The organism is Glycomyces sp. MUSA5-2, assembly GCF_037034145.1.
Lineage (GTDB): Bacteria > Actinomycetota > Actinomycetes > Mycobacteriales > Micromonosporaceae > Glycomyces > Glycomyces artemisiae.
Genome location: NZ_JBAGKG010000005.1, coordinates 393908 through 509250 on the forward strand (window position 1 = coordinate 393908; position 115343 = coordinate 509250).

Annotated in this window: 95 protein-coding genes and 1 tRNA gene (2 of these 96 running past the window's edge); 50 read left to right on the forward strand and 46 right to left on the reverse strand. The window is 72.5% G+C overall.

All coding sequences use genetic code 11. The features are described from left to right. From pdhA to pstB, 8 genes are all read left to right on the forward strand, one after another. Positions 1–786, forward strand: the 3' portion of a protein-coding gene (gene pdhA / locus WA640_RS18305; RefSeq protein ID WP_335989456.1) for a pyruvate dehydrogenase (acetyl-transferring) E1 component subunit alpha. 384 nt of this gene lie to the left of the window's left edge; 786 of the gene's 1170 nt are visible here — the last part of the coding sequence; its start codon lies off the left edge, out of view; it ends in the stop codon at positions 784–786. Then, positions 783–1757: an alpha-ketoacid dehydrogenase subunit beta gene (locus WA640_RS18310; protein WP_106362685.1), complete on the forward strand. Its 975-nt coding sequence runs from the start codon at positions 783–785 to the stop codon at positions 1755–1757. Before pdhA ends, WA640_RS18310 begins: the two co-directional genes overlap by 4 nt. A 10-nt stretch (positions 1758–1767) precedes the next feature. After that, positions 1768–3141 carry a dihydrolipoamide acetyltransferase family protein gene (locus tag WA640_RS18315; protein ID WP_335989457.1) on the forward strand — a complete coding sequence of 458 codons (1374 nt, stop codon included), beginning with the start codon at positions 1768–1770 and terminating at the stop codon, positions 3139–3141. 448 nt (positions 3142–3589) lie between these two features. Beyond that, positions 3590–4990 carry a hypothetical protein gene (locus WA640_RS18320; RefSeq protein WP_335989458.1) on the forward strand — a complete coding sequence of 467 codons (1401 nt, stop codon included), beginning with the start codon at positions 3590–3592 and terminating at the stop codon, positions 4988–4990. A gap of 308 nt (positions 4991–5298) precedes the next feature. Next, positions 5299–7095 (forward strand): NHL domain-containing thioredoxin family protein, encoded by a 1797-nt coding sequence (locus tag WA640_RS18325; protein WP_442904787.1) that lies wholly within the window; start codon positions 5299–5301, stop codon positions 7093–7095. A gap of 127 nt (positions 7096–7222) precedes the next feature. Beyond that, positions 7223–7414: a hypothetical protein gene (locus WA640_RS18330; RefSeq protein ID WP_335989462.1), complete on the forward strand. Its 192-nt coding sequence runs from the start codon at positions 7223–7225 to the stop codon at positions 7412–7414. 330 nt (positions 7415–7744) lie between these two features. Beyond that, positions 7745–8596 carry a DUF6042 family protein gene (locus WA640_RS18335; RefSeq protein ID WP_106362680.1) on the forward strand — a complete coding sequence of 284 codons (852 nt, stop codon included), beginning with the start codon at positions 7745–7747 and terminating at the stop codon, positions 8594–8596. Positions 8597–8747: 151 nt separating this feature from the next. Continuing rightward, entirely contained in the window at positions 8748–9608 is an 861-nt protein-coding gene (gene pstB, locus WA640_RS18340; protein WP_106362679.1) for a phosphate ABC transporter ATP-binding protein PstB, read from the forward strand. Between the two features lie 147 nt (positions 9609–9755). Here the strand turns inward: pstB and WA640_RS18345 are convergent, their stop codons facing one another. Together WA640_RS18345 and WA640_RS18350 are read right to left on the reverse strand one after the other, a co-directional pair. Continuing rightward, positions 9756–10745, reverse strand: coding sequence for a resistance to Congo red protein (locus WA640_RS18345; protein WP_106362678.1), 990 nt, complete (start codon positions 10743–10745; stop codon positions 9756–9758). Positions 10746–10904: 159 nt separating this feature from the next. Then, positions 10905–12350: an aldehyde dehydrogenase family protein gene (locus tag WA640_RS18350; RefSeq protein WP_335989463.1), complete on the reverse strand. Its 1446-nt coding sequence runs from the start codon at positions 12348–12350 to the stop codon at positions 10905–10907. Between the two features lie 133 nt (positions 12351–12483). Between WA640_RS18350 and WA640_RS18355 the strand changes: the two genes are divergently transcribed. Next, a complete protein-coding gene (locus WA640_RS18355) occupies positions 12484–13155 on the forward strand; it encodes a hypothetical protein (protein WP_106362676.1) in 672 nt (223 codons plus the stop codon). Between the two features lie 244 nt (positions 13156–13399). Here WA640_RS18355 and WA640_RS18360 read toward each other — a convergent pair whose 3' ends face one another. Continuing rightward, complete coding sequence (locus WA640_RS18360) at positions 13400–13699, reverse strand: DUF3073 domain-containing protein (RefSeq protein ID WP_106362675.1); 300 nt, start codon at positions 13697–13699, stop codon at positions 13400–13402. Between the two features lie 298 nt (positions 13700–13997). Beyond that, complete coding sequence (locus WA640_RS18365; protein WP_335989465.1) at positions 13998–15068, reverse strand: Glu/Leu/Phe/Val dehydrogenase dimerization domain-containing protein; 1071 nt, start codon at positions 15066–15068, stop codon at positions 13998–14000. 209 nt (positions 15069–15277) lie between these two features. Between WA640_RS18365 and WA640_RS18370 the strand changes: the two genes are divergently transcribed. The 5 genes from WA640_RS18370 to WA640_RS18390 all read left to right on the forward strand — a co-directional run bounded on the left by WA640_RS18370 (position 15278) and on the right by WA640_RS18390 (position 19592). Continuing rightward, positions 15278–16483, forward strand: a complete 1206-nt coding sequence (locus tag WA640_RS18370) for an RNA-guided endonuclease InsQ/TnpB family protein (protein ID WP_335989467.1) — start codon at positions 15278–15280, stop codon at positions 16481–16483. Between the two features lie 106 nt (positions 16484–16589). Next, complete coding sequence (locus WA640_RS18375) at positions 16590–17423, forward strand: hypothetical protein (RefSeq protein WP_335989468.1); 834 nt, start codon at positions 16590–16592, stop codon at positions 17421–17423. A 208-nt stretch (positions 17424–17631) separates the two neighbouring features. Then, the gene (locus WA640_RS18380; protein WP_106362672.1) at positions 17632–17853 is read left to right on the forward strand and encodes a BldC family transcriptional regulator; all 222 of its coding nucleotides are present in this window, start codon (positions 17632–17634) and stop codon (positions 17851–17853) included. A gap of 342 nt (positions 17854–18195) precedes the next feature. Next, complete coding sequence (locus WA640_RS18385; protein ID WP_181245636.1) at positions 18196–18723, forward strand: hypothetical protein; 528 nt, start codon at positions 18196–18198, stop codon at positions 18721–18723. Then, positions 18723–19592 (forward strand): PrsW family glutamic-type intramembrane protease, encoded by an 870-nt coding sequence (locus WA640_RS18390; protein ID WP_335989472.1) that lies wholly within the window; start codon positions 18723–18725, stop codon positions 19590–19592. Before WA640_RS18385 ends, WA640_RS18390 begins: the two co-directional genes overlap by 1 nt. 357 nt (positions 19593–19949) lie before the next feature. Here the strand turns inward: WA640_RS18390 and WA640_RS18395 are convergent, their stop codons facing one another. Then, positions 19950–20861 (reverse strand): A/G-specific adenine glycosylase, encoded by a 912-nt coding sequence (locus tag WA640_RS18395; protein WP_335989474.1) that lies wholly within the window; start codon positions 20859–20861, stop codon positions 19950–19952. A gap of 301 nt (positions 20862–21162) precedes the next feature. Here WA640_RS18395 and WA640_RS18400 point away from each other — a divergent pair, with 301 nt between their 5' ends. Next, entirely contained in the window at positions 21163–21831 is a 669-nt protein-coding gene (locus tag WA640_RS18400; protein ID WP_335989475.1) for a hypothetical protein, read from the forward strand. A 12-nt stretch (positions 21832–21843) separates the two neighbouring features. Here the strand turns inward: WA640_RS18400 and disA are convergent, their stop codons facing one another. The 9 genes from disA to WA640_RS18445 all read right to left on the reverse strand — a co-directional run bounded on the left by disA (position 21844) and on the right by WA640_RS18445 (position 34631). Then, positions 21844–22911 (reverse strand): DNA integrity scanning diadenylate cyclase DisA, encoded by a 1068-nt coding sequence (disA, locus tag WA640_RS18405; RefSeq protein ID WP_335989477.1) that lies wholly within the window; start codon positions 22909–22911, stop codon positions 21844–21846. Between the two features lie 259 nt (positions 22912–23170). Further along, positions 23171–23764, reverse strand: a complete 594-nt coding sequence (locus WA640_RS18410) for a hypothetical protein (protein WP_335989479.1) — start codon at positions 23762–23764, stop codon at positions 23171–23173. Positions 23765–24073: 309 nt separating this feature from the next. Then, complete coding sequence (locus tag WA640_RS18415; protein ID WP_335989481.1) at positions 24074–25726, reverse strand: glycoside hydrolase family 13 protein; 1653 nt, start codon at positions 25724–25726, stop codon at positions 24074–24076. Next, positions 25723–27063, reverse strand: coding sequence for a Gfo/Idh/MocA family protein (locus tag WA640_RS18420; RefSeq protein ID WP_335989483.1), 1341 nt, complete (start codon positions 27061–27063; stop codon positions 25723–25725). Before WA640_RS18420 ends, WA640_RS18415 begins: the two co-directional genes overlap by 4 nt. A 5-nt stretch (positions 27064–27068) precedes the next feature. Continuing rightward, entirely contained in the window at positions 27069–27911 is an 843-nt protein-coding gene (locus WA640_RS18425) for a carbohydrate ABC transporter permease (RefSeq protein WP_335989484.1), read from the reverse strand. After that, positions 27908–28816, reverse strand: coding sequence for a carbohydrate ABC transporter permease (locus WA640_RS18430; protein WP_335989486.1), 909 nt, complete (start codon positions 28814–28816; stop codon positions 27908–27910). The genes WA640_RS18425 and WA640_RS18430 overlap by 4 nt, the downstream gene beginning before the upstream one ends. A 272-nt stretch (positions 28817–29088) precedes the next feature. Next, positions 29089–30462: an ABC transporter substrate-binding protein gene (locus WA640_RS18435; RefSeq protein WP_335989488.1), complete on the reverse strand. Its 1374-nt coding sequence runs from the start codon at positions 30460–30462 to the stop codon at positions 29089–29091. Between the two features lie 266 nt (positions 30463–30728). Next, the gene (locus tag WA640_RS18440; protein ID WP_335989489.1) at positions 30729–33491 is read right to left on the reverse strand and encodes an NB-ARC domain-containing protein; all 2763 of its coding nucleotides are present in this window, start codon (positions 33489–33491) and stop codon (positions 30729–30731) included. 120 nt (positions 33492–33611) lie between these two features. After that, on the reverse strand, positions 33612–34631 hold the full coding sequence (locus WA640_RS18445) for a glycoside hydrolase family 43 protein (protein ID WP_335989490.1): 1020 nt from the start codon (positions 34629–34631) through the stop codon (positions 33612–33614). Between the two features lie 145 nt (positions 34632–34776). On the opposite strand from WA640_RS18445, the gene WA640_RS18450 reads away from it, so the two are divergent. Together WA640_RS18450 and WA640_RS18455 are read left to right on the forward strand one after the other, a co-directional pair. Next, positions 34777–35511: an SDR family oxidoreductase gene (locus tag WA640_RS18450; protein ID WP_335989491.1), complete on the forward strand. Its 735-nt coding sequence runs from the start codon at positions 34777–34779 to the stop codon at positions 35509–35511. Positions 35512–35582: 71 nt separating this feature from the next. Beyond that, positions 35583–35894 (forward strand): hypothetical protein, encoded by a 312-nt coding sequence (locus WA640_RS18455; RefSeq protein WP_335989493.1) that lies wholly within the window; start codon positions 35583–35585, stop codon positions 35892–35894. Here WA640_RS18455 and WA640_RS18460 read toward each other — a convergent pair. Together WA640_RS18460 and WA640_RS18465 are read right to left on the reverse strand one after the other, a co-directional pair. Next, positions 35801–36760, reverse strand: a complete 960-nt coding sequence (locus WA640_RS18460; RefSeq protein WP_442904776.1) for an RNA polymerase sigma-70 factor — start codon at positions 36758–36760, stop codon at positions 35801–35803. The two genes, WA640_RS18455 and WA640_RS18460, sit on opposite strands and share 94 nt — an antisense overlap. A 34-nt stretch (positions 36761–36794) precedes the next feature. Next, complete coding sequence (locus WA640_RS18465; protein ID WP_335989498.1) at positions 36795–37721, reverse strand: NADP-dependent oxidoreductase; 927 nt, start codon at positions 37719–37721, stop codon at positions 36795–36797. Positions 37722–37859: 138 nt separating this feature from the next. On the opposite strand from WA640_RS18465, the gene WA640_RS18470 reads away from it, so the two are divergent. Then, positions 37860–38378, forward strand: a complete 519-nt coding sequence (locus WA640_RS18470; protein WP_335989499.1) for a MarR family winged helix-turn-helix transcriptional regulator — start codon at positions 37860–37862, stop codon at positions 38376–38378. 96 nt (positions 38379–38474) lie between these two features. Here the strand turns inward: WA640_RS18470 and WA640_RS18475 are convergent, their stop codons facing one another. Continuing rightward, a complete protein-coding gene (locus tag WA640_RS18475) occupies positions 38475–39761 on the reverse strand; it encodes an adenylosuccinate synthase (protein WP_106362655.1) in 1287 nt (428 codons plus the stop codon). 128 nt (positions 39762–39889) lie between these two features. Between WA640_RS18475 and WA640_RS18480 the strand changes: the two genes are divergently transcribed. From WA640_RS18480 to WA640_RS18490, 3 genes are all read left to right on the forward strand, one after another. Next, positions 39890–40717 (forward strand): diacylglycerol kinase family protein, encoded by an 828-nt coding sequence (locus WA640_RS18480; RefSeq protein ID WP_335989502.1) that lies wholly within the window; start codon positions 39890–39892, stop codon positions 40715–40717. A 227-nt stretch (positions 40718–40944) separates the two neighbouring features. After that, positions 40945–41682, forward strand: coding sequence for an SGNH/GDSL hydrolase family protein (locus tag WA640_RS18485; protein ID WP_106362653.1), 738 nt, complete (start codon positions 40945–40947; stop codon positions 41680–41682). A 234-nt stretch (positions 41683–41916) separates the two neighbouring features. Next, positions 41917–43005 (forward strand): DUF4253 domain-containing protein, encoded by a 1089-nt coding sequence (locus WA640_RS18490; RefSeq protein ID WP_335989504.1) that lies wholly within the window; start codon positions 41917–41919, stop codon positions 43003–43005. Here the strand turns inward: WA640_RS18490 and WA640_RS18495 are convergent. Beyond that, positions 43002–43775: a TetR/AcrR family transcriptional regulator C-terminal domain-containing protein gene (locus WA640_RS18495; RefSeq protein WP_335989505.1), complete on the reverse strand. Its 774-nt coding sequence runs from the start codon at positions 43773–43775 to the stop codon at positions 43002–43004. The genes WA640_RS18490 and WA640_RS18495 overlap by 4 nt on opposite strands. 86 nt (positions 43776–43861) lie before the next feature. Between WA640_RS18495 and WA640_RS18500 the strand changes: the two genes are divergently transcribed. From WA640_RS18500 to WA640_RS18510, 3 genes are all read left to right on the forward strand, one after another. After that, positions 43862–44803, forward strand: coding sequence for an ATP-binding cassette domain-containing protein (locus WA640_RS18500; protein ID WP_335989507.1), 942 nt, complete (start codon positions 43862–43864; stop codon positions 44801–44803). Then, positions 44800–45639: an ABC transporter permease gene (locus WA640_RS18505; protein WP_106362649.1), complete on the forward strand. Its 840-nt coding sequence runs from the start codon at positions 44800–44802 to the stop codon at positions 45637–45639. The genes WA640_RS18500 and WA640_RS18505 overlap by 4 nt, the downstream gene beginning before the upstream one ends. 302 nt (positions 45640–45941) lie before the next feature. Next, positions 45942–47825, forward strand: a complete 1884-nt coding sequence (locus WA640_RS18510) for an ABC transporter substrate-binding protein (RefSeq protein ID WP_335989509.1) — start codon at positions 45942–45944, stop codon at positions 47823–47825. On the opposite strand, the gene WA640_RS18515 is transcribed toward WA640_RS18510, so the two are convergent. The 8 genes from WA640_RS18515 to WA640_RS18550 form a co-directional block, all read right to left on the reverse strand. Beyond that, the gene (locus WA640_RS18515) at positions 47731–49659 is read right to left on the reverse strand and encodes a beta-propeller domain-containing protein (RefSeq protein WP_335989510.1); all 1929 of its coding nucleotides are present in this window, start codon (positions 49657–49659) and stop codon (positions 47731–47733) included. The genes WA640_RS18510 and WA640_RS18515 overlap by 95 nt on opposite strands. 97 nt (positions 49660–49756) lie before the next feature. Continuing rightward, complete coding sequence (locus WA640_RS18520; protein WP_335989512.1) at positions 49757–50599, reverse strand: carbohydrate ABC transporter permease; 843 nt, start codon at positions 50597–50599, stop codon at positions 49757–49759. Continuing rightward, on the reverse strand, positions 50596–51576 hold the full coding sequence (locus WA640_RS18525) for a carbohydrate ABC transporter permease (RefSeq protein WP_335989514.1): 981 nt from the start codon (positions 51574–51576) through the stop codon (positions 50596–50598). Before WA640_RS18525 ends, WA640_RS18520 begins: the two co-directional genes overlap by 4 nt. Then, on the reverse strand, positions 51573–52853 hold the full coding sequence (locus WA640_RS18530; protein WP_181245634.1) for an extracellular solute-binding protein: 1281 nt from the start codon (positions 52851–52853) through the stop codon (positions 51573–51575). Before WA640_RS18530 ends, WA640_RS18525 begins: the two co-directional genes overlap by 4 nt. 320 nt (positions 52854–53173) lie before the next feature. Next, positions 53174–53244: transfer RNA gene (locus tag WA640_RS18535), tRNA-Gly, on the reverse strand. A 79-nt stretch (positions 53245–53323) separates the two neighbouring features. After that, the gene (locus WA640_RS18540; protein ID WP_335989517.1) at positions 53324–54136 is read right to left on the reverse strand and encodes a S1 family serine peptidase; all 813 of its coding nucleotides are present in this window, start codon (positions 54134–54136) and stop codon (positions 53324–53326) included. A 238-nt stretch (positions 54137–54374) separates the two neighbouring features. Next, entirely contained in the window at positions 54375–55211 is an 837-nt protein-coding gene (locus tag WA640_RS18545) for a S1 family serine peptidase (protein WP_335989519.1), read from the reverse strand. Positions 55212–55332: 121 nt separating this feature from the next. Beyond that, positions 55333–55806, reverse strand: a complete 474-nt coding sequence (locus tag WA640_RS18550; RefSeq protein ID WP_335989520.1) for a GNAT family N-acetyltransferase — start codon at positions 55804–55806, stop codon at positions 55333–55335. Between the two features lie 482 nt (positions 55807–56288). Between WA640_RS18550 and WA640_RS18555 the strand changes: the two genes are divergently transcribed. Beyond that, complete coding sequence (locus WA640_RS18555; protein ID WP_335989522.1) at positions 56289–57392, forward strand: PP2C family protein-serine/threonine phosphatase; 1104 nt, start codon at positions 56289–56291, stop codon at positions 57390–57392. A gap of 79 nt (positions 57393–57471) precedes the next feature. Here the strand turns inward: WA640_RS18555 and WA640_RS18560 are convergent, their stop codons facing one another. Further along, a complete protein-coding gene (locus WA640_RS18560; protein ID WP_335989524.1) occupies positions 57472–57618 on the reverse strand; it encodes a hypothetical protein in 147 nt (48 codons plus the stop codon). 298 nt (positions 57619–57916) lie between these two features. Between WA640_RS18560 and WA640_RS18565 the strand changes: the two genes are divergently transcribed. Beyond that, positions 57917–59755 (forward strand): acyl-CoA dehydrogenase, encoded by a 1839-nt coding sequence (locus WA640_RS18565; protein ID WP_335989527.1) that lies wholly within the window; start codon positions 57917–57919, stop codon positions 59753–59755. A gap of 109 nt (positions 59756–59864) precedes the next feature. Here the strand turns inward: WA640_RS18565 and WA640_RS18570 are convergent, their stop codons facing one another. Further along, positions 59865–60161, reverse strand: coding sequence for a hypothetical protein (locus tag WA640_RS18570; protein WP_335989529.1), 297 nt, complete (start codon positions 60159–60161; stop codon positions 59865–59867). A gap of 26 nt (positions 60162–60187) precedes the next feature. After that, positions 60188–61693, reverse strand: coding sequence for a hypothetical protein (locus WA640_RS18575; protein WP_335989531.1), 1506 nt, complete (start codon positions 61691–61693; stop codon positions 60188–60190). 201 nt (positions 61694–61894) lie between these two features. Between WA640_RS18575 and WA640_RS18580 the strand changes: the two genes are divergently transcribed. Next, positions 61895–62218: a hypothetical protein gene (locus WA640_RS18580; protein WP_335989533.1), complete on the forward strand. Its 324-nt coding sequence runs from the start codon at positions 61895–61897 to the stop codon at positions 62216–62218. 9 nt (positions 62219–62227) lie between these two features. Further along, the gene (locus WA640_RS18585) at positions 62228–63364 is read left to right on the forward strand and encodes a hypothetical protein (protein WP_335989535.1); all 1137 of its coding nucleotides are present in this window, start codon (positions 62228–62230) and stop codon (positions 63362–63364) included. 94 nt (positions 63365–63458) lie between these two features. Here WA640_RS18585 and WA640_RS18590 read toward each other — a convergent pair whose 3' ends face one another. The 3 genes from WA640_RS18590 to WA640_RS18600 all read right to left on the reverse strand — a co-directional run bounded on the left by WA640_RS18590 (position 63459) and on the right by WA640_RS18600 (position 66556). Beyond that, positions 63459–64124, reverse strand: a complete 666-nt coding sequence (locus WA640_RS18590) for a hypothetical protein (RefSeq protein ID WP_335989537.1) — start codon at positions 64122–64124, stop codon at positions 63459–63461. A gap of 279 nt (positions 64125–64403) precedes the next feature. After that, entirely contained in the window at positions 64404–64880 is a 477-nt protein-coding gene (locus WA640_RS18595; protein ID WP_335989538.1) for a hypothetical protein, read from the reverse strand. Positions 64881–64888: 8 nt separating this feature from the next. Then, complete coding sequence (locus WA640_RS18600) at positions 64889–66556, reverse strand: hypothetical protein (protein WP_335989540.1); 1668 nt, start codon at positions 66554–66556, stop codon at positions 64889–64891. Between the two features lie 172 nt (positions 66557–66728). Between WA640_RS18600 and WA640_RS18605 the strand changes: the two genes are divergently transcribed. Beyond that, positions 66729–67052 (forward strand): hypothetical protein, encoded by a 324-nt coding sequence (locus WA640_RS18605; RefSeq protein ID WP_335989541.1) that lies wholly within the window; start codon positions 66729–66731, stop codon positions 67050–67052. 10 nt (positions 67053–67062) lie between these two features. Continuing rightward, complete coding sequence (locus WA640_RS18610) at positions 67063–68475, forward strand: WXG100 family type VII secretion target (RefSeq protein ID WP_335989543.1); 1413 nt, start codon at positions 67063–67065, stop codon at positions 68473–68475. A gap of 105 nt (positions 68476–68580) precedes the next feature. Here WA640_RS18610 and WA640_RS18615 read toward each other — a convergent pair whose 3' ends face one another. Continuing rightward, on the reverse strand, positions 68581–69255 hold the full coding sequence (locus WA640_RS18615) for a hypothetical protein (protein ID WP_335989545.1): 675 nt from the start codon (positions 69253–69255) through the stop codon (positions 68581–68583). Positions 69256–69381: 126 nt separating this feature from the next. On the opposite strand from WA640_RS18615, the gene WA640_RS18620 reads away from it, so the two are divergent. The 4 genes from WA640_RS18620 to WA640_RS18635 all read left to right on the forward strand — a co-directional run bounded on the left by WA640_RS18620 (position 69382) and on the right by WA640_RS18635 (position 75670). Further along, complete coding sequence (locus WA640_RS18620) at positions 69382–71757, forward strand: AfsR/SARP family transcriptional regulator (RefSeq protein ID WP_335989547.1); 2376 nt, start codon at positions 69382–69384, stop codon at positions 71755–71757. A gap of 49 nt (positions 71758–71806) precedes the next feature. After that, a complete protein-coding gene (locus WA640_RS18625; protein WP_106364384.1) occupies positions 71807–72118 on the forward strand; it encodes a hypothetical protein in 312 nt (103 codons plus the stop codon). A gap of 140 nt (positions 72119–72258) precedes the next feature. Further along, the gene (locus WA640_RS18630; RefSeq protein WP_335989550.1) at positions 72259–72861 is read left to right on the forward strand and encodes a hypothetical protein; all 603 of its coding nucleotides are present in this window, start codon (positions 72259–72261) and stop codon (positions 72859–72861) included. A 58-nt stretch (positions 72862–72919) separates the two neighbouring features. Next, positions 72920–75670, forward strand: a complete 2751-nt coding sequence (locus WA640_RS18635; protein ID WP_335989552.1) for an AfsR/SARP family transcriptional regulator — start codon at positions 72920–72922, stop codon at positions 75668–75670. Positions 75671–75782: 112 nt separating this feature from the next. On the opposite strand, the gene WA640_RS18640 is transcribed toward WA640_RS18635, so the two are convergent. The 8 genes from WA640_RS18640 to mqnB form a co-directional block, all read right to left on the reverse strand. Continuing rightward, the gene (locus WA640_RS18640; RefSeq protein ID WP_335989554.1) at positions 75783–76847 is read right to left on the reverse strand and encodes a hypothetical protein; all 1065 of its coding nucleotides are present in this window, start codon (positions 76845–76847) and stop codon (positions 75783–75785) included. A gap of 143 nt (positions 76848–76990) precedes the next feature. After that, complete coding sequence (pulA, locus tag WA640_RS18645; RefSeq protein WP_335989556.1) at positions 76991–82639, reverse strand: pullulanase-type alpha-1,6-glucosidase; 5649 nt, start codon at positions 82637–82639, stop codon at positions 76991–76993. A 183-nt stretch (positions 82640–82822) separates the two neighbouring features. Next, positions 82823–83059 carry a hypothetical protein gene (locus WA640_RS18650; protein WP_106364338.1) on the reverse strand — a complete coding sequence of 79 codons (237 nt, stop codon included), beginning with the start codon at positions 83057–83059 and terminating at the stop codon, positions 82823–82825. 22 nt (positions 83060–83081) lie between these two features. Further along, complete coding sequence (gene yidD / locus WA640_RS18655; protein WP_335989557.1) at positions 83082–83318, reverse strand: membrane protein insertion efficiency factor YidD; 237 nt, start codon at positions 83316–83318, stop codon at positions 83082–83084. A 625-nt stretch (positions 83319–83943) separates the two neighbouring features. Then, entirely contained in the window at positions 83944–84870 is a 927-nt protein-coding gene (gene larE / locus WA640_RS18660; protein WP_335989559.1) for an ATP-dependent sacrificial sulfur transferase LarE, read from the reverse strand. Between the two features lie 268 nt (positions 84871–85138). Next, entirely contained in the window at positions 85139–85540 is a 402-nt protein-coding gene (locus WA640_RS28885; RefSeq protein WP_106364335.1) for a cold-shock protein, read from the reverse strand. A 166-nt stretch (positions 85541–85706) separates the two neighbouring features. Then, positions 85707–86570, reverse strand: coding sequence for a 1,4-dihydroxy-6-naphthoate synthase (locus tag WA640_RS18670; RefSeq protein ID WP_335989562.1), 864 nt, complete (start codon positions 86568–86570; stop codon positions 85707–85709). A 2-nt stretch (positions 86571–86572) separates the two neighbouring features. Further along, a complete protein-coding gene (gene mqnB / locus WA640_RS18675) occupies positions 86573–87187 on the reverse strand; it encodes a futalosine hydrolase (protein ID WP_106364333.1) in 615 nt (204 codons plus the stop codon). Positions 87188–87544: 357 nt separating this feature from the next. Between mqnB and WA640_RS18680 the strand changes: the two genes are divergently transcribed. Beyond that, complete coding sequence (locus WA640_RS18680) at positions 87545–88333, forward strand: DUF3027 domain-containing protein (RefSeq protein WP_219926738.1); 789 nt, start codon at positions 87545–87547, stop codon at positions 88331–88333. 29 nt (positions 88334–88362) lie between these two features. Here WA640_RS18680 and WA640_RS18685 read toward each other — a convergent pair whose 3' ends face one another. Then, complete coding sequence (locus WA640_RS18685; protein WP_106364331.1) at positions 88363–88692, reverse strand: DUF2530 domain-containing protein; 330 nt, start codon at positions 88690–88692, stop codon at positions 88363–88365. A 208-nt stretch (positions 88693–88900) separates the two neighbouring features. On the opposite strand from WA640_RS18685, the gene sepH reads away from it, so the two are divergent. From sepH to WA640_RS18725, 8 genes are all read left to right on the forward strand, one after another. Further along, positions 88901–89920, forward strand: a complete 1020-nt coding sequence (gene sepH / locus WA640_RS18690; protein ID WP_335989567.1) for a septation protein SepH — start codon at positions 88901–88903, stop codon at positions 89918–89920. Positions 89921–90049: 129 nt separating this feature from the next. Further along, entirely contained in the window at positions 90050–91312 is a 1263-nt protein-coding gene (locus tag WA640_RS18695; RefSeq protein ID WP_335989569.1) for an MFS transporter, read from the forward strand. 322 nt (positions 91313–91634) lie between these two features. Next, the gene (gene thpR, locus WA640_RS18700) at positions 91635–92300 is read left to right on the forward strand and encodes an RNA 2',3'-cyclic phosphodiesterase (protein WP_181245778.1); all 666 of its coding nucleotides are present in this window, start codon (positions 91635–91637) and stop codon (positions 92298–92300) included. A gap of 161 nt (positions 92301–92461) precedes the next feature. Next, a complete protein-coding gene (locus tag WA640_RS18705; protein ID WP_335989572.1) occupies positions 92462–94372 on the forward strand; it encodes an outer membrane protein assembly factor BamB family protein in 1911 nt (636 codons plus the stop codon). 189 nt (positions 94373–94561) lie between these two features. Beyond that, positions 94562–96415 carry a glutamine--fructose-6-phosphate transaminase (isomerizing) gene (gene glmS, locus WA640_RS18710; protein ID WP_335989574.1) on the forward strand — a complete coding sequence of 618 codons (1854 nt, stop codon included), beginning with the start codon at positions 94562–94564 and terminating at the stop codon, positions 96413–96415. A gap of 165 nt (positions 96416–96580) precedes the next feature. Further along, a complete protein-coding gene (dacB, locus tag WA640_RS18715) occupies positions 96581–98149 on the forward strand; it encodes a D-alanyl-D-alanine carboxypeptidase/D-alanyl-D-alanine endopeptidase (protein WP_335989575.1) in 1569 nt (522 codons plus the stop codon). A 194-nt stretch (positions 98150–98343) separates the two neighbouring features. Further along, on the forward strand, positions 98344–98715 hold the full coding sequence (locus WA640_RS18720) for a holo-ACP synthase (RefSeq protein ID WP_106364325.1): 372 nt from the start codon (positions 98344–98346) through the stop codon (positions 98713–98715). Positions 98716–98745: 30 nt separating this feature from the next. Beyond that, entirely contained in the window at positions 98746–100206 is a 1461-nt protein-coding gene (locus WA640_RS18725; protein WP_335989578.1) for an NAD(P)H-hydrate dehydratase, read from the forward strand. A 250-nt stretch (positions 100207–100456) separates the two neighbouring features. On the opposite strand, the gene WA640_RS18730 is transcribed toward WA640_RS18725, so the two are convergent. Beyond that, entirely contained in the window at positions 100457–100954 is a 498-nt protein-coding gene (locus tag WA640_RS18730; protein ID WP_335989580.1) for a cysteine dioxygenase, read from the reverse strand. Between the two features lie 333 nt (positions 100955–101287). Between WA640_RS18730 and WA640_RS18735 the strand changes: the two genes are divergently transcribed. After that, the gene (locus tag WA640_RS18735) at positions 101288–102247 is read left to right on the forward strand and encodes a C40 family peptidase (protein ID WP_335989582.1); all 960 of its coding nucleotides are present in this window, start codon (positions 101288–101290) and stop codon (positions 102245–102247) included. 67 nt (positions 102248–102314) lie between these two features. Here the strand turns inward: WA640_RS18735 and WA640_RS18740 are convergent, their stop codons facing one another. Further along, on the reverse strand, positions 102315–104339 hold the full coding sequence (locus tag WA640_RS18740; RefSeq protein ID WP_335989585.1) for a SpoIIE family protein phosphatase: 2025 nt from the start codon (positions 104337–104339) through the stop codon (positions 102315–102317). 191 nt (positions 104340–104530) lie between these two features. After that, positions 104531–105445 (reverse strand): LPXTG cell wall anchor domain-containing protein, encoded by a 915-nt coding sequence (locus tag WA640_RS18745; protein ID WP_335989588.1) that lies wholly within the window; start codon positions 105443–105445, stop codon positions 104531–104533. Positions 105446–105692: 247 nt separating this feature from the next. Between WA640_RS18745 and WA640_RS18750 the strand changes: the two genes are divergently transcribed. The 6 genes from WA640_RS18750 to WA640_RS18775 all read left to right on the forward strand — a co-directional run bounded on the left by WA640_RS18750 (position 105693) and on the right by WA640_RS18775 (position 114277). Next, positions 105693–110126 carry a HAMP domain-containing protein gene (locus WA640_RS18750; RefSeq protein WP_106364321.1) on the forward strand — a complete coding sequence of 1478 codons (4434 nt, stop codon included), beginning with the start codon at positions 105693–105695 and terminating at the stop codon, positions 110124–110126. Beyond that, on the forward strand, positions 110123–110677 hold the full coding sequence (locus tag WA640_RS18755; protein ID WP_106364320.1) for a response regulator: 555 nt from the start codon (positions 110123–110125) through the stop codon (positions 110675–110677). Before WA640_RS18750 ends, WA640_RS18755 begins: the two co-directional genes overlap by 4 nt. A 319-nt stretch (positions 110678–110996) precedes the next feature. Then, positions 110997–111371, forward strand: coding sequence for an STAS domain-containing protein (locus WA640_RS18760; RefSeq protein WP_335989592.1), 375 nt, complete (start codon positions 110997–110999; stop codon positions 111369–111371). Next, complete coding sequence (locus WA640_RS18765; RefSeq protein WP_335989595.1) at positions 111368–112741, forward strand: PrsW family intramembrane metalloprotease; 1374 nt, start codon at positions 111368–111370, stop codon at positions 112739–112741. Before WA640_RS18760 ends, WA640_RS18765 begins: the two co-directional genes overlap by 4 nt. A gap of 468 nt (positions 112742–113209) precedes the next feature. After that, positions 113210–113716, forward strand: coding sequence for a tRNA adenosine deaminase-associated protein (locus WA640_RS18770; RefSeq protein WP_106364316.1), 507 nt, complete (start codon positions 113210–113212; stop codon positions 113714–113716). Positions 113717–113728: 12 nt separating this feature from the next. Beyond that, on the forward strand, positions 113729–114277 hold the full coding sequence (locus WA640_RS18775; protein ID WP_335989598.1) for a nucleoside deaminase: 549 nt from the start codon (positions 113729–113731) through the stop codon (positions 114275–114277). A gap of 150 nt (positions 114278–114427) precedes the next feature. Here WA640_RS18775 and WA640_RS18780 read toward each other — a convergent pair whose 3' ends face one another. Next, positions 114428–115343, reverse strand: the 3' portion of a protein-coding gene (locus tag WA640_RS18780) for a (Fe-S)-binding protein (RefSeq protein ID WP_335989601.1). 1238 nt of this gene lie beyond the right edge of the window; only the last 916 of its 2154 coding nucleotides appear in the window; its start codon lies off the right edge, out of view; the stop codon is at positions 114428–114430.

Consider the following 115343-nt stretch of genomic DNA (forward strand, 5'->3'; position numbering starts at 1 on the left):
GGCGTCGACCTCGGCGGCCGCGACACGGTCGCCGACCGGTTCAACATGTACGCGATCGTCATCGCCTCGCAGACCCTCCACGCCGCCGGGTACGCCATGGGCGTCGCCATGGACGGCGCGGTCGGCACCGAGGACGGCGAGGCCGTCATCGTCTACCACGGCGACGGCGCGACCAGCGAGGGCGATTTCAACGAGGCACTCGTGTGGGCCGGGGTGTTCAACTCCCCGCTGGTGTTCTTCTGCCAGAACAACCAGTACGCGATCTCCGAGACGAACGCCCGCCAGTTCCGGCTCCCGCCGTACCGCCGCGCCGAGGGCTTCGGCGTCCCCGGCATCTTCGTGGACGGCAACGACGTCCTCGCGACCTACGCGGTCACCCGCGGCGCGCTCGACCGCGCCCGCGGCGGCGAGGGCCCCAGCCTCGTCGAGGCCTACACGTACCGCATGCAGCCCCACACCACGTCCGACGACGCCACCCGCTACCGCGACGAGGCCGAGCTGGACTTCTGGCGCGCGAAGGACCCGGTGGTCCGCTACCGCAAGTGGCTGGCGGCCGAAGGGCTCGCCGACGAGGCGTACTTCGCCGCCATCGACACCGAGGCCGGCGAGCAGGTCCGGGCGCTGCGCGCCCGGGTCATGGCCCTGACCGACCCGGAGGTGTCCGAGATGTTCGACAACGTGTACGCCCAGATGCCCGCGGGCATCGCGGCCCAGCGCGCCGAGGCCGTCGAGTTCCAGGCCTCGCTCGCTGAGCCTTCTTCAGGAGCGGGGAGCGACGTCCGATGACGACCATGTCCATGATCAAGGGCCTCAACGAGGGCCTCCGCCGCGTGCTCGAAGACCAGCCGAAGTCGCTGGTGATGGGCGAGGACGTGGGCCGCCTCGGCGGCGTGTTCCGCGTGACCGACGGCCTCCAGAAGGACTTCGGCTCCGACCGCATCATCGACACCCCGCTCGCCGAGTCGGGGATCATCGGCACCGCGATCGGCCTCGCCATGCGCGGCTACCGGCCGATCTGCGAGATCCAGTTCGACGGCTTCGTCTACCCCGCGTTCGACCAGCTCGTCTCGCAGCTCGCGAAGATCCCCAACCGCTCCGGCGGCCGCATCCGCCTCCCCGTCGTCGTCCGCATCCCCTACGGCGGCGGCATCGGCGCGATCGAGCACCACTCCGAGTCCCCCGAGGCGTACTTCGCGCACACCGCGGGCCTGAAGGTCGTCACCTGCTCCAACCCCGCCGACGCGTACTGGATGATCCAGCAGGCCGCCGCCGGGGACGACCCGGTGATCTTCTTCGAGCCGAAGCGCCGCTACCACGGCAAGGGCGAGGTCGACACCGAGAAGCCCGGCCTCGATCTGCACCGGGCGCGCACCGTCCGCGAGGGCCGCACCGCGACGCTCATCGCCTACGGCCCCACCGTGGACGTCGCCGAGAACGCCGCGAAGGCCGCCGCCGAGGAGGGCCTCGACCTGGAGGTCGTCGACCTGCGCTCGCTGTCCCCGATCGACTGGGAGCCGCTGTTCGCGTCGGTCCGCAAGACCGGCCGGGCCGTGGTCGTCCACGAGGCCCCCGGGAACGTCGGCATCGGCGCGGAGGTCGCCGCCCGCCTCACCGAGGAGTGCTTCTACTCCCTGGAGGCGCCCGTACTGCGGGTGACCGGCTACGACGTGCCTTATCCCGCGAGCCGCCTCGAAGACGACTACCTTCCGAACCTGGACCGCGTCCTCGACGCCGTCGACCGGTCCCTGGAGCACTGAGGAGGCGAACATGGGACAGAAGATCACGTTCAACCTGCCCGACCTCGGTGAGGGCCTCACCGAGGGCGAGGTCGCCGCGTGGCTCGTGGAGCCCGGCGGCGAGGTCAAGCTCAACCAGCCGTTCGTCGAGGTCGAGACCGCGAAGGCGCTCGTCGAGGTGCCCAGCCCCTACGACGGGGTGCTCGCGCAGCACCACGCCGAGGCCGGTGAGACCGTCGACGTCGGCAAGCCCCTCGCCACCTTCGAGGTCGAGGGGGCCGACGCGCCGCCCGAGGCCGCGAAGCAGGAGGAGCGCACGCCGAACCTCGTGGGCTACGGCGCCCGCGAGGCGGGGTCCAAGCGCCGCAAGCGCAAGGGCGCCGCACCCGCCGCGGAGACGCCGGCGCCGCCCGCGCCGCAGTCGCTCGCCCCGGTGACGCCGCCGTCGGTGATCACGCCGTCGTTCACGCCGCCCCCGGTAGAGGCCGCCCCGCCGGTCCCCGCCGTCCCGGCGCCGAACGGCGCGGCGACCGGCGGCCCGGTGCTCGCCAAGCCGCCGGTCCGCAAGCTCGCCAAGGACCTCGGCGTCGACCTCGCGTCGGTCGTGCCGACCGGCCCGAACGGGACGGTCTCGCGCGCCGACGTCGAAGCGGCCGTCGCGGCCCCGGCCCCCGCCGCGCCGCAGCGGGCCGCCGTCGCCGCGGAGGACCAGCGCATCCCCATCAAGGGCGTGCGGAAGCTGACCGCGCAGAACATGGTCGCGTCGGCGTTTACCGCCCCGCACGTCACGGTGTTCCTCACCTGCGACGTCACCGGCATGATGGACACGGTCAAGGAGTTCAAGGCGCGCAAGGAGTTCGCGGACGTCAAGGTCACGCCGCTCCTGTTCGTCGCCAAGGCGGTCCTGCTGGCCGCGCGCCGCCACCCGATGATCAACGCCCGCTGGGACGAGGCCGCCCAGGAGATCGTCGTCAAGCACGACGTGAACCTCGGCATCGCCGCCGCCACCCCGCGCGGCCTGGTCGTCCCGAACATCAAGGCCGCCCAGGACCTGAGCCTGGTCGGCCTCGCGGACGCGATCGGCTCGCTCGCCCGTACCGCGCGGGAGGGGCGGACCACCCCGGCCGACATGATGGGCGGGACGATCTCGATCTCCAACGTCGGCGTCTTCGGCGTCGACACGGGCACCCCGATCCTGCCGCCCGGCGAGTCGGCGATCCTCGTGTTCGGCGCGGTCCGGCCGCAGCCGTGGGTCCACGAGGGCGAGATCGCCGTGCGCCAGGTGACGACGCTCGGGCTGTCGTTCGACCACCGCCTCATCGACGGGGAGCTCGGCTCGCAGTTCCTCGCCGACGTGGGCGCGTTCCTATCGCACCCTGGGGAAACGCTGCTCGCCTGGACGTGACCAAGCGCACCAGCGATTCGTTGGCGGATCTTACCGTTCGGTGTTGTAATTGAGGCACGGAAACAACGAGGAAACATAACTTCGAAGTTTCCGCGTCTCAGTTCCGACGGAGCTCGCAAGCCGGGCGCCGGAGGGGCACAGGGACCGCGAACTTTATCTCCTCCCATTGGTGTGGATGACAGCGCCGAGTCGCCACACCGCGGAGACCCTCTCCAGGGGGTTCTCACACCGGCCGGGCGCCGCTATTGCCATGAGGGGTGGGCAACAGCTGGCGCCCGGCCTTTTCTCTGCCCTCCGGGCGCTTTCCCTTTCCTCCCGTTCTGCCGCACGGCCGCGTTTCCCGTGCCCGCTTAACCCTGTCGAGTGATCGTTGGCGCCGCTGCGGTACCGTGTTGCCGTCTGGCGTGCCCCCAAGACGCCAGGCCGGAAGCAGCATTGAGGAGCAGCCGTGACCTCCGAGCAAGGCAACCCGCCAGCAAAGGGCCCCGACGACGAGGGCGCTGTCGATAAGGACGCTGTCGAAACGGGCGCCGCAGAGCAGAGCGCTGCCGAGGGCGGCGCCGCAGCGAGCAGCGCGGCCGAGAGCAGTCCCGCCGAGGGCGACGCTCCTGAGAGCGCCGCCGCCGAGCAGCCCGCCGCCGACGCGGGCCCGGCCGACCCGGCGCCCGCCGAACCGGAGAGTCCCGCGGCCGAGGCCGCTCCGGCTCCCGCTCCCGAGCCCGCGTCCGAGGCCCCCGCCGAGGCGCCGGCGGCCGAGGCCGCACCGGAACCCGAAGCGCCGCAGGCGGCCCCCGAGGCCCCTTCGGTCGACGAGGGCGCGACCCAGACGATCCCGGCGTCCCCTGAAGCGGACGTCCCGCCCGCACCGGCGGCCGACGCCCCCGCGCAGGTCCCGCCGCCCGCGTACGAGGCCCCCGCGCCCCAGTCGCCGCCTCCGGGCCCGCAGTTCGACGAGGACGGCACGCAGATCCTGCGCCTGGGCCCGTCGCAGCCGCAGCAGCCGGTCGCCGACCCGGTCGAGGAGAGCACCCAGGTGCTGCCGCCGCAGGGCATCTCGGGCTTCAACGCCCCGGCCCCGTACGGCGAGCAGGCAGCGCCGAGCCCCTCGCCCGCGGCCCAGCCTCCTGCGAATCCGGCGGCGTGGCCCTCGCCCCCGCCGAACCCGCTCGCGAACCAGGCCCAGCAGCCGGGCCCGGCGGCCGTCCCGCCGCCGCCCCCGGTGCAGCAGCCCTACCAGCAGCCGCAGCAGCCGTACCAGCAGCAGCCCCCGTCGGCGTACCAGCCGCCGGCCGGCCCGCCGCCGACCCAGTCGGACGACACCCAGAAGCTCATCATCGGCGCGCACAACCCGTACAGCGAGCCGCCGGCCCCGCCGTCGGCGTACGGCTCGCCCGCGCAGCCCTCGCAGCCGCAGGCGGCCCCGCAGTACTCGCAGCCGGGCACCGGCGCCGTGCCGCCGGCCGGCCAGTACCCGCCCGCGCCCGCCGCCGCCAGCGGCGGCGGAGGCCGCAAGAAGGGCCTGGTGCCGATCCTCGCCGCCGTGGGCGCGCTGGTCGTGATCGCGGCTGCCGTGGGCGTCTACTTCCTGCTGTTCGCGGCCCCGAAGTTCGAGGAGGGCGGCTGCGTCCGCCACACCTCCGGCGACCAGGCCGAGGCCGTCGACTGCGCCGACGCCGTGGACGGCGAGGACTACGAGATCGTCGACAAGGTCGGCGACGGCCAGGAATGCGCCGACGCGGGCCGCGAGACCCTCACCGTCGGCGACGACGTCTACTGCCTGAGCCTCCTCGGCGGCACCGACGAAGGCGACGGCGGCGGCGAGGCCACCGAGTCCCCTGCGGACGAATAACTACCCGGCAAACCGGCTGATATCCCGCTTTATGGCGATAAATCCGGTCTAAGGGACCCCTGGTGCAAAAATACCGCGGGGGTACGACATCACGGCGAGGGCCGGTGGGAAGCCACCGGCCCTCGCCGCTGTATGTGAGTCTCGTTCGCGAACGGGCCGAGCAGGGGAGCTGGGACGTGCGCGCGAGCTAGGCTCGGGCCGTGACCGAGTCCTCCAGCGCTCAGCCCTCCGCCGCCGCGACCCCGGACGGCGCGTCCCCGCAGGCCGCCGCCACGAAGCCCGCTCCGAAGGCGGCGGCTTCGAAGGCAGTGGTTCCGAAGGCGCAGTCGCGCGTGCGCGCGGCCCGGCTCGAAGGCCGCGGCTGGCTCAACACCGGCGGCGCGCGGCTCGACCTCGACAGCCTCAAGGGCAAGATCGTCGTCCTCGACTTCTGGACGTTCTGCTGCATCAACTGCCTCCACGTCCTCGACGAGCTGCGCCCCCTCGAAGCGAAGTACGGCGACGCGGTGGTCGTCGTCGGCGTCCACTCCCCGAAGTTCGAGCACGAGCGCGACCCGCAGGCCCTCGCCGCCGCCGTCGAGCGGTACGGCGTCGAGCACCCCGTCCTCGACGACCCCGACTTGAAGACCTGGGACGCCTACGCCGCCCGCGCCTGGCCGACCCTCGTCGTCGTCGACCCCGAGGGCTACGTCGTCTCCACCATGGCCGGTGAGGGCCACGCCGAAGCCCTCGACCGCATCATCGGCGGCCTCGTCGAGACCCACGCCGCCAAGGGCAACCTCGACCCCGAGGGCAGCCCCTACGTGGCCGCCCCGCCCGCCGAGACCGCACTCCGCTTCCCCGGCAAGGCGATCGCCCTCCCCGGCGGCGACGTGCTCGTCAGCGACACTGCCCGCCACCGCCTCGTGCGCCTCGCCCCCGATCTTTCCACCGTCAAGACGGTGATCGGGACCGGCGAGCGGGGCCGCGCCGACGGCGCCGCCCCCGAGTTCAACGAGCCGCAGGGCCTCGTGCTCCTCCCCGCCGACGTCGCCGCCGCGGCCGGATACGACCTCGTCGTCGCCGACACCGTCAACCACCTCCTGCGCGGCGTCGACCTCGCCACCGGCTTCACCACCACCGTCGCGGGCACGGGGAGCCAGTGGCGCATGGACAACGGCACCGACGCCGCACTCGACGTCGACCTGTCCTCCCCGTGGGACCTCGCCTGGTACGACGGCCGCGTCGTGGTCGCCATGGCCGGGATCCACCAGCTGTGGGCCTTCGACCCGGTCGCCCGCACCGTCGCCCCCTACGCCGGGACCACCGTCGAGTCCCTCAAGGACGGCCCGCTCGACCAGGTGTGGATGGCCCAGCCCTCCGGGCTCGCCGCCGACGGCGCCCGCCTGTGGATCGCCGACTCCGAGACCTCGGCGCTCCGGTACGTCGAGGACGGCGCCATGCACACCGTCGTCGGCCAGGGCCTGTTCGACTTCGGGCACGTCGACGGCCCCGCCGCCGACGCCCTCATGCAGCACCCCCTCGGCGTCGCCGTCCTCCCCGACGGCCGCGTCGCCGTCGCCGACACCTACAACGGCGCCCTGCGCGCCTACGACCCGCGCACCGGGGAGGTCGCGACCCTCGCGTCCGGCCTCGCCGAGCCCAGCGGCGTGCTCGCCTTGGGGGGCAAGGTGGTCGTGGTCGAGTCCGCGGCGCACCGCCTCGCCGTGCCCGACCTCTCCGAAGCCGCCGTCTCCGGGCAGCACCACCGCGTCACCCGCAAGCGCACCAGGGTCGCGCCCGGCAGGGTCCGCCTCGACGTGCTCTTCGAGCCCGCCCAAGGGCAGAAGCTCGACTACACGTACGGCTCGCCCGTCCAGGTGACCGTGTCCGCCGACCCGCCGCAGCTCCTCGCCGAGGGCGCGGGCCGCACCGAGGACCTGACGCGCGAGCTCGTCCTCGCCGACGGCATCGAGAAGGGCGTCCTCCAGGTCGTCGCGCAGGCCGCGACCTGCGACGCCGAGGCCGAGCACCCCGCGTGCCACCTCACCCGCCAGGACTGGGGCGTGCCCGTGGAGATCACGGGGGACGGGGTGTCGACGCTGAAACTCGTGCTGCGATCCTGAACAGGGCGGTCCGGGGACGCCGCTATTTCCGCCGCCGCGGGTGTGTCATGAATCCGCGGACGGCTCGCGGCGCAATAGGTTGTTCCGGATCGCACCATCCACAGGGCACATCAGGGAGGACTGTTCAGTGATCGCCGACGTCGAGGAGCGCTACGCCGAATACGAGCACTGGCTGGTGCTGAACGCCGCCGACCAGATCGTCACCGTGGGCCGCATGCTGGAGCAGCAGGTCCGCACCCTCGAATACCTCACCCCCGACCACGTTGCGTCGCTCGCCTCGTTCGAACCGGACCTCTCCGGTATTCGATCGAACGGATAGCCGGACCCGGCCGATCGGTCGATATCCACCGGTATCGATCGGAGTAACGTCGGCCCGGACGCGGCAGGCGGCGTCCCTCCGGCAGCGGGCGAGTCCCGCACCGGAGCCGGCAAGCCCGACGCGCGAGGGCCGTCCCGGCGCCGGCGCGCCCCCGGGTCCGCCCGCGAGGGCGAACCGAGCGGGGGCGGGCCGTCGAACGGGCACTCAACGGGCACTGAGCAACACCTGGCATCACCGCGCCGGGGCGGCCCCTGAACCCGCCGCTACGCTGAAAGCGAAGTCGCGTCCCGGAGGTTCAGCGCCGTCGCCCTGCGCTGATACGGTCGATGCGTGGAATCTTTCGAGCGGCCCTTCGGCGACGAGTCCGGCCCGGTCCAAGCCCCGATGCACCCCGCGTGGATCCGCATCATGCCGTGCAGCATCGAGCTGTTCCGCACCGTCCCCTCCCTCAACCCGTTCCCCGCCGGATGGTGGGCCGACGCCTTCCCCGAGGACGACATCTGGAACGAGCCCGTCTGGTGCGACCCGGGCGACGTCGACGACTGGATCGCCGAGGCCTCCGAGCACCACCTGGGCGCCTCCCCCGAGGTCGTCGAGAAGGAGGCCCGCGAGGAGTACGACCGGGCCACCGCCGAGCGCAGCGAGCGCATCGACACGTTCACCACCCACTGCCGCCGCGCCGGACTGCCCGTCCCCCACACCGTGCGCGACCTCCTCGAATTCCTCCTCGCCCTGGGCCTGTACCGGTCCGAGCAGCGCGACGGCGGCCTGTACGTCGCCCCGCAGCTGTACATCAACCCGTTCGACGTGCTCTCCTTCGACAAGCTCGAAGCGATCGAGGAGGCCGCCGACCAGCGCGGCGACCTCGAAGAGCTCACGGCGATCGCGATCAGGCGCGTCGGCGGCGTCGACTACGAGTTCGACGACGAGGGCCGGTTCGTGCTGCCCGGGAACGCGAAGTCCGCCACGGTGGACGTGTCGCTCGCGGCGCTCGCCGAGGACGCGGGCGTCCCGGCGCCGGTGATCCGCGGGATGCTCATGGAGCTCGCCGAGGACGGCGACGTCGCGGGCTCGGTCGACCTGGGCGCGGTCCCGGTCGGCGACACGTTCACGCTCACCGCCTCCGACGACCTGCTCGGCGGGTACCCGAACGACGAGCTGCTGCCGCCCGAGCACGCCTGAGCCGCGCCTGCGCCGCCCGTCCGCGGAGTGACCGCCGACGCAGTCCCGTTCACTGCCAGTTCACCTGTTGGCCCCCCGTCGTGCACCTCGATGGCGAACCATGAGGGCAGGACACGTTAACGGCGGTTGACGATCGGTGATAGGAGCACGCGTGACCGTGAACGAGACTGGCACCAGGGCCAAGGCCCCCATCGCGGGCCTCGCCGCCCAGGGCCGGGCGGCCTCCCCGGTCGCCACCGAGACCGTCATCGAGCTCAAGGGCGTGGGCGTGCACTACGGGAAGGCGCACGCGGTCCGCGACGTCTCCCTGCCGGTCGCCCGCAACCAGATCACCGCGATGATCGGCCCGTCGGGCTGCGGCAAGTCCACGGTCCTGCGGTCGATCAACCGCATGAACGACCTCATCCCCGGCGCGAAGGTCTCCGGCGAGATCACCTTCCACGGCACGAACGTGTACGGCTCGGGGGTCGACCCGATCGCGGTGCGCCGCCACATCGGCATGGTGTTCCAGAAGGCCAACCCGTTCCCGAAGTCGATCTTCGACAACGTCGCGTACGGCCTGCGCATCAACGGCATGAAGGACGGCCTGGCCGACCGGGTCGAGCAGGCGCTGCGGGGCGCGGCCCTGTGGGACGAGGTCAAGGACAACCTGAAGAAGTCCGCGCTGGCGCTCTCGGGCGGTCAGCAGCAGCGCCTGTGCATCGCGCGCGCGATCGCCGTGCAGCCGGAGGTCCTGCTCATGGACGAGCCGTGCTCGGCGCTCGACCCGATCGCGACGGCCCGCATCGAGGAGCTCATGAACGAGCTCGTCAAGGACTACACGATCGTCATCGTCACGCACAACATGCAGCAGGCGGCGCGCGTCTCCGACGCGACGGCGTTCTACTCCGCGGACGTCGACGAGGCGGGCGAGCGGTTCGGCTTCCTCGTCGAGTTCGACGAGACGCAGCGGCTGTTCTCCAACCCGGCGGATCCGCGCACCGAGGACTACATCACCGGCCGCTTCGGCTAGTCCCCATTGACGCCGACGGCGGCGCGACCGTTTCCGGTCGCGCCGCCGTCGTTCCATGTCTGGGATGCGGAGCCGGGAAGCGGAGCGGGGGCGGCCCGCAGGCCGCCCCCGTCCGTCTTGCCAGTGCCTAGATCATCTTGACGGTGTCTAGACGTCGTCGCCGCAGAGGATCGCGGACGTGCGGCCCTCCGGGTCGGTGACCTGCCAGTACCAGGAGCCGCCGCAGGTCGCCTGGTCGGCGGCCTCGTCGGTGGTCATCGCGACGGGCTCGTCGATGTTGACGACGCCGACGACCACGTACTGCGCCAGCGACGAGGAGCAGTCCACGGTCCACCACGAGTCGGCGTCGTAGAAGCAGTCGCCCTCGGCGGGCACGTACGGCGTGTTCTCGGGCTCGCTCGGGTCGGCCGCGCCGGTCGCCTTGATGCAGTACAGCGAGTCGAGCGTCCCCGACGAGTACACGTAGTGCCAGTTCGTCCACAGCTCGCCGGGGTGGAGCACGGCCCAGTCGTCGCCGCACAGCGCCTTCGCGGCCGTGAAGTCCGTCAGGTTCCCCTCGTCGTCGACCGGCACGTCGGTGACGTCGTACGACTGGGCGGTGATCTCCCAGAACGCCGTCGCGTCGGAGCAGTCGACCAGCTCCAGGCCGTCGCCGTACCCGCCGTCGGCGATCACCGGCTCGTACGGCAGGCACATCCCGACCTCGGAGTCGGTCTGCTCCTCCTCGGTCGTGGCCTCCTCGCTGGGGCTCGCGTCGTCCGACGGCGACTCCTCCTGCGTGGTCTCGTCGCCGCCCGCCACCGGGTCGTCGTCCTTGTTCAGGTTCATCACGACCAGCAGCGCCCCGCCGAGGATCAGCACGAGCGCCCCGACGATGACGCCGCCGATGAGCGCGTAGTTGCGCTTCGGCGGCTCGGGCGGCGGCAGCGGCGGCCCGAACGACGTCGGCGGCTCGTACGGCGGCTGCCCGCCCCCGCCCGCCTGCCCGGCGCTGAACTGCGGCGCGGAGCCGTACTGCGGAGGCTGCTGCGGCTGGCCCCCGTACGGGCTCTGGCCGCCGTTGTACGGCGACTGGTAGCCGTAACCGGGCGTCTGCGGCTGGTCAGGCGGTGGGCCGTAATTGGGAGGGACCGTCATGCAAGCCACGCTATAGCGCTTTGTCAACAGCCGTCGCGCGGAGGGCCAAACCTGTGAAGGAAACTCGCAGCGCAGGCGGCGGAACCGCACCGGACGGCCCGGCCCGTCACCGGTGCGAGGTGACGCACCTCGCGGGCGCTTGCGGCCCCCGCACCCGGATCAGAGCACGTCCGGCAGCACCAGCACCCGCTCGACCGTGTAGTCGAGCATCGCCGACCGCACGCCCTCCCGGCCCGTCCCCGACGCCTTCGCGCCCCCGTACGGCATCTGGTCGGCCCGGAACGACGGCACGTCCCCGATCACCACGCCCCCCACGTCCAGGGTCCGGTGCGCCAGCATCGCCTGCGGCAGCCGGTCGGTGAACACGCCCGCCTGGAGCCCGAACCGCGAGTCGTTCACCGCCGCCAGCCCCGCCTCGAAGCTGTCGACGCTCGCCAGCACCAGCACCGGCCCGAACACCTCCTCGCGCAGCACCTTCGCGTCCGCGCGCACATCGGCGAGCACCGTGGGCTCCACCAGCGCGCCCCGCCGCGGCCCGCCCCCGCACAGGACCTTCGCGCCCTCGTCGACGGCCTCCTCGATCCACGACTGGACCCGCTCGGCCGCCTCCGCGGAGATCAGCGGCCCCACCTTGCAGGAGGGGTCGTTCGGGTCCCCCGACGGCAGCGCCTTCACCTGCTCGACGATCCGCGCCGCCATGTCCGTGTACGCGGGCGCCTCGATGAACACCCGCTGCACCGCGATGCACGACTGCCCGGCCTGGTAGTTCCCGAACACCGCGATCCGCTCGGCCGCCCAGTCCCGCTTCGGGTAGTCGGCGGCGACCAGGGCCGCCCCGTTCCCGCCGAGTTCGAGCGTCACGTGCTTGCCGGGGACCTTCTTGCGGATCTGGTGCCCCACCGGCCCCGAGCCGGTGAACGACACGACCGGTAGCCTGGGGTCCTCCACGAGCTGGTCGGCCCGGTGGTTCGGCACCGGCAGCACCGACAGCATCGCCGGGGGCAGGTCCGTCTCCGAGAACAAGGCCCCGAGGTGCAGTGAGGACAGCGGCGTCGCGGGCGCGGGCTTGAGGACGATCGGGCAGCCCGCCGCCACGGCCGGGGCCACCTTGTGCGCCACCAGGTTCAGCGGGAAGTTGAACGGCGTGATCCCCAGGACCGGGCCCCGCGGGAACCGCCGCACCAGGGCCATGCGGCCCTCCGCGGACGCGTCCGTGTCGAGGCGCTGCACCTCGCCGCCGAACCGACGCGCTTCTTCTGCGGCCCAACGGAACACCGACACGGCCCGGCGCACCTCGATGCGCGCCCACGCGATCGGCTTCCCCGACTCCGCGGTGATGAGCTCCGCGCACGTCTCGGCCTCCTCGTCGAGGCGCCGCCGCACGTGGTCCAGGGCCTCGGCCCGCACGTGCGCGGGCAGCGCCGCGCACTCAGCCGCGGCTCCCGAGGCGGCGGCCACGGCCGCCTCCACCTGCCCGGCGGTCGCCCATGAGGTGGCGCCCACCGGGGACTCGTCGAAGGGGTGGGTGACGAAGAACTCCTCCTCGCCGTGCTGGGGACGTCCCGCCACCCAGATGGGCGAAACGGGACGGAGACGCTGCGACATGGCTCCAGCCTACGGGTTCCGCCGCGGCGGCCGCTGCCGTTGGGGCCCGCGAATCCGCGCCGGACCCGCCCCGGACCTTCCGGGCTCCGCAACCCGGGTGCGCCCATTTGCCCGCTCAGGGCATGATGAGGGCATGAGTGAACAGCAATCAGGTGCGGGGTACCCGCAGCAGCCCGTCTCCGGCCAGCCCGGCCAGCCGCAGCAGCCCTACCCCCAGGCCCCCTACGCCTCGCCCCAGGCGCAGTACCAGGCCCAGCAGCAGTACGCGGCCTACGCCCCGCCGGCCCCGTCGCTGTTCGACAAGCTCGGCGTCCCTTCGGTCCCCGCGATCCTCGGCCTCTCCGGCCTGGGCGCCCTGGCCCTGTCCGGCCTTATCACCGGCACCAGCGACGGCACCGACCTCCAGGTCGACGTCGCCGCGAGCCTGTTCGGGCTCCCGTCGGTCCTGACCGCGGTGATCGTCATGTTCGCGCTGGCCCTGTTCGGCGGCGAGAAGCTGCGCTCCCTCTGGAAGTCGTTGACGGTGGCCGGGACGGGCGTGTTCCTCGCCGGGTTCCTGTACGACCTGCTGTCGCTGCCCGACGGCTCGTCCGGTTCGGACGCGTCCGCGTGGATCGGCGCGCTCCTGCTGGTCGGCGCGTACGCCTTGTTCACCGCCGGTGCGCTGCTGGTCCCCGGGAAGGCCGTCCCCGCCGCGGCGCCCGCCGCGCCCCCGGCGTACCCGACCGGGCAGCAGCCCGCGGTCCCGCCGGCCGCCGCGCCGCAGACCCAGCAGAACCAGTGGCCCCAGGCGCCGCAGCAGTAGCCGCCCCCGGGCAGCCGAAGAGGCGGCGCGACCGGATCTCCTACAAGATCGCGGTCGCGCCGCCTCTCTTCGTGCATATTGGATATCGCGTCGTCCGCGCCGACATCCGAGTCTTTGCTCCAGGGCCGCCCCCTGCCCTGGCCTCGCGGCGGGTGCGGGAGCCGGGCGGGCGCAGTGGAGGCGCCTGCCCGTTCTGGATATGGAGATTGCGGAGATCGGTCGGGCGGGCCCGCCTTGCCCTGGTTCAGCGCCTCGTCGTGCTCGCACGATCCGGCGGCGTCCCCGTGGGCCGCAGCGCTAACTGCTTCTTCGGCGGGAGCCAGTCATCCTCGCGGAGATCGTCTTCGTCTCCGTCGTACCGATCGTCGGCATAAGCGGCATAAGGGTCCGGCTCCTCCTCTTCAGAAGGAGGCTCAATGTCGACCTCGTCCTCACGACCGCTCCCTAGCTCGCGCTCCAGCGCGCGCAGGTCGGTGTTCGGAGCATGGTACTTGAGCTTCCGGGCCACTTTGGTCTGCTTTGCCTTAGCTCGGCCGCGCCCCATATGGCTCGACCCCCTCGCACAGAAATCATCGGGGCAGCCATTGCGGCGCCCCGGAATGCTTGCAATCTCTTCGTGGCTCCTACGGTACAGGCTCGCAGCGCCCGACTGCATCCCGGGCCGTGAGTTGGATGCCACAGATTACCGGCGATGACCACCAGACGGGGACGAACATCCGCCCGAATCGCGAGATTCGTTCTCACTGTCCGGATGGACGTGATGACGCTGTGCGCGCACCGCATAGGCGGATCCTATAGGATATTTCCTATATCCTATAGGATCCGTGCGGCGGGGGCGCGGGTCAGCGGAACAGGCGCAGCCGCTGGAGCCGCCCGACGGCGGCCATGCGCTCCTCGGCCAGGGCGTTCGCCGCGGCCACGGGCGTGGTGCCCTCGCCCTTGGCGCGGTCGAGGATGCGGCCGGTGGTCTCGAAGATCCCGGCGGTGCGCCGCTCGGCCCGCTTGAAGTCGAACGCGCCGTCGTACTCGTCGGCGACCTGGATGACGCCGCCGGAGTTGACGACGTAGTCGGGGCAGTAGAGGATCCCGGCGCGCTCCAGCTCGTCGGCGATGTGCGGCGCGGCCAGCTGGTTGTTCGCGGCGCCGCAGACGATCTCGGCGTCGAGGGTCTTCAGCGCGTCCTCGTCGAGGACCCCGCCGAGCGCGCACGGGGCGTACACGTGGATGCCCGACGCGATGAGCTCGTCGGCGTCGGCGACGATCCGCACCTGCGGGAAGTGCTCCTGGGTCCAGCGGATCGCCGCGTCGTTCACGTCGCACGCGACGACCTGCGCCCCGGCCTCCACGAGGTGGGGGACGAGGTGGCGCCCGACCTTGCCGAGCCCGGCCACGCCCACGGTGCGGCCGGTCAGGTCCACGGCGCCCCACCGGTGCTGCGCCGCCGAGCGCATCGCCTGGAACACGCCGAACGCGGTGAGGATCGAGGAGTCGCCGGCGCCGCCGGCCTCGGGGCTGCGGCCCGACACGTGCCGCGTCTCGCGCGCGATGTGGTCCATGTCCTCGACGTACGTGCCGACGTCGCACGCGGTCACGTACCGCCCGCCGAGCGACTCGACGAACCGGCCGTACGCCCGCAGCAGCGCCTCGCTCTTCAGGGTCTCCGGGTCGCCCCAGATGACGGCCTTGCCGCCGCCGTGGTCGAGCCCGGCGATCGCGTTCTTGTACGCCATGCCCTCCGACAGGTGCAGCACGTCGGTGAGGGCCTCCTCCTCGGAGGCGTAGGGGTAGAAGCGGGTGCCGCCCAGGGCCGGGCCGAGCGCGGTGGAGTACACCGCGATGATCGCCCGGAGCCCGGTGTCCGGGTCGTGGCAGAACACGACCTGTTCGTGGCCGGTCGCGTCGAAGATGCTCATGGCTTGCTCTCCAGTTCTTCTCTAGGGGTTCGGGCCCCGGAGCGCGGTGCGCGCCGGGCGGCGCCCCAGGGGCGCGGCCGGGTCGCGGCCGCTTCCTCGTCGTAGCGCGGGTATGCCTACGCCACCAGCATATGACCGGCGGCCCGCGGGCCAGGCCCGGCTCCGCGAGCGGCGGCCGGATGTCGCACCCCTCCCGTAGCCTTCGCCCGGTGCAGCTCCGCTACCGGTTCCGGCTGTGTCCGACCGCCCCGCAGCGCTCCGCGCTCGCGCGGCTGTTCGGATGCGTCCGTGTGGTGTACAACGACGCGGTCGCAGCGAGGAAGCGCGCGCACGAGACCGGCGAACCGTACCCCACCGGCTCCCTGCTCCAGCGGCAGTTCATCACCGAGGCGAAGCGCACCGAACTGCGCGCCTGGCTGACCGAGGTCTCCAACATCCCGCTCCAGCAGGCGGTCCGAGACTGCGACCGGGCCTACCGGAACTTCTTCGACTCGCTCAAGGGAACGCGCGCGGGTGCGCGGACGGGGCCGCCGAGGTTCAAGCGCCGGTCGAACCGGCAGACGGCCCGCTTCACCCGCAACGGGTTCGTGCTGCGCGACACCGGGCGGCTCCACCTCGCCAAAATCGGCGAGATCCGGGTCGCCTGGTCCCGGGAGCTTCCCGCCGAGCCCAGCTCGGTGACGATCGTCAAGACGGCCGCCGGCAGGTACTTTGCGAGCTTCGTCGTGGCGGTCGACGACGGCGCCGAACTCCTCGATCCGGTCGACCAGGAGACCGGCATCGATCTCGGGTTGAAGGACTTCGCGGTCCTCCGCGGCGGCAGGGCCATCGGGAATCCGCGGTTCTTCAGAGCGATGGAGCGCAGGCTCAAGAAGGCGCAGCGCACGCTCGCCCGCAAGCAGAAGGGAAGCCGCAACGCTGAGAAGGCCCGTATCGCCGTGGCACGGGTGCATGAGGCGATCGGGAACCGACGGGACGACTGGCTGCACAAGCAGGTCATCGGCATCCTCCGCGAGAACCAAGCGGTGTACGTCGAAGACCTGCCGGTGCGCGGCCTCGCCCGCGGCCGGGCGGCGAAGTCGGTCTACGACGCCGCGCTCGGCAGGTTCCTCGTCCTGCTCGAATCGAAGGCCCTGCGCACGGGAAGGACGTTCGTGCGGGTCGACCGCTGGTTCCCCTCGACGCAGCTGTGCTCCGCCTGCGGGGCGCTCACCGGCCCGCGAGGGCAGGCGGGCCTGCCGGTGCGGCGGTGGGCGTGCGGGTGCGGTGGGGTCCATGACCGCGACGGGAACGCCGAGGCCAACATCAGGAACGAAGGAAGACGACTGGTCGCCGCAAGGCATGCGGAGACCCGAAACGCCTCCGGAGGGCCGGTGAGACCGGGCGTGCCCGGCGCGGCCCGGAACCCGCGATAGCGGAGGAACGAGGAACCCGTCCGTGAGTGGTCGGCGCCGTCCGACCGCGAGCCGGGAGCCCTGCCCTTCAAGGCAGGCAGGATGCCGATATGGAAGTATCTGGCTCGTGTACGCACCGAGCGCGTCCTATCTGCGCGTCTACGAGCCCGCCGCGGCGTTCGCCGACGCCGGGTACTGGCGCGCGTACGCTGCGTCGGGGCGCGCGGTCGACCCGCTCGACGGCCCGAGGGTCCGACGGGAAGCACTGTACGAGCGCATCGGATGGCCCTGGCGGGGCGTCCCCTCCTTCGGGCGCGACGCGTACGTCATCGACAGGGGCGGCGCCGACCCGCTCGTGTGCCCGTGGAACCTGCGCTACCGGATCGCTTCGGCCGCACTGGAGGTGCGGCGCCTGACTCCCGAGGCCGTCGCCGAGGCCCTGTTCCCCGCGGAGTTCCTCGCCTCCGCGGCCGAGGTCGTCGCGCTCGACGAGGGCGCCGACCGCCGCGAGGCCCCCGCCGACGCCCACGAGCACGTCGCGACCTGGTCGGTCCCGCTGCGCTGGTTCGCGTGCGTGCGCCCCGAGGACCGCGAGCTGGTCATCCAGCCGGGCCTCGTGCAGCTGCGCTACCGCACCCCGATCGCGAAGTCCCGCAGCGGCCTCGCCGTCGCCCGCAACCTGGTGCGCGCCGAGTTCGGCGAGGGCGCCGAGCTCGCCGAGGCCCTCGCCGAGACCGGGCACTGGCTCGACGGGTTCCACCGCGACTCCGTCGTCGAGCTCGACTACGGCGGGATCGCCTCCAGGATGGACGCGGACGAGCTCCGCGACGAGGACTCCGTCGACCTGACCTGGCAGGCCCTCGACCACCTGGGCGCCTCCGAGCCCGAGGACGCGCAGGAATGCTATGCGCGCCTTGTCGACCGATGGCGTGATCGTCGTCTCGCGGAACGCCTGAACTGACCTCGCGTTCCGCGCGGCCGCGGGCCCCGCGACCAGGTCGTTCGCTTGTGGAGTGATCACTCGGATGAGCGGACCGAGCGGAAAGTCCAAGCAAAATCGGCCGTTCGGCCTATGTCGGACATCTACGACAGGCCGGACGATTGCAGAAGGAACGAATCAAGGCTCGGCAGCCGGTGATTCGCAGCCCGTGTGTGGAGGAGAACGAACGATGACGACAGAGCTGAACCTTCCGGTGGAATCCGAGGCCCTGCTCACCCCTTCTGAGGTCGCCGCGATGTTCCGCGTCGACCCCAAGACCGTGACGCGCTGGGCCAAGGCCGGCAAGATCTCCGCGATCCGCACCCTCGGCGGCCACCGCCGCTACCGCGAGTCCGAGATCCGCGCGCTCATCAACGGGGACATCCCCGTGCAGCGCGAAGCCGCGGAGTAGCCGCAGCACCGAGTACGACCGCCTCCCGCCACCGACCGGGCGACGAGGCATGAGGAACCAGTCCGAGGCCGGACCACCCTTCCGGCCGCCGCCCCATCGAAGCCGCAGTCGCCGGCTCGCCGGCCCTCAGCCGGTCGGGAAGCGGGCCCTCCCTCAGGGCCCGCGCCCGCGCGACCGCACCGCGGAGACGCCGGCCGCAGGACCCCTGAACCAGGTCCCGGCCGGCAGGTCCCCGCCCGTCCCGCGCCCGCCCCGGCGTTCGCTGCTTTCGCTCCGGCCCCGCCCGTGTCTTCCCCGGGCATTACGGATGCACTCGCCTGGATCACATGGGACGCTTGCGGTGTGTCCCGTTTGAGGAGCCTCGCCGTCGCCGCTGCCGTCGCCGCCGCGGTCCTGGTGTTCGCACTCGGGGTCCCCCTGCTCAACAAGGCCGTCTCCCCCACCGTCGACGTCGGCGGGGAGCAGTTCGCGCTCGCGGGCGTCACCCTCACCGCCCCCGAGGACACCCGGATGCGCCCCGGCTACTACCGGCCCGAGTCCGGCCGCGCCGAGTTCATCGTCGGCGACGCGGAGGTCGACATCGCCGTCGCCGGACCCTACGGCTTCGACGCCGAGTACCTGGCCGCCGAGATGGCCCGCCTCCTCGAAGTCCAGCCGGGCGTGCGCCTCACCGAGCCGCGCGACTGCGCCGCCGACGGCGTCGAGGGCGCCGGGCGCTCCTTCACCACCGAGACCGGCGCCGGGTTCGCGTGCGCGTTCGTCCACGGGGACACCAGGGCCGAGGTCACCGCCCGCGGCGCGTCCCTCGACGCGCACACCGTCGAGCGCATCGACGCGCTCATCGCCCAGCTCTCCTTCGGGGCCGCCTGATGCCGCGCCCCGACCCCGCCTCCCCCGTGCAGTGGACGGCCGCGCTCCTCATCGGCGCGGCCGCGATCCTGCTGCTGTACAACACGCTCCCCGTCGCCCTCGCCTATCCGCGCGCCGGGACGACCGCGCTCGTCCTGTTCTCGCTGTTCGCCGTCCCGTTCCTGGTGATGCGCCGCCGCCTCGCCGGGCACCTCGCCCTGCCGGGCGCGGGCCTGGCGATCGGCCTCGCCTGGGGCGCCACCGTCGCGGTCATGACGTCCCTGTTCGGGTCCCGCGCCCTCCACGGCCTGTTCGCGACCGCGTGGGGCCCGGCGTGGGCCGAGCGGTGGGCGCCGGTCCTGGCCGCGCCGGTCGTCGAGGAGGTCGTCAAGACCGCGGGCGTGGTCCTGGTCGTCGCGATCTTCTGGGGCCGCCTGCACGGGGTCCTCGACGGGATCGTCCTGGGCGCGTTCTGCGGCGTGGGCTTCCAGATCGTCGAGGGCTACGCGTTCGCGATGTCGAACACGGTCATCAACCGGGCCGGGGACGTCGTCGAACCGGTCGTCGCCGTCTTCATCGTCCGCGGCGTCCTCGCGGGGCTGTGGAGCCACGCGATCTTCACCGCCATCGCCGGGGCGGGCATCGCCTACGCTGCGACCCGCCGCACCGCGCGGTCGGCGTGGATCGCCGCGGGCGCGGTCGGCGCCGTCATCGTCCTGCACGCGGTGTGGAACTCGCCGCTGCTGCGCGACGGGCTGGGGCTCGGCTCGCTCGGGGTGCTCGGCGGGATCATGCTCAAGGGCCTGCCCGCGGTGCTCGTCGTGTGGTGGCTGGTGCGCTGGGCGAAGCGGGCCGAGGCGCCCGTGGCGGCCGCGGTCCCCGATGCGTAGCAATGCCGCCCGGGTCTGAGCGCGCGGTACCCCGACGGCATTGCATCCGCTCGGCCGCGTCCGCCGCTGGAGGCGTCCGCTCCTGCGCGGCCCGCTTGACGTGCGGCCGGTCCGCGGTCGACGCGACGGTAGATGGCGCGAGCCGCGTCGTCGTGTTCCTGGCCGGCCGCTCGGGGGCGGCCGCGCGGTAGGCGATCGGTCCCGGCACCGGTGGTGAGCCGGACCCGGAGGTCCGTCCGGTGCCCCGCCGCGGTGACCGGCGGGGTTGGACCCGGGGCCGCCGATCCTGCGGATCGGTGCCGACCGAGCATCGTGAAGTTCTCTCAACTCCCACGCTAGCAGCGGCCCGCCCGTTTGTCACCGACTCGGGAGTTCGAATCGCCCCGCCTCGTCGGTGCCGATCAGGCCGTCCTCGATCAGCTGCGCCACGGCCTCGTTGACCATGCGCACATCGTGCCAGACCGCGTCGATCCGGGCCCGCTCGACGGGCCCGTCGGCGTCCCGCAGCAGCGCCATGACCTCGCCGCGCACGTGCCGGTTCGTGCCCTTGTAGCGCTGGCGCTTGCGGCTGGGCCCGGCCGGGACCTCCTGGCCGGAGAACCCGCACGCGTCGCTGAGCGGGCAGGCGGCGCACTCGGTCTTGCGAGCGGTGCACACGAGCGCCCCGAGTTCCATGAGCGCCAAGGAGACCCGGGCCGCGGTGGGGGCGTCCTCGGGCAGGAGCGACGCGGTCGCGGCGAGGTCGGCGCGGGTGGTGGCCGTCCCGGCGTCGGCGCGGCCGCCGAGGCGGGCGACGACGCGGCGCACGTTCGTGTCGACGACGGCGTGGCGGCCCCCGTAGTGGAACACGGCGACCGCGGCAGCGGTGTAGTTGCCGATGCCGGGGAGCTTTTCGAGCTCGGCGGGGTCGGCGGGGACGGTCCCGCCGTGGTCCTCGGCGATGGCGCGCGCGCACTCCTGGAGGCGCAGGGCCCGCCGCGGGTAGCCCATGCGGCCCCACTCGCGCAGCACGTCGGCGGTCGGGGCGGCGGCGAGGTCGGCGGGCGTCGGCCACCGCTCCATCCACGCCTCCCACACGGGCGCGACGCGCGCGACCTGCGTCTGCTGGCTCATCACCTCGGAGACGAGCACGCCCCACGCGGTGGTGCCGGGGCGGCGCCACGGCAGCTCGGTGCGGTTGTTGGCGTCGAACCACGGCAGCAGCCGCTCGGCGAGCAGCTCGGGGGAGGGCAGGGCCGGTTCGGTCGGGGTCTCGCTCGCGGCACGCATCCCCCCATTGTCGGCGCGGGGTCCGACAACGGGCGAGGCGGGTCGGGGCGCGGCGCCGCCCGGCGGGCACCCGCAGAGCCGGGCACCGGCGGATCGCGGGCCCCCGGTTCAAAACCCTGACACGAGGGTCCGACATCCGGGTGCGGCCGGGAGTTTCCGGGCAGGGGCGGAGCCTGAGGAGGCGGTCTTGCGGGCCCCCGGTTCAAAACCCTGACATGGGGTCCGACAATCGCCGGACCGCGGGGGCCGGGGGCGCGTGTAATTCCGCTCTCGTGGGGTCGGGCTGCGTTAGCGTCCCGGCGTGCAGGGATTCAAAGGCAGGTTCGTGAAGGGCTCGGAGCCGGAGTCGGTCTACTGGAAGCGGCGGGGGATCGTGGCCGGGGTCGTGCTCGTCCTCGTCGTCCTCGCCATCGTGGGCCTGAGCGCGCTCGGCGGCGGCGGTGAGCCCGACGCGAGCGGCGAAGCCGATGCGGCCCAGCAGGAGTGGACCGCCCCGCAGCCCTCCGGGAGCGCCCAGCGGCCCTACATTCCCGAGCCGTCGTCCGAGGCCCCCTCGCCGAGCGCGTCGCCGTCCCCGTCCGTGCCGCCCGTCGAGGCGTGCACCGCCGAGGACCTCATGCTCCAGGTCGTCGCCGCGTTCGACGAGGTCCGGTCCGGCGCCGAAGTGCCCGTGAGCGTCCTCGTCGCCTCCGGCGCCGACACGCCCTGCACCGTCGACCTCCGCGAGGTCGCCGTGGAGCTCGCCGCCGGGTCCGACGTCGTCTACTCGACCGCGCACTGCGAGACACCCAAAGGCGAAGAGGTCGAGCTGAGCGACGGCGCGGGCCAGACCGTCGAGTTCACCGTCGACGGCCTCGCCTCCGAAGAGGGCTGCCGCGGCGCCCGCCGCGAACTCCCCGCAGGCGACTACGAGCTGCGCGCCGTCCTCGGCGACGCCGCCTCGTCCCCCGCGAAGCTCCGCCTCACCTAGGGCCCGTCCCTGCTACAGGTACCGGTCGAGGATCGACACCTCCGCGAGCCGCGTCAGCGACTCGCGGATGGACTGCGCCCGACCGGGACCGACCCCGTCGACGTCCTGGAGCTCCTCCACCGTGACCCCGAGCAGCTCGGGGAGCGCCCCGAACCGGTCCACGACCCGCTCGATGACCGCCTCCGGCAGCCGCGGGACCTTCGCGAGCATCCGGTACCCGCGCGGCGACACCCGCCGGTCGAGCACGTCGGGCGAGTTCGGATAGCCCAGCGACCGGGCGACCGCGATGAGGTCGAGCAGCTCCGGGGAGCTCATCTGGTCGACCGCGTGCAGGGCCTTGCGGTAGTCGACGTCGGCGGGCAGGTAGTCGCGCACGACCAGCTCCCTGTCGGCGTCCACTCCGGCCATGAGCTCGTCGAGCTGGAGGGCGAGCAGCCGCCCGTCCGTGCCCAGCTCGATCACGTGCCCCTCGACCTCGTCGGCGATGTGGCGCGCCATCTCCAGGCGCTGGAGGACGGTGACGGCGTCGCGCACCGTCACGAGGTCCTCGATCTCCAGGCTGGAGAGGCTCGCGGCGACCTCGTCGAGGCGCTGCTTGTACCGCTCCAGGGTGGCGAGCGCCTGGTTGGCGCGGGAGAGGATCTGCGTCGACGGCTCCACCAGGTGGTGGATGTCGCCCATGTACAGGCCGATCGTGTGCATCGACTGGCTGACGGAGATCACCGGGAACCCGGTCTGGATGGCGACGCGCTCGGCGGTGCGGTGCCGCGTCCCCGACTCGTTGGAGTGGATCGACGGGTCGGGCATGAGGTGGACGCCCGCGCGCACGATCCGGGACCCGTCGGTGGTGAGGACCACCGCGCCGTCCATCTTGCACAGCTCGCGCAGGCGGGTCGCGGAGAACTCGATGTCGATCTCGAAGCCGCCGGTGCAGATCCGCTCGACGATGGCGTCGCAGCCGACGACGATGAGCGCGCCGGTGCGGCCGCGGAGGATGCGTTCGAGGCCGTCGCGCAGCGCGGTGCCGGGCGCCATGGTGGCCAGGGTCGCGCGCAGGCCCTCGTCCGGGATCGACGCCACGGGTACCTCCGATGCTGACGGACCGGCACGCCGGTCGGGTGAGGCGACCGCGCGGCCGAGCCGGTTCACGGCCTGCTCGGGTGGCCGGAGCGGTCGGGTCGCCTCCAGTGTACGGATCGGCCGCGCGAGGCAGGGACCGGCATTTGGGGCAAGCCTCGCATCACGGCTGGTGGGACGGGCCACTCCCGGCCGGTTCCGGTGGCGCCGACGGGGTTTCGCCGGCGGCGAACACCCCGCGCGGGCCCGGGGGCGGCGTGTCTCAGAGGCGGTCGACGACCTGCACGTGCCCGGGCGCGAACGACGCGAGCCGCGCGAGGAGCTGCTGCGGCTCGGGCGCGAAGTCCTTGCACCGCACGGCCAGGTCGAACCCGGCGACGAGCCCTTCAGTGGCCCGGTTCGCCTCCCGCAGCACCGACCGGCCGAGGAACCCGGGCCGGTCCGAGCCGCCGCGGCCCAGGTACACGTCGGCGGCGAACAGGAGGTACGAGGTGCCGCGCCGCTTCGACCCGACGTGGATCGCGGCCAGCTCCTCGACGTTGCTCCACGGGATGAGCAGCGCCTTCCCGAAGCTCGGCCGCACCCGCAGCCCGAAGTGGTTGACCATGAGCTTCGGGGGCCGCACGAGCGGCACGAGGAAGCACGCGGCGCCGAGGAGCGCCATCACGGTGAAGAAGCCGGGGAGCGCCGCGACGGGGTTCGGCTCCCCGGAGTCGAGGATCGACGGCTCGGTGCGCACCAGCCCGACGAGCGCGCCGATGCCCGCCGCGCACGCGGCGGCGTACAGCGCCAGCGACGAGATCCGGCGGGTGGGCGAACTGCGCTCGACGACGACCCATTCCGAGCTCCTGCCCACGCCTCACCTCCGACCCGCCTGCGCCACTCCGGTCCGCCGCAACTCTAACCAGCGCCGTCGAATCCCACCAGCGCAGCCGAGCTGAGCCGAGCCGCGCCGCGGCCGAACGGGCGGGGCGGTTCGCGGGCACACAGACGCCGACGGACCCGCTGGGCCCCCGGTGCCTATGGTGCCCGGCGGGTACGACATCGGTCGGGCGCGCGCCGCGGAGCGGGGAACGGGGGCGGTTCGCGGGCATCGCAAATGGCGTCGCGGCCGGTGGGCCCCCGGTACCAAGGGTGCCCGAGGGGTATGACAGGGCGCGGCGGGTCAGGTGCGGAGCCAGGCCGCCGCGTCCGGCGGGAGGGCGGGGGCGCCGCCGCTGTCCGGGGCGGGTTCGAGCGGGGCGCTGGCGATGAGGGGTTTGCCTGCGGGGAGCGGGATCGGGCGGTCGGTGAGGTTGACGGTGCAGGTGAAGCGGGGGCCGCGGGTGAAGGCGAGGACGCCGTCGGGGGCGTCGAGCCATTGCATGGGGCCGTCGCCGAGGGCGGGGTCGTCGCGGCGCAGGCGCAGGGCGAGGCGGTACAGAGACAGCATGGAGGCGGGGTCGGCGAGCTGGCGGGCGGCGGTGCGGTCGCGCCACTCCGGGGGCTGGGGGAGCCAGGCGCCGCCGTCGCCGAACTCGAACGGCGGGGCGTCGCCGCCCCAGGGGAGGGGCACGCGGCAGCCGTCGCGGCCGAGGTCCGCGCCGCCGGTGCGCCGGAACACGGGGTCCTCCCGGGACCCGTCGGGCAGGTCGAACACTTCGGGGAGGCCGAGTTCGTCGCCCTGGTAGATGTACACGCTGCCGGGCAGCGCCATCGACAGCAGCGCCGCGGCGCGGGCCCGCCGCAGCCCCAGCTCCGGGTCGCTCGGGACGTCGTGCACGCGCTTCGTGAAGCGGGTGTCCGCGCGCCCGTACCTGGTGGCGTGGCGGGTGACGTCGTGGTTGGAGAGCACCCAGGTCGGGGCGGCGCCGACGGGCGCGTGCGCGGCGAGGGTGCGGTCGATGACGCCGCGAAGTGCCCGAGCCTCCCACGCGCACTTGAGGAACGCGAAGTTGAACGCGGTGTGGAGCTCGTCGGGCCGCAGGTACATGGCGAACCGCTCGGGGTCGGGGACCCAGATCTCGCCGACGAACGCCCGGTCGGGGTACTCGTCGAGGACGCGCCGCCACTCGCGGTAGACGTCGTGGACTTCGGGTTGGTCCTTGTCCGGTTGCGGCCCTTCACCTGCGAAGGTGGGGACGGTCGCCTCGGGGACACCGGGCTTGGAGGCACCGACCCCGGGGACGCTGGCGTCGGGCGCGGCGCGGGTCGGGGCGACGCGGTCGGGCAGGCCCGCCTGCTTGGCGAGGCGGTCGGCGACGTCGATGCGGAAGCCGTCGACGCCGCGGTCGAGCCAGAACCGCAGGATCGAGACGAACTCCGCGCGCACGTCCGCGTTGTCCCAGTTGAGGTCCGGCTGCGCGGTGTCGAACAGGTGCAGGTAGTACTGGCCGTCGTCGACGCGCGTCCAGGCGGGGCCGCCGAAGCGGGACCGCCAGTTGTTGGGGGCGTCGCGGAAGTGGTAGCGGGCCCGCTCAGGCGAGCCGGGGGCGGCGGCGAGGGCCGCCTGGAACCACGGGTGGCGGTCGGAGGTGTGGTTGGGGACGATGTCGATGATGACCTTGAGGCCGTGGGCGTGCGCGGCGGCGATGAGCCGCTCGGCGTCCCAGAGGGTCCCGAAGCGCGGGTCGATCGCCCGGTAGTCGGCGACGTCGTAGCCGCCGTCGGCCATGGGCGAGTCGTACCAGGGGCTGATCCACAGCGCGTCGACGCCGAGGTCGCGCAGGTACGGCAGGCGCGACTCGATCCCGGCGAGGTCCCCGACGCCGTCGCCGTCCGCGTCGGCGAAGCTGCGCGGGTACACCTGGTAGACGGCCGCGCCCCGCCACCAGGTCACGACCGACCCCAGTGGACGACGGCGGCGCCGTGCCGGGAGCGCTCGGCGGCGAACGCCATGCGGTGGCTGTCGATCGACGCCTCCAGGTCGGGTGCGGCGTCGCCGCCGTCGCCGTCCTCAAGGGAGGTGATGAACGCGTCGATGAGCGCCTCGTCGCCCCCGGAGTGCCCGCGGTGGTCCGGCTCCCCCGTGGCGGTCACGGGCCCGGCGTGCAGCTCGAACACCCTGTGCCCCATGGGCTCCCGCGTGAACGCCTGCACCGGCCGGGCCTCGGGCAGCTCGGGGAGGGCGGCGGTCGGGGAGAACAGGTCGACTTCGAGGGACCCGGTGCGCAGGTTCCCGGCGATCTCGCCCGCGGTCCCGGTGAGGCGCACGGTCCGGGTGTTCTGGCCGGTGAACGCCGAGGTCGACAGGACGGCGGTGAGGCCGCCGGGGAACTCGGCGACGGTCTGCTGGTGGTCGACGACGTCGTTGTCGCAGTGGAAGACGCAGCGCCCGTACGGCCCGTCGCGCAGGGCCGCGAGGCGGCCCTCCGGGGACAGGTCGTCGCCGAGGAGCGCCACGGGCCAGCCGTCCCGGTCGGCGAGCGCCTCCGCGTAGTACCTGGGGGCGTAGAACGGGCAGGACTCGGCGGCCGGGCACCCGTCGAGGCAGTGCCCGGGCGCGCCTTCGGGGGCGTTCTCGGCCTTGAAGTACGAGAGCGACCCAATCGAGGACACAGTGGACGGCGCTTCGCCCGCGAACCAGCGGATGATGTCGAGGTCGTGGCAGGTCTTCGCGAGGACCATCGGGCTCGACGCGGCGAGGTTCCGCCAGTTCCCGCGCACGTACGAGTGCGCGTAATGCCAGAACCCGATGTTCTCCTCGACGCGGATCGTCACGAGGCGGCCGACCGCGCCGGAGTCGACGACGCGGCGGATCGTCCGCCAGAACGGCTGGTAGCGCATGACGTGCCCGATCCATATGCGCGCCTTGCGCTCCCGTGCCGCCGCCGCGATCCGGTCGAGGTCGTCCTCGGTGGTCGCGGCGGGCTTCTCCAGCAGGATCGGCAGCCCCGTGCCCGCCGCCGCGAGAGCCGCTTCGACGTGGAGCCGGTCGGGGAGGGCGATCACGATCGCGTCCAGGCCGTTCGCGTCGGCGTCGGCGACGAGGCCGCGCCAGTCCGCGTACCGCCGCCCGGGGTCGACGCCCGCGGCGTCCCCGAGCCGGTCCCGCCGGTGCACGTCCGGGTCGGCGACGGCCGCCACCCGCGCCCGGCCGGGCCGCTCGATCGCCCACCGCCCGTATGTGTCCGAGCCCCTCGCCCCGGCCCCCATGATCCCCAACCGGACCGCCATGCCCCTCACCCCTTCTCCGCCCCCGACGTCAGCCCCGTCACCAGGAGCCGCTGCGCCAGGAAGAATCCGGCGACCACCGGGACGGTGATCGCGATCGAGCCCGCCATGAGCACCGTCGTGGGCACCGAGAACTCGGTGAGCTGCGCGATGCCGAGCGACACCGTCCACCGGTCCCGGTCGGCGACGAGGAACAGCAGCGCGAACAGGTACTCGTTCCAGGCGATCATGAACACGTACAGAACCGTGGCCGCGACGCCCGGGAGCGCCATCGGCAGGACCACCCGCCGGATCACCCCGATCCGCCCGCACCCGTCGATCATCGCCGCTTCCTCCACAGAGGACGGCACGGCGGCGAGGTAGGTGCGGAGCATGTACAGCGCCACCGGGACCGTCTGCGCCGTGTACACGAACACGAGGCCGACCAGGCTTCCGGTGAGCCCGATCCGGCTGAGCAGCACGAACAGCGGCACGGCGAGCACGATCCCCGGGAGCAGGTACACGCCCAGGAACACGACGTTCACCGCGTCGCGCCCGAAGAACCGCAGCCGCACCGCCGCGTACGCGCCGAGGATGCTCAGCACGATCGCCAGGCCCGCCGTGACGAGCGCGACCTGGAGCGAGTTCCACATGTTCCCGCCGAGCCCGAACTCGCCCATCGCCGTCGGATACGAGTCCACAGTGAACTCGCTCGGCGCGGGGAGGAGGTCGAGCGGCTCGGACACCACGGACTGGTACGGCCGCACCGACAGGAGCACGCCGTACAGCAGCGGTCCCGCCGTCATGACCACCGCCACGGCGATGACGGCCCAGCGCAGCACGCCGAGCACGCGGTCCTCTGCGCTCCTCATGCCTTCCCCCGCTTCAGCATCCACGCGTACACGGCGACGACGACCAGGAGCATCCCGGTCATGAGCAGGCCCGTCGCCGAAGCCGTGCCGATGTTCACGCGCACCACGAGCTCGGTGTAGACGCGCACGGCGAGGACCTCGGTGCCCCCGGCGCCGCCGGTGAGCAGGTAGATGTCGTTGAAGTTCTGGAACGACCACAGGAACCGCAGGACCGCCAGCAGCGCCATGACCCCGGCGAGCTCGGGGAGGAGCAGGTGGCGGAAGATCCGGGTCTTCCCGGCGCCGTCGATCTGCGCGGCCTCCTCGATGTCGCCGGGGATCACCTGGAGGCGCGCGGTAATGAACAGGAACGCGAGCGGCGCGGTCTTCCACACCTCGAACGCGATCACGGTGCACAGGGCGACGGGCACGGTGAACGGGCCGACGTCGCGGCTGGTCGTGGTGAGGAACGCGACCGGCCCGGCCCAGCCGAGCCATTCAGTGCCGACGGCGTTGACCAGGCCGTACCCGGGGTTGAGGAGCGTCTTCCAGATCGTGGTCGCCGCGACCACGGGGAGGATGTAGGGGACGAGCACGAGCGCGCGGATCAGCCCGCGGCCCCGGAAGGGGCGGCGGAGCGCGAGCGCGACGACGAGGCCGACGACGATCGCCCCGGCCGACGACGCGGCGGCGTACACCACCGTTGTGGTTGCGGCGGACCAGAACCGCGGCGAGGCCCAGACGCCCGCGAGGTTCTCGCCGGTGAAGTCGAGCTCGTCGAGGTACAGGCGCGGGATGTCGACCAGGCGCACGTCGAGGAACGCGAACAGCACGACCGCGAGGAACGGCAGCACCGCGAACGCGAGCACCACGAGCATCGTGGGAGCGACGAGGAGCCGCCCGTCGCGGTCCTCGCGCCGCGACATCGTGAGCGGCCTGCGGCGCCGTTTTTCGGGGACGCCGAAGGCGCTATTGCGTGTCGGCGGGCCCCCGGTATCCACCCTGCCACGGGGGTCCGACACCGATCGGGCGCCGGTGTTCGAACGCGGGCTTGGCGGCGAGTGGTTTTCGGGCGCGCTGGCGGCCCGGCCCGGCGCTGGGGAAGGCCCCCCGGTTTCAATGGTGACACCGGGGTCCGACACCGGATCGGAGCCGGTGTTCGAACGCGGCGGGTCGCCAGTCGAGTCGGGCGATGCCATCAGCCCAGGTCCTGCTGCGCCGCCTCGACCGCGGCCGCCATTGCGGCGGCGACCTCGGCGGGGTCGCCGCCTTCGAAGAGGGCTTCGGCCTCGGTGGCGAGGATCGTCTGGGAGAACACGATCCCGGCCAGTTCGGCGTCGTCGGTGCCCCAGCCCCAACGCGTGAACTCCTCGGCGCCCGCGGCCATCCGGTCGACCAGCTCGGGCCCGTAGACCTGCGCGATCGACACCTCCTGCGTCTGGTCGTTCCCGAACGGCAGCTCCGCCCACGCGTCCAGGTACTCAGTGGACCCGGCCTCGGGGCCGGGGCGGACCGGGATGCGGCCCTCCGTCGCCGAGGCGAGGTTCTCCACGTACCCGTCGGTGAGCATGTACTCGATGAACGCCTTCGCATCGGCGGTGTTCGCGCCCGCCGGGATCCCGTAGTTCGTGGTCTGCCCGTACACGGCCGGGGTCTCGGACCCGTTGCCGGTGAACGTCGTCAGGTACGCGGTGTGCTCGGCGAGGAACCGCGGGTCCTCCGCGCACTCGGCGCACGTCACCGGGTTGTCGACGTCGAGCCCGGCCGCCTCGTCCACGAAGTGCGAGGAGAACAGCACCATCGCCGCCGACCCCGACAGGTACGCCGCCCGCGCGGCCTCCACGTCCATCTGCGCGGGCCCGGCCGCCGCCGCGAGCCGCTGGTAGTTCGCGAGGCCCTCCACGCATTCGGGCGAGTCGATCGCGACCTCACCGTCCTCCGCGAGCTGGCACCCGAACGGCAGGAGCATCGACTCGATGCCCTCCTGCGTGTACACGTCGCCGGGGGTCGTGCCGATCGCGATGCCCGCCAAGCCGTCCGACTGGAGTGCCTCCGCGGCGGCCACGAGGTCGGCGACCGACTCGGGCGGCTCCAGCCCGGCGTCGGCGAACAGGTCGGTGCGGAACGCGATCATGTGCCCCCACCCGTCCGACGGCACCGCGTTCAGCGCCCCGCCGACGGTGACCATGTCGAGCGCGGCCTGCGAGAACGTGTCGGCGCCCAACTCGTCGACGACCTCCTGCGGCGCCTCGTCGTCGAGCAGCCCCTGCGCGGCCCACGCGGCCGTGCTCGACGGGTTGTGCGCGATGACGTCCGGCACTTCGCCCGAGGCCGCGCCGGTGACGAGCGTCTGCCCCATCTGGTCGGGTTCGAGGGGCACCATCTCGACGTCGATCCCGGTCTCCTCGGTGAACGCGTCGATCACGGGCTGCTGCGCTGCGATCCGCTCCGGCGTCGTGTACGGCGTCCAGAAGGTGATCGACCCGTCGCCCTCCTCGGACTCCTCCGGGCTGCAAGCGGATCCGGCGAGCAGCAGCACCGCCGCCGCCATGCAGGTCGTCATTGTCCTCATAGCCGCTCCTAAGGGGCGAATCGGCGCTAACAGCATCCAATCCGCACTATAGCGGCCTGATGTGGTCGAACGATACCCCTGCGTGCGTGCCAACCCGGTGTCATCGCAAAGGATGTCGCGACACGCCGAGTCGATGAGGCAGCCCCGACATGCCCCGCCGAGGCCGATCGTCACTCGAAAGGCGACAAGCTCGGCGAGGGCTCCCCGGTGTTCGACCTCCCCGCCGCCGAGTTCTCCGGTCTCCTGCTGTCGGCGCGCGGCCCCCGCTAATCCTGGAAGAGGGCGAGATTCTCGCGCACCATCTTGGTGTCGGGGTTGTCCGGGCCGAGGGCCTGCTCCGCATCCCGGAGCAGGTCGGCGAACTCGGCAGCGGCCGCGGCCCTGTCGCCCGTCACGGTCTCTCGGACAGACGCCAGGTTGTTGCGCGTGATCAGGGTGTCGGGCGCGAGCGCCCCGAGCACCCGCACCATGTCGGGCAGCAAGGATTCGTACTCAACGAGCGATGCCGCATCATCCCCGCATTTCGACAGCCAGTGGGCGTGTTTGAGCCGCGCATCGAGGGTTTGCGGATCGTCGGGACCGAGCTGCTCCGCCGCCTGCACGATCAGATCCGCGAAAAGCTCCTCTGCCGCCGCCGAGTCCCCTGCCTCCCCGAGGCAGCGACCGAGACTGGAGCGATATTGGAGCGCAACGAGGTTGTTGGCTCCGAACACCCGTTCCTGGTCGGGCAGCAGCGATGCATAATCGGCGGCCGCGGCGGCGGGGTCGCCCGCTTTCTGGCGCCAGTGCGCCAGAAACCCGCGCGCGTCAAGCGTGCGACTGTGGTCGGGTCCCATCGCCCGGATCCAGTCCGGTACAAGCTCTTCGTATGCCTCCACGGCCTCGGCAGGTTCGCCGACGACGCCGCGGAGCCAGGCGAGGTCGTCACGGGCCCTCAATGTCAGCTCGACATCAGGGCCGAGGATCCGAATGAGGTCGAGGAGCAACTCCTCCAGGGCGGCAACGGCTCCTGACCGGTCGCCCATCTCACCTTCCCACCAGGCGCGCCTTTCCCGGGCCTCCAGGGCGTCCGGATGCTCGAAACCGAGTACACGAGTGCAATCGCGTTCGATCCACGTGAACACCTCGACCGCTTCCATGAACAGGCCGTTCTCGCCGAGCCTCCTGCCCAGACGGAAGGGGAGATCATGCGCGCCGCCATCGATCAGCGCCGAGCCGGTCCGCGTGTAGAGCTGTGAAGCGCTGTCCCGCAGCCTCGCTTCGAGATCAGGATCGTTCTCGGGCCACAGCGCGAGGAGCGCGTCTGCGAGCGGACGCGCATACCCGTCCCGCGTCTCGGCTGGGATTCCGTTGCGCACCAGAGTCTGCACCAGCGGGTGGACGCTGACGAAGCCGCCTTCGGAGTCGACCAGGCTCAGCTGGTGGAGGCGCCCGATCGCCGCGTTCACCGCCCAGGCCGTCAGAGGCGCGCCGGTCTGGTCGCCGGACCGCACGATCTCGGCGTTGAGCGCTTCGAGGACCGGCCCGGAGCGCAGCAGCTCGACCGGCACGCCGTCAGGGGAGAGCAGGCTCAGCATGCCGAGCAGACCCTGGCACAGCCCTTTCGGTCGGTGCTGTTCGGCAAGGTCGATTGACTGGCGCAAGGTCGCGGCCACCGAGGCCGGGTATCCGTCGAGCGCGATGCCGGGGCACAGGTCTTCGAGGCCGATGGTCCCTTCGAGGAGCATCCGGAAGTAGTCCTCGCAGGTCATGTCCGGATGGTTGTGGATGAAGGCGGCGGCCTGTGCCAGCGCGAGCGGGAGCCCGCCGAGATGGTCGGCGAGCGCTACCGCGCCCTCGTTCCGGTTCGAGTGCTCGCCAAACTGCTCCCGGAAGAACGCCGCGGCCTCCTCCAGGGTGAACGAACTGATGTTGACGGCCGCGCGGCGGGCGCCGCGCCATGAGGCGGAGCGGATCCGGCTCGTGACGACCGTGCGGCCGTGGGCGGACTCCGGGGGCCACAGGCCCACCAGGTGCTGCGGTTCGGCGACGCCGTCGAGGACGATCAGCCAGCGGGGCCCGGTGGGCCGGTCGAGCCAGTCGAGGAACTCGGCGGCGGCGCGGTCGGGGTCGGTGGTGGTGGAGCCGCAGACACGGGCGGCGGCCTCGGCGAATGCCGCCGTGATCGCGGCCCGGCTGTCGGCCGTCACCCACACCATCAGTTGCAGCGCACCGGAATCCCAGCGGTCCCGCGCGTACGCCGCCGCGATCTGCGTCTTGCCCGTCCCTGCCAGACCTGAGACCACTAGGCAGACTTTGGCGTCCGGGCCGTCGCCGAGGATCTGGGTGAGGGCGTAGTCCGCGGCGTGCTTTAGCCGGGCCGCCGCGAGCTGGGGGATCCTGCCGAGGAGCAGGGGCCCGCGCTTGAAGTTGTGGGGGCGAAGCGGGGCCGCAGGAGCTGCTGGATTGCTCGGCGGCGACATGTGGACCTGCACGGTCTGGCCCTGGATCAGGTTGTGCGCCTGGGGGTTGTCCAGCTGGAATCGGGCTTCGTTGTGCTCGGTGCCACCCGCGGGCCCCCGTGCGGGCTGCATCGATACCCCGATGTCGGTGTCCTCGACGAAGTACTTCCAAATTGATCCGACCGAGCGCGTCTCATCGGCCTGCCGTAGCCGCTCCAAGATTATGGCGCCAACCAAAGCGAGTGCGGGCTCCGCAAGGCGGACGGCGGTGGGGCGGGCGTCGACGGCCTTGAGCAGGTTGTCCCAGTCGGTGATGCGGAAGAGGAGGTCGGCGGGGTGCGTGTTGTCGAGGAGCGGCCACTTGTCAGAGGCGCCGGCGAGGAGGAGATCTGAGGTCAGTCGCTGCCGTTCGGGGTCGCCCGGAAGGAGGATGGCGGTGGCCTCGGCGAGGGCCTCGCGAAGCACCGTTCCGATCGCCGTCTGAACCGCCGGGTGCTCAGGGGCGACACGGCGTACCGGGCCGTCACGGACGACTTTGAGCTGTTCCTTTGCCCAGGAAAGGAGTTCGTCGGTGCGGCCTTCAGGCATGGGGTGGCCCTCCACGGGAAGCGTCGATGTACGCAGATTACTCCGGTCGGCCACGCGTGCAGGGGCTCTGCGCGGCCGGGTGCGGGGTGCGCGTCGCTTCGTGCGGCCCGTGTCGGGGGCCTACTGGTCGCCGTCGAGGTCGGTGCGGTGGCGGACGATCGTGAGTTCGTCGCCGTCCCATGCCATCTCGTATAGCTTGCCGCGGGCGTTCGTGAAGGGGCGGTGGAGGATGAGCATAAGGGTGCCGTCGAAGGCGGTGAAGAGCATGCCGTGGCCGGAGTCGGCGCGCACGAGCGGTTCGCGCTGCTCCCAAGGGCCTTCGAGGCGACCGGAGGGGGAGACGGCCCAGGTCTGGACGTAGTCGCCGTCGATGCCGCCCGCGGTGAGGCGGTTCTTCTCGTACGTGGACCACAGGCAGACGAGGGCGCCGCCGGGGGCGCGGTAGAGCTGCGGGCCGTCGGTGACGTAGGGCGCGATCTGGTGGGGGACGCCGGCGGGGAGTTCGCGGGTGAGCCAGGAGGCGTCGGAGCCGCGGAAGAGGACGACGGGGTCGCCCGCGACCGCGTCGAGGGTGTCGGTGAGGGGGAACGCCTCGATGGTGCCGTCGATGCGCTGGAGCCATTCGTTGGCGTACACCATCCACGGTTTCCCGGCGTCGTCCGTGTAGAGCGTCCCGTCGAGGGTCATGAGCTCGGCGGGGAGGATCGGCTCGCCGGGGCGCAGCATCCGGTAGGGGCCGGTGAGGTCGTCGGCGGCGGCGACGATCGTGGAGCGGCGGTAGTTCGCGACGGGGAACGGCGTGCCGTACTCGCCGGGCTGCGGGACCGGCAGGGGCGCGTCGGCGTTGTGGAGCGTGGTGAACAGGTACCAGCGGCCGTTCCAGCGGTGGACTTCGGGCGCCCAGGCGCCGTGGCGCGCCCACGGCTGCTCCTCGTCGGCGACGAGGAAGACCGGGACGGGTTCGGCCCAGTCGCGGAGGTTGCGCGAGCGGTAGGCCATGGTGCCGGTGCCGGGGGTGCCCGAGCGGTCGAGGTTCGAGGTGAAGAGGTGGTACAGGCCGGTCGCGGCGTCGGCGACGACGTACGGGTCGTGCAGGGGCATGTCCGGCAGTCGCAGCGGGAAGGCGGTCGGCTCGCTCATGGCGCAAACGCTATCAAGCGGCGGGCGGGGCCGGAACGGGAGTTTTCAGCGGGCGGGCGCGGGAGGATGTCACAGATCCGGGGCGCGTCTTGTCTGAGCTGTCGACGGGGCGGCAGGGGCCGTCCCGCGGAACCGGAGGTGTGCAATGAAGATCGCTGTCATCGGCGGTACCGGGCTCATCGGATCGCAGGTCGTCAGGATCCTGAACGAGGGCGGGCACGAGGCGGTGCCGCACTCGCCGTCCACGGGCGTGGACCTGCTTAGCGGCGCGGGGATCGCGGAGGCGCTCGCGGGGGCGGGGGCGGTCGTCAACCTGACGAACTCGCCGACGTTCGACGAGCAGTCGCCCGCGTTCTTCCAGACGAGCATGGATAACCTGCTCGCCGGGGCGCGCGACGCGGGGGTCGGGCACGCGGTGATCCTGTCGATCGTCGGGGTCGACCAGGTGCCGGAGCTGGACTACTACCGGGCGAAGACGCTCCAGGAGGACGTGCTGAAGGCCGGGCCGGTGCCTTACTCGATCGTGCGGTCGACGCAGTTCTTCGAGTTCATGGACGCGGTCCTGTCGTGGACTTCGGACGAGCACACGGTGCGGCTGCCCGCGACGCGCGTGCAGCCGATCGCCTCGGCGGACATCGCGCGGGCGGTCGCGGACGTCGCGGCCGGGGCGCCGCTGGGCGGGACGCGCAATGTCGCCGGGCCCGAGGTGTTCACGCTCGACGAGCTCGGTCGGATCACGCTCGAAGCGAAGGGCGACAAGCGGACCGTGGTCGTCGACGACACGGCCGGCATGTTCGCGGCGGTGAAGGGCGACGCCCTCATCGCCGGAGACGACGCCGTCCTGTCGACCACCACCTACCGGGAGTGGCTGGCGCGCTAGCGCGCCGGGCCGCCGGGCCCCGGGCGGCTGCGCCGCCCGGGGCCCGGCGCGCGGAGGGGCATAGTTGCGGCATGACCACCTTTGCGCCCATGGAATGCCATCTCACGACCGACCGGCTGGTCATGCGGCCGTGGATCGAGGACGACGCGGCCTGGCTCCGCGACCTCCACGCGGAGCGCGGCGACGGGACGCCGACCCTCGCGGAGACGCGGGGGATCATCGAGGCATCGCTGGCCCGCACGGAGGCCACGGGCATCGCCCTGCTGCCGATCCGCCGCCGGATCGCGTGTCAGGGCTGGAAGGCGCCTAGTTTTTCGGGGGCTACCAGCCATAGGACCTGGTCGATGCCGGTGGTGTTCGCGTCGATGGTGAGGGCCGCGTAGACGCCGCCGTTCTGGTGCAGGACCGCCCAGGTCCGGCCGCCGAGGTCCTTCCATTCGATCGTGACGTCGTCCCAGAGCCAGGTGATGGCGTTGAGGAACTTCGCCACGCGGGTGGCGCCGACGAGTGGTTTGCGGGCCACCTTGACGGCGCCGTTGCCGTCGGAGATGTTCACGACGTCGGCTGCGAAGAGCCGTTCCAGGCCCTGCATGTCGCCGGAGCGGGCCGCCGTCATGAACGCCTCCAGGAGCTCGCGCTGCCCGTGGGGCGCCGGTCGGGAGCGCCGGCCGTCGGCGATGTGGCGCCGGGCCCGGCTCGCCAGTTGGCGGGCCGCCGCCGGGGTCGTGCCGAGGACCTCAGCGATCTGCCCGTACGGGTAGTCGAACGCCTCGCGGAGCACGTACGTGGCCCGTTCGTTGGGCGACAGCCGCTCCATCAGCAGCAGCGTCGCGTACTCCAGGGCCTCGCCCCGCTCCGCGCCCAGGTGCGGGTCGGCCGCGGTGTCGACCGGCTCGGGAAGCCACGGACCGATGTAGGTCTCGCGGCGCACCCGCGCCGACTGCAGCACGTTGATCGACAGCCGGGTCGCGATCGTCGCCAGGAACGCCCCGGGTTCGGCCACCGACGCCCGGTCGTACGCCTGCCAGCGCAGCCATACTTCCTGGACGAGGTCCTCGGCTTCGCTTGCGCTGCCGAGCATCCGGTAGGCGATCCCGAACAGTCGCGGCCTCACTGCGGTGAATTCGGCCGTGGCCGCTTCGAGTCCGAGGTCGTCACCGGGTGCCGGTGCCGGCCGGTCCGGGGTGTCCCGGGCCGGTCGTTCCGGGGCCGGTGCGTCCTGACCCGACGGTCCTTCAACGGTTGCCACCCGGCAATCTAAGCGCACCCAGGCGGGCCTGCGGTCACGGTGTGAGGACCGTCTTGCCGAGGAGCCTCCCTTCGACGGCGCGGTCGTGGACGGAGGGGAGGTCGGCGAGCGGGAGGCGCTCGGCGACGTCGATGCGGAGTTCGCCGGCGTCGACGAGGGCGACCAGGTCGGCGAGGCGGGCGGGGTCGTTCGCCACGTAGACGTGCTCGACCCTGATCCGGGCGGTCTGCGGCCCCGGGATGGTGGTGCTGGTGAAGGCGCCGCCGTCGGCGGCGAGGTCGGCGAGGGCCGCGGTCTCCTCGGGGGTGTCGCGGACCAGTTGCAGGACCGCGTCGAAGTGCTCCCCGGCGAGGGTCTTCGCCACCGCGCCCGCCGTGTAGTCGACGATCCGGTCGGCGCCCGCGGTCTTGACGCGGTCGAGGCTGCGCGGGCTGGCGGTCGCGGTGACGTGTGCTCCTGCGCGCTTGGCGAGCTGGATTGCGTAGCCGCCGACGGCGCCTCCGGCGCCGTTGATGAGGAGGCGCTGGCCGGGTTTGAGGTCGAGGTGGTCGAAGAGGGCCTGGCGGGCGGTGAGGCCGACCGTGGGCAGGGCCGCGGCGTCGGGGAGCGGGACCGTGGCGGGGGCGGCGGCGAGGAGGTCGGCCGGGACGGCGACGTACTCGGCGGCGGCGCCGGGCGCGGTGGGTGGGAGGAAGGCGATCACGCGGTCGCCGGTGCTCCAGCCGGTGACGCCTTCGCCGGTCTCGGCGACGGTGCCGGAGACGTCGACGCCGGGCGTGTGCGGGAAGTCGATCGGCATGGCCTCCTGCATGATCCCGGCGCGGATGGCCGCGTCGAGGAGGTTGAACGAGGTGCCGGCGACCTTGACGACGACCTGGCCGGGGCCCGCGGCGGGGCGGTCGGTCTCTTCGAGGGCGAGGACGCGGCTGTCGCCGTAGGAGTGGTAGCGGATGGCTTTCATGGTGCGACTCCTTCAGATTGTGCTTCGAGTTCGAAGCATCTGCGTTCGAGCTTAGGCTGCTTTGAATTCGAAGCACAAGGGTCGGGGTGCGTGATGGTCGGCACATTGCTTTGAATTCGAAGCAGGTAGGATTCGGGGGTGACCGGTCCCGACATCGACCTCGGCGGCGTCCGGCTGCCCGAGCCGCGGCAGCTGGAGGCCTACTTCGCGCTGACCGAGGCCGTGAGCCTCCTCCAGCACCACGTCGAGCAGCAGCTCCGCGCCGAAGGCGGCATCAGCACCGTCCAGTTCCAGATCCTCATGGCCCTCAACGGGGTCGAGCAGCTCACCATGACCCAGATCGCCGACGGCGTCGTCTACAGCCGTTCCGGCCTCACCTACCAGGCCGCGCAGCTGGAGAAGGCCGGGCTCGTCACCCGCCGTCCCAGCCCCGACGACGAGCGCGCCACCCTCGTCGCCATCACCGACCGCGGCCGAGCGACCGTGGGGAAGGTCCTCCCCGGGCACATCGAGGTCACCCGGCGCCTCCTCTACGAAGCGGTCTCCGCCGACGACCTCGATCGGCTCGGCGACACCATGGCCCGCGTCCGCGACCACATCCGCGAAGAACCCCCGCGGTCGGCCGCGCCCCGCCGAAAGCCGAACTCCAAGCGCTGAGCGGCGCCCGGCCCCTCCGCGGCGACCGGGACGTCCCGCTTCGTCCCGGGGACGCCGAAAGGGGGCGCCCGCGGGCGCCCCCTTTCAGACGAACAGCTAGATCATGGGGTGGCGGATGATGTTCTCCTCGCGGCCCGGGCCGACGCCGACCACGGACACCCGTGCGCCGCACAGCTCTTCGAGGCGCTCGATGTACGTCTGGGCGTTGCGGGGCAGCTCGTCGAACTTGCGGCACGCGGAGATGTCCTCGAACCAGCCGTCGTGGTACTCGTACACCGGCTTCGCGTGGTGGACCCCGGTCTGCGTCATCGGCATCTCGTCGACCCGCTCGCCGTCGACCTCGTACGCCACGCAGATCGGGACGCGTTCGAGCTCGGAGAGCACGTCGAGCTTCGTCACGAACAGGTCGGTGATCCCGTTGACGCGCACCGCGTACCGGCCCAGCACCGCGTCGAACCAGCCGCAGCGGCGCCGCCGCCCCGTGGTGACGCCGTACTCGCCGCCCTTCTTGAGCAGGAACTCCCCGAACTCGTCGAACAGCTCCGTCGGGAACGGCCCCGAGCCCACCCGGGTCGTGTACGCCTTGATGATGCCGATCGACGTCGTGATCTTGTTCGGTGCGATGCCGGTGCCCACGCACGCGCCGCCCGTCGTCGGGTTCGAGGACGTCACGAACGGGTAGGTGCCGTGGTCCACGTCGAGCATCGTCGCCTGGGCGCCTTCGAGGAGGACGTTCTTGCCCGCCTCCAAGGCCTTGTTGAGCAGCAGCCGCGTGTCGGCGATGTACGGCTTCAGGCGCTCGGCGTACCCGAGGTACTCCTCGACCACGGCCTGCGGGTCGATCGCCTTGCGGTTGTAGACCTTCACGAGGATCTGGTTCTTCTCGCGGAGGATCTGCTCCAGCTTGATCGAGAGGATCTTCGGGTCCAGGAGGTCCTGCACGCGGATGCCCTGCCGCGCGACCTTGTCGGCGTACGCCGGGCCGATGCCGCGCCCGGTCGTGCCGATCCGCGCCCCGCCCAGGTACCGCTCGACGACCCGGTCGAGCGCCCGGTGGTGCGGCATGATGAGGTGCGCGTCCGCGGAGAGCTTCAGGTTCGAGACGTCGACGCCGCCGGCGGTCAGCTCGTCGAGCTCGGAGATGAGGAACTTCGGGTCCACGACCACGCCGTTGCCGATGACCGGGACGACGCCGGGGGTGAGGATGCCGACCGGGACCAGGTGGATGGCGTACTTCGTGCCGTCGGGGGTCACCACCGTGTGTCCGGCGTTGTTGCCGCCCTGGTAGCGGACGACGTAGTCCATCTCGGCGCCGAGCAGGTCGGTGACCTTGCCCTTGCCTTCGTCGCCCCACTGCGTTCCTACGACCGCGATCGCCGGCATCTGCCCACATCCTCCCGGGAAGTTGATCACCCGATTACTTGGTAAGCCTACTGGCATTCGTTTATCTGGGGTAACAGCAGGCCCGAGCACTATGAAGCGGGTCCCCGTCACACCGTAGAGTCGGCCGGGTGAACGTCGTCGTGTTGACACTCGTGGAGTCCGACTGCTCCAACCCCGGGCCGCGCACCCAGGCGCTGCACCTGGCCGACGAGCTGAAGGCCCGCGGGGCCGCCGTGCGCACCGTCGAGGCCCGCACCCCCGAGGAGATCGACGCCGTCGTCGAGGACCCCGACGAGCGGATCGTCCTCGCCGCCGACACCGACGAGCAGGTCAACGCCGTCGTCGCCCGGCTCACCCGCCTCGCGATGCCCGCGCCCTCCAAGCGCCCCGAGGGCCTCCCCGACGGCCGCACCATCCCCGACCTGCCCGCGCTCGCGGTCCTGCCGCTCGGCACGGTCCCCGGGATCGTCGTGCGCCTCGGCCTGCCCGAGAAGCCCGCCGACGTCGCCGAGGCCGTGGTCTCCGGCACCGTGAAGCGCACCGACCTCATGCGCCACGACGGCGGCGGCGTCGCCGTCGACGGCGTGCGCCTCGGCGGCGGCGACCGGCCCTGGCGGGGCGTCGTCAACCTCGACGACGTGGTCCTCGCCGACGGCTCCGAGCAGATCCTCGCGTGCGTCGTCGCCAACGCCGACGGGTACGCCGCCGCCGACGACATGGTCCTCGCCGAACCCGACCCCGCCGACGGGAAGATCGACGTCGCGGTCGCCGTCCCCGTCATGGCCGGGCGCTTCCGCAAGCGCCTGCGCATCGAGGTGCGCCGTGCGAAGGGACGCGCCGTCGCCGTCCACCCCGCCGACACCGTCACCTACATCCAGGACGGCCTCGCCGGGCAGCTCGGCCGCAAGCGCACCTGGTGGATCGAGCCCGGCGCCGCCGGGTGGTACACCGCCTGAACCCCAAGCGGCCGAACGGGAACGCTCCGTGAGCGGCGCGGCCTCCTGCGTCGTATCGACCGCTGTGCCCGACCTCGCCACCTGATCGAAATCCGATCGTTATCTAGGTGAGGCATGCTGGTCAGCGCCCACAAGGCAGCGTTCTTGAGAGAGCAGCGCGGGGTGCGAGACCCGGCGCACGGCGAACATGGAGGTGGCGGGCAGTGGCGGCGGCGTATACGAGTTTCGTGGCCATCGGCGACAGTTTCACCGAAGGGGTCGGCGATCCGGACCCCCGAGGCGGCCGCGACCGCGGCTGGGCCGACCTCTTCGCAGAACGGGCCGCCGAGGAGTGGCCCGGGTTCGCCTACGCGAACCTCGCCGTCCGCGGCAGGCTCTTCGACCGCATCGTCGACGAGCAGGTCGTCCCCGCGATCCGGCAGCGCCCCGACCTCGTGTCGTTCGCGGCCGGCGCCAACGACGCCCTCCGCCCCGGCTACAACCACGTGCCCCTCGCGACCCGCGCGCACGAGGTCGTCCGGCTCCTCAAGGCCTCCGGCGCCCAGGTCGTCCTCTTCACCTGCGCCGACGTCACCCCCCACATCCCCGGGATGCGCATGCTCCGCAAGCGCTTCACCGACATGAACGAGGCCTACCGCAAAGTCGCGAAGCGGCACGACGCCGTCCTGGTCGACCTGTGGGAGGACCGCGCGTTCGACGACCCGCGCCTGTGGGCCGTCGACCGCCTCCACATGAACACCCTCGGCCACCGCCGCGTCGCCGCCGACGTGTGCCAGGCCCTGGGCATCGAGCCGGACCCGGCATGGCTCGACCCCCTCCCCGACCTCCCGCGGCCCCGCCGCGAGATGAACGGCGTCCAGTGGGCCGGCAGGCACCTGGCCCCCTGGGTCAAGCGCCGCCTCACCGGCAAGTCCTCAGGGGACGCCGTCACCCCCAAACGCCCCGACCTCACCAAGGTGAAGTGACCGCCATGGCCATCATGTTCAAACTCCTCGCGACCATGGTCGTGATCCTGACCTGCGCGTTCTTCTTCGGGCTGCTGTTCAAGAAGGGCCGGGACCGCTGACGCGAGCCCTGCTCGGCCGATTCGCCTGCCCCTCTTCGGGGGTGGGCGTGGCGCTTCCGGCGGAGACAGGGCATCATGGTTCATTGTGGGACTCCTCCAGCGTCTGTTGGGGCGCCGGGACACACCTGATTCAGTGCCAGATCCCGCCGCCCAACCCGAACCTGCCTCCGAGCCCGAGAGCGCGCCCGAGCCCGGCGCGTCCTCCGGCGCGCTCGGCGATGCCGCCCCCGAGACCGGCCCGGACCCCTCCCCGGCCGCCCAGGAGGAGGACAGCATCACCGCCGCAACGCCCGTGACCGCACTCCGGCTCGTGCCCGACCTCGCGCCCGAACCCGATCCCGAGCCCGTGACCGACGCCGCGGAGCCGCACGCGGCCCCCGCGCCCGACTCCTCCGATGAGATCTTCGTGCCCGAACGGCCCCGCCGCGAACTGCTCACACTGGACAAGCCCGAGCCGCCCCGGCAGGGCACCGGCCGCGACGAGATGATGCCGCGCATCGACTCCGAGGACCTCGACATCGCCGGGTCCCCGCGCGCCGACCTGCGCGCCGCCGGGCTCGCCGTCCCCAAGATGCACCAGCTCGTGCGCCGCGGCGACACCGCCATGTGGGCGTTCGGGGTCCGTGCCTCCGAGGCCCTGCGCTGGTGGCTCGACATCCGCCAGTCCGCCGAGCAGACCGGGTGGATGCCCGTGCTCCTCGGCGCGCCCGGCGAATGGCGCGACAACGGCGAGGCGATCGTCCACGAAGGCGACGACGAGCTCGCCCGCGCCGACGAGATCGACGCCGCCGAACTGCTCCACGAGAAGGGCGCCGAGGCCGGGGAGCCCGCCCGCGGCGTCCCGATCCTGCCCCGCCGCGGCGACTCCGACTTCGCCACGCCGCAGTCGGAGGGCCTGCTCGGCCTCGTGCGCACCGACGCGGGCTGGAAGATCCCCGCCATGTTCCCGTGGAAGGGCTCCACGAACTGGGAGCTGTACGGCGCCGAGCACGCAGCGGTCCTGCGCAGCTGGAACCGCCGCTTCGAGGCCGAGCTCGTCGCCATGACCTACGACGTGATCGAGCTGTACGTGCCCCGCCCGCCCGCGCCCGAGGAGGCCATCGCCGTCGCCGGGGAGGCCTACGCGTACTGCCCCGACCTCCTCGACTCCGGCGTGCCCACCCTGGAGGACCTCGCCGAGCACATGATCCGGTCGAAGGCGTGGTACTTCCGCTGGACCTAAGCCTCTGAGCCCTTGCGGCGCACCGCCTCCATGCGGGGCGCCAGGCCGTCGAGGAACCGCTCCAGGGCGTAGCGCATCGCCTGGTGGGCCGTCGCGTCCCACGCGGACTCGTCGGAGAACCGCTGGACGTGCCGGAACCTGCCGGACTCGAAGGCGCGCTTGAGGTACGGCTCCTGGATCGCCCACCACTCGCGCTCGTCGGCGAGCGGCGCCTCTTCCGCGCTGTCGCGCATCAGGTACTGGCGGGCCGTGCCGGTGACGAGGTTCATGATCGAGGTGATGACGAGGTTGACCTCCCGGTCGGGCAGGTCGTGGCCCTCGAACGCGCTGATCGCGAAGTCGTAGCCCGCCATCGAGTCCGGGCCGAACACCGGCCGCCGCTGGTTGATCTCCAAGAGCCACGGGTGCGCGTCGTACACCTCCCACGTGCCCTCCGCGAGCAGCTCCAGCCGGGCCCGCCAGTCCAGGCCCTCCAGGAGCGACTCGTCGCCGTCGTTGCGCCCCACCCGGTCCACCATGAGGTCGATGAGCTCCCGCTTGCCAGGGACGTACCGGTAGATCGTCATGGCGCCCACGCCCAGCTCGGCCGAGACGCTGCGCATCCCGAAGCACGAGCCCTCGCGGTCGGCGACCGCGATCGCGGCCTCCACGATCCGGTCCACCGTGAGCCGCGGCTTGGGCCCGGGCTTGCTCTGCGCAGGGCTCAGGTCGCGCCAGAGCAGCTCCAGGCTTCGTGTGGGGTCGCCCGCCCCCGTCTGTGGTGTCGCCATAGGGGCCTCATGATATCGCGCTTGCTAACCGGGTACAGCGTATGCTATTACTGGGTACAACGTACCCGATTCAGGGAGACCAGGCAATGACCACCACGACCGTCGAGGCATCGGGCCTCGGCAAACGATTCAAGGACACGGCCGCGCTCGACGGCTTCGACCTCGCCGCCGAGTCCGGCACCGTCCTCGGCCTCCTCGGCCCCAACGGCGCCGGGAAGACCACCACCGTCCGCATCCTCACCACCCTGCTGCGCTTCGACACCGGGCGCGCGGCCGTCGCCGGGTTCGACGTCGCGAAGGACGCCCGCCAGGTGCGCCGCCGCATCGGCCTCACCGGCCAGCAGACCGCCGTCGACGACCTCCTCACCGCCCGCCAGAACCTCGTCCTCTTCGGGAAGCTGTTCCGGCTCAACAAGACCCGCGCCCGCGAGCGCGCCGGGCAGCTGCTCGACCAGTTCGGGCTCGGCGAAGCCGCCGACCGGCAGGCCAAGCACTTCTCCGGCGGCATGAAGCGCCGCCTCGACCTCGCCGCGAGCATGATCCTCGCCCCGCAGGTCCTCTTCCTCGACGAGCCGACGACGGGCCTCGACCCCGGCGGGCGCCGCGAGGTCTGGGACGCCGTCTCCGGCCTCGCCGCCGACGGCACCACCGTCGTCCTCACCACCCACTACCTCGACGAGGCCGACCGCCTCTGCGACCGCATCGCCGTCATCGACCACGGCCGCAACCTCGTCGACGACACCCCCGCCGGGCTCAAGCGGCGCATGGGCGCCGACCGCCTGGAGATCGCCGCCACCGACCCCGCCGACCTGCCTGCGCTGCAAGCCATCGCCGAGCAGGTCGCCGACGGGGACGTCGCCGTCGGCGCCTCGGGCGTCTCCGCCGCCGTCAAAGACCCCGTCGCGGCCCTCACCGCCGCCGCCACCGCCGTGCAGGAGCGGGCGATCACCGTCGCCGACATCGGCCTGCGCCGCCCCACCCTCGACGAGGCCTTCCTCTCTCTTCTCGGCGACAAGGAGAACCAGTGACCACCTCGACCGCACCACTCCCCGGCGAGACCCTCGCCGGGCGGATCAAGTGGACGCTCCACGACTACCGCGCCATCGTCGGCCAGGAGTTCACCCACGTGCTGCGCCAGCCCGCGAACTTCGCGTGGGCCCTCGGCTTCCCGATCGTCATGGTCCTGCTGTTCGTGTACGTCTTCGGGTCCGCCATGGACGTCACCGGCCAGGGCGCCGGCGTCGACTACGTCGCCTACGCCATGCCCGGCATGTTCGCCATGACCATGGCCTTCGGGTTCATGAACACCGCCACCGCCGTCGCCTACGCCAAGGAGAAGGGCTTCATCGACCGCGTCAGGTCCATGCCCATGGCCTCCTCCGCGGTCGTGGTGGGCCGCAACATCGCCGACACCGTGCAGGCCGCCGTCGACCTGCTCGTGCTCAGCCTCATCGCCCTCGCCATCGGCTGGCGCTCAGGGGGAACGATGTGGGAGACGCTCGGCGCGTTCGCGCTCCTGCTGTGGCTGCGCTTCGCGCTCATCTGGATCGGCGTCTGGCTCGGCCTCCTCGTCAAGAACGTCGAGCAGGCCGGGACCCTCTTCGCCCTCGCCTTCCCCTTCGGCATGGTCTCCTCCGTGTTCACCCCGCCCGAGCTCATGCCCGGCTGGCTCGGCGCCATCGCTGCCTGGAACCCCGTGTCCGCCACCGCGACCGCCATCCGCGAGCTCTTCGGCAACCCCGTCGCCGCCGGGACGGCCTGGCCCGAGCAGCACGCCCTCCTCGCCGCGATCGCGTGGCCGCTCGTCATCACCGCGGTGTTCCTCCCGCTCGGCGTGCGCCGCTTCAGCAACCTCGGCCGTTAGCGCCCGGCCGCCGACCTGAAGGGAACCAGGAAAGGGCCCGCGCCGCACCCGGCGCGGGCCCGCCGAATGTTTCGAGTTCGATCGGTATCGATTTCGCACCGATATCGCGCAATTCCATGGGAGCGTTTGCGAAGACGGTTGCGCAATCGATGTATTTATCCGTGCAATTCCGGCGAATCAGCGAATCGCCCGGCCTGACAGTGCTTCCAGTCTGCGCTAACGTTCTTCCACCGCGAGGCTTCCCTCACCTCGGCCTCGCGCACCCGGCGCCCGGTCATCCCTCGACGGAAAGCAGAACCGACATGACCAAGAGGAGACACCTCCCCGCGCTCGCCGCCACCGCGGTGCTGGCGACCGCCGCGTGCAGCGACGACGAGCCCGCCACCGAGACGGACGCGGACGGCCTCGCGATCGACGAGTTCCCCCGCGGCGAGACCCTGTACACGACCGGCACGGCCTGGGGGCCGCCCGGCGACTTCAACCCGGTCACCGCGGGCGGCGTCACCGGCCTCAACGGGCTCGGCTACGAGTACCTCTTCCTCTACGACGTCGAGGAGCAGGCCCTCACCCCCTGGCTCGCCGAGTCCGGGGCGTGGACCGGCGAGCGCGAGTTCGAGCTCAAGCTGCGCGCCGGGATCGACTGGAGCGACGGCGAGTCGTTCACCGCCGACGACGTCGCGTACACGTTCGAGCTCGGCAAGACCGACGGCGTCCCCTTCGCCGGGGTCTGGGACTGGCTCGAAGCCGTGGAGGTCGTCGATGAGCTCACCCTCCGGTTCACCTTCTCCGAAGCGCGCCACCAGGAATGGGACAACTTCCTGTACACCAACGAGATCGTGCCCAAACACGTCTTCGAAGCGTACGCGCCCGAGGAGATCCTCACCGGCGCACTCGGCCCGGACCCGGTCGTCACCGGCCCCTACCGCGTCCACTCCTTCGACGAGACGCGCATCGCCTGGGTCAAGCGCGACGGCTGGTGGGCCACCGAGGCGCTCGGCCTCGATGTGCGGCCCCGCTTCATCGTCGACCTCGTGACGCCCTCGAACGCCGACATCCTCAACATGCTCATCGAGGGCCGCCTGGACCTGGCGAACAACTTCATGCCCGGCGTCGCCGACTTCATCTCCGGGGACCCCGCGCTCACCACGTACTACGACAAGCCGCCGTTCATGGCGCCCGCGAACACCGCGATGCTCATCCCCAACACCACGCGGGCGCCCCTCGACGACCCGGAGTTCCGGCGCGCCATGGCCTTCGCGGTCAGCCCCGGGCAGATCGTCGACGCCATCTACGGCGGCATGGTCACCGAGGCCCACCCGACCGGGCTCCTGCCGGTCTGGGAGCGCTACTACGACGTCGGGATCGTCGAGGAGGACGGGTTCGTCTTCGAGCCGTCCCAGGCCGTCGCCCTCCTCGGCGCCGCCGGGTACAAGGACGAGGACGGCGACGGGTTCGTGGAGGACCTCGACGGCGAGCCGTTCTCCCTGCGGCTCATCGTCCCCACCGGCTGGACCGACTGGGAGGACGCCGCGCGCTCCATCGCCTCCGACCTCGTGGACGCCGGCATCAACGTCACCGCCGAATCGGTGGACGCCGCCGACGTCGACGCCGCCCGCGCCGGCGGCGACTTCGACCTGCTCGTCAACAACGACAGCCGCCTCACCAACTCGCCGTGGAGCCACTTCCGGTACCTCTTCCAGCTGCCCGTCGCCGACGCGCAGCTCACCGGCAACTACTCCCGCTGGGAGAACGAGGACGCCTGGGAGCTCACCCAAGAACTCTCCACTGTGGCCTCCGACGACCCCCGCTACATGGAGATCATCGCCGAGCTGGAGCGCTTCGCGCTCCGCGACCTCCCCGCGATCCCCGTCTGGTACAACGGCGCCTGGTCCCAGGCCAGCAACGCCGTCTGGACCGGCTGGCCCACCGCCGACGACGGCGCGGTCTACGCCAGCGCCTGGGACGAGATGTGGGGCTTCGGCGCCGTCCGCATGCTCACCGGCATCACCCCGGTCGAGTTACGGCGCAAGGAAACGGGCCCGCGCCGCCACCCGAAAGGCAGCGCGGGCCCTCTTTCATCCCCCCGGTCTCCTAGAACCCGATCCAGGCGGTCTGGGCGTAGCCGCCGCCGAGTTCGTTGGACTGCAGGCCCGCTGCGGAGAGGGTCCAGAGCTGGTCGCCGATGACGAGGGTGCGGAGGATGCCCTCGCTGTACGGGTCGGAGACCTCCTGCTCGATCCAGGCGGCCTGGTCGACCGTGTCGACGCCGATCGCGAGGACGACCGCGCCGGAGCGGTAGTTGGAGTAGTCGGGGCCCCAGTCGGTGACGGGCAGGACGGCGATCCCGGCGTCGTCCCAGTACAGGAACGCGTGCGGGTCCCACTGGACGGCGGAGTCCGAGTTCTCGCGGAAGTACTGGTCGAGGACCGCGGCCTCCGGTGCGGCCGTGTCGAACAGGCTCGCCTGGAGGCCGGTGGTGACGCCGTCCTCGTCGGCCTCCTGGCCGATGCCCAGGAGCCGGTCGGCTCCGACGGGATGGAGGTAGCCGGAGTAGCCGGTGATCTTCAGCTCGCCGGTGACGGCGGGGTTCGCCGGATCAGAGAGGTCCACTGTGTACAGCGGGTCGGTCTGACGGAACGTCACGATGTACGCGGTGTCGGCGATGAAGCGGACGGCGTAGATCTGCTCGGTGACGCCGAGGTCGGTGACCGAGCCGGTCTCGGTGAGGGCGTCGTCCCCGACGGCGAACACCGTCACCGTGGACTTCGAGGGCTCCGGCTCGGCCGGCGCGACTTCGGCGCCCTCCCATGCGCAGTCGTCGGCCGGGCCGCAGCCGCCGCCCCACCAGCCCCACACCGCGTCGTTCTCGGTGGTGGCGACCCGCAGGTGCCCGTCGTACTCGCTGAGCGAGTACTGGTTGAGCAGCGACCCGGGGACGGTGGCCTCGCCCGCGAGGCGCGGCTCGCCGCCTTCGAAGTGGAACCGGTACAGCTCGGTCTCCGACTGCGGCTGCTCGTCTTCTGCCGCGCCCCAGCCGTAGTCGTAGTGCGCGAGGTAGAGGCTCTCGGTGGTGCCGTGGACGGTGTCGCCGTCGGCCATGACCGTGTGCGGCTCCACGTCCTCCCAGCCGCCGTCGGCGGCCAGCCCGAACACGGTCACGGCGGAGCCGGAGAACCGGTCGGGGTGGGCGATGTCGCGGCAGTCGATCTCGCCGTCCTCGCCGTTGACGCTGAAGCCCGGCACCCAGTCCTCAAGCTCCGTGGCAGCGATGGCGGCCTTGAGGTCCTCCAGGTCGGCGTCGGCGTCGTACAGGACGTCCTGCACCGGCTGGATGCTCGGCTGCGAGGACACCGCGAGGCGCACCTCCCCGTCGACCATCCGTGCGTCCACCATGGACCCGCCCATGGAGAACGTGTCGAGCACGTCGAGGCTCGCCGGGTCGAGCCGGTCGATCGTGAACTCGCTGTAGTACGTCTCGCCGTCCTGGCGGTCCTGCGTGTACATGACGAGCAGCTCGTCGTCGCCGAGGAACAGCTCGTGGTCCCACGACATGTCGTCGTAGCGGTGCTCAGCCGCGACCTCGCCGGAGCGGGTGTCGACGACGCGCAGCTCGTTCTGGACGACGCTGTAGACGAACGCGCCGTCGGTCTTGACGATATCGGGCTCGTCGACCCCCGCGACCGCGTTGTTGGTCTGGGAGTAGGCGTCCGAGGCCGCGGCGGTCGGTGCTTCGGCGCTGTCCGACCCGGCGGCCATGTCGCCTTCCTCGCGGGCCACGCCGTCCTCGGCGAAGCCGTTCGCGAAGTACCCGCCGGACTGCCACTGGGCCATCATCGCGGCGGCCGCGTCCTGGATGCCTTCGAGCGCTTCGTCGCAGCCGCCGTAGGAGGCGAGCTGCGCGGAGGCGGGCACCCAAGGGACGGCCTCGACGTCGGGGTCGCCCCCGTCTGAAGAGGAGGTGCACCCGGCGGCGGCGAGGGCGGCCGCGCCCGCGAGTGCGGTGAGGAGTTTCGCTTTCATGCCGGTGGGACGCCGCCCGCGGCCCGGCGGTTCCCGTGGAACGGAAAAAGGGCCCGGGCGCCTCGAAAGCACCCGGGCCCGTCTCGGACGGGCCGTCTCAACCCTTCGTGCCGCCCGAGGTCAGCCCGCTGATGAGGTGCCGCTCGGCGAACGCGTAGAACACGAGCGCCGGGAGCATCGCGAGCATGACGAACGCGAGGACCTTCGCCGTGTCGGACGCGTACTGGCCGCTGAACTGGGTGACGCCCAGCGGGAGCGTCCACCACGTCGACTTCTGGAGCACCACCAGCGGCAGCAGGAACGAGTTCCACGACCCGACGAGCGCGAGCACCGACACGGTCGCGAGCACCGGCCGCGCCATCGGCAGGAGGATGCGCGAGAAGAACAGCCACGGCCCGGCGCCGTCGATCGTCGCGGCCTCCTCGACCTCGGCGGGGATCGACCGGAAGAACGTGCGCAGGATGATGATCGTCAGCGGCAGGCCGAACGCGGCCTGCGGGAGGATCACCCCGAGCGGGCTGTTGAGCAGCTCGAACGTGCGCAGGATGATGAACAGCGGCAGCACCGCCACCGCGAACGGGAACATCATGCCCGCCGCGAACAGCGTGAACAGGCCCTCGCGGCCGCGGAACGCGTAGCGCGCGAACACGAACGCGACCATCGCCGAGCACGCGACGACGATGAACGTGGTGATGAGCGCGATGAACACCGAGGAGAAGACCTGCTGCCAGAACGCGCCCGAGGCGAGCACGTCGGTGTAGTTCTCCACGTTCCACGGGTTCGGCAGGCCCAGGGCGTTCTCGCGCAGCTGCTGGTTGTCCTTGAAGCCGCCCAGGAGCGCGAACAGGATCGGCGTCGCCACGAACGCGGTGGTGACGAACGCGGCGATGTAGAACCCGGTGTGCCGCAGCAGGCGCGCGCGGCGCGTCGTGACCTTCATGAGCGGTTCCCGGCGGTGGTGATCGACCCCTGGAGGTCGCGGTTGAGGACGAAGCGCTGGTAGAACAGCGCGAACACGAGGCTGATGAGGAACATCGCGATCGACAGCGCCGACGCGTACCCGATCTGGTTGCGCTGGAAGCCCTGCTCGTACATGGTGATCGCGAGGGTCTCGGAGGCGTGGAACGGCCCGCCGCCGGTGAGCACGTACACCAGGTCGAACAGCTGGACCGTGCCGATCACGGACAGGAACACGATCATGCGGACCGTGGGGCCCATGAGCGGCAGCGTGATCGAGCGGAACGCCTGCGCGCCGGTGGCGCCGTCGATGGCGGCGGCCTCGTACAGCTCGTCGGGGATGTTCTGGCGCCCGGCGAGGAACAGGATCATGTGGAAGCCGAAGAACTTCCAGGTGAGGATCCCGAAGATGACGAACATGACGATCTCGCGGTCGGAGAGCCACCCGACCTGCGAGTCGACGCCGAGGTTCGCCAGCAGCGAGTCGGCGAAGCCGCGCCGCGGCGAGAACACGAGCCGGAACAGGACCGCGGTGACGGCCTCGGTGAGCACGTAGGGCACGAAGAACAGGAGCCGGAACGCGGTGCGCCCGGGGAACCGCTGGTGCAGGAGCATCGCCAGGCCGAAGGAGATCGGCAGCTGCACCAGCAGCGAGAGGACCACGATGAGCCCCAGGCGCCACAGGTCCCCGAGGAACACCTCGTCCTGGAGGAGGTTGCGGAAGTTCTCCAGGCCCACGAAGTCGGTGGGGACGCCGCCGAGCCCGTTCCAGCGGAAGAACGCGACGTACGCGGCGAACAGGACCGGCAGGATCACGAAGAGCAGGAACAGGACCAGGCCGGGCGCGATGAACGTCGCGAGGGTCCCCGCGCCGGGGCGCCCGGACCGCTTGCGGGGGCGTGCGCCCTCGCGGCGGTCCGGGCGCCCCGGGGAGACCCGGGGGGACTCCGTGGTCGTCACTCCTCGGCCGCCCACGCCTCGTTGACCATCGACACGAAGTCGTCGGGGGTCAGCTGGCCCAGGATGAGCCCTTCGGTGGCCTCGTTGATGACGCCGCCGATGGCCGGCGGGTACGCCTGGTCGAGGTACAGCTGCGTGCCGGTGGCGGTGGCGAGCGCGTCGACGACCTTCTGGGTGTCCTCGTTCAGGTCTGGCGCGACGGCCGCGGTGTCGACGGCGACCGGGGTGAGGTTGCCCTCGGTGATCGCGCGCGAGTAGTTCTCGGGCTCCATGAAGTAGCACAGGAAGTCGAGTGCCTCGTCGGGCGCGTCCGCGGCGACCGCGTAGCCGTTGCCGCCGCCGAGCCACTCGGTGGTGGTCCCGACGCCGCCTTCGACCGTGGGGAACGGGAAGAACCCGAGGTTCTCGGGCCCGTCGGTGCCGGAGTTGTCGCGCTGGGCCTGCGGGGCCCACTGGCCCATCAGCTCCATGGCGGCGAGCCCTTCGCCCATGACCGCGGACTGGCCGTCGGCCTCGCCGTAGGTCGCGGACTCGAATCCGGGCTGGAACGGCTCCAGGGCGGCGAGGTCGGCGACCATCTGCCCGGCCTGGACGAAGCCGTCGCCGGAGAAGTCCCCGGCCTCGGCCGCCGCTTCGAGGCCGTCGAGGCCGACGGTGCGCATGGCGAGGTAGGTCCAGTAGTAGTGGCCGGGCCACTGGTCGGCGCCGGCGAGGGCGATCGGCGCGATCCCGGCGTCCTTGAGGGCCTGGACGTCGGCGAGGAACTCGTCCCAGGTCGCGGGCGGCGCGTCGATGCCGGCCTCGGCGAACAGGTCCATGTTGTACCAGAACCCGACGACCCCGGCGTCGAACGGCATGCCGTAGAGCTTGCCGTCGATCGTGTAGGGCTCCAGGGCGATCGGGTTGATCTGGTCGATGCAGTCGAGCTTGCCGGTGAGGTCCTGCACGAGGCCGGCCTCGACCTGCTCGGCGAGCACGCCGCCGCCCCAGGTGTGGAAGATGTCGGGGACGTCGCCCGACTGGGAGGCGGTGCCCATGCGGTCCTTGAACGCCTGGTTCTCGATGGGCTGCACGTCGAAGGTGACGTCGTGCTCGGCCCCGAAGTCGTCGGCGAACTCCTGCCACGTGGACATGAGCGGGTCCTGGTTCTGGATGTGCCACCAGGTGATGTCGGCGTCGCTCTCGCCGCTGTCGCCGCACGCGGCGGCGGTCAGCGCGAGCGCGGCGGCCGCACCGGCCGCCACGAGCGCGCGGGGCCGGAGAAGGGGATTTCGCATCGGGCGCGTTCCTTTCGAGGGATGAGGGTTCGTCCGTCCGAAAGTTTCAGAAGAAGTATCGGAAACTTTCGATGCGATCATGGTACCTGCGCCCACTCAGAAAGTGAAGGGGGTCTCTATTCGTCATCATGCGCCCCAAGAGAGACCGATAACATCGCAGTTCACAGGCGTCATGCGGTGAACCGGTGTCGGATTCGGAGGCCCGGAACAGCTCAATCGAACGAAATCGAACACGCGCCGTGGGGCGCACGGCTGAGCGCACGGCTGAGCACACAGAAATGGCCGCCCGGTGGAACCGGACGGCCGTGAAATCCTCGCGGAGCGGGTGACGAGAATCGAACTCGCCTCTCAACCTTGGGAAGGTCGCATTCTACCAATGAACTACACCCGCGAACTCCGCCTGAACGGAGCCGCACCGAGTATACAAAAGCCCGCGGAGGGCTGCACGGTGCCCCGGAGGAGGTGTGCCGCTACAGGGTCGCGAGGGCGGCGGTGATGTCGTCGTAGAGGAGGCCGACGTTGGCGTACACGCCGGGGTTGCCCGCCTCGGCGCAGCCGTAGCCCCAGCTCACGATGCCCACGAGGACGCCGTCCTCGGAGATCAGCGGGCCGCCGGAGTCGCCCTGGCAGGAGTCCACGCCGCCGTTCTCCAGGTCGCCCGCGCAGATCATCGTGGCGGCGTCGAACTCGGAGCCGTAGGCGCCGGAGCAGTCGCCGTCGCTGATGTAGGGGACGTCGACGTACAGGAGGTCCTGCGACATCGAGCCGGACTCGGTGGTGCCCCAGCCGATCACGGTGAGGGTGCCCCAGTCCTTGGTGTCCTCCTCGGTGAGCGGGAGGGTCTCGGCGCCGCTGATCGGCTCGGCGAGCTTGATGAGCGACCAGTCGTTGACCATGGTCGAGCCGTTGAAGCCGTCGGCGACGACGATCTCGCTGACGTCGTAGACGTCGGTCTGGGTGATGTCGGTGTCGCCGTGGCGGACCACGATGTCCCCGGCGGCGGAGCCCTCGGTGCAGTGGGCGGCGGTGAGGACGACGTCCTCGGCGATGAGGGAGCCGCCGCAGAAGTTGAACGACGGGTCGCCCGCGTCGGCGAGGGCGACGGTCCAGGGGAACTGGCCGTCGGCGGCCAGCTGGCCGCCGATGATCTGGGCGTCGAAGTCGCCGTCGGTGGTGGCTTCGTCCGCGTTGGCGCCGACGGTGCCGACCGCGAACGCGGCGGCGCCGAGTCCGGCGGCGACGACCGCGCCGATCTTGACGAGGGTCTTTCGGTTGTGCTTCACGCGAGAAATCCTTTCGGGTGAGGGTGGATCCAGGCGTTCACCTGCCGCAAGCAGCATACGGGAATATCGCTCATATCTGAGGAATCCACATCTAAGCTGTTTTTCAGTGAATAGCGGCGTATACACGCCTGTATTCAGCAATAGGGACGGACGCCTGCGAATAGTCCATTCCGGACTGCGCTCGGAATGCGGAAGGCCGGGAGGGGCGGGCCCTCCCGGCCTTCACGGATCAAGGGGTCTACTCGACGGACCAGCCCGCGAGGACCTCGTCGATGGCGTCGTTGAAGTCCGCGACCTCGCCGTACACGCCCGGGTTGCCGGCCTCGGCGCAGCCGTAGCCCCAGCTCACGATGCCCACAAGCGTCAGGCCCTCGTTGTCGGCCATGATCGGGCCGCCCGAGTCGCCCTGGCACGAGTCGACCCCGCCGTTCTCCAGGTCGCCCGCGCACAGCATCGAGGCCGCGTCGACCTCGCCCGGGTAGGCCGCCTCGCAGTCGGCGTCGCTCACGAACGGCACCTCGACCCACTCGGCCACCGTCGGGTACTCCTCGCCCGTGTTGCCCCAGCCCGCGGTCTCCAGGACCTCGAACTCGGCTGCCGGGTCGGTGTTGAGCGGGATCGGCTCCTGGTCGACTTCCTCGGCGAGCTTGAGCAGCGCCCAGTCGTTCGACATCGCGATCGGGTCGTTGAAGTCCTCCGCGATGTGGAAGTCCGTCACCGCGGTCTCCACGATCTCGTCGGACTCCAGGTCCACCGAGCCGGAGAAGACGACGAGCTCGGAGGCGTCCTCGGTGCCCTCGACGCAGTGCGCCGCGGTGAGGACGACGTCGTGGGCGATGAGCGAGCCGCCGCAGAACTGGCGCTCCCAGGGGGTGCCCTCGCCCGCGGAGCCCAGGCCCACGAGCCAGGGGTACTGGCCCTCCTCGGCGGGCTGGCCGCCGATGATCTGCGCCTCGAAGTCGTTGTCCGCGGCATTGTCCTGCGCGTTGGCGGCGACGCCCGCCCAGGCGATGGCCGCGGCGCCGAGCCCGGCGGCGACGCCCGCGCCGAGGCGGACCAGCTGCTTCCTCTTCATGTCCACTTTGATCCTTTCGGGGTGGAGGTGAGGATCAGGCCGTTTGGCCTTCCTGACCCGAAAGGCGCGATGAGCGGCTTTGGTGGTTGCGTGCCGCTTCTGATCGCAATTCAGTGAATTACTATGGAAGGTCGGTTCCGAGCTCCTTGCCGAGGTGGATAGAGCCGTCCTCGGCGCTGTAGTAGCCGAACGCGTCGACCGGGGTGTACCCGAGCAGGCCGTACATCGCGACGGCCTCGGGCTGGCGCGGACCGGTCTCCAGGATCACGCGCTTGCGGCCCGCGGCCGCGGCGGACTCCTCGACGGCGGCCACGATGCGCTTGGCGAGGCCCTGGCGGCGGGCGGCGGCGCGCACGTAGACGCGCTTCATCTCCGCATCGCCGTCGCCGTGGGCGCGCCAGCCGCCGCAGCCGACGGGCTCGCCGGACTCGTCGAAGACGACGAGGAACTCGCCGTTCGGCGGCTCGAAGTCGGCGTCGCTCATCTCGGTCATGTCGCCGGAGCCGTAGCGCACGACGTACTCGGCCTGGACCTCCTCGCACAGGAGGCGCGCGGCGGGGCTGGAGTAGGGGGTCTTCGCGATCGTGAACTGCACGCGTTCCAGATTCGCACGACGCGCGGTCACCGTGCCAGCGCTTTTCGTCACGTTTGCGACGGGCCTTCCGAATCGGTGCCGGGCGTCCCTGCGGCGTATGGCACATGAAGCGGCGTCCCAGTTCAGAAGCCTGAAACCCTGTCCGAACGGATGAGTCGCGAAGGCCCGTTCGTCGGTTTCGTCCGCCCGAACGCACAGACTTCGCCGTCTCGGAAGCGGCGGCGTCCTCCACGCCCGGTAGCGCTGCGCCGACCATTACGATCTTCACATCGGCGATGGTCGAAACGGGTCCGGCGCTCCGGGCTTCCCACCGCCGCCGGCCGGGGCCGGTGCTGACGACACCCCCGGCCGGTGCGAGGGCGCGACCCCTCCGGCCCGGTCCGGGGCCGAGGGCCCGCTGCGCCCGGAACCGGGGACCCCGAGCGGAGTCCCGAGCGTGCGGGACGCGCCCGCGATCCGGTGGGAAGGAGGCATGCCACCACATGCGCACTACGCAGCGCCGCAGTCCGGCCCAGGCCCGAGGGGACCTGTGGAAGGGCTGGGCCGCGCCGTCCGTGCGGTCGGCGTTCACGGCCGCGTTCGCGGTGGTGGTCGTCCTGGTCGGGCTGCGCCTGACCGCCCGCGGCGACTCGCACGCCGTGTCGTGGCTGGCGCTGCCGCCGCTGGCGGCGTCGGCGTTCCTGCCGTGGCGCTGGGTCGCCGGGGTCGGCGCGGCGAGCATGGCCGCGGCCTTCGGGTACCTGTGGACGCTCCGGGACTTCTCGATCTCGGCGGTCTCGCAGCACGGCGTGGACTTCCTGGTGGTGGCCGTGGCCGTGGTGATCGCCGCGGCCGTGGCGGTCGTGCGCGAGCGGGACGACGAGCGGATGCGGCGGCTCACGCAGCTCGCCTCGGTGGTGCAGCAGGCGATCCTGCGGCCGATCGGGGAGCGCCTGGGGCCCTTCGACATCGCGGCCCGGTACGTGTCGGCCCGGTCGGGCGCGGAGATCGGCGGGGACCTGTACGAGGCCCTCGACACGGAGTATGGGGTGCGGATCGTCATCGGCGACGTGCGCGGCAAGGGCCTGGACGCGGTGCGGCTGTCGTCCACGGTGCTCGGCTCGTTCCGGCACGTGGCGTTCGAGCGCCCGGACCAGCGGTGCATGATCGACGACCTCGACCACGCGGTGGCGCGCAACGGCGGCGACGAGGACTTCGTGACGGCGATCCTGCTCCAGGAGCGCGGCGGGACCCTGGAGATCCTCAACTGCGGGCACCCGCCGCCGATGCTGGTGCGCGACGGCGTGGCGACCTACCTGGAGCCCGAGTCGATGGCCCCGCCGCTGGGCCTGAGCCCGTCGGCGCAGGAGCTGACGGTGCGGCTCCAGCCGGGGGACCGGATCCTGCTGTACACCGACGGCCTGGCAGAGGCCCGCCGGGACGGCGAGTTCTTCCCGATCCGCGAGCGCGCGTGGAGCCTCATCGGGCACGGCAACACCGGCGACGGCCTCGCGTCGCTGGAGACGGCGCTGCGGCGCTGGGTCGGCGGCCCGCTGACCGACGACATCGCCCTGCTGCTCCTGGACTACCGCCCGGAGGCGGACTGACCGATGCGACAGCGCCGCAGGGCAGTGAGACGCGGACGCTTGCGGCGGCGCTTGGTGAGGCGGACGGGGAGGCGGCGGCTCATCGCACGGCCTCCTCAAGGGCGGCCTCGGGCGCGGCGCTGACGAGCCGCAGGACCCGGTGCAGGACGGGCCGGGCGCGGCGGTGGCGCCCGACGTAGGCGGGCCCGACGCGGGCGGCGATCTGGGTGGCGACGGCACGGATCATCTGGGGTGCTCCTGGTGGATGCGGCGCAGCGGTGCGGCGGGTCGGTCCTCGGCGGCGGAACCGGCCTCTGCGCTTCGGCGGGAATCGCACAGGCGGTCTGATGCACGGTTCAACGAGGCACGAGTGCGCCGGTTACGGCACCCGGCCGGAGACCTCCACGATCACCCGATCGAACGACGCGGCTGTCGGGTATCCGACCGCGACACGCGGGCGGACCTGCGGCGGACCGCGGGATCCTTGTAGAGATTACTGACGGGTAATATGATGGTGGTTACCACCGAGTAATGGAGGACCAGCAATGACGCACTTCCGCCACAACCTCCGGGACCTGGAGTTCAATCTCTTCGAGGTCTTCGGAGCGGACAAGATCCTCGACCACCAGGCCTATCCCGACCTGGACGAGGCCACCGCCCGAGAGATCCTGGCGGAGCTGGCCCGGCTCGCCGAGAACGAGCTGGCCTCCAGCTACGTCGAGGGCGACCGCAACCCGCCCGTGTTCGACGCCGCGAACCACTCGGTGACGCTGCCCGAGTCGTTCAAGAAGTCGTACCGCGCCTTCATCGACGCCGAATACTGGCGCCTGGACCTGCCCGAGGTCCTCGGCGGCACCTCCGCGCCGCGCATGCTCTGGTGGTCCCTGGCCGAACTCGTGCTCGGCTCCAACCCGGCCCTGTGGATGTACGCCGCCGGCTCCTCGTTCGCGCACTCCGCGTACCGCGAGGGCACGCCCGAGCAGCAGGAGTGGGCGAAGCTGTTCGTCGAGAAGGGCTGGGGCGCGACGATGGTCCTGACCGAGCCCGACGCGGGCTCCGACGTCGGCGCGGGCCTCACCAAGGCGTACAAGCAGCCCGACGGCTCCTGGCACATCGAGGGCGTCAAGCGCTTCATCACCTCGGGCGACCAGGACATGACCGAGAACATCATCCACTACGTGCTCGCCCGCCCGGTCGGCGAAGAGGGCGCGGGCGGCCCCGGCACGAAGGGCCTGAGCCTGTTCATCGTGCCGAAGTACCTGTTCGACCCGGCCACCGGCGAGCTCGGCGAGCGCAACGGCGTGAACGTCACCAACATCGAGCACAAGATGGGCCTGAAGGTCTCGGCGACCGCCGAGCTCACCTTCGGCGACAAGGCCCCCGCGAAGGGCTGGCTCCTCGGCGACAAGCACGAGGGCATCCGCCAGATGTTCCTCATCATCGAGTACGCGCGGATGATGGTGGGCACCAAGGCCATCGCGACGCTCTCCACCGGCTACCTGAACGCGCTCGACTACGCCAAGAGCCGCATCCAGGGCGCCGACCTGCTCCAGTCGACCGACAAGACCGCGCCGCGCGTGCCGATCATCAAGCACCCGGACGTGCGCCGCTCGCTCCTGCTCCAGAAGTCCTACGCCGAGGGCCTGCGCGCGCTCGTCGCGTACACCGCGTCCTGGCAGGACAAGGCCATCATCGCCGAGGCCGAAGGCGACGCGGACGCGGCCGAGACCGCGAAGAAGATCAACGACCTGCTCCTGCCGCTCGTCAAGGGCTGCGGCTCCGAGCGCGCCTACGACCTGCTGTCCTCGGAGTCCCTCCAGACGTTCGGCGGCTCCGGGTACCTCCAGGACTACCCGCTGGAGCAGTACGTGCGCGACGCGAAGATCGACACGCTCTACGAGGGCACCACCGCCATCCAGAGCCTCGACTTCCTGTTCCGCAAGATCATCAAGGACAACGGCGAGTCACTCATGGCCGTCGCGGGCGAGATCATGGAGTCCACCCAGGACGGCCACGCGGAGCTGGAGGAGGTGCGCGGCCGCGTGCTGCGCGCCCTCGGCGACGTCCAGGGCATCCTGGAGGCGCTCCAGCCCGCGCTCATGGCCGCGATGGGCGACGAGCCGCGCGAGCTGTACAAGGCGGGGCTGCACTCGCGGCGCCTGCTGCTGGCCGTCGGCGACCTCATGGTCGGCTGGCTCCTGCTGCGCCAGGCCGAGGTCGCGCAGGCCAAGCTCGACGGCGGCGCGGACGACGACTTCTACCGCGGCAAGGTCGCGGCCGCGAAGTTCTTCGCCCACGAGGTGCTCCCGCGGATCACCGCCGACCGCAAGATCGTCGAGGCAGCGGACCTGGTCCCGATGGACCTCCCCGACGGGGCCTTCTAAGCCTGTCGGGTCGACCGGCGCGTTCTCAAGACGGCACGGTCGAGCCCGCCGAGACGGCTCGCGCCGCGCACCTGCTCCCGGGTGCGCGGCGCGAGCCGTTCCCGTTCCCTCACACGGTGAACGTGAAGTGGAAGCCCGTGTCGCCGCCCTCGGACTCGGCGAGCGCCGCCTCCAGGCCGTGCAGCGTCCCGCGCAGGTACTGGAGGTTCCGCCACAGCGCCGCATGGGACTCCAGGTAGCGGGACGCGGCGTCGGCCGCGCCGGGCGCGGTGCCGAACGCGGGCGCCCGGCTCAGCGTCCCCTGCGCCAGCACCGGGATGACGCCGCCCTCCAGTTCGCCGATCAGCTCCAGCAGGAACAGCCGGTACTCCTCGACGGCCGCCGGGTCGTACACGCGCTCGCCCATGGGTCTCGCTCCTTCGCTCTCGGTGCTCAGTTGTAGGGGTCCTCGGTGGGCCTGACGTAGCCCCACACGTTCCCGGTCTCGCGCCGCGACAGCTGCGGCGCTTCGTCCTCGGAACCCTCGCCGTCCTCGGTCTCCTTGCCGCCCTTGCCCTTCCGGTCCGGGTCCTTCGGCGCCGCAACCTGCTGCCCCGCGGGCGAGTGGAACAGGCCCCCGCCGCGCGGACCGGGAGTGGTCGCGGAGGTCGGCGTCGTCACCGCCGGACCGAACAGCCCCTGCGGGGCCCCGCCCGGCCCGCCCGCGACCGCGACGGCCGCGCCCCGGCCCCCGAACCCGGAGCCCTGCGCGCCGCCGGGCCCGAGCCCGCCGCCACCGCCAGCACCGCCCGCGAGGCCGCCGGACACCGGCTCGTCGTCCTCCGGCGCCTCCCAAGAGGTCTCCCGCACCGACCCGTCGCCGCCGGGCGGGACCGGGCTCGGGTCCTCCACGGTCTGCGGCGCGACCGGCGCCGCGGGCCGCTCCGCCTCCGGCGCGGCGAGATCCATGTACGACGCGTCCGCGGTACCGGGGAACGGCCGGTCCTCACCCGTCGCCCGCACCGCCGCGAGCTCCTCGCTCTGGCCGTCGCGCTTCGCCGCGATGGCCTCGTCGATCGCCGCCTGCCGCTCCTCGTACGCCGCGAACTCGGCCGCCACCCGCTCCCCGAAGACGTCCTTCGCCTCCAGTCCCGCGGTCGACCGCACGTCGGCCACCAGCGCGCCCAGCCCCGACAGGCCCTCGCCCACGCGCTCCTCGATGAACTCCCGCACCTCCGTCGCCAGCGCCGCGTCCGCACCCGCGAGCTCCATGGCCCGCTCGGCCTCCTCGCAGGTCATGCGGATGCAGTCGCCCTGCCACCACGCGGGCCGGACGTGCAGCGCCGCCAGCTCCGACCACTCGCCCTCGACCCCCACCAGTGGCGCGGGGTAAGGGATCTCGCCGGAGTCGCCGCCCTGGAGCGCGTAGATCGCCGACTCGCGCCGCTCCAGCTCCGCGGCCGCCGCCTCCACGTCGTCGAGCACGCCCTCGACGAGCGCCCGCGCCGCGTCGGCCTGCTCGGCGAGCGCGTCGAAATCGTCCCCCGCCCAGCCTTCGGCGAGCGACGCGAGCTTCGAGCGCATCCGGTCGGGCCACGACGCGATCCGCTCCCCGACCTCCTCGGTCCAGCCGCTGCGCAGGCGCTGCAACGAGAACGCGTCGGGGTCCTCCGGCCTGACGGCGTTCACGGCCGCCCGGAAGTCGTCCTCGGTCGGGTAGGCCATGCCCTCGCAGCGCGGCTTCAACCTCGCCGACTGGCCCTCCACGGGGACCGCGGAGGCGAGCTGCACCCAGTCCTCCTCGGCCGGATGCGCCACCGGGTGCGGGCAGTCCCCCGCCGAGCACCCGGCCCGCTCACCGCCGGTCGCGGTGTCCCCGAACGCGATCGTGAACTCGAATGACGGCAGCTCGACCGACCAGGCGGCCCCCTCGCCGGTCGCGGACAGGTCGTCGGTCATCGCAGCGCACCTCCTCTGGCGGACCCGGGCCCCGGCGGGCCCGGTCTCGGATCCATGCGGCCCATGGAAGACCGGGCGGTCACACATCCGTCATCGGACCATTCGGGCGCAGCGGTGACCGATCGGTGGCCCCTGGCGGGAGAGTGCTCGGAACGCCGCCGGGCGCCCGTCCGGGAGTGCGGATTCGAAGGAGGAACCCCCATGACCGTGCACATGGACGTCGAAGGCGTGCGAACGGGCGGCGCCGGCCTGCGCGCAATGGCCTCGCACGGCCAGGCCGCGCCCAGGCGGGTGGAGCGCCCGGCGGCGTCGGCCGCGGACCGCAACCGCGGCTTCGCGACCGGCGACGCGGGCCGGCGCTGGCAGACCTCGCTCCAGGCCGTCGCGAGCGCCGTCGAGCGGCGCCTCACGTGGCAGGGCGACCAGGTCGTCGGCAGCGCCGACGACGCGGAGGCGAACGACCGGGAGACGGGGAACCGCTTCGCCGCCATCCAGAACCAGCTCCCGACCGGCCCGCGGCGATAGGAGAGGACCATGCCCAGCTACCAGGACGCCCTTGCGGCGCAGCCTACCGAATTCATCACGTACGCCTCCGAGATGACCGCGGCCGCAAGCGATCTCGCCGCGCAGCAGACCGAGTACGGCCAGAACGTCGCCGGGATCAACCAGCACTGGCGCGACACCGCGAACGACGCCTTCAACGGGGAGGTCGGCACCGTCACCGCCCATCTGGGCCAGGTCGTCGGCGAGATCACCACGACCGCGGGGAGCCTCGCCGCGGCGGGGTCGCAGATGCTCACCGAGTGCACGCTCCTGCGGGCCGCCGACACCGCGTTGAAGGCCGTGGGCTTCGACATCCAGCCCGCGCCCCTCGTGACCCTCGGTGCGGCGCAGCGGGCCGCGATCGCGGCGGCCGGACCCTTCGGCGGCATCATCGAGGCCGCGCTCCAGGCCCAGGCCCTCGCCGGGACCCTCGGCCTCCAGACGCTCACGACCCTCGTCAACGCCGCCGACGCGACTGCGGGCGCCGCGCTGACAGCTGCGGCGGACCTGCTGAAGCCCTTGGAGGACAGGACGTCCGGCGGGGACGACCACAGCATGAACGAGATGGCGGAGGACCACTCGGGCACCGGCGGCGACGGCTCCTCCGGAGGCGGGGGCGAGGAGTCCGAGGAGGAGCAGACCGACGAGGAGGAGCAGGAGGAGGAGCAGCAGCCCGGCCAGGAGGACCAGGCCGGGGAGCCGGGCGCGGAGCAGCCTGCTTCGCCCGAGACCCCTTCGGGCATGGAGGACTTCGCGCAGCCGGAGACCCCCGACCTTGAGAACCCTTGGGACGCCTCGGAACTCGACCCGGAGGACTACTCCGGCGGCCTCGCCGCCGGCGCGGGCCTCGGCGGGGGCCCGGGCGGTGGTCTCGGCGGCGGGCTTTCGACGGGTGCTGCGGGCGTCTCGGCCGGTTCCTCGGTTCCCGTCGGCGCGACCGGTGCTCCGGGCGGCGTGCCCGCGGCGGCCGCTTCTGGCGCGGGTGGGGCGGGCGGCATGATGGGCGGCGGCCGCGGGGGCGGCGGCGGGCGGCCCGAGGATGAGAACGCGCGCGAGTCGACGCTCATCGAGGACCCCGACGAGGACGTCTGGGGCATCGGCAAGGCGGCCGACGACCTGTACGAGTAGGCGTCGGCGAAGGCCCGGTCCCGGCAGGGGGACCGGGCCTTTTCGCGTGGCCGGGGTGGTCGGCGGAGGGCGGTGCCGGCGCCGCGCTCGTCGGTCAGGGGGCGAGGACCGCGGCGAGGGCTTCGCGCGCTTTCGCCTGCGCCGCTTGGACGGTGGCGGTGGCGCGGGCGGAGAGCTCTTCGCACTCGGTGTCGATGGTGGCGTTGGGGACGAGGAACTTGAAGCCGGTGAGGCGGCCTTGGAGGTCGGTCTCGGCGGCGCACAGGTCGTCGTCGGTGGCGTGCTCGAAGCGGTCGGCGGCGCGGGCGGCGATGCGGTCGCGGAGCTCGTCGCCTCTGCGGTCGGGGAGGCGCCCGGCGAGCAGGTCGGGGTGGGCGCGTTCGAGGTTGAGCACGTGCTCGGAGCGGGACTGCTCGGCGCCGTCCCAGGCGGCCGCGACGGCGTCGGCGGCGGCGCGGTTCGAGAGGCGGTCCACGGTGGGGCTCAACGCGATCGTGACGAGCCGGCCGAGGTAGTCGAGGCGCACCCACGCGAAGCGGCCCGGGTCGGTGCCGTCGAACCCGCGGGTCGCGAGCTCCTCGGTGAGGGCCTGCGCGCGCTCGGCGAGGTCGGCGGCCTGCTCGTAGCTCGCCCGGCTGGGCGCGGCCGCGAGCGCCTGATCGACGCCGTCGCGCACGGCCCCGGCGGGCAGGCGGGCGGCGGCCCGCCGCGCGGCCTCCACGCGGTCCTCGTAGTCCTCGGGGATGTCGATCCGGTCCATGACGCCTCCTCATCGCGCTGTTGCGACGAGCCTCCGCGACCCGACCACCGATCGGTCACCGATCGGTCATTCCGCGGTGATAGGAAAAGCGCCGGTCCGCGCCTTGGATCGGACCGGCGCTCGCATCGCCGCACTCGTTCGGGTGAACTCTGGTCACCCAGGCCGATTTCGGCCGTTTTCCTGTCGGACCCCATTGGCAGGATCGAGCCCGGCGACGATTTCGGTCCCCTCTGGGTGGGTGGGGGCTAGTGGATGGTTAAACGCGGTCGCGACATGCGCTCATGAATCGGGCGGGACCCCCTCGGCGGTCGCGAGCTGGGGATCCGAGACCTCGATCGGCGTCGAGAAGCCGTCCGCAGCAGCAGTGGTCGCAAAGTCCGAGCCGTCACCGCCCGCCAGGACCGTCGACTCCGCCGCCGGTTCGGCCGCCTGGTCCGACTCGATCACCGTGAAGACCGCCGCGGCGTCGTCCTCCGCCACCGCGCCCGTGCCCGCCACCGCCGCGAGCGACGCCTCCATCCCGTGGAGCGCCCCGCGCAGGTACTGGAGGTTCCGCCACGTCGCCGCGTGGAACTCCGCGTACTGCCCCGCCGCGTTGTCGGCCGCGCCAGGGGCCGTCCCGAAGGCCGGGGCGCGGCTCAGGGTCCCCGTCGCGAGGACCGGGATCACCTGCCCCTCAAGCTGATCCAGCAGCCCGAGCAGGAACTGCCGGTACTCCTCGACCGCCTCCGCGTCGAACACGCGCTCCTGCGCCATCTCGCCTCCTAGCTGTACGGGTCGTCGCCGGGCCGCACATAGCCCCAGACGTTGCCGGTCTCGCGGAACAGGAGGTCGTCGTCCTCCGGCTCCTCGTCCTCCTCGGACCGCTCGCCCTTCTTGCGCGCGTCGGCCGCCGCCCGGCCGCCGACCACCGAGGTCCGCGCCGCGCTCACGCCCGGCCCGGAGCCCGAGCCGGAAGCGGTCGGCCCCGCGGCCGGGCCCGGCCCGAACACGCCCGGCGCCGTCCCCGTGAAGCCCGGCCCGCCGCCCGCGACCGCGGTGGCCGCGCCGCCCGGGACGACCGCGCCGCCGCCCACCGAGGCGCCGCCGAAGCCCCCGAACCCGCCGCCGCTCGCCAGACCGCCGGAGACGGTCCCGTCCGCTGCCGCCTCCGCAGGCGCCGTGGAGGTCTCGGCCTCGGTCCGCACCGACCCGTCGCCGCTCGGCGGCACCGGGCTCGGGTCCTGGGTCGCCTGCGGCGCCACCGGCGCCGCGGGCTGCTCCATCACCGGCGACGCCAGATCCATGTAGGAGGCGTCGGCGCTGTCGGGGTACGGCCGGTCCGCGCCCGTCGCCGTCATAGCGGCGAGCTGCTCGCTCTGCCCGCCGAGCTTCTCGCCGATCGCGCCGTCGATCGCCGCGTGCCGCTCCGCGTACTCCGCGACCGCCGCGTCGATCCGCGGCCCGAACGCCGTCTTCGCCTCCTCGCCCGCCTGCAACCGCGCCTCCGATGGCACCGCGCCCTCCACGGCCGCGTCCGCCGTGCCCGCGCCCGCGCGCTCCTCGACGAACGCCCGCACCTCCGCCGCCAGCGCCGGGTCCGCCCCGCCCAGCCGGAGCGCCTGCTCGGCCTCCTCGCACCCCATCCGGATGCAGTCCCCGTGCCACCACGCGGGCCGCACATGGATCGCGACCAGGCTCGTCCACTCGCCCTCAGCGCCGACCAGCGGTGCGGGATAAGGGATCTCGCCCGAGTCGCCCCCCTGGAGCGCGTACAGGGCCTCCTCCCGGTTCTTCAGCTCCGCGGCCGTGTCCTCGATGTCGTCGAGCACGCCCTGCACGAGCGTCTTCACCTGGTCGGCCTGCTCGTTGAACGCGTCGAAGTCGGCCCCCGCCCAGCCTGCCGCGAGCGCGGCGAGGTTCGTGCGCAGCAGTCCCGGCCAGTCGGCGAGGACCGCGGCGACCTCCTCGGTCCAGCCGGTCCGCAACCGCTGCAACGAGAACGAGTCCGGGTCGAGCGGCCGCACCGCGGCGACCGCGGACCGGAAGTCGTCCTCCGTCGGGTACGACATGCCCTCGCAGCGCGGCTTGAACCGCCCGAGCTGCCCCTCGACCGGGACGGCCGACACCAGCTGCTCCCAGTCCGCCTCGGCCGGGTGCGCCATCGGGTGCGGGCACGCGCCCGCCGTGCAGCCGGTCCTGCCTCCGGACCCCGTGTCGCCGAAGGCGATCTCGGAGCTCGCGGTGGGCTCGGTGTAGAACGCGGCCTCGTCGTACGCCGGGTCGTAGACCGGCTCCTCGTACACAGTGGACGAGATGTACTCCGCGCTCCCGGCGTCGTACACGAGGGCCGTCCCGCCGGTGTCCGCGGCGCCGGCGTCGAGCACGGTCGCGTACTCGGCGCCCGAGTCGCCCGCGGGCGCCGAGCCCTCGATCAGTCCGCCGTCCGTCATGCCGCACCTCCCTGGTCGCTCCTGGTGGTGCCCCAATGGAAGACGGCCGCGTCATGGAAACGTCACGACTTCGCACCGGCCGCTTCGGGACCGGACCGTGACGGCTGCGGGCACATTGCAGGGGAGGCCGCCGGGCGCCGGACCCGGCGCCGCCGATGCGAGGAGGACCGGCGTGAACGTGTACATGGAAGTCGACCGGGTCCGCGGCGGCGGCGCGGACCTGCGGGCCGTCGCCCCCGGCGCGCGCAAGGCGTCCGACCGGGTCGAGGCCCCCGCCCAGACCGCCGCCGACGGGAACACCGGGTTCCTCACCGGGGACGCCGGCGTGCGCTGGCAGGCCGCGCTCGGCGAGGTCACCGCGGGCGTGGAGCGGCGCGTCGCCTGGCAGGGCGAGCAGGTCACCGGCAGCGCCGACGACCTGGACGGCGCCGACGGCGAGGTCGGCGGGAGGTTCCGCTCGATCGCGCGGTCGGTGCCCCGCCCGAAGCGGGACTAGGAGGAGCACCATGCCCACATACGAGGAGGCGCTGGCCGCGAACCCGGCCGCGTTCGTCGACTACGCGTCCGAGATGGCCGCGGCCGGAACGGATCTGACCGAGCACCGGGCCGAGTACGACTCGACGGTGGTCGAGATCAACGCCGGGTGGCAGGACAAGGCGAACACCGCGTTCAACGACGACGCGGTGGTCGTCGACGAGCACGTCGATCAGGTCGCGACGCAGGTCGGCGAGGCCGCGGAGCTGCTCGACTCCGGCGGCGCCGCAATGCAGTCCATGGTGGAGCAGCTGCGGAGCACCGACGCTTCGTACCGCGGCGCGGGCTTCAACGTGCAGTCCGAGCCGCGCGTGGAGCTGGGAGCCGTCCACTGGGCGGCCATCGCCGCGGCGGGACCGTTCGGGCCGATGCTCCAGGCGCTGTTCCAGGCCCGCGCCGACGAGGGGACCGTGCAGTTGCAGCTCGGCCTGTCCGTGCTCACCGCCGCCGACGCCGCCACGGGCGCGGGCCTGACGGCCGCGGCCGAGCAGTTCGAGCCCCTGGAGGACAAGGGCGGTGCGGCCGACCCGACGATCTGCCCGCCCGTCGTCGCCGAGGACGACCGCACCGGCCGCGACGGCGAGGACGACCAGAACGGCCGCGATACCACCGGGCAGGACGACGCCGATCCGAAGAAAAAGAGCGGCGACGGCGACCCCGAGTCCGACAAGGACAAGGACGCCGACGAGAAGAAGAACGACGACGAAGACAAACAGTCCGAAGAGGACCAGGAGAAGGACCCGCAGGACCAGAACCAGGACCAGGACGAGACCAGGCAGCCGACCGACCCCGACCAGCCGGGCGCCGTCGAGCCGAACGAGCCGACGGTCCCCGGCTACGAGTCGCCCGACCCCGCGGACTACGACATGCCGGACGTCCCCGGTGTCGACACCGACTGGGACCCTGCCGAACTCGACTCTGCCGAGATCGACCCCGCCGAGCTGCCCTCGGGCGGCCTCGCCGGGAGCGGCGGCGGCCTCGGCGGCGGTGGCGGCGGGGCCGGTCTGCCCGAGGCCGGATCGGTGCCGACCGGCGGGACCGCGGGCCCGGTCGGCGGCGTCATCGGCGCGCCTGCGGGCGCCACTGGCGGTCCCGCGTCGACCGCGGGCGGCCGGACCGGCCTGGGCGGCATGGTCGGCGCGCCGGGCGCGCGCGGCGCGGCGAACCCCGACGACGAGTTCGAGCGGGAGTCGTTCCTGACCGAGGACCCCGACGAGGACGTGTGGGGGATCGGCACCGTCGAGGACAACCCGTACGTCGACTACCAGGAGGAGCAGGAGGCCGAGGCCGCCGAGGAGCCCGTGTTCCCCTCGCTCCTCGAAGACGCGCCGCCGATCCTCCTGCCCGGGTTCCCGCCGCCCGAGCCCGGGCCGAACCGGACCTGAACACCCAGCAAGGAAGAAGGACGGCCCGTCGTCTACAGGAGATCCTCCCTGTCGACGGCGGGCCGTCCGGCGCCCCGGGCCGTACCCACTACGCCCGGGGCCGTCTCATGCGCCGCCGGAGGCGACCACCGCCGCGAGGCGGTCGGCGGCCCGGCGCTGCGCCAGGCCGATCGCGGCCGACACCTCCGCGCCGAGCTGCTCGTACTCGATGTCGATGGTGGCGTTCGGAACCAGGAACCTGAACGCCGTCAACCGCCCGCCCAGCGACACCTCCGCGTCGCACACGTCGTCCTCGGAGGTGCCGCCGGAGAACCGCTCCGGGGAGCGCGCGATCCACTCCCGCAGCTCCGCCGAGCGCGGATCGGGCGCGCACCTCGCGAGCAGGTCCGCGCCGACGCGCTCTGCCCGCATCACGTGCTCGGCACGGGCGGCCTCGGCCGCGTCCCAGGCGGCCTCGACGGCCTTCGCGACCGCCCGGTTGCTCATCCGGTCCACCGTGGGGCTCAACGCGAGCGACCCGAGCCGCCCCGTGTAGTCCAGGCGCAGCCACACCACCCGGCCCCCGTCGGTCCCGTCGAACCCGGCGCTCATCAGCTGCGCCGCAAGGGCCGCGGCCCGGTCGGCCGCCTCGGCCGCCGCACCCACCGCCGCGCGCGGCGGGGCCCCGTCCAGGACGCGCGCCGCCGTGTCGCGAAGCGGCCCTTCGGGAAGCCGCTCCAGTGCGGCACGGGCCGCACCGATGCGGTCCTCGTAGTCGTCGGGTACGGCGATGCGCTCCATGTCGGCCCCCTCCTCGGCTCGTCGGGCTCAAGCCACAGACTCCCCCCGCGCCTCACGGATCGGTCCTCGCTTCGTCATGCCACGCGCCCCGCGCGGGCCTGTGGGACACTGAGGTCCCAACCCGCGGTGAGGAAAGCGACCCCTATGGCCCTCGACGTGCGCCTGCTCGGACCGCTGGAGGTCCGCGTGGACGGCGGGCAGGCCGCGATCCCGCGGGGCAACGCCACGACGATCCTCGCGCTCCTCCTCGACGACGCCGGCCGGGCCGTCCCCGTCAGCGGCCTCGTCGCCGCCGTCTACGGCGACGACCTGCCGCTCGACCCCGAGACGCAGGTGCAGAACACCGTCGGGGTGCTGCGCCGCCAGCTCGGCGCCGCGCGAGGGCGCATCGAGACCGTCGGCCGCGCCTACCGGTTCCGCATCGACGAGGCGGAACTGGACACGCTGCGCTGCAAGGCGAAAGAGCGCGAAGCGCGGGCGCTGCGGCGCGAGGGGCAGGCCGAGAAGGCCGCCGCGGTCCTGCGCGAGGCGCTCGACGAGTGGCGCGGGCCCGCGCTCGCCGACCTCCCCGGACGGGCCGCCGGGGCGATCGGCCGCCGCCTCGACGAGTACCGGCTCGCCCTCCTCGAACAGCGCATCGACGCCGACATCGACACCGGCAGGGCCGCGGGCGTGGTCGAGGAGCTGCGGCAGATCATCGCCGCCCACGACACCCGCCAGCGCCTCGTCGCGCTGCTCATGCGCGCCCTCCACGCCTCCGGCCGCACCGCCGAGGCCCTCGAAGCCTTTGCAGCCCTGAAAGACCGGCTCGCCGACACGCTCGGCGCCGACCCCGACCGGGAGCTGGTCGCCCTCCACACGGCGATCCTCCGCGACCGCCCCGCCGAACCGGCGGCCCCGCCGCCGCCCGCCGCGTCCGCGGTCCCGGCGATGCTGCCGCGCGCCACGCCCCGGTTCACCGGCCGCGAGACCGAGATCCGCGCCCTCGACCGGTTCCTCATGGACGCGGGCGCCGAAGCGGGCCTGGCCGCCGTGACGGGCATGGGCGGCATCGGGAAGACCGCGCTCGCGGTCCGGTGGGCGCACCGGGTCGCGCACCGGTTCCCCGACGGGCAGCTGTACTTCAACCTGCGCGGCTTCGACCCCGCGGCGCCGGGCGCGACCCCGGAGGACGTCCTCGGCGAGGCCCTCGCGGCCCTCGGCGCGGGCCCGGTCCCCGCCGGGCTCGACGAACGCGCGGGCCTGTACCGGACGATCCTCGCGCAGCGGCGCGTCCTCGTGCTCCTCGACAACGCCCGCGACGCCGCCCACGTGCGCCCGCTCCTCCTCACGGCCCCGGGGAGCTTCACGATCGTGACCTCCCGCGACCGGCTCGTCGGGCTCGACATGGGCGAAGGCGCCGAGGTCGTCCACTTGGGACCAATGCCGGAGGTCGAGTCGGAGGCGCTGCTGGCGCGGCGGATCGGGCCCGAGCGGGCCGCCGCCCACCGGGACGCGGTGGCGCGCATCGCCGCCGCATGCGGGCGGCTCCCGCTCGCGCTCACCCTCGTCGGCTCCTGGGCGGCCGCCGACCCGCACCTGGCGCTCGGCGAGCTCGCCGACCGGCTCGCCGGGGCCGCGAACGTCCTCAACGTGCTCGTCTCCACCGACGCCGCTTCCGACCCGCGCACCGTCTTCGACTGCTCCTACCAGCTGCTCGATGAACGGGACGCGGCCGCGTTCCGGCTCTTCGGCCTCCACCCCGGCCCGGACCTGTCGCCCGCGGCGATGGCGAGCCTCATGGGCTCAGGGCTAGCCGACGCCCGCGCGGCCCTTGAGGCGCTCGCGGAGATCAACCTGGTCGAGCCGCTCCCCGGCGGCCGCTACTCCATCCACGACCTGCTGCGCGCCTACGCCGCCGAGTGCTTCGAGGACGAGGTCCTGGAGGCCGCGCGCCGCGCCGCGGCCCTGCGGATGCTGGAGCACTACCTGCACGCCGCACTCCGCGCCGGGACCCCGGTCCTGGACGCGGGCAGGCCCGCGCCCGGCGTCCACGCCGAGCAGCCCGGCCCCGGCTGGTTCGCGGCCGAGCACCGCGTCCTCCACGGCCTCCTGCGCACCCAGGCCGGGTTCCAGGCCGACCTGCGCGTGTGGCAGCTCGGGCGCGTCCTCGCCGAGCGCGCCCTCGACGGCGACGGCCCCGGCGGGGACCTCCTCGAAGTGCAGGCGCTCGCGCTCGCGGCCGCCGAGCGCCGCGGCGACGCCCTCGAACGCCTGACCTGCCTGGGCTACATGGCGATCGGCCACCACCGCGGCGGCGACCGGGACGCCGCCCGCGACTGCGCCGGGCAGGTCGCCCGCCTCGCCGAGCGCGCGGGCGGGCCCTGGCCGGCCGCGCTCGCCGCGTACCTGGACGCGCTCCTCGGCGGCGACCCGGCCGCGGCCCGCCGCGCGAAGGCCGGGTTCCGCGAAGCGGGCGACCGGGCCTGGGAGCGGCGCTCCAGAACCCTCGCCGACCGCTGAGCGGGAAACGCCGCGGCCGTTCGCCGCCGCCGGTGCGATGATGCAGCGCATGAGCGAACCGACCGAGCCGCGCCGCCCGATAGAGCTGTGCTGCCTCCTGCGCGCCCGCCCCGGCCTCGAAGCCGAGATGACCGCCTACGAGGACCGGGTCCTCGCGCTCGTCCCCGAGCACGGCGGCGAACTGCTCTCCCGCGCGATCGGCGACGGCGCCGACGGCCACCCCCACGAGGTCCACACGTACCGGTTCCCGTTGCAGGCCAGCCTGGACGCGTACCTCGCCGATCCGCGCCGCACCGCCCTGACCGCCGAGCGCGACCGCGTCGTCGAGTCCACGGTCCTGTTCCCCGTGCGCATCGCCTGACCGCGCCGCCCGACCGGTCCGACCGACTGTCGGATACCCGACAGACCCGGACCGGTTGCGGCAGTTCGCCCCCGAACGCCCCGAACCGCCCCGCCCGCGCGCGGACCGTGTCGGCACTGCGACCCCGATACGCTCGCCGTATGGGCAGCTCAGGTCTCAACTGGGGCGCCGTCGGCGCGATCGCGGGCGTCGTCAGCGTCGTGATCGCCTACGTCGCCTTGCAGGACCAGCGCGAGCGCGACCAGGACCCCGGCGGCCAGGACGCGACCACCTTCACCGAGGACCTCGGCGACCCGGTCGCCGACGGCACGAGCGAATGGACCGCCGTCGACTCCTACCGCGTCGCCCTCGACGCGACCTTCGGCGAGGGCCGCTGCTGGACCGACGAGATCGACCTCGACGACGGCGGCGCCGTCACCGAAGCCGAGGTCAACGGCCCCTACAACGACTCGATGGACCTCACCTGGTACTCGTGCATGGACGAGTACGGCACCCTGTACGGCCGCGTCGGCCAGTCCGCCACCGTCGACTCCGGCGGCACCGCGAACCTCGACGCGTGCCTCGCGTCCATCTACACCGACACGTACCTGGAGCTGCGCTTCGACCCCGACAGCCCCACGGCCGCAGAGGGATGCGTCTACACCGGCGGGGACACGTGGGCCACGGTCACCGTCGCCGCGACGGGCACCGACGGGACCTTCGCGACCGGGAGCATCGACGTCACCCTCTGGCAGCAGACCTGACGGCACCGGCTCGCTGTGGGACACTGGACTCCCCCTGGTGCCGAGCGGAAGCGGAGACATGCCCACCCTGGACGTGCGCCTGCTCGGGCCCCTGGAGGTCCGCATCGACGGCGTCGAAGCGGCCATCCCGCGCGGGAAGACCGCGACGATCCTCGCGATCCTCCTCGACGACGCGAACGCCGTCGTCCCCCTGGAGCACCTGATCCGCGCCGTCTACGGCTACGACCGCCCCCAGGACCCGGAGACGCAGATCCAGAACGCCGTCGGCGTGCTGCGCCTCAGACTCGGCGCCGCCCGCGACCGCATCGAGACCGTCGGCCGCCGCGCCTACCGGTTCCGCATCGCCGCCGCCGAACTCGACCTGCTGCGCTGCAAAGAGCACGAGAACCTCGCCCGGAACCTCCGCGCCGAAGGCCGCCCCGCCGAGGCCGCCGACGCGCTCCGCGCCGCCCTCGCCGAATGGCGCGGGCCCGCGCTCGCCGACCTGTCGGGGACCGCCGTCGAGGCGATCCGCCGCCGCCTCGACGAGCACCGCCCGACCCTCCTGGAGCGGCGCCTCGACCTCGACCTGGAGCTGGGCCGCGCCGCCGACGTCGTCGACGAGCTGCGGCAGATCGTCGCCGCCGACGGCAAGCGGCAGCGGTTCACCGCGCTCCTCATGCGCGCCCTCCACGCCTCCGGACGCACCGCCGAGGCCCTCGAAGCCTTCGCGGCCCTGAAGCTCCTGCTGCAGGAGCAGCTCGGCATCGACCCCGACCGGGACCTGGTCGACCTGAACGCGGCGATCCTGCGCGACGAGCCCGCCGGGACGCCCGCGCGCATCGAGGCGCCCCGCCTCGTCCCCGCGACCCTCCCGCGCGCGATCACCCGGTTCACCGGCCGCGACGACGAGATCCGCGCCCTCGACGACGCGCTCGACGCGGCCGACGGCGAAGCCGGGCTCGCGGTCGTCGCCGGGATGGGCGGCGTCGGCAAGACCGCGCTCGCCGTCCGCTGGGCCCACCGCGTCGCCCACCGGTTCCCCGACGGGCAGCTGTACTTCAACCTCCGCGGCTTCGACCCGCTCAGCGACGGCGCCGACCCCGCCGCGGTCCTCGCCGAAGCCCTCGCGGCCCTCGGCGTCCCCGCACCGCAGCTGCCCGCGGGCCTGTCGGAGCGGGTCGGCCTGTACCGGACCGTGCTCGCGCGCCGCCGCGTCCTCGTCGTCCTCGACAACGCCCGCGACGCCGCCCAGGTCCTCCCGCTCCTGCCCGTCGCCCCCGGCAGCTTCACGCTCGTCACCTCCCGCGACCGCCTCACCGGGCTCGCCGCGGGCGAAGGCGCCGACGCCGTCCCCCTCGGCGTCATGTCCGAAGCCGACGCGTGGGCGCTCCTGGTGCGCCGCATCGGCCTCGCCCGCGCCGTCGCCGAAGAGGAGCCGGTCCGCCGCATCGTCGCCGCCTGCGGGCGCCTCCCGCTCGCCCTCACCCTCATCGGCGCATGGGCCGCCCAGCACCCGGGCTTCACTATCGCGTCCCTCGCCGACCGGCTCGACCAGACCACGAACGTGTTCAAAGTCCTCGCCGCGGCCGTCCCCGGCTCCGACCCCCGCTCCGTGTTCGCCTGCTCCTACCAGGCCCTCGACTCCCGTGCGGCGCAGGCGTTCCGCCTCTTCGGCCTCCACCCCGGCCCCGAGCTCACGCCCGCGGCGATGGCGAGCCTCATGGGCGGCCCCCGGGCCGACGCCGAAGCGGCCCTGAACGAACTCGCGGGCGTCCACCTCATCGAGCAGCCCCGCCCCGGCCGATACACCATGCACGACCTGCTGCGCGCCTACGCGAAAGAGCGCCTCGCCGAGGAGGTCCCCGCCGACCTGAGGGACGCCGCCGCCCTCCGCATGGTCGAGCACTACCTGTTCACCGCGAGCGCCCTCGGCCCGGCCGAGCGGTCCTTCGCGTTCGACCTCGGCGAGCCCTCCCCGGGCGTCGCCCCCGAGACCTTCGCCGACCCGGAGGCCGCGGCGGCCTGGCTCGACGCCGAGGACGAGGTCCTGCGCGGCCTCATCCGCCTCGACCCGGCCGGACTGGAGGCCGACGCCCGCGTCTGGCAGCTCGGCTGGCGCCTCACCGGCCTCACCGTCGACCGCCTCCGCGGCATGGAGCCCGACGCGCCCGGCCGCGCCGCGCCGTTCGGGCGCACCGCCGCCCGCGGCTACTCCGCGGGCCCGATCCTCCTGGCGGGCACCGAGGCCGCGCTCACCGAGGAGCTCAACGGCGTCACCGAGTCGACGCTCGGCGACGCCGTCCCGGGCGCGCGGAGCCTCGTCGCCTACACCCTCACCGCGGGCGCCGGGGTCGACGGCCGCGACGCCGAGGCCCGCGAGCACGCCCGCCGCGGCGAGGCGTACTTCCGCGAGCGCGGCAACCAGTACTGGGGCAACCGGCTGCGGTTCGCGATCGGCTGGCACAGCGCCCTCCTCGGCGAGTACGACGAGGCCCGGCGCTGCTACGACAAGGTCGTGGAGGACGCCCTGCCGGAGCGCCGCGGGCTCGCGAAAGCCAACACCGACATCGGGTTCGGGTACATCGCCCACGCCGAGGGCCGCTTCGGCGAGGCCGCCGAGCGGTACGGGCGGGCGCTGGCGTGGTTCGAGGCCGACCGGCGGCGCGTCTCCGCCGCGTTCACCCGCGAGCACCTGGGCGACACGCTGCGCGCGTCCGGCGACGGGCCCGGCGCCCGCGAGCAGTGGACGGCCGCGGCCGAGGTCTACGAGGCGTTCGGGCTCGCGTCCGAAGCCGCGCGCGTGCGCGCGAAGACCGCGGGCGCCTGACCGGGCCGCGGCGGCCCGCCGCAAGCCGCGCCCGCCTCGCCGGGGCCCGCACCGCGTGAACGCGCGAAGGGCCCCGCCCGCAGGCGGAGCCCTTCACGGCAAGCCTCGCCGCTTAAGCGGTCTCGGCGTCGAAGTCCGTGGCGAGCAGCGCGTCGACGGCCGCCTGGTAGGAGTCGGTGCCGGACTGGGCGATCGACGCGATCCCCAGGAACCCGTTGACGCCGTCGACGTCGACGACCAGGATCGCCGTGTCCTCGAACGTGTCGGTGCTCGCGTCGGTCGACGTCCACGAGTTCTTCCACGTCGCCAGGACGCCGGGCTTCCCGTCGACCTCCACGTCCTGGTAGACGATCTCGCTCATCTCGTACCCGACGACCGTGCTGAACGCCCCGTCCAGCCACACCTCCGCCGCGTTCGCCGCCGACGCCTCCAGGTTCGCCGGGTCGTACTGGGCGACCGCCCCCGAGAACAGGCCCGTCCCGAGGAACGAGATCCACGTCTCGGTGTGCTGGAGGACGTACGCCTCCGAGTCCGTCATCGGCTCGTACGCGACGCCCGGCCCGTAGTACGGCAGCCAGTCGCCGCTCGCCGGAAGCGGCGTGACCGCCCCGATCGACGCGACCGACAGACCCGTCCCCGACGGACCCGGGGCCTCCTCCCCGGTGGGCTCCTCGTCGCCGGACTCCCCGCCGTCGTCGGGCGCGCTCTCCTCCGACGTCGTCGGGTCCTGGGCGCCCGCGAGGTCCCCCTCGTCCCCGCCCTTCCCGCCGAGCCAGAAGTACCCGCCGACCGCGCCCAGCGCCATCAGCAGCACCACCCCGATGACCAGCAGCGCCGTCCCGCCCCCGCCCTTCGTCGTCGCCTGCACCGGCGGCGGCCCGTACCCCGGGTACTGCTGGTACGGCTGGTTCGGGTCGTACCCCGGCTGCGGGTAGTACGGCTGGCTCGGCTGGTAGCCGCCCGGCAGCTGCGAGGTCTGCTGCGACGGCACCGGCGACGCGTACGACGGGTCCGCCCCGGCCTGCCCGGGCGCGTAGCCCCCCGCGGGCGGCTGCGAAGCGGGCTGCGACTGGCCGTAGGGGTTCTGCGCGTACGGGTCCGGAACCTGGGCGTTCTGGGCGTACGGGTCCGGGGCACCAGGGGGCATCGCGCCGGGGTCTTGCGGGGGGTACGTCATGGTCCGATCGTATCCGGACCCCGCCGCCGGTGTCTCCATCCGTTTTCCTCAGAAAACGCTAAACCGGGACGGGTATCGACCCGCCCCGGCTTCAGGGATCCGAAACTCACCCCAGTATCACCGACCTGTCAAGATCGGATTCGTTAGCTGACGAACACGGCCACCGTCCGCCCCGGCACCGTGAACGCGCCCGTCGCGTCGTCGAAGCCCGCGTCCGCGAACACCGGGTCCGCCGAGTCCTCCAGGACCGGGTGCAGCCGCGCCCCCGACCCCGCCGCGTCGGCCACGGTCTGGGACACCGCGTCCGGGGACGCGTTGAACACCACCGTGACCGTCTCGAACGCGTCGTCCAGGCCCGTCATGTCGATCCGCATCGTGATCACCCCCCGGGCCTCGGACGCCGTGCCCGACAACGGGAACGACACCCGCTCGGCGACCTCGCCGCCCGTCCCGAGGCTGAACGCCCCCGTCGAGGACGCGATCCGCAGCAGCTCCAGGTACCGGTCGTCCGCGAGCGCGATGTCCCCGCAGGCCGGCGCATCGACCGACGCGAGGGCGTCCTCCGCGTACGGCCACTTCGCCTCCGACGTCCACACCGGCGGCAGCCCCGACCCGAACCCGTTCGACGACGACCCGAACCCCTCGGTCCCGGTGCAGTCCCAGCGGATCGCGTTGAACCAGTCCCCGGAGTCGTACGAGTCCCGGTCCAGGGACTTCGACCGGAGCATCTCCGAACCGGCCGTCGTGAACCCCGTGCCCTGGCTCAAGACCGCCGTCGCCAGCGACAGCACCTGCATCCGCGCCCGGTCCTCACCGGAGGTGTCCGGGCCCAGCTTGTACGCGAGCGCGTCGAACAGGATCTCGTTGTCATGCGCGTCCACATAGGTCACTGCCTCGGCCGGGTCCCGGGTGTACCCGGCGGCGGCCCCGTTGTAGTCCAGGCCCGCGCCCGTCGTCGCCGACCCGTCCGAAGCCGTGAACGCGTAGTCCGCGAGGTTCCCGACCAGGCCCAGCTTCACCAGGTCCTGCGCGTGCAGCAGCGCCGCCAGCTCCGCATCGGTGGCCTCGCCGTCGTTGTCCGCCGTCCACAGACCCGAGCCGAAGCCCTGCACCGTCGGGTCCGCATCGAACGGCCCGCCGCCGCGCACGGCGTCGCGCAGCCGGTCGTTGAACGTCCCGATCCCCGTGCCCGCCATGTTCGACTGCGTCGCCTGCTCGAACAGGGCGTCCCCGGCGACCTCGCCGAAGTCCCAGCCCTCCCCGTACAGCAGGACGTCATCATCGAGGGCCGCCTGCACCGCGAGGAGGTTCGCCTTCGGGTGATGGCCCATCAGGTCGAACCGGAACCCGTCCACGTGGTACGCGTCCTGCCACAGCACGGCCGACTCGACGACGAACTTCCCGAACATCGGCCGCTCCGGCGCGGTGTTCGCGCAGCACGTCGACGTGTACACCTCCCCGTCCGCGTCGAGCCGGTGGTAGTAGCCCGGCACGATCCGGTCCAGCACCGACTTCCCGTCCGTACCCGACGCCGCCGTGTGGTTGTAGACCACGTCGTTCACCACGCGCAGCCCCAGGCCGTGCAGCGCCGCCACCATCTCCCGGTACTCCAGGATGCGCTGCACCCCGTCGGCATCCGTCGCGTACGAACCCTCCGGGACGTTGAAGTGCAGCGGGTCGTAGCCCCAGTTGTACGCGTCGTCGGCGCGCACCGCCCCGACGCACGCCTGCTGCTCCGTCGAGTTCGCCGCCATCAGGTCCAGGTCGCAGCCCACCGTCGCCTGACCCGCCTCCGGGATCGACGCGATGTCGAACGTCGGCAGCAGATGCACGTACGTCAGCCCCGCATCGGCCAGCTCCGCGAGGTGCCGCACCGACACCGAGCCCTCCTGCGTGAACGCCGCATACGTGCCCCGCAGCTCCTCGTCCACCGACGCATCGGCGACCGAGAAGTCCCGCACATGCACCTCCCACACCTGCGCCGCAGCCGGATCGACCTCCGCGGGCGGGTCCTCGCGGTCCCACCCGTCCGGCTTCAGATCCGCGTCGTCGAGGTCCACGATCTGGCTGTGCGTCGAATCCGCCGCGAGGGACACCGAATACGGGTCCGTCACCGAATACGACTCCACCCGCTGCGAAGCCGGATGCCACACCTCGACCGCGAACCGGTAGTACTTCCGGTCCCAGCCCTTCGCGCCCTTCACCGACCACACCCCGGTCCGCTCCGAGAACGACATCTCGTGCAGCTCGGGCGAAGTGTCGTCAGGCGAGTCGTACAGCTCCAGAGCCACCGACCGCGCCGTCGGCGCCCACAGCGCCAGCCGCGGCTTCCTCCCCTGCCACGTCACGCCCAGATCGGCGTCCAGGGCCGCCGCGTACACGTCGTCGACCGCGCCCGCGGTCTGCACGCCCGTCGCGTACCAGGCCGTCCCGGCGTGGTCCCGCTCGACCGCGACGAGCTGCCCGCGCAGGGCCTCCCGGATCGCATCGCCGTCGGCCGCACCGACATCGAACGCCCGGTAGCCCCAGTACGCGGGCCAGGCCCGCCGCTGCGCCTCGGTGAGGCCGCCCTTGGGCGTCAACGGGATCGTCTCGAAGTCGCCGGTGATCGCGCCGTCCTCCACTGCGATCGACCCGTCGGCGCTGGCGAGCAGCTCGAAGACCTTTCCATCCGTCGACTCGGTGTCGAGCGCGATGGTGTCGGCATCGAGCCAGATCGCCTGCTCCTTGGTGAGGTCGAGGTCCTTGCCGCGGCCGGTGGAGGCCCCGGCGGGGCGCACGTAGCCCTCGGTGGCGGCGGTGATCCAGACTTCCTGCCCGTACTCGGCGAACACGAGCCGCTGGTCGGTGGGGAGGTCCTTCTCGTCGCCGTTGTGGAGGATGTAGGAGAGCGCTTCGGCGTCCTCGGCGAGGTCCACTTCGTAGACGGCGCCGAAGGAGTCGGTGCGTGCGGGCTGGAGCCCGGCGTTCCAGTCGGTGGGGTCGGCGGCGCCCTCCCAGGTGTGGAGGGTCCAGCCGTCGTAGTCGCCCGCGGGGCGCTGGTAGTGGACGACGGCCTTGCCGTCGGCGGCGGCCCGCGTGTCGTGGGCGCCGGCCGCGGTCACCCAGGTCTCGCCGAGCGCCGCGGGGGTCAGGAGCACGTCGGAGCCGTAGAGCTTCGTGTCTCCATCATGGACGATGAGGCCCATCTGCGCGTCGACGTCGTCCACGGGCACCTGCCAGTAGCGGCCCCACTCGTCGGTCCCGTCAGGGGGCCTCGGTGCGTCCCAAGCGGTCTCGACGCCCTCGGCGAGCGCGTCGCCCCACAGGTGCAGGCCCCAGTCGGTGCCGCTGTCTTCAGGAGCACGGGCGGGCGCGTGGACGGTGACGTACCCGTTGGCCTCGGCGAGCGAGTACGCGATGTCGCCGGTGCCGGCATCGAGCCAGATCTCCGGATGCTCGCTCGGGTCGAAGGCCCGGTCGCCCGGGTAGTCCTTGCTCCCGTCCTCGTCGATGACGAGGAACCCGACCTCGTTCGCGTCGTCGGCGAGCTTCACGGATGCGAAGGACCCGTAGGAGTCGGTGCCGGAGAACGGGTTCGAGTCGGGCCACACGGTGCTCGACTCCTCGGCGACGTCGCCCCACACGTACAGGCCCCACTGCTCGGGGTCGCCGTTGTAGTGGACGTTCGCCCAGGTCAGGGACCCGCTCGCCTGGTCGGGCGTGGCGACGGCGGTGGTCGCCTTCGCTGAGGCGCTGCGGCCGCTGCGGTCCACGGCGACGGCCTTGAACTCGACGCTCTGGTCCCCTTGCAGCCCTTGCAGGTCGTAGGCGACGCGGTGGTCGGGTCCGGGGGAGGTGCCGACATAGGTCCATTCACCGCCGTCGACGGACGCGGCGAACGCGACCCGCGCGAGCGGGTCGCCGGTGACTTCGGCGGTGACGTACGCGGTGGTCGCCGATTCCGGTGCGACCGTGAGGGACACGTCAGGTGCGTCCCCTGTGCTCACCGCATCGTCGGCGCGGAACACGACGGCCGAGAGCGGCGGTACCGTGACCGTGGCGGCGCCGTCGGACGCCTCGATGGACCCGTCCCCGTAGACCGGGGAGAACGTGTCGGAGTAGGTCTCGACGTCGACGGTCTGCGCCTCGGTCGAGTTGGAGACGGCCACGAGGTACTCGACGCCGTCGGCGCCGATGCGCGAGAAGGAGAACATCCCGCCCTCGGAGGACCGCGTCACCTGGGTGCCGTTGGCGAGCGCCGGGTGGTCTTTGCGGAGCTGCCCGAGTTCGGCGATGGCCTGGTAGATCGGGTGCCCGGTGTCGAAGTTGTCGTCGGCGTGCGTGCTGTCGGTCCCGATGAGCTCGTCGTCCAGGTATTCGTCCACTTGGGACGCGAACATGGTCTGCCGGGAGTAGTCGTCGCCTCCCGAGCCGGTGAAGCCCTGCTCGTCGCCGTAGTAGACGACGGGCTGGCCGCGGGTGAGGAACATGAGCTGCTGGGCGAGGATCGCGCGCTGGGTCCAGGTCGCCTCGTCGGTGGTCTCGACGATGGTGCGGCCCACGCGGCCGATGTCGTGGTTGGAGACGAACGTGGGCGTCGACAGCGCGTCGGTGCCTTCGCTGGTGAACAGCGCGTCGGACTCGTACACCGCGGCGAGGCCCTCGGCCCCTGAGGCGCCGGTCGCGAATCCGGTTGCGGCGCCGTGGAACCCGAAGTCCAGGACCGCGTCGAGGTCGCCCTGGCGCACGTAGGTGCTCGTGTAGTTCGGATCGCCGGAGTAGACCTCGCCGAACGCGAAGAAGTCGATGCCCTCGGCTTCGGCGGCGTCGCGGATCCCGGCCATGAACTGGGGCCAGAACTCCAGGTTCACGTGCTTGGCGGTGTCGAGGCGGAACCCGTCGACGCCGGAGTCGGCGATCCAGTTGGCGTAGACGTCGATCCACCCGTCCACGACCTCGGGCCGCTCGGTCCACAGGTCGTCGAGCCCGGAGAAGTCGCCGTACGTCGAGGACTCGCCGGTGTAAGTGGAGTCGCCGCGGTTGTGGTACATCGTCGGATCATTGAGCCAGTCGGGAGCCTTCAGGTCCTCCTCGCCCGCCTCCAGCTCAGGCGTGTAAGGCGCTCCCTCAGTCGTGACCGCGGGAAACTCCCCTGAGGCTGCGTAGTTCGCGTCGTCGAAGGGCCGCCCTTCCGCGTCCGTGTAAGGCGAATCCTCAGTCGGGACATACCCGTTCGCGTCCTCCGCGTACTCGATCACGTCGGCGGTGTGGTTGACGACGACGTCCAGGTAGATCTCGATGCCCCGCTCGTGGGCGGCGGCGATGAGGCTCTGGAGTTCGGCGTCGTCGCCCAGGTGCGGGTCGACGGCGGTGAAGTCGGTGCCCCAGTAGCCGTGGTACCCGGCGCCGGTCCAGGTCTCGGAGACCTGCACGGGCTGGTTGACGACGACGGGGGTCAGCCAGATCGCGGTGGTGCCGAGGCCCTCGATGTAGTCGAGCCGCTGCTCGACTCCGGCGAGGTCGCCGCCCTGGTAGAACATGCGCTTCGTCAGGTCGTAGCCGGTCTCGGTCGCGCCGCCGTCGATGCCGCCGGTGTTGTTGGTCGGGTCGCCGTCGGCGAAGCGGTCGGTCATGACGAAGTAGAACTGCTCGGCCTCGTCGGCGGGGGTCTGGGCGAGGGCGGCCAGTTGCGAGTCGGCGGGCTCGTCGGTCCACGAGCCGTCATCGGGCGGGTCGCCGGGGCCGGTGCAGGCGGTGAGTACCAGGGCGGCGCCCAGCACTCCCGCCGCGGTTCGGGCGGTACGCGGCATTGCGCTTCATCCTCCGGGGGTTGGTCGGGGGCGCCGGGTGACGGGTGGCGCACCCCGTGTGCGCAAGAACATACCACCTCTGCAATTTCCTTACAAGATTCTGACGACCCATTGCATCGCTGTTCCTCGATACGCAAAGCAGCCCCCCGCAGAAGCGGAGGGCTGCAGCGAATCAGGAGGCGACTAGTGGCGCTCGTCCTCAAGGTGGCGGGTCGGCACCGGAGGCGTGTGCTCGTAGTGCACGGACTTGACCGGCACAGGGAAGGCGGAGGTGCCGAACGGCGACGCCGCGCCGATCACGCTGGAGGTGAACTCGCCGACCTCCAGGTGCCCGGGCTTGACCTCGCGGGAGCGGGACTTGCCGGCCGTCGTTGCGGGCGCGTTGTCGGGCTCGCGGCCCACCAGGTTCGAGTCACTCATGACCTGGATCCTAACGGGCGCCTCAGCGGCCGGGAACCGGATCACGGGTGCCTCGGGTCACGCCCGGTCGGCACCGCAGGATGCGGGCGACGGCGAGCCTTCCGCCGGTCCACAGCCCGTACCGCGACACGGCCCGGTAGCCGTAGCCCGAGCAGCTCGGCACGAACCGGCACTGCACCTGGACCCGCGGCGACAGGTACCGCCGGTACGCCGCGATCGCCCGCAGCCCGAACCGCCGCGGCCCCTCCCGGCGCCGCATCCTCGCCCGCTCCAGCCGCTCCGGCGTCAACCGCCCGAACCCCAAGGCCCCCAGCGCCATCGAATGGAACGGCCCCGGATCGGTCGCGCCCCCGCACGGCCCCGCGCACGCATTGCACGGCCCGCCCGGATCGCACGCCGCCCCGAGCGGCGCCCCGCACCCGGCCGAGCAGCCCGGCTGGTACACGCTGACGCACCCGGAGAACTCCACCCGACAGTTCTACACGCCCGCCCCCGCCGCCCCGAACCTGCGGACCGCCGCCAACGCAATCGGAGCGTCCTCATGTCCGAAAAGGAACCACCGCCCGTTATAAACCGAACACCCCTGTATCAGGGAATTGCCAGGTTCGGCACAGGCCCGGTTCAGTCTCATGTCCCACGGTGAACCCCTCGGGGAATGAGGGGTTCCCGAGGGGTTATGGACCCGGTGGGGCTATCGGACTCATCCTCCACTGACGATCGCCGCCGGCCCCACCGGGTACTCGCACTCCATCCCGAACAACGATCACGTTGCACCCCAACGCCCCCTACCTGTCACACCCCTAGGTCAGGGTTGTTGAACCGGGGGCCCATCATTCGGAACATTTCGGGAATATCCCGAAATAACCACCCGGCCATCGGCCGTTTCAGCGGTACCGCTCCGGATTCGGCAGCAGCTCGTTCATCGCCCCCGACCGGAACCCCTGTGAGTCCAGCCGCACTTCCGCGAACCCGGTCACGGCCTCCAGCAGCGACGGCCGCTCCGCGACCGCGGCCACCAGCTCGGCGTCGATCTCCACCCGGGCGGTCCCGCCGCCCATGTCGCGCACCCGCAGGTTCCGCACCGGGATCGCGGCCGCCCCGAACGCGTCGCGCAGCGCCTCCTCGGCCTCTGCGACCCGCCGCAGCCCTTCGGCCGTGACCTCGACCCCGTACGCGATGCGGCTCGCGAGGCAGGCCGCCGCGGGCTTGTCCCACGTCGACAGACCCCATGCCTTCGAGGCGGCGCGGATCTCGGCCTTCGTGAGCCCGGCGTCGGCCAGTGGCGTGATCGCCCCGGCCCCGGCCGCGGCGCGGATGCCCGGCCGGAACCCGGCCGCGAGGTCGTCGGCGTTCGTGCCGGTCGCGACGGCGGCGACGCCGCGCGCCGCGGCGAGCGGCCCGACGACGCTCATCAGCTCGGTCTTGCAGAAGAAGCAGCGGTCGCCCGCGTTGGCGCGGTAGCCCTCCCGCGACAGCTCGTCGGTCGCCGGAGCATGGTGGACGACCCCGAGGCCCTCGGCGAAGGCCCGCGCCCGGTCGAGCTCGGCCGCCGGCAGCGACGGCGACACGGCCGTCGCGGCCTCGACCCGCTCCGGGCCGAGCGCCCGCACCGCGGCCGCGAGCAGGAACGCCGAGTCGGCGCCGCCGGAGAACGCCACCATCAGCGACGGCAGCGAGGCGAGCCGTTCGAGCAGTGCATCGACACCCTGTCCGGCGCCGCGATCGGCGCCGTCGCCGACGGCGGGTCCGGGGAGGGAAGCGTCGTCGTCAAGGCCAGGTGCGGGAAGGGCCGCTTGGGGATCCGAGGTCACCCCTCAGAGACTAGCCCGCCTCACGGCTGCACCGATTTCTCCAGACATAACGGATATGTCCCTACCGATGGGCCCCCGGTTCAACAACCCTGCCCGAGAGGTCCGACAAGTCCGGGTTCGCGAGCGGTCCTCGGAAGTGCGGGAACCGGAGGGCGGTCGCCGGGCGGCCGGAGTCCGGCGGGGGAATCCGGGTCGCTGAGGACTGGAGTCGGCGGGAGGTCCGGGTCGCCGCGGCCGCCGCGTGGGGTCGGCCGCGGTTCCCGTGCGGCTATTCGAGGTCGGCGGCGACGGCGCGGAGGAGTTCGGCGATCTTCGCGCCGGTCTTGCGGTCGGGGCGCCTGCCGCGCGAGAGCGGCGGCATGACCTGCTGTTCGAGGACGCCGATGAGGTCCTGGAGGAGGCTGTTGAGCTCCTCGGGGGAGCGCCGGGGCGTCTCGGGGGCCGCGGCCGCACCCGCGGCCTGCGGGGCGGCGAGCACGTGGAGGCCCATCGCCTGGACGCCGCGGCGCGTGTCGATGATGCTGTACTCGACCTTGGTCCCCTTGGCGAGTTCCTCCACGCCTTCGGGGAGCGCGTCGCGGTGCACGAAGACGTCCTTGCCGCCGTCGTCGCGGGAGACGAATCCGAATCCCTTCTCGGCGTCGAACCATTTCACTCGACCACTGGGCACCGCTGAACCTCGAACTTCTCTCTCTTGCCGGCTACTGCTGAGTTCCGTCAAGCCTAGCGTGGCATGAACCGGACGGTCCGGAACGCCCGGGTGAGGGAACCGACACGCACCGCGACACCCGCCCGGGCCCTTGGGGATCGCGCGCCCGAGCGCTCGCCGCCGCGCGTCAGGGGATCGCGATGCCGAGCTCGGGGACGAGCCCGAGCTCCGCGGCGCCGCCGAGGAGCCGTGTGATCGCGGCGCGGCCCTCCTCGCCGAGGTCGCGGGAGAACTCGTTGACGTACAGCTCGATGTGCTTGGCGCACACCTCGTCGGACATCTCCTGCGCGTGCTCGGCCACATAAGCGCGGCTCGCCTCGGGGTTCGCCCACGCGTAGTCGAGGGAGGCGCGGATCGCGTCGGTGACCGCCGCCGTGTCGAGATGCGACTTCGCGACGATCGCGCCGAGCGGGATCGGGCAGCCGGTCGCGCCCTCCCACCACTCGCCGAGGTCGACCAGGCAGTCGAGGCCGTACTCGCCGTACGTGAACCGGGCCTCGTGGATGACCAGCCCGGCGTCGAAGCGGCCGTCGCGCACCGCGGGCATGATCTGGTCGAACGGCACGACCTCCACGCTCACCCCGGGCCCGCCGAGGTCGCGCAGCCACAGGTTGAACAGGAGGAACGCGGTACTGCGGTCCGAGGGCACAGCGATGCGCCTCCCCTCCAGGCCCGCGAGCCCGCCGGGGCCGGTGAGGACCAGCGGCCCGCATCCGCGCCCGAGCGCGCCGCCCGCGGGCAGCAGCCGCCATTCGGGGCCGAGGTGCGGCAGGGCCGCGTACGAGACCTTCGCGACGTCGAACTCGCCTCGCGCGCAGGCGGAGTTGGTGACGTCGATGTCGGCGAACGTCAGCCGGGTCGCGGGGGCGCCGTCGATGAGGCCGGAGGTCCACGCGTGGTAGATGAACGTGTCGTTCGGGCACGGCGAGTGCGCCAGGTGCAGCGCGCCGCCGGGCTCGTACGCGTCGAAGGGGACGCCGAGTGCCGCCATGCCTACAGCTCCCTGATCGCGCCGGTGAGGGACTTCAGGGCCGAGCCCCAGTCCCACTTCTCGACGTCGCGGTCGCCGACGAAGTTGGAGACGGTGCGGATCTCCGCGAACGGCAGGCCCGCGTGCTGGGCGGCGGTCGCGACGCCGAAGCCCTCCATGGCCTCCCCGACCGCGTCGGGGTACCGGTGGGCGAGGTTCGCGGCCTGCCCGTCGGAGCCGGTGATCGACGCGAGGGTGAGGATCTCGCCGCGCACGCCCTCGACGGCGACGGTCAGGACCGTGTTGCAGCCGATCCGGTTGGTGCCGAACCCGATCTCGTCGATCGGCTGGAACCGCCACGGGAGGTTCACGCCGAGCTCGGCGTGGACGGAGTCGGTGGCGATGAGCACGTCGCCGATCTTCGCGCGGCCCTGGAACGCCCCGCAGATGCCCGCGTTGACGACGACGTCGTAGGCGCGGCCCATGTGGCTGTTCTCGGCGATGGTCCGCGCGGTGGAGGCGGCGGCCGCGGCCGGGCCGACGCCGCAGACGAGGATGTCCAGCTCGTGGCGGAGCGAGCGCCCGGCCTCGACGGCCTGGGCCTCCTCGGCGACCGCGCACACGACGAGTATTCGCATGCCTGAAACGGTACCGGCCCCGCCCCCGCTCCGGCCGCCGCACGGACCGTGGCGCCCGCCGCAGCGATCCCGCGGGCGGCGTGAGGACGGCCTGCGCCCGTCCGCTCGCGCGGCGGCCCGCTCTCGCGGACTCGGACGGCCGAATCCTCACCCGCGCGGCACGACCGCGCGCGGCGGTCCGTACTCCGGGTCCGAGGGCAGCCCGTCGTTGACCTCTGGGTAAGGGCCCCCGGTTTCCAGCGTCCCTCCGGGGTGCGACATTTCCGGCCCGTCCACCGCGCAGGTGTGGCGCATCCCGCTCCCTCGCGGCCGCACCGTCCGCCGGGTGCGGGCGCGAGCTGACCTATGCTTGAGGGCGTGCCTGACAGCTCCACCACTTCCGCCGCCGCCAAGACCGCCCGCGCCCGCAAGCCGCGTCTGGACAAGGCGCTCGCCGATGCCGTCGACCTCGCGCGCGAGGCCGCCGAGGAGGCCGGGGACGGGATCGGGGAGCACCTGAGCGTCGAGGCCGAGTCGGAGCGGGTCGTCACCCACTACTTCGAGTGCACCCTCCCGGGCTACCGCGGCTGGCGCTGGGCCGTCGTGCTCACCCGCGCCCCGCGCGCCCGCGTCGCCACCGTCTCCGAGACCGCGCTCCTGCCGGGCCCCGACGCGCTCCGCGCCCCCGCGTGGGTGCCGTGGGCCGACCGCCTCGAAGGCGGCGAGGTCGGCACCGGCGAGGTCCTCCCCACCGAGGACGACGACGACCGCCTCATGCCCGCCTACCAGCTCTCCGACGACGACGCCGTCGAGGACATCGCGTTCGAGCTCGGCCTGGGCCGCGAGCGCGTCATGAACCGCGAGGGCCGCGCCGAGACCGCGCAGCGCTGGTACGACGGCGACCGCGGCCCCACCGCCCCGATCGCCGAGGCCGCGCCCGCGCCCGCCCGCTGCGGCACGTGCGGGTTCTTCCTGCCGCTCGCCGGATCGATGCGCCTCGCGTTCGGCGCCTGCGCGAACCTGTACTCCTCGGAGGACGCCCGCGTCGTCTCCGCCGACCACGGCTGCGGCGCGCACTCGCAGATCAGCGAGTTCGTCGACACCACCCCGCAGGGCGTGGAGAAGTCCGAGATCGTCTACGACGACGAGGGCTCCGAGATCCTCTAGCGGGTCCTTCCGCGGGCCGCGCCGGGCCTTCAGCCCTTCCGGTCGCCGCCGAAGTGCCGCCGGTCGGCGACGACCATCGCGGCCGTCCCGAGCAGGCCGATGACGACGCCAGTGAGCGCGCACGCGCCCCACCACTCCCTCCCCGAGTCCGCGAGCTGCTCGCGGAACAGCTGGGTCAGGATCAGTGCGACCGTCCACACCAGAGTCCCGGCGACGGCGATCGGCGTCATGCGCAGCCGCACGGCCTCGGCCGCGGGCAGTTCGGGGGTCTTCTTCACCCGGTGGTAGGCGGCGCGGGGGTTCGCCGACGAGCCGGACGCTGACGCGGCCGGGGGCTGGGAACTTCCGTCGGTGGACACGCTGCCAATGTACGCTGCGACAGTCCCCGCGACAATCGGTCACGCCGACGCGAGTCGGCATCGCGTTGCCGCGGACGGGCACCGCCGGGGGTCGCGCCGCCGCGATCGCTTATAGGCACCCCGCCGGTTGTGGTCCGCCGGTAGGGTTGGGCGTACGCTCGGATGAGCTGGCAATGCGGCGCTGACGAAGACACGAGGGGTGGAAGGCATGAGGCCGGTACGGTTCGTAGCCCTCTCTGAGGACGGTCATGCGCTCGTGCTCGCCGACGAACTCGGCCGCCTGCTGGCCCTCCCGCTCGACGAGCGGGTCGCCGCGGTCGTCGACGTCCCGGAGGGCGGCAGCGCCATCCGGGCCAAAGTGGACGCGCCGCCGTCCAAGCCCGCCGCCGCGAGCCGCCCCGTCCCGCAGCGCCCCGCCGCCGTCAACCTGTCGCCGCGCGACATCCAGACCCGCATCCGCGCGGGCGAGTCCGCCGAGGACATCGCCGCCTCCGCGCAGGTCGCGGTCGATCGGGTGCTCCGCTACGCCGGGCCGGTCCTCCAGGAGCGCGCCATGCTCGCCCAGGCCGCCCGCCGCTCGCGGCTGGCGACTTCGGAGCGCGGCGAGCGCATGTCGAACGTCGTCGACGTGAAGCTCGGCACCCACGGGGTCGACCCCGAGGCCGTGTCGTGGGACGCGTGGCGCACCGAGGACGGCTCCTGGCTCGTCCAGGCGTCCTGGTCCTCCGGGAAGACGACCGCGCGCGCCCGCTGGAAGCTCGACCGGGCCCGCCAGACCGTCACGCCCGACGACGAGATGGCGCAGTTCCTCTCGACGCCGCTGCCGACGCAGGTCGCGGCCCCGAAGGACGCGCCGAGCGACCTCGGCGTGCGCCCCGGCGACCCGGTGCGGCCCTCGCGCGACCCGATGCACGGCCTGCAGGAGCGCGACGACGACGCCCGGCCCGACCCGCTGCGCCGCGACCGCCTCCGGGAGGTCCTGGAGCGCCCGCTCGACGACGGCGGCGGGCGCGGCAAGCGCACATCGCAGCTCGGCCTGCCCGGAACGACCGCGCCCGAGCAGCGGGAGACCCCCGAGGTCCCCTCGCTCGCGGTGCTCCGCCCGAACAAGCGGACCGTCGCCGACGACGACCTGAACGTGCCGCCGCTCGCGGCGGCCGGGTCGAAGCCGCGCAACCAGCTGCCGGGCTGGGACGACGTCCTCTTCGGGTCCGCCGGCAAGGACTAGGGACTCAGCGCACCTCGCTTCCGCGGCGGGGCGGGCCTCCGGGCCCGCCCCGCCGCTTCGTGTCGCTGGCGAGAGAAATCGGTCTCACTTACTGGCTTGCCGACCGGTAAGTAAATACACTTGAATGCGATGTCTCCGGTCCTCCTCGGCCAGCTGCGCCACACGTTCAGAGCCCTCGCCTACCCCGCCTTCCGGGTGTACGCCGCCGGGCAGCTCGTCGGCACCCTCGCGTTCTGGCTCCAGACGACCGCCGTCTCCTGGCTCGTGCTCGAACTCTCCGGGAACTCCGGGACCGCCCTCGGCTGGACCCTCGCGCTCCAGTTCGGCCCCTACCTCCTCTTCGGCCTCCACGGCGGGAAGATCGCCGACAGCTTCGACAAGCGCCGCGTCCTCCTCTTCTGCTCCCTCGCCTCCTCCGCGGTCATCGCGGTCCTCGGCGCGGTCGTGTTCACCGGCCACATCGAACTGTGGATGGTCTACCTCGGCATGTTCGCGTTCGGGTCCGTCGCCGTCGTCGAAGGCCCGGCCCGCCAGGCGTTCTACTCCGAGATCGTCGAACTCGAAGCGCTCCCCAACGCCGTCGGCCTCGGCAGCGCCATCTTCAACACCAGCCGCATCGCCGGGCCCGCCCTCGCGGGCGTCCTCATCGCCGTCACCTCGACGGGCACCGTGATCGTCGCCTGCGCCGTGCTCGCGCTCGGCCCGGCCGCGGCCTGCGCGGTCCTGCTGCGCCGCAGCCTCTCCAACCCCGTGCGCCGCCGGGCCGACTCAGGCGGCATCCGCGAGGCCCTGCGCTACGCGGGCGCCCGGCCCGACATCATCGCCGTCCTCGTCGTCTCGCTCCTGGTCTCGGGCTTCACGTTCAACTTCGCGCTGACCCTGTCCATGCTGGCGCGCACCGAGTTCCGCACCGGCGCCGACTCCTACGGCCTGCTCCTGACCGCGCTCGCGGTCGGCGCGCTCGCCGGGTCCCTCGCCTCCGGCCGCCGCTCCGGGCGGCCCACGCTGAACACGATGCTCCTGTCGTCGTCGCTCCTGGGCGTCGGCACGTTCGCCGTCGGCCTCGCGCCCTCGCTGTGGTCGGCGATGGCGCTCCTGGCGCCCACCGGGTTCGCGATGGTCTACTACGCGCAGGCCGCGAACCAGCGCGTCCAGATGGGCGTGCGCGCCGACTTCCGCGGCCGCGTGCTGAGCCTGTACATGCTCGTGTTCCTCGGCTCCACGGCCGTGTTCGCGCCGATCGTCGGCTGGTTCATGGAGCAGTACGGCGCCCGCGCGGGCCTGTGGCTCGGCGGCCTCATCGCGGTCGCGACGCCCGCGGCCGTCGCGCTCGCCAAGCGGGCGCAGGTGCGCCGCCGCGCGACCGCGCTCGGCGGCAAGGCCATGCCGTAAGGGGCAGGAGCCTCCACAAGGGTCGTGACGTCCCGTATCGGTGAATCCCAGCAGGTGAACCAGAGTGATCCGTGTGGATTCGCGTGGTGCCCGACTTCGCCGCAATCGCCCCGAACCTCCTGCGGCTCTGGGGTCTCAGGAGTCAACTCGAACGTTACTTCCGCGAAATTACTGTCCCGTCCAATGGGATTTCACTGAATGAACGTCGGAAGTTGCTGCGAGGATAGGCACATCGTGACAGCCCTCGACCACGTCGCGCCGACACACCGCTCGACGCAGGCGCGGGTCACCGATCCCGAGTAGAGCCCCTGGAGGGAATCCAGTGAGTGCCTCCGCCACCGCGGCCGTACAGGCCGCACCCCAGGTACGGACCGAGCGCCTCTTCGCTGCGCTTCCGCTTCCCGACAACGCCGTCGCCGATCTCGCCGAAGTCGTCTCCGACCTCAACATCGCGCGCCGCGGCGCCCCCAGCCGCCCCGGCGCCGCGGGCCGCAGGCCCGCGACCGGCGGCCGCCTGGTCCGGTCCGAGAACTGGCACCTCACGCTCGCCTTCCTCGGCGACGTCCCCGCCGCCCGCTGCGCCGAGGCCGCCGAGGCCGTCGCCGCCGCCGCGCGCGAGTCCGCGCCGATGCGGCTGTGCGTCTCCGGCGGCGGGCGCTTCGGCCGCGGCCGCTACTCGGTGGTCTACGCCGGCCTGGACGGCGACGTCGCCGCCCTCGTCGACCTCGTCCACCGCATCCGCGCCGGCCTTATCGCCGCGGACCTCCCGGTGGACCAGAAGCAGTACCGCCCCCACGTGACCCTCGCCCGCCCCGGCGACCGCGTCACCAACCAGCAGGCCGCCCAGGACCTCCTCACGCTCCGCCGCTACTACGGCCCCAGCTGGACCGCGGGCGAGCTCGTCCTCTACAAGTCCGACTTCGGCAAGGCCCCGACCGGCGTCCAGCCGCACTACACCCCCATGGCGGCGGCCCCCCTCGGCGGCTGACCGCCGGACGGGGCCCGCCCGACTGTCGGACCCCCGTGTCAGGGTTGCGACCGGGGGGCCCAGTGGGCCGATCGCCATTCGGGCTGCCCTCAAGGGAGAAACCCGCTCGCGATCTGCGCGAAAGCCCGGATCGGGCGGCCGGTGACCGGTAGAAAGAGGGCATGTCCCACAACGCTTCCGGCGCCGGCCGCTCCAGCACCGACGCGGCGCCGCCGCGCGCGCCCAGGAACGGGCGCCCACTCGCCCGCGTCTTCCTCCGCGCCGCCGGGATCACCGCGCTCGCATGCTGGGCCGTGCTCCTCGTCTGGGCGTCGTTCGGGACCGGCGCGACCAGCACCGGGTCCTCCGGCGTGTACATGATCATCGGCACCGTCGCGTCCGTGCTCATCGCCGCCGCCGTGATCACCACCGCCGCCGCCCACACCGGCCTGCGCATCATCATCGCCGCGCTCGCCACCGCAGTGTTCGCCGCCGCAGCCGGATGGGCCGTCTACTCGTCCATGCCCGAGGCCGGGCCCGGCCAGTTCATCACCCACCGCGCCGGGGTCGCCGCCCTCGCGTACGGCTTCGGCGTCCTCGGCGGCGGCCTCCTCGCCCTCTCCGAGTTCGTCGTCGAAGGCTACGCGGGCGGGCGCGCCCGCCCCCCGAAGTCCATGCGCCGCAAGGTCGGCGTGTTCGCCGTCGCCGTGGTCGTGCTCCTCGCCGCCGCCCTCGCCCCCGCCATGCAGCGCTGGGCCGAACTCGCCAACCAGGACGTGCGCACCGGCGACACCGCCGTCAACGAGGCCGGCCTCGACGGCCTCGCCGCGCTCGCCGGCGTCGAGCGCTTCACCGACACCCCCTACGGGCTCCTGCGCACCGACCACCCCGCCGACCCGACCCCGCAGGCCGTCACCATGCTCGACCCCGCCACCGGCGCCGCCGTCTGGTACCACCGTCGCTGGAACTGGCTCGCCGCCCAGCCGCCCGTCCTCTCCCACCCGCAGGACCTCGTCGCCCTCACCGGCCCCCGCGCCGACGACCGCGGCGACTTCCAGGTCCGCGTCCTGCGCACCCGCGACGGCGAAGAGGTCGCCACCGCCGGGTTCGACGGCTCCCCCGGCGCCCTCCTCGCCCTCGCCGACGACCGGCTCCTGTTCGCCGAGGACGGCAGCGAGGTCTTCCACGTCTACGACTTCGGCGGGAACCTCCTGTGGGACGCCGAGATGCCGCCCGGCTGCGAAGGGAACGCCGCCCAGGTCGCCGGGGGCCGCGTCGCCCTCCTCGCCAAGTGCGTGCCTGCGCCCGACCGGCCCGTCGCCCGCGACTACGTCCTCGCCTTCGACCTCGACGACGGCGCCACCGCCTGGGAGCAGGAGGTCGACAAGGCCGCCGAGGTCGTCCCCGACTCGTTCCTCGTCTCCGGCGACACCGTCCTCATCGACAGCCGCATCGAGCACCGCGTCACCGACGGCCCGTTCTCCGCGCGCCGCTTCGAGCACCGGCTCATCGCCTACGGCCTGAGCGACGGCGCCGAGCGCTGGCAGGTGAAGGACCAGTCGTTCGGGTCCACGAACTCCTCGGCGTGCGGGGGGACCCTGCACCTGTCGCAGCCGACCGCCGCGACCGCCTCGGGGGTGGTCGCCGGGGGCGAGGCCCGCGCCGACGTCCCCAAGGCCGAGCGGCGCACCGTGCAGATCATCGAGTGCTACACGGCGAAGGACCGCGAGGGCTCCTGGCTGGGCGTCATGGCCTACGACGCCGACACCGGCGAGCGGCTCTACAAGAAGTCCGTGCGCCTGGGCTACACGCCGCTCGACCCGGAGGTCGCGCGCGGCTGGGGCACCGTGCTGCCCGACAACCGGGCCGTGCTCGCCGCAGACGAGTCGCTCGACCCGACCCGGCCCGACTGCCGCCTGTACGAGGTCGCCGCGGGCGAGGCCGTCGAGGTCGCGCTCCCCGCGGCCGGGACCGAGGGGACCGCGGTGCCCGCGGACTGGTGCCACGACGCGCAGATCAGCGCCGCCGCCAGTGGCGCGGCCATCAGCTACGTCGACGAGGACGGGACCCGCGGCATCGCCGTCATCTCGTAGGAGGGCGGTCCCGCGGGCGCGCGGCCTCCCGAGCGTCCCGGGGGCGCCCCCGGCCGCGGCGAACGCTGCGCGACCGGGGGGTGAACGACGCGCGACGCCGCGGCGAACGGCAATAATGATCAGACTGTGTGATCGATTACCGATGAACCGCGCACGAGTGATGCGCGAAACTGCGGTAGGGTTTCTCGCATGTGTGGAATCGTTGGATACGTCGGCCGCCGCAGCGCCGTCGACGTCGTGCTGGACGGCCTGCGCCGTCTCGAATACCGCGGCTACGACTCCGCGGGCGTCGCGCTCGTGTCGGCCGACGGCCGCATCGAGGCCGACAAGCGCGCCGGGAAGCTCGCGAACCTCGAAGCGGCCCTCGCCGACCACCCGCTGCCCGAGTCCACGTGCGGCATCGGCCACACCCGCTGGGCCACGCACGGCGTGCCCTCCGACCGCAACGCGCACCCCCACCGCTCGCACGACGGCCGCATCGCCCTGATCCACAACGGCATCATCGAGAACTTCGGGCAGCTGCGCGCCGAGCTCGAAACCGGCGGCGTCGAGTTCCTCTCCGACACCGACACCGAGGTCGCGGCCCACCTCCTCGGCGCCGAGTACGGCGTCGACGGCGACCTCACCGCCGCGATGGCCCGCGTCTGCCGCCGCCTCGAAGGCGCGTTCACGCTCCTCGCGGTCGCCGCCGACGACCCCGACACCGTCGTGGGCGCCCGCCGCAACTCCCCGCTCGTCGTCGGCCTCGGCGAGGACGAGTACTTCCTCGCCTCCGACGTCGCCGCGTTCATCGCCTACACGACCGACGCGATCGAGCTGGGCCAGGACCAGATCGTCACGATCAACCGCGACGGCGCCACCGTCTCCGGCTTCGACGGCGCCCCCTCCGAGGGCAAGCCGTTCAGCGTCGACTGGGACATCGCCGCCGCCGAGAAGGGCGGCTACGACACGTTCATGGCCAAGGAGATCCACGAGCAGCCGCAGGCCGTCGCCGACACGCTCCGCGGGCGCATCGACGAGTCCGGGCAGATCGTCCTCGACGAGGTCCGCATGTCCGACCAGGACTTCCGCGACATCGACAAGGTGTTCATCGTCGCGTGCGGCACCTCCTACCACGCCGGGCTCGTCACCAAGTACGCCATCGAGCACTGGACGCGCATCCCCTGCGAGGTCGAGCTCGCCTCCGAGTTCCGCTACAGGGACCCCGTCCTCGACCGCTCCACGCTCGTCGTCGCGATCTCCCAGTCCGGCGAGACCATGGACACGCTCATGGCCGTGCGGCACGCGAAGGACCAGAAGGCCCGCGTCCTCTCCATCTCCAACACCGTCGGGTCCACGATCCCCCGCGAGTCCGACGCCGTCCTGTACACGCGCGCGGGCATCGAAGTCGCCGTCGCCTCCACGAAGGCGTTCCTGACGCAGCTCGCCGCCTGCTACCTCGTGGGCCTGCACCTCGCGCAGGTCCGCGGCATCAAGTACGCCGACGAGGTCTCCGCGATCCTCGACGAGCTCGTCGCCGCCCCCGGCAAGATCGCCAAGGTCATCGAGCACCTCGACCCCGTCCGCGAGATGGCCCGCGAATGCGCCGCCAGCGGCGAGCGCGTGCTGTTCATCGGCCGCCACGTCGGCTACCCCGTCGCCCTCGAAGGCGCGCTCAAGCTCAAGGAGCTCGCGTACCTGCACGCCGAGGGCTTCGCCGCGGGCGAGCTCAAGCACGGCCCGATCTCCCTCATCGAGGACGGGACGCCCGTCATCGCGATCGTCCCCAGCCCGCGGGGCCGGTCCCTCCTGCACGACAAGATCATCTCCAACATCCAGGAGGTGAAGGCCCGCGGCGCCAAGGTGATCGCGGTCTGCGAGGAGGGCGACAAGATCACCGCCGTCCACGCCGACCACGTCATCGAGACGCCCGCGTCCCCGACGCTCCTCGCGCCGCTGCTCACCGCCGTCCCGCTCCAGGAGTTCGCCGCCGAGCTCGCCACCGCCCTGGGCCGCGACATCGACCAGCCGCGCAACCTCGCCAAGTCCGTGACGGTGGAGTAGGACACGGTGGAGTAAAGCGCGGTCGCGAAGCGCCGCAACACGTTCCGACACCGGCGGCGGGGGCTGTTACGCCCCCGCCGCCGCTTCGGTTGCCCGGCATCGGGGCGATATTGGACACTTCCGTGCGAACTCCCGCAAGACGTGCGCAGCGTTTATGCTCGCGGAGTGAAAAAACGCACCCTGATCTCAGGCGCCGTGGCGGTCACCGCCGCAGGCGCCATCACCCTCGCGGCCACCACGGTCGCACAGGCCCAGGAGACCGGCAACGAGGCGCTCGCCGCCGCGATCGACGCGATCCTCCAGGACCCCAAGCTCACCGACTCCCAGTCGAGCATCATCGTCAAGGACGCCGCCACCGGCGAAGTCGTCTACGACCACCACGGCAACCAGCGGGCCGTCCCCGCCTCCACCAACAAGCTCTCCACCGTCGCGGGCGCGCTCGACGTCCTCGGCGAGGACCACACCTTCACCACCGACGTCCTCGGCGACCGCCCCGTCGACGGCGTCGTCTCCGGCGACCTCTACCTCCGCGGCTCCGGCGACCCGTCGCTCCTCCAAGCCGACTTCGAAGCCCTCGCCGCCGACCTCGCCGCCGCCGGCGTGTCCACCGTCGACGGCGACCTCGTCGCCGACGACACCGCCTTCGATGCGGCCCGGCACGGCGACGAATGGGCCTGGGGCGACCTCCAGTACACCTCCGCCAGCGAGATCTCCGCCCTCACCATCGGCTCGGGCACCGACCACTTCTCCGGCACCGTCCGCGTCTTCGTCAAGCCCGGCGCGAGCGCCGGAGCCCCCGCCGTCGTCACCACGGTCCCCGAGACCGACTACGTGACCATCGAGAGCACCGCCACCACCGGCACCACCAACAACGTCGCCGTCAACCGCGACGAGCACTCGAACACCATCCGCGTCTCCGGCACCGTCGCCGCCGGGACCTCCGGCACCTACGCGACCCGCTCCGTCATCGACCCGACCGGACTCGTCGCCGACGTCTTCGCCGACGCGCTCGCCGCCGAGGGCATCGACCTCACCGGCGGCATCCGCCTCCACGAGACCACCCCGCAGGGCGGCGAAGTCCTCGCCACCCACGACTCCGAGCCGCTCGCCGCCCTCACCGACGACCTGCTTAAGCCCTCGAACAACCTGTACGCCGAGGCGTTCTTCAAGGCCGTCGGGCTCGCCCAGACCGGCCAGGGCACCTTCGCGTCCGGCAAGGCCGGCGTCTACGGCGCCATCGAGGACTACGGCGTCGACACCGGCCCGATCCGCCAGGTCGACGGCTCCGGCATGTCCCGCTTCGACGAGCTCACCCCCGACATGCTCACCGACCTCCTCATCGGCGCCCAGGACGCGACCTGGTTCGACACCTACCAGGCGTCGCTCCCCGTCGCCTGCGTCGACGGCACCCTCGCCAGCCGCATGTGCGGCACCGAGGCCGCCGGGAACGTCCGCGCCAAGACCGGCTCGATGACCTCCGTCTCGTCGCTCGCCGGGTACGTCACCGACGCCGACGGGCGCGAGCTCGTCTTCGCGATCATGTTCAACGACTACCTCACCAGCTCCGTGAAGGGCCTCGAAGACCAGATCGCCGTCGCCATCGCCTCGCACGGCGCCGACGCCACCGAATCCGAGATCGCCGCGTTCGCCGCCGAGGCCGAGGAGATCGCCGAACCCGCCGAGGAGCTCCCCGCCGACTGGGAGTGCTCCTGGTACGAGCCGAGCATCTGCTAGACCCCTTGCGCCACAAGGGCCCGGCCGCACCAGCGGCCGGGCCCTTCCCCGTCCCCGCCTGGCTGACGCCCGACACCGAACGGCCCCAGACGGTCCCGCACCGTCCACAACCGGCCCCGCGACAGACCCCCACGCTCGCGGATGAACCCGCCCGAACAGGGGCGGGACGCCCGATCCCGTGGCACTCTTGACGGGTGATCGTCGCCGTGGGCATAGACGTCGTAGCCGTGGACCGGTTCGAGCGCGTACTCGAACGGACCCCGCACGTCGCCGACAAGCTCTTCACCGAGGCCGAGCGCAGCGCCCCCGACGGGCGCCGACGCCGCACCGAGTCCCTCGCCGCCCGCTTCGCCGCCAAGGAGGCCGTCGCGAAAGCCCTCGGCGCCCCCGGCGGAATGCGCTGGGCCGACTGCCAAGTGCTCTCCGAACCCGACGGCCGCCCCTCCCTCACCATCACCGGATCGGTGGCCGCCGTCGCCGCACAGCGTGGCGTCTCGCGCTGGCACGTCTCGCTGTCGCATGATGGCGGTATAGCGACAGCGGTGGTGATCGCCGAGACGGCCTGACGGCCAACGACGTTCCGGAGAGGAACAGCCATGGACGGTGCATGGACGGCAGCGGCGGTCCGCCGCGCGGAAGCCCAGCTGATGGCGACGCTCCCGCCGGGGACCCTCATGCAGCGCGCCGCGGCCGGCCTCGCCGCCGAATGCGCCGCCATCCTGAAAGAGCAGCGATCCACCCGGACCGAGCGCGCGGGCGTCTACGGCGCCACCGTGATCGTCCTCGCCGGGCCCGGCGACAACGGCGGCGACGCGCTGTTCGCCGCCGCCCGCCTCGCTCGCCGCGGCGCCCGCGTCTTCGCCGTCCCCGTCATGGGCGGGCGCGTCCACCCCGTCGCCGCCGCCGCGCTCACCCGCGCGGGCGGGCGCCTCGTCGCCGAGCCGCCCCGCCGCTGCGACCTCCTCCTCGACGGCGTCCTCGGCATCGGCGGCCGCCCCGGCCTGCCCGGCCGCGCCATCGACCAGCTCGCCCGCATCGACGCCGGAACCGTTGTCGCCGTTGACGTCCCCTCCGGCGTGGACGTCGACACCGGCGCCGTCCCCGCCAGCGCCGTCACCGCCGACACCACCGTCGCGTTCGGCTCCCGCAAGCCCTGCCACGTGCTCGGGCGCGCCGCACTGCTCACCGGGCGGCTCGTCCTCGTCGACATCGGACTCGCCCCGCACCTCGACCCGAACCCGGCCGTGCGGGTCGCCGACGAGGCGGACATCGCCCGGTGGTGGCACCGGCCGGGCCCCGACGACGACAAGTACACGCGGGGCGTCGTCGGCGTCGCGGCCGGCTCCGACCGGTACCCGGGCGCGGCGGTCCTGTCGACCGCGGGCGCGCTCGCGGGCCCCGCGGGGTACGTCAGGTACGCGGGCGGGGCGTCGGAGTTCGTGCGGCGCAGCCACCCCGAGGTGGTGTGCACGCCGACGGTGAAGGAGGCCGGGCGGGTGCAGGCGTGGCTGGCCGGGCCCGGGTTCGGGACCGACGAGGCCGCGCTCGGGGAGCTGCGGTCGGTGCTCGTGTCGCCCGCGCCCGCGGTGCTGGACGCGGATGCGCTGACGCTGATCGGGGAGTACCCGTCGGTGCTGTCGCGGCGGGAGGCGCCGGTGGTGCTCACGCCGCACGACCGCGAGTACGAGCGGCTGTACGGCTCGCCGCCGAGCGAGGACCGCGGCGCCGCCGCGGCGGCGCTGGCGAAGCGGCTCAACTGCACGGTGCTGCTGAAGGGGCACCACACGGTGGTCGCGTCGAGCGACGGCGCGGTGTGGGCGAACCCGACGGGGCGGCCGCAGCTGGCGACCGCGGGGTCCGGGGACGTGCTCGCGGGGTTCATGGCCTCGCTGCTGGCGTCCGGGATGGACGGGGTGCGGGCGGCGGTGGCGGCGGCGTTCCTGCACGGCCGCGCGGGCGGGATCGCCTCGGCCGGGCACCGGACGGTGACGGCCTCCGATGTGGCGCGCGCCTTGCCGGGCGCGGTGGGCGCGGTGCTGGGCGCGGCCCGCGCGTAAGCGGGTTTCGGCGGGTCGTAATGCGCTGCGGGAGTGTCGGACCCGCGAGGGAGGCTTGAGTATCGGGGGTGCTCGCGCCCCCCGCCAACTGGGGTGCCCACACACAGGCCGCGAGCGGCTACGGGGTCGCGGCCGTGCGGGCGGGCTACGGCTCGAACACCGGGCGGTCGGGCGGGTTGTCGTACCTCCGAGGGAGGCTTGAATATCGGGGGAGCTCGCGCCCCCCGCCTGTTGGCATGCGCTTCGGGCGCTACCAGTCTTCGCCTGCGCGTTTGATGCGGGAGGGGGCGAGGCCGGTTTCGTCGAGGAGGTAGGTGCGCATCGCTTCGAGGCCGGGCGAGTAGACGTGGAGGCTGACGGCGGGTTCGGGGGAGTCGTTGCGCATGGCGTGGACGGTGCGGTCGTCGACGGCGGTGACGTCTCCTGCCTCAAGTGGCTGGCGGCGGAGGCCGGGGAAGTCGCCGGGGGTGACGGTGTACTCGGTGAGGCGGCCGGAGACGACGGCGACCGCTGCGGCGGCGGGGCGGGCGACGCCGCCGTGGTCGTGGAGTTCGGTGCCCTGGCCGGGGAGCCAGGCGAGGAGCCATGCCTCGTGGTCGGGTCCGGCGAGGACGCGGCGGGCCCAGCGGCTGGCCTTGGTGAAGCGGGGGTTGAGGGTGAGGTTCGCGGCGTAGAACCCGGCGAGCGCTTCGAGGCGGTCGGTGCCGAGGACGGCGGGTGCGGCGGAGATCATGGCGGGCGTGCGCATGTGCGGAATGGACCTTCGGTGCGTCGGAACGGTTGTCGGTGTCTGGGCGCGCCGAGCCGCCCGGGGGCGGGTCAGCGCTGGTGACAGCGGCGACGGGGACACGACGTGAAGGCCATGGCCCCATCGTAGCAATTCCCAGGCAACTCACAGGAGCGACACACCTCCGGTGGGAGTGCCGTTACGCTGCGAATTTGTCACTACCGGGGTCTTCCGGCGGCGAAACGGCCGCGCTAGGCTCATGTCTGGCCTCGCCGGGCCGCCGCGCGGCCGGCCCCGCCCTCGGTAGCCCCGGTCGCCTCCCGACCTCCCGAATCCCGAAGGAGCACCCTCCTCGTGAAGCACTCGTCCGTCCGCCGCAAGTGGACTTCCGCCGCCGTGATCGGCGGGCTCCTGGTCTCCACCGCCGCCTCCGCGCCCGCGTTCGCGCAGCGCGACACCGGCGACGTCAACGACGAGATCGAGCAGACCGACGAGGACCTCGCCGCCGCCGTCGACGAGTACAACCAGCTGGTGCAGGAGATCGAGGACAACGAGCACCTCATCGAGGAGACCGAGGTCTACCTCGAAGACGCCGAGACGAACCTGGACTCCCTGCGCGACCAGCTCTCCGCGTACATCCAGTCGGCGTACGTGGACCAGGGGATCGGGGACGCGGCGATGCTGCTCGACTCGGGCTCCCCCGACGCGTTCGTGGAGCGCATGGACCGCCTGAACTCGGCGAACCTGTACAACTTCGAGCTGATGGACGAGCTGCGCGCCGCCTCCGAGGAGTACACGACGCAGCTCGACCTCCTCAACGACCTCCAGGCCGACATGGCCACCGACAAGGAGGCCCTTGAGGTCAAGGCCGACGAGCTCACCGAGCGAATCGACGAGCTCAACGAGGAGTGGCAGACCGTCGCCGGCGACGCCGTCAACGAGTTTGACCTCCCGCACATGACCGACGACCAGCTCACGGTCGTCAACTACGCGCTCGCGCAGCGCGGCGACTGGTACGTGTGGGGCGCCGCCGGGCCCGACAACTGGGACTGCTCGGGCCTCATCCTCGGCGCGTACGCGCAGATCGGCATCAACCTGCCGCACAACGCCGCCGCCCAGTACAGCCAGACCGCGAGCATCAGCCGCGACGAGCTCCAACCGGGCGACCTGGTCTTCTACAACAACCTGGCGCACGTCGGCATGTACATCGGCAACGGCCTGATCGTGCACGCCCCGAACTCCTCCACGTACGTGAAGGTCGTGTCGATCGACCACGGCAACTCGTACTACGGCGCCACGACGATCCTGCACTAGGGGTCCGACGGTCTTCAGGCCCCGCGGCTCCGGCCGCGGGGCCTTTTCCGTGCCTTGGGACTCGGGCCTACTCGGGGTCGCAGCGGACGACGAGGATGGCGATGTCGTCGCGGGGGGACTCGGGGGAGAACGCCTCGACGGCCTCCAGGAGCGCCGTGGCGATCTGGCGGGCGCTCTTGCCCGCGGCGCCGCGCACGGCCCGCTCGATGCGCTCGTGGCCGAACATGGCGGCGCCGTCGCGGCGCTCGGTGACGCCGTCGGTGAAGAACACGAGCGCGTCGCCCGCGTCGAGGCGCACGTCCTCGGGGTTCACCTTCACGTCGGGGAACAGGCCGACCGCGGTCCCTTCGCGCCCGACCCACTCGATGCCCCCGGCGGCGCGCAGCAGCAGCGGCCGCTCGTGCCCGGACAGGCACAGCGTCGCGGTGACCGACCCGGCCCGGTCGCGGTCGAGGAGCGCGGAGGCGATGGTCGCGTAGCGGAGGTCCCCGGGCTGCTCCAGGAGCGTCGCGTTGAGCAGTTCGAGGGCGCGCGGGAGCGGGCGGCCGTCGCGGGCCATGACCCGCAGCACGTCCCGGACGACGCCGGTGACGGCCGCGGCCTGCGCGCCCTTCCCGCACACGTCGCCGATCGCGACCCACAGCCGGTGGTCGGGCAGCTCGGTGGCGTCGTAGAAGTCGCCGCCGACCTCGGTGCCGACGATGGGCCCGGGCCCGGACCCGGGCAGGCGCCGGGCGGTCGCGGGCAGGTACTCGGCGGCGAAGGAGACCCCGGCGACGTCGGGGAGCGACCCGGGCATGAGCGCGGCCTGGAGCTCGTGGGCGACGGCCTGGCGCTCGGCGTGGATGCGGGCGTTGTCGAGGGCGAGCGCGGAGCGCTTCGCGAGGTCGGCGATGACGGCGCGCTCCTCGGAGGAGTGGTGCCGGTCGGCGTGGCGGCCGACGGTGAGGACGCCGATGGTCGCGCCCCGCGCCGACAGGGGCACGGCGATCGCGTCGAGGCCGCGGGGGACGGGCAGCTCCATGCCGGTCCACCCGTCGGTGGTGAGCGCGGCGCCGAGCGGCTCGGCGGCGGCTTCGAGGCGGGCGCGCAGGTGCTCCAGCTCGCCTTCCTCGACGTGGGTGAGGGCGGCGAGGCGCAGGCCCGCGCCGTCGCCGGTGAGGCTGACGGCGGCCCACCGGCCCAGCTGGGGGACGACGAGCTGCGGGATGAGCGCGACGGTGAGGTGCTCTTCGAGGGAGTGCGCGAGGAGCTCCCCGGCCTCGGCGAGGTACGTGAGCCACCCGGAGCGGCGCTGCTCGTCGGTGCGCATCCGGTCGATCTGGACGGCGAGGGCGACGCGCTCGGCAACGAGGTCGGCGAGGGGCCGCCACGACGGCTTCGGGTCCCCGGCGAGGACGAGGCGGCCGTTCGCGGGCGCGGTGAGCGGCAGCGAGGCGGTGACCGCGGGCGCGCCGACGTCCCCGAACTTGGCGATGACCTGCGCGCCGGTGCCGTCCCCGGCGTCGTACTCGATGGCGCCGCCGTCGGCGCCGGTCGCGTCGTGGCAGCGGGCGAGCAGCTCGGTGACGATCTGGTCGACCGGGAGGCGGGACTGGAGCGCGGGGGCGACGGTGAGGAGCGCGGCGAGCTGCCCCAGGTCGGGTTCGCTCTCGCCGCCGTCGTCGGGGGCCGGGCGCGGCGCCGGGGGCGCGTCCGGGTCGCGGTCGATGCGGAACCAGATCGACTTGCCGGTCTGGTCGTGGGTGGTCCCCCACGAGGACGCGAACCGGTCGACCAGGAGCAGGCCGCGTCCGCCTTCCGCGGTGACCTCGGGCATGGCGGTGTCGAGCGGGTCGATGCCGCCGGAGCGGTAGTCGGTGACGGTGACGCGCACGCCGATCGAGTCGGCGGCGACGGTCAGGTTGATGTCGGTCCCGGCGTGGACGACGCCGTTCGTCGCGAGTTCGGTGGTGAGCAGCAGGGTCTCGTCGAGCAGCTCGGTGAGCCCGGCCTCGGCGAGGACCGCGCGCACGGCGGCGCGGGCTGCGGCGGGGGAGCGGTCGTCGGCCGGCAGCCGCAGCCGACGGGCGGCCCTCTCGGGGTACGTCACCGGGCCAGTCTATGCCCGTCGCCCATGCGCCCGCCGCACCCGTTCGGGGCCGTCTACCTGCCGCTGCACCGGGTGGCGCAACGGCCGCCCCGGTCGGGCACCGACCGGGGCGGCCGTCGTTCCGGTGCCGCTTCGGACACCTTGGGCCGCAACGCGACACCATGTCTCGGGAGCGTTCGGAGGCGGTCGGGCTACTCCCAGTTCCCGGCGGTCCTGCGGCGGCGGAAGACCGCGGACACCACGGCGCCCGCGAGCAGCGCGGCGGCCGCCGAGGAGACCAGGACGGTGGCGGAGCCGCCGGTTACCGGGAGTGCCGGCTCCTCCTCGGTGGGGAGTTCGGGCCGGACCGGATCGGACTCGAAGAGGAACATGCCGTACCCGGAGTGCCAGATGCCGGAGCCGTCGGTCTCCACGAGCGAGAACCGGTCGTCCCCGTCGAGGTCGTAGTGCGCGCCCGGTTCGGCGAGGGCCGCCTCCAGGCCTGCGGCGTCGACGTCGACCGCGTGGTAGGGGGCGGCGTCGGCGGCGGTCACCTCGCCGGTGATCTCGAACGTCAGCGGGGTCGCCTCAGAGGGAGTGTAGGCCTGGCCCGCCTCGGGCGCGAAGTCGGTCAGGATGCAGGTCGCGCCCCACTCCCAGACGGTGCAGTTGTCGTACCCGGGGGCGGGGTAGCCGTTGTAGGTGGGGTTGCGCTCGTCGTGCAGGAGCAGGTCGTCGCGGTCGACCGTGGCGGTGAACACGAGGATCGTCGCGGCGGTCAGCTCCGGGTCCGGGGCCGCCTCGTCGACCATGAACTCGGGCCGGGCCGTAACGGCCGTGCCCATGTTCGCGCCCTCGATGTGCTGGTCGGCGTACCTGTAGACCGCGCCGTGCGACCAGGCCTGCGGGCCGGGCGCCTCCGCGGGCCCCTCGGGGTCCTGCCGCTCCTCGGCCTCTGTGGCCTCGTTCTCGGTGCTGTCGGCCGCGGTACTCTCGGTTCCGGCGGGGCCCGAGGGGGCCTGCGCGGTCTCGTCCTGGGCGAATGCGGGTGCGCCGGCCGCGAGGGCGAGCGCTGCGGCGGTTCCGGCCGCGGCGAGGCGCAGGCCGGTCCTGTTGGCGGGTGACATGAGCCTCCTATGCGGCGCTTCACCGGGACGCGGCGCCGGGTCCCCCCGGTGGGGAGCGGGCCCTCCACGGCAGCGCTGTACAGGTTGACACGTGCCTCAGTGGATTACGGTTGCGTGTAACCGACGCATTTCTTCACGTGACGTGTCGTGACCGGATACCTCCCCCTGAGTAACCTGCCTTCACGTTTGCCCCCCGGTTGTGACACCCTGGAAGGGCCGCCTGTCTCCGCAGCTGAGGAACCATGCCATGACGGACACCGTTTCCCGTACAGCGAACCCGACCGACGAGTCCGACCTGCTCAGGAGCCTGGCCGATGCGCTGGGCGCCGTCGAGCGGGGCGACTTCTCGGTGCGTCTGCCGCGCGGGGAGGGCCTGGCCGGGGAGGTCGTCGACCGGTTCAACGCCGTGGTCGAGCAGGCCGACCGGCAGACCCGCGACCTCGCGCTCATCGCCCGCGCGGTGGGCCAGGAGGGGTCGTGGAACCACCGGCTCGTCATCGAGCACCTCGACGGCGGCTGGTCCGAGGGCGCCGCGAGCGTCAACCGGCTCGTCGAGGACCTGGTGCGGCCCACGACCGAGCTGGGGCGGGTCCTGGAGGCGGTCGCCGCGGGCGACCTGTCGCAGGAGGCGGCCCTGGAGATCGACGGGACGCAGCTGCGCGGCGAGTTCCGGCGCCTCGGCGAGACCGTCAACCGCATGGTCGGGCTGCTGCGGTCCTTCGCCGGCGAAGTCACGCGTGTCGCGCGCGAGGTGGGCACTGAGGGCCAGCTCGGCGGGCAGGCCGACGTCCAGGGCGTCTCGGGCACGTGGCGGTCGCTGACGGATGCGGTGAACACCATGGCGTCGAACCTGACCGAGCAGGTGCGGTCGATCTCGACGGTGACGCAGGCGATCGCCTCGGGCGACCTGAACCAGAAGATCACCGTCAAGGCCTCCGGCGAGGTCGCCGAGCTCGCCGACACCATCAACTCCCTCACCGAGACCCTCCAGGTGTTCGCGGGCGAGGTCACGCGCGTGGCGCGCGAGGTCGGCACCGAGGGGCGCCTGGGCGGCCAGGCGGACGTGCCGGGCGTCTCGGGCACGTGGAAGGACCTCACCGAGTCGGTGAACGACATGGCCTCCAGCCTCACCGACCAGGTCCGCGACATCGCGAAGGTCACCGGCGCGGTCGCGCGCGGCGACCTGAACCAGAAGATCGCCGTGTCCGCGCAGGGCGAGATCCTCGAACTCAAGACCACCGTCAACACGATGGTCGACCAGCTGTCGAACTTCGCCGACGAGGTCACGCGCGTCGCGCGCGAGGTCGGCACCGAGGGGCGCCTCGGCGGGCAGGCGCAGGTGTTCGGGGTCTCCGGGACCTGGCGCGACCTGACGCAGAACGTGAACCAGCTCGCCGCGAACCTCACCGAGCAGGTCCGCAACATCGCGAAGGTCACCAGCGCCGTCGCCGCGGGCGACCTGGGGCAGAAGATGACCGTCGACGCCAAGGGCGAGGTCGCCGAGGTCAAGATGACCGTGAACACGATGGTCGACCAGCTGTCGCGGTTCGCCGACGAAGTCACCCGTGTGGCCCGTGAAGTCGGATCACAAGGCCGACTGGGCGGCCAGGCGGACGTGCCGGGCGTCTCGGGCACGTGGAAGGACCTCACCGAGAACGTCAACCTCATGGCCGCGAACCTGACGAGCCAGGTGCGGAACATCTCGTCGGTGGCCTCCGCGGTCGCCTCCGGCGACCTGAACCGGCAGATCACCGTGGACGCCCAGGGCGAGATGCTCGAACTGAAGTCCACGATGAACTCGATGGTGGCGCAGCTGTCCCAGTTCGCCGACGAGGTCACCCGTGTGGCCCGCGAGGTCGGCACCGACGGGAAGCTCGGCGGCCAGGCGAACGTGCAAGGGGTCTCCGGGATCTGGGAGGCGCTCACCGACAACGTGAACTCCATGGCCTCCAACCTGACCAGCCAGGTGCGGAACATCTCCTCGGTGGCGAGCGCCATCGCCCGCGGCGACCTGAGCCGCCAGATCACCGTCGACGCGCAGGGCGAGATGCTGGAGCTGAAGTCGACGATGAACGCGATGGTCGACCGGCTCTCGTCGTTCGCCGACGAGGTCACGCGCGTCGCGCGCGAGGTCGGCACCGAGGGCCAGCTCGGCGGGCAGGCGAACGTCGCGGGCGTCTCGGGCACGTGGAAGGACCTCACCGACAACGTCAACTCGATGGCGACGAACCTGACGCTCCAGGTCCGCAACATCGCGGAGGTCACCACCGCGGTCGCCCGCGGCGACCTGAACCAGCAGATCACCGTCGACGCCCAGGGCGAGTTCCTGGAGATGAAGAACACCGTGAACACGATGGTGGACCAGCTGTCGAGCTTCGCCACGGAGGTCACGCGCGTCGCCCGCGAGGTCGGCGTCGAGGGGAACCTCGGCGGGCAGGCCGAGGTCGCCGGGGTCTCCGGCACCTGGCTCGCCCTGACCCGCAACGTGAACTCCCTGGCCGCGACCCTGACGCTCCAGCTGCGCGCCATCGCGAACGTCGCCCACGCCGTGGCCCGCGGCGACCTCACCCAGTCGGTGGACTTCGAGGCCGCGGGCGAGATCGCCGACCTCACCGAGTCGATCAACCAGATGATCACCGCGCTGCGCGACAAGACCCGCCAGAACACCGACGCGGACTGGCTCAACTCGAACCTGGCGCGGATCTCCTCGCTCCTCCAGGGACGCCGCGGCGTCGAGGAGGTCACGCGGATGGTCCTCGACGAGGTCACGCCGCTCATCGACGCGCAGACCTCGACGTTCTACGTGCGCCACGAGGACGTCGCCGGGCACGTCACGTACCGGCTCAATGCCGTGTACGGGCACCCCAACCCCGGCGAGAAGAAGCTCATCGAGGACAACGAGGGCATGGTCGGGCAGGCCGCCGCCTCCAAGCGGACCATCCACCTGCACGACATCCCCGAGGGCTACCTGGAGATCTCCTCCGGGCTCGGGCAGGCCACCCCGACCGACCTGATCATCCTGCCCGTCCAGTTCGGCGACAAGGTCCGCGGCGTCATCGAGTTCGCCTCGTTCAACACCTACTCCGGGCTCCACAAGCGGTTCCTCGACGCGCTCGCGCCGAACGTCGGCGTCACCCTCGCCACCATCGAGGGCAACGCCCGCACCGAGGTGCTGCTGCGCGAGTCGCAGCGGATGGCGCAGGAGCTGCGCGCCCAGTCGAACCGGCTCCAGGAGACCAACGTCGAGCTGGAGGAGAAGGCGCAGCTGCTGTCGGCGCAGAACAAGGCCATCGAGCTGAAGAACGAGGAGGTCGAGACCGCCCGCAAGGACATCGAGGAGAAGGCCGACCAGCTCGCGCAGGCCTCGAAGTACAAGTCGGAGTTCCTCGCGAACGTCTCGCACGAGCTGCGCACCCCGCTGAACTCGCTGCTGCTGCTCGCCAGGCTCCTGTCGGAGAACACCGACGGGAACCTCTCGGAGCGGCAGGTCGAGTTCGCGCGCACCATCTACAACGCCGGCACCGACCTGCTCACCCTCATCGACGACATCCTCGACCTGTCGAAGATCGAGGCCGGGCGCATGGTCGTGTCCGTGCACCCGGTGGACCTCGCGGAGGTCCTCGGCGACATCGAGGCCGCGTTCCGGCCCCAGGCCGAGGACAAGGGCCTGGAGTTCAACGTGGACGTCGGCACGGGCGTGCCGCAGCTCATGCAGACCGACGGGCAGAAGTTCCAGCAGGTCCTGCGCAACCTGCTGTCGAACGCGGTGAAGTTCACGCGCGTCGGGTCCGTGACGCTCGCGGTGCGCCGCGTCCCCGCGGACCTCCGCTTCGACGCTCCGCACCTGAACGCCGCCGCCGAGCGGATCGCCTTGAGCGTCATCGACACCGGCATCGGCGTCGCCGAGGCGAAGAAGTCGATCATTTTCGAGCCGTTCCAGCAGGCCGACGGCACGACCCGCCGCAACTTCGGCGGCACCGGCCTGGGCCTGTCGATCTCCAAGTCCCTGTCGAACGCCCTCGGCGGCGACGTGTTCATCGAGCACACCGGCGACCACGGCTCCAAGTTCACGTTCGTGGTGCCCGTGGAGATCGACGCCGACGGCGAGCTGCCGCTCGTCCCCGCCGAGCTCCCCGTCCCGGTGGTGGAGCCCGGGATCCTCACCGGCGCCCCCGAGACGCCGTCCTCGTCCGCGGCGGCGCAGCACCTGGAGGGGACCACGGTCCTCATCGTCGACGACGACATCCGGAACGTGTTCGCGCTGACCGCGGCCCTGGAGCTGCACGGCATCGACGTCCACTACGCCGAGAACGGCGCCGACGGCATCGACGCGCTCCAGCAGCACCCGGGCATCGACATCGTCCTCATGGACTCGATGATGCCGGGCATGGACGGCAACGAGACCACGCGCGTGATCCGGCGCATGCCGCAGTTCGCGGACCTGCCGATCGTGTTCCTCACGGCGCAGGCGCTCGCCGAGCAGCGGGAGCAGTCCGTGGAGGCCGGCGCGAGCGCGTACCTCACCAAGCCCGTGGACCTCGACCTGCTGCTGGACACCATGTCCCACTGGATCGGCTCGAACGGCGCGGGGCGGGGCGGCGCACACGGCGCGGCACCCGCGGGCCGCCGCCGCGGCGCCGGGCGCGACAATGGCGAACCGACCTCTGGAGGCACCGCATGAGCACCGCCCGCGTCCTGCTCGTTGACGACAGGTCCGAGAACCTCCTCGCCCTTGAGGCGATCCTCCAAGGGCTGCCCGTGAACACGATCGCGGTCACCTCCGGGGAGGAGGCGCTCAAGCGGCTGCTCTCCGAGGACTACGCGGCGATCCTCCTCGACGCGCAGATGCCCGGCATGGACGGCTTCGAGACCGCCCGCCACATCAAGCAGCGCGAGAAGACCCGCCACACCCCGATCATCTTCCTCACCGCCGCCGACCGCGACGCGCACCTGGCGATGCGCGGCTACTCCGTCGGCGCCGTCGACTACATCACGAAGCCGTTCGACCCGTGGATGCTCCGCACCAAGGTCAAGGTGTTCATCGACCTGTGGGCGCAGGGCCAGGCCCTCCGCCAGACCTCCGAGCGCACCAAGGACCTCCGCGAACGCGAAGGCCACCTCACCCACCGCCTCGACCTCGCCCGCGACGCCCTCGCCGCCTGGCAGGAGGGCCGCGACACCGACCCCGAGATCGAACGCATCCTCGCCCTCCTCGAACCCGGAGCCGCCTGACCGCCCTGCCGATTCCCGGGCACCCCGGCTGGCGGGGGGCGCGAGCTCCCCCGATACTCAAGCCTCCCTCGCGGGTCCGACAATCCGCCGCGCCGCAGCGTGTTCGAACCGTAGCCCGCCCGGCGCCCCGGCGCGGACCGCGCGTCCCGTTCGCGGGCACGCGGAATGACGGGGGGCGCGAGGCCCCCGATATTCAAGCCTCCCTCGGGGGTACGACAATCCGTGACCCGGCGTGCCCGGATTGCAACCGCGACAACGATTCGCGTTCGTGATGCACTCGGGCCTCCTGCCCCGGCGGAAAATCGGCTACGGTTGTGCCGTGGTGCACCAGAAGCTCGACATCTCGGTATACCGCGAGTCGAACGAGACGATCGTGGCGTTGACCGGCGAAATCGACCTCCACACCGCCCCCCGTCTCACCGGCGCCGTCGACGCCGCGCTCGCGGACGACCCCGTGCGCGTCGTGCTCGACATGCGCGGCGTCACGTTCTGCGACTCGCGCGGCCTCGGCACCCTCGTGATCCTCGCCAGGGCCGCCGCCCGCTCGCGCGCCGTCCTCGTCCTCGCGAACCTCGGCGACTTCCTCAAGCGCCTCCTCGCCGTCTCCGGCATCGGCGACCACTTCGTCATCCGCGAAGACCCCGACGACCCCGAAGGACCCGGCACCGACGCCGACCGGGAGCGCGCCCGATGAACCTCGCCCTCTCCGACGCCGCCCTCACCCTCATCACCGTCCTCGGCATCGCCGCCGGACTCGCCATCACCGGCGCCGCCCTCGCCTGGTCGGGCCGGGCCCGCGGCAACCGCGGCCTCACCGTCACCGGCGTCGCCCTCCTCTTCGCGGGCGGCCTCACCGTCCTCGGCTGGGCCATCGTCGACGGCTCCGGCGCCCGCGCCGCCGCCGTCGGCCTCGTCGCCGCGCTCCTGCCCGCCCCGCTCCTCGTCGGCACCTTCATCTGGCTCGGCCGCTACCGCCGCCGCCCCTGGCTCGTCCTCGCGTTCTGCTTCGGCTGGGGCGCCTGCGTCGCCACCGCCATCGCCCTCGGCGTCAACACCGGCGCCGCCTACCTCCTGCACCGCAGCGGCCTCGACCAGAACCTCGCCGCCGTCGTCTCCGCCCCCGTCATCGAGGAGATCGCGAAACTCCTCGGCCCCCTCCTCGTCTACTGGACCGCCCGCCGCCACCTCACCGGCACCCTCGACGCCATCGTCTACTGCGGACTCGCCGGGGCCGGCTTCGCCGTCTCCGAGAACGTCCTCTACGCCTCCGGCGCCTACGTCTCCGGCGCCGCCCTCGGCGACGCCGCCGGCATCGCCCAGGTCACCATCCTCGTCGTCGTCCGCGGCCTCGCCACCATGTTCGCCCACCCCCTCATGACCGGCCTCTCCGCGATCGGCCTCGGCCGAGCCGCCCGCCTCCCCGGCCGCAAGGGCAAGCAGGCCGCCTGGATCATCGGGATGCTCCTGTGCGGCATGGGACTCCACGCCCTCTGGAACGGCTCCTCCGTCCTCGGCGTCGCCCTCGACCTCCCCGCGCTCTGGTTCGCCCTCTACCCCGCGTTCCTCGCGCCCCTGTTCTTCACCATGGTCGGCGCCGCCCTCTGGCTCCGCGCCGCCGACGCCCGCCGCACCCAGACCGCCCTCGCCCCCCTCGTCGCCGCCGCGCAGCTCTCGCCCCCCGAACTCGCGTCCCTCGCCAGCTTCTCCCGCCGCTCCTCCGCCCGCGCCTGGGCCCGCCGCTGGGCCGGGAAGCCCGGCGAGGACGCCATGAAGGACTTCCAGCGCGCCGCCGACGACGTCGCCGAGCAGTACGACCTCGCCGGCATCGGCGCCCCCTGGAGCGAGGCCGCCGTCCACGAAGGCGTGCACCGCATGAACACCGCCAGGACCGCCTACGCCGGACGCGACCCCCGCACCCCGCCCGCGCTGTGGGACGGCCGCCGCTACCACGTCGCCTTCCCCGACGGCGTCATGCGCCCCATCGACCCGCCCGCGCAGCCGGTCATGCCGCTGCCGCTCGCCCCGCCGCCGCCTCCCCCTGCGTACCCTGTCACCTATGCATGAGGGACCCATCGGGCCCACCTCCTGGACCGGCCCCGCCGCGCCCCCGGCGCGCACCGGGCGCCCCGTCTGGAGGGAGCCCCACCCCGTCCGAGTCGGCCCCGTGGCCGCGGGCGCGGCCCTGTGCGGCCTGTGGGTGCTCCTGTGGCTCCTGGCCTACGCCAAGGGATCCGGGACGGGGCCCCTGACTGGGGCGGGCTTCGCCTGGGTGACTTTGGCCGCGAGTACGATCGGGGCTGTCGCCGCAGCCGCGCTGGCGCGCTACGGTGACCGCGGAGCTGCGGTCGGCGTAGCCGCCGTCGCAGGGACTGCCGCTGGGGTCGCAGGGCTCTCATGCGAGCTGTATCTTTTGCTGACCGGCGATTGGATCCTGTGGTTACATCGACCGCGGGCCGCCACATCCTTCAGTAGGTCGTTCGAGCTGTCGCCACGCGCGACTGGTTCCATTGAGTGAGAAGACGGGGACGGATCGTGTCGTATTTCGCTGTGGCCGTGGGCCGCGAGGGCGGTGAATGGGAGGCCGCGGAGGTCGACCTCGACGCTGTTGCCGACGTCGAGGACGCGGCCGAGGTCATGCGTGAGGCTTTCCCTGACGCCGACCTCACGCTGCTCTTCGTCGACGCCGACGACGAGTACCTGACGGTGATGCGCCTCGACAACGGCGACGACCTGCGCACCTTCGGGTCCGACGCCGAGTACGCGTCGCAGTCGCGCCTGGGCGAGGCCCTCCTGGGCGACCTCGAACCCGAGGACACCGAGGAGATCGACTCCGAGGACGAGGAGTCCATCGCGGCCCGCCCGACCGAGCTCGACGCCGAGCCCGTCGGCGAGGCGGACCTCCTGGGCGACCTGGGCGTGCCCGGCTCGACCCTGCTCGCCCTGTGCGCCAAGGAGGGCATGATGCCCTCCGACGTGGTCTCCGAGGTCGCCAAGTCCGTCGGGTTCACCGAGGCCCTGGAAGACGCCACCGGCGCCTAGCCGGCCCCCGCAATGCAGTCCCGCCGCGAGGTCCACGAGCACTGGATGCGGCGCGCCCTCGACGCGGCGCGCGGCACCGGCCTCCCGGCGGGCCCGGAGGCGCACCCACGGCCAGGCAGCCCGGCACGCCAGGCCGAACGCACCCCCGCCGCGGCCCGGCCCGACCTCCCCGTCGGCGCCGTCGTCGTCGGCCCCGACGGCCGCGAGCTCGCGGTAGCCGCCAACGCCCGCGAAGCCCTCGGCGACCCCACCGCCCACGCGGAGGTCCTCGCGCTCCGCGCGGCCGCCGCCGTCCACGGCGACGGCTGGCGGCTCGAAGGCTGCACCCTCGTGGTCACCCTGGAGCCGTGCACGATGTGCGCGGGCGCCGCCGTGCTCGCCCGGGTGGGTGAAATCGTCTTCGGCGCTTGGGAACCCAAGACCGGCGCGGTCGGCTCCCTGTGGGACGTCGTCCGCGACCCCCGCCTCAACCACAACCCCGACGTCTACGCCGGCGTCCTCGAAGCCGAGTCCGCGGCGCTCCTGCGGGAGCACTTCGGACGGAGTCCGAACCAGCGGTAGAGCGGACGGAGTCCGAACCAGCGGTTCGGGCGTTTCCCGGCGCCAGCCTTCAAAACGGACAAACGAAGGACCCCCGATGCCAAGGGTGGCACGGGGGTCCGACAGTCGGCGCTCCGATCTTCCGGCGCTCCGGTGGTCTTCGGTCGCGGCCTACTCCGCCGGGGCGGCGGCCGCCTTCTCCGCCTTCACTTCGCGGCTCCTCGCGAGGAGCTGGGCGATGTCGATCACCTCGACGTCCTCGCGGCCCGCGTCGGCGACGCCGTCGCGGAGCATCGTGGAGCAGAACGGGCAGCCGACCGCGACCGTGTTCGCGCCCGTGGCGACGGCCTCGTCGGCGCGCTCGCGGTTGACGCGCTTGCCGAGCGGCTCCTCCAGCCACATCCGCGCGCCGCCCGCGCCGCAGCAGAACGAGCGCTCGGCGTTGCGCGGCATCTCGGTGACCTCCGCGAACGTCCCGAGCAGCTCGCGCGGCGGCGTGAAGATCCGGTTGTGGCGGCCCAGGTAGCACGGGTCGTGGTAGGTGAGCTTCCCGTCGTGCTGCTCGACCGGCGTGATCTTCCCGGCCTGCACGAGGTCCCCGAGGAGCTCGGTGTGGTGCACGACCTCGTAGTGGCCGCCGAGGTCCTCGTACTCGTTGCCGATGGTGTTCAGGCAGTGCGGGCAGGTCGCGACGATCTTCACCGCGCCGACCTCGTTGAGCGTCTCCACGTTCTGCTCGGCGAGCATCTGGTACATGAACTCGTGGCCGATGCGCCGCGCCGAGTCGCCCGTGCACGTCTCGGCCTCGCCGAGGACCGCGAACTTGACGCCCGCGTCGTGCAGCAGGGTCGCCACCGCGCGGGACGTCTTCTGCGCCTTCGGGTCGTACGCGCCCGCGCAGCCCACCCAGTACAGGTACTCGAAGTCCCCGCCCGCCTCGGCGATCGGCACCTCGAAGTCGAGGCCCTCGGCCCACTTGAGGCGCTGCGCGGGGTTCTCGCCCCACGGGTTGCCCTTGTTCTCCAGGTTGCGGAGCATCGTCTGGGCCTCGGCCGGGAAGTCCGACTCGATCATGACCATGTTGCGG

Excerpts from the sequence above, each read along its gene's own strand:
- WA640_RS18725 (WP_335989578.1), top strand. The coding sequence starts at position 98,746 with ATGGACGGTGCATGGACGGCAGCGGCGGTCCGCCGCGCGGAAGCCCAG.
- WA640_RS18555 (WP_335989522.1), top strand. The coding sequence starts at position 56,289 with ATGCGCACTACGCAGCGCCGCAGTCCGGCCCAGGCCCGAGGGGACCTG.
- WA640_RS18355 (WP_106362676.1), top strand. The coding sequence starts at position 12,484 with ATGAGTGAACAGCAATCAGGTGCGGGGTACCCGCAGCAGCCCGTCTCC.
- WA640_RS18745 (WP_335989588.1), bottom strand. The coding sequence starts at position 105,445 with ATGTCACCCGCCAACAGGACCGGCCTGCGCCTCGCCGCGGCCGGAACC.
- WA640_RS18495 (WP_335989505.1), bottom strand. The coding sequence starts at position 43,775 with ATGGCGACACCACAGACGGGGGCGGGCGACCCCACACGAAGCCTGGAG.
- WA640_RS18450 (WP_335989491.1), top strand. The coding sequence starts at position 34,777 with ATGAAGATCGCTGTCATCGGCGGTACCGGGCTCATCGGATCGCAGGTC.
- WA640_RS18635 (WP_335989552.1), top strand. The coding sequence starts at position 72,920 with ATGCCCACCCTGGACGTGCGCCTGCTCGGGCCCCTGGAGGTCCGCATC.
- WA640_RS18630 (WP_335989550.1), top strand. The coding sequence starts at position 72,259 with ATGGGCAGCTCAGGTCTCAACTGGGGCGCCGTCGGCGCGATCGCGGGC.
- pulA (WP_335989556.1), bottom strand. The coding sequence starts at position 82,639 with ATGCCGCGTACCGCCCGAACCGCGGCGGGAGTGCTGGGCGCCGCCCTG.
- WA640_RS18600 (WP_335989540.1), bottom strand. The coding sequence starts at position 66,556 with ATGACGGACGGCGGACTGATCGAGGGCTCGGCGCCCGCGGGCGACTCG.
- WA640_RS18570 (WP_335989529.1), bottom strand. The coding sequence starts at position 60,161 with ATGGGCGAGCGCGTGTACGACCCGGCGGCCGTCGAGGAGTACCGGCTG.
- WA640_RS18625 (WP_106364384.1), top strand. The coding sequence starts at position 71,807 with ATGAGCGAACCGACCGAGCCGCGCCGCCCGATAGAGCTGTGCTGCCTC.
- WA640_RS18395 (WP_335989474.1), bottom strand. The coding sequence starts at position 20,861 with ATGCGTGCCGCGAGCGAGACCCCGACCGAACCGGCCCTGCCCTCCCCC.
- WA640_RS18650 (WP_106364338.1), bottom strand. The coding sequence starts at position 83,059 with ATGAGTGACTCGAACCTGGTGGGCCGCGAGCCCGACAACGCGCCCGCA.
- WA640_RS18455 (WP_335989493.1), top strand. The coding sequence starts at position 35,583 with ATGACCACCTTTGCGCCCATGGAATGCCATCTCACGACCGACCGGCTG.
- glmS (WP_335989574.1), top strand. The coding sequence starts at position 94,562 with ATGTGTGGAATCGTTGGATACGTCGGCCGCCGCAGCGCCGTCGACGTC.
- WA640_RS18595 (WP_335989538.1), bottom strand. The coding sequence starts at position 64,880 with ATGGCGCAGGAGCGCGTGTTCGACGCGGAGGCGGTCGAGGAGTACCGG.
- sepH (WP_335989567.1), top strand. The coding sequence starts at position 88,901 with ATGAGGCCGGTACGGTTCGTAGCCCTCTCTGAGGACGGTCATGCGCTC.
- WA640_RS18315 (WP_335989457.1), top strand. The coding sequence starts at position 1,768 with ATGGGACAGAAGATCACGTTCAACCTGCCCGACCTCGGTGAGGGCCTC.
- WA640_RS18615 (WP_335989545.1), bottom strand. The coding sequence starts at position 69,255 with ATGGAGCGCATCGCCGTACCCGACGACTACGAGGACCGCATCGGTGCG.
- WA640_RS18545 (WP_335989519.1), bottom strand. The coding sequence starts at position 55,211 with ATGAAGAGGAAGCAGCTGGTCCGCCTCGGCGCGGGCGTCGCCGCCGGG.
- WA640_RS18585 (WP_335989535.1), top strand. The coding sequence starts at position 62,228 with ATGCCCAGCTACCAGGACGCCCTTGCGGCGCAGCCTACCGAATTCATC.
- WA640_RS18390 (WP_335989472.1), top strand. The coding sequence starts at position 18,723 with ATGCCGCGCCCCGACCCCGCCTCCCCCGTGCAGTGGACGGCCGCGCTC.
- WA640_RS18465 (WP_335989498.1), bottom strand. The coding sequence starts at position 37,721 with ATGAAAGCCATCCGCTACCACTCCTACGGCGACAGCCGCGTCCTCGCC.
- WA640_RS18510 (WP_335989509.1), top strand. The coding sequence starts at position 45,942 with ATGACCAAGAGGAGACACCTCCCCGCGCTCGCCGCCACCGCGGTGCTG.
- WA640_RS18365 (WP_335989465.1), bottom strand. The coding sequence starts at position 15,068 with ATGAGCATCTTCGACGCGACCGGCCACGAACAGGTCGTGTTCTGCCAC.
- yidD (WP_335989557.1), bottom strand. The coding sequence starts at position 83,318 with ATGCGGCGCCGGGAGGGGCCGCGGCGGTTCGGGCTGCGGGCGATCGCG.
- WA640_RS18565 (WP_335989527.1), top strand. The coding sequence starts at position 57,917 with ATGACGCACTTCCGCCACAACCTCCGGGACCTGGAGTTCAATCTCTTC.
- WA640_RS18360 (WP_106362675.1), bottom strand. The coding sequence starts at position 13,699 with ATGGGGCGCGGCCGAGCTAAGGCAAAGCAGACCAAAGTGGCCCGGAAG.
- WA640_RS18750 (WP_106364321.1), top strand. The coding sequence starts at position 105,693 with ATGACGGACACCGTTTCCCGTACAGCGAACCCGACCGACGAGTCCGAC.
- WA640_RS18590 (WP_335989537.1), bottom strand. The coding sequence starts at position 64,124 with ATGGACCGGATCGACATCCCCGAGGACTACGAGGACCGCGTGGAGGCC.
- WA640_RS18530 (WP_181245634.1), bottom strand. The coding sequence starts at position 52,853 with ATGCGAAATCCCCTTCTCCGGCCCCGCGCGCTCGTGGCGGCCGGTGCG.
- WA640_RS18345 (WP_106362678.1), bottom strand. The coding sequence starts at position 10,745 with ATGACGGTCCCTCCCAATTACGGCCCACCGCCTGACCAGCCGCAGACG.
- mqnB (WP_106364333.1), bottom strand. The coding sequence starts at position 87,187 with ATGCGAATACTCGTCGTGTGCGCGGTCGCCGAGGAGGCCCAGGCCGTC.
- WA640_RS18695 (WP_335989569.1), top strand. The coding sequence starts at position 90,050 with ATGTCTCCGGTCCTCCTCGGCCAGCTGCGCCACACGTTCAGAGCCCTC.
- WA640_RS18475 (WP_106362655.1), bottom strand. The coding sequence starts at position 39,761 with ATGCCGGCGATCGCGGTCGTAGGAACGCAGTGGGGCGACGAAGGCAAG.
- WA640_RS18435 (WP_335989488.1), bottom strand. The coding sequence starts at position 30,462 with ATGAGGACAATGACGACCTGCATGGCGGCGGCGGTGCTGCTGCTCGCC.
- WA640_RS18705 (WP_335989572.1), top strand. The coding sequence starts at position 92,462 with ATGTCCCACAACGCTTCCGGCGCCGGCCGCTCCAGCACCGACGCGGCG.
- WA640_RS18575 (WP_335989531.1), bottom strand. The coding sequence starts at position 61,693 with ATGACCGACGACCTGTCCGCGACCGGCGAGGGGGCCGCCTGGTCGGTC.
- WA640_RS18430 (WP_335989486.1), bottom strand. The coding sequence starts at position 28,816 with ATGTCGCGGCGCGAGGACCGCGACGGGCGGCTCCTCGTCGCTCCCACG.
- WA640_RS18440 (WP_335989489.1), bottom strand. The coding sequence starts at position 33,491 with ATGCCTGAAGGCCGCACCGACGAACTCCTTTCCTGGGCAAAGGAACAG.
- WA640_RS18350 (WP_335989463.1), bottom strand. The coding sequence starts at position 12,350 with ATGTCGCAGCGTCTCCGTCCCGTTTCGCCCATCTGGGTGGCGGGACGT.
- WA640_RS18380 (WP_106362672.1), top strand. The coding sequence starts at position 17,632 with ATGACGACAGAGCTGAACCTTCCGGTGGAATCCGAGGCCCTGCTCACC.
- WA640_RS18765 (WP_335989595.1), top strand. The coding sequence starts at position 111,368 with ATGAACCTCGCCCTCTCCGACGCCGCCCTCACCCTCATCACCGTCCTC.
- WA640_RS18610 (WP_335989543.1), top strand. The coding sequence starts at position 67,063 with ATGCCCACATACGAGGAGGCGCTGGCCGCGAACCCGGCCGCGTTCGTC.
- WA640_RS18500 (WP_335989507.1), top strand. The coding sequence starts at position 43,862 with ATGACCACCACGACCGTCGAGGCATCGGGCCTCGGCAAACGATTCAAG.
- WA640_RS18640 (WP_335989554.1), bottom strand. The coding sequence starts at position 76,847 with ATGACGTACCCCCCGCAAGACCCCGGCGCGATGCCCCCTGGTGCCCCG.
- WA640_RS18775 (WP_335989598.1), top strand. The coding sequence starts at position 113,729 with ATGCAGTCCCGCCGCGAGGTCCACGAGCACTGGATGCGGCGCGCCCTC.
- WA640_RS18420 (WP_335989483.1), bottom strand. The coding sequence starts at position 27,063 with ATGGCGGTCCGGTTGGGGATCATGGGGGCCGGGGCGAGGGGCTCGGAC.
- WA640_RS18730 (WP_335989580.1), bottom strand. The coding sequence starts at position 100,954 with ATGCGCACGCCCGCCATGATCTCCGCCGCACCCGCCGTCCTCGGCACC.
- WA640_RS18755 (WP_106364320.1), top strand. The coding sequence starts at position 110,123 with ATGAGCACCGCCCGCGTCCTGCTCGTTGACGACAGGTCCGAGAACCTC.
- WA640_RS18445 (WP_335989490.1), bottom strand. The coding sequence starts at position 34,631 with ATGAGCGAGCCGACCGCCTTCCCGCTGCGACTGCCGGACATGCCCCTG.
- WA640_RS18310 (WP_106362685.1), top strand. The coding sequence starts at position 783 with ATGACGACCATGTCCATGATCAAGGGCCTCAACGAGGGCCTCCGCCGC.
- WA640_RS18425 (WP_335989484.1), bottom strand. The coding sequence starts at position 27,911 with ATGAGGAGCGCAGAGGACCGCGTGCTCGGCGTGCTGCGCTGGGCCGTC.
- WA640_RS18520 (WP_335989512.1), bottom strand. The coding sequence starts at position 50,599 with ATGAAGGTCACGACGCGCCGCGCGCGCCTGCTGCGGCACACCGGGTTC.
- WA640_RS18580 (WP_335989533.1), top strand. The coding sequence starts at position 61,895 with ATGACCGTGCACATGGACGTCGAAGGCGTGCGAACGGGCGGCGCCGGC.
- WA640_RS18515 (WP_335989510.1), bottom strand. The coding sequence starts at position 49,659 with ATGAAAGCGAAACTCCTCACCGCACTCGCGGGCGCGGCCGCCCTCGCC.
- WA640_RS18670 (WP_335989562.1), bottom strand. The coding sequence starts at position 86,570 with ATGGCGGCACTCGGCGTCCCCTTCGACGCGTACGAGCCCGGCGGCGCG.
- WA640_RS18560 (WP_335989524.1), bottom strand. The coding sequence starts at position 57,618 with ATGATCCGTGCCGTCGCCACCCAGATCGCCGCCCGCGTCGGGCCCGCC.